We start from the raw sequence: 115,343 nt of genomic DNA on the forward strand, positions 1-115,343 counted from the left end.
TCGCCAAGCTCGGCCATATCGTTCCAAATCACCTGACCGGTATCGCGCCGGAGTCGGTTGTTTCCGCCGACGAAGTCGACCAGGTCGCCGGTCGCGCCGTTGTCGCACGCCGCTTGAAGCCGATTCTGATCGAAGCGGTGGTAAGGGGCTATCTGGCCGGTAGTGGCTGGAAGGAATACCAGGCCGACCAGTCGGTCTGCGGCGTCAAGCTGCCGGCCGGTCTGCGCAATGCGGAAAAACTGCCGCAGCCCATCTTCACGCCGGCTGCCAAGGCCGAGCTCGGTGAACACGACGAAAACATCACTTTCGATGATGCCGCAAAACGTGTGGGCGCCGGCATCGCGGAGCAGATCCGTGACATCTCCATCAAGCTGTACACGGAAGCGTCGGCATTCGCCGCCACACGCGGCATCATCATCGCCGACACCAAGTTCGAATTTGGTCTCGACGATGCCGGCAACATTGTCCTGATGGACGAAGTGCTGACCGCGGACTCCTCGCGTTTCTGGCCCGCTGATGAATATCAGGTGGGATCGAATCCGCCTTCCTTCGACAAGCAATTCGTCCGTGACTGGCTTGAAACGCAGCCGTGGGGCAAGACCGCGCCAGCGCCGGCGTTGCCGGCCGATGTGATCGCGAAGACATCGGAGAAGTACATCGAGGCGTTGACCCGTGTGACCGGCCAGCCGCTGCGCTGATCCTCGACGCCTGACTTTTACAGAGTGACTGCCGCAATGAGCGAACAAGAAACAGCCAAGCCGCCGGTAATCGGCGTCGTGATGGGTTCCAATTCCGATTGGGACGTGATGCGTCACGCGGTGGCGGTGTTGAAGGAATTCGGCATTGCCCACGAGGCGAAGGTCGTCTCCGCGCATCGGATGCCGGACGAGATGTTCGCCTACGCCGAGAGCGCCCGCGCCCGTGGTCTGCGCGCGATCATTGCCGGCGCCGGCGGTGCTGCCCATCTGCCGGGCATGCTGGCGGCAAAGACGACGGTGCCGGTGCTGGGCGTGCCGGTGGCGAGCAAATACCTGCGTGGCGTGGACTCGCTGCACTCGATCGTGCAGATGCCCAAGGGCGTGCCCGTGGCTACGTTTGCCATCGGCGAAGCCGGCGCCGCAAACGCCGCGCTGTTCGCGGTGGCGCTGCTGGCCGCGGGTGCGCCGGACGTGCAGGAACAACTGGAAGCGTTTCGCGTGAAGCAGCGCAAGGTGGCGGAGGCCATGACGCTGCCGCTGGACGAGGACGCGGCATCGTGAGCGCCGCCGGAATGCAGGACGGCACGCAAGATCGTAAGCCGTATCCCAAGGTACTCCCTGGCGCATGGCTCGGCGTGCTGGGCGGCGGCCAGTTAGGCCGCATGTTCTGCCACGCCGCGCAAGCGATGGGTTACAAGGTCGCCGTGCTTGAACCCGATGCGACCAGCCCCGCCGGCATGGTGGCGGATCGCCACATTCAAGCCGCTTATGACGATCCCACCGCGCTGGCCACGCTTGCGCAATTGTGCGAAGCGGTGACCACCGAATTCGAAAATGTCCCGGCCGCGGCGCTGGACAAACTCGCCGAGACGGTGCGTGTCAGCCCCCCCGGCCGTGCTGTCGCCATCGCGCAGGACCGTATCGCGGAAAAGCAGTTCCTGGCGCAATGCGTCGGTGTTGCTCCCCACTTGGTGATTGAGTCGCAGGCCGCGTTGGATGCGTTGGACGACGGCGCTTTCACCGGTGTACTGCCGGGTATCTTGAAAACCGCCCGCATGGGGTATGACGGCAAGGGGCAGGTCCGCGTGGAAAGCGTCCGCGAAGCGCGGGAGGCATTCGCCGGATTGGGTGGCACCGCCTGCATCCTGGAGAAACGCCTGTCTCTGGACTACGAAGTATCGGCACTGGTCGCGCGTGGCGCCGACGGCGAGACGGTGGTGTATCCCATCGCGCAAAACACGCACATCGACGGCATTCTTGCAGAGACCGTCGTGCCGGCGCCCAGTCTGGATTTGATGCATGGCCTGCATCAGGCCCGTTTGGCCGCGCAGGTCGCCGATCAAGCACGGACGATCGTCACGGCGCTCGGCTATGTCGGCGTGTTGTGCATCGAGTTTTTCGTCCTGACAGACGGCACGCTGGTGGCCAATGAAATGGCGCCACGTCCGCATAACTCCGGTCACTACACGATCGATGCCTGTGTGACGAGTCAATTCGAGCAGCAGGTCCGTGCAATGACGGGGTTGCCGCTGGGAGATACCCGCCAGCATTCCCCTGCCGTGATGCTGAATGTACTGGGTGACATCTGGTTTCAGGGGCGGATGCCGATGTGGCGCGTACGCCCCTTGGGACATGATCGTCGCGTTGCCGGAGGTACATATCCATCTCTACGGCAAGGAGCAGGCGCGCAAGGGCCGCAAGATGGGCCATGTCACAGTGACCGGGCCCGACGCCGCCACTGCGAAACAGCGTGCCCGTCAGGTCGCGCAAGACTTGGGGCTGCCGGCCATCTCCTGAATCGGCGGCGCGTGTGCCTTGCGCGCGCCGCACGTTTGAAACCGCGGCGCGGCTGCCAGTCAGCCCGGCAGGTTATACACCCAGTCCAGCAGCGCATCGTGCGCCGCGCCGCCCAGCGATGAGCGCGGGTCGTTGATGAAGCTGACGACCAGATAAGGATGCCCGTTTGCGGCAAACACGTAGCCCGCGATCGCACGGACATTCGACAGCGTCCCCGTCTTGATCTGCGCATGGCCGGCGATGGGGCTATGCACCAGGCGATGCCGCATCGTGCCATCCACGCCTACCGTCGGTAGCGAGTCGATCAGCGGTTGGGCGACCGGGCTATGGAACGCCGATTGCAGCATCTCGCCCATCGTTTCCGTACTGATCCGCGCATCGCGCGCGAGCCCCGACCCGTTATCGACAACGATGCCGTCGTCCCCGATCTTGCTGCGACGTAACCAGCGCTTGACGGCGATATCCGCGCCCTCCAACGTTGCCGGTGGCTTGTACGCCACGGCGCCGATGGTGAGATAGATATTGCGGGCCATCGTGTTGTTGCTGACCTTGTTCATGCTCTTGACGATGTCGGTCAGCGGCGGGCTTTGGTGGGCCGCAATGCGACGAGCCGCCACGGGAATCGTCGCTTCACGAATCGAACCGTTGAACGTGCCGCCCGCTTGTTGCCACAAGGCGAGGAAACCGCCCGAGAAGAAGCGCGTATGGTCCATCACCGCGATGTTGTTCTGCATCGGACCGCATCGCAAGGACAGCGGGCCTTCGAAGCTGACGTTCAACGTGCCATCGGGGCCATTGCTGATATGCGGCTGGGCGGCGGCGGTACTGCGGCACGGTCCGCGGAGAGGCCGGATATTATTGGTCACGCGCAATTGCGAGAGCGGTGGCGTGATCGTGACCTGAGCATGGCCATCGACATCTGGATCGACATTGATCGTCAGCGATTTGAACGCGTACAACAAGGCGTCCGGGCCAACGTTGTACGGCGCATCGGTCGAATCGTCGATGATGTCCGCGCTGGCCGTCGACGGATCGAAGTAGTTCTTATCCAGCACCAGATCGCCGTTGATGCGAGTGATCCCGGCGGCGCGGATCTGGTTGATCAGGTCCGTCAGCTGTTCGGGGACCAGAAACGGGTCGCCCGTGCCCTCGATATACAGATTGCCGTTCAGTACGCCGTTCTGGATCGGACCATCAACGAACGCCGATGTCGTCCAGCGGAAATTCGCACCCAGCATGGACAAGGCGGCATAGGTCGTCAGCGTTTTCATGGTCGATGCCGGGGCCATCGGACGCTGCGTGTTGTAGTCGAGCACCCGTTGGTCGGTGTCCAGCCTGATCACCAGGGCGCTGATCGACGACACCGGGAGGTGACCTAATGCCAGACCGCGCATGACAGTGGGCGGTAACGGGCCGGCCGGCACCTCGATGCGCTTGCCACGGGCGGACACACTGGTTGCGCGTGCATTCAGTCGCGCCGTGGATTCCGCCGCCGCGGCACGTGCCTTCGGCGACGGTTGATCCGCACGTCGGGCCCGGGCGCGTCCGGTGGTACGGCGCTTCTTGGCGGCGTCCTCATTCGTGGCCACGCGAACGATATGCGCGCCGTGGTCCGAATTCGCATGCGCGACAACGCGATGGATAGCCGCGTGCCGGGCAGCGCCGGGTATGGTACCGCCCGAGGAGGGCGTTTCGGCATGGGCGATGGGCACGGTCAGCGTGACGCAGGCCAGGGCAAGCGCCGTGAGCGCGGAGGCGGTGACAGTAAAAAAGTGGGAAGGCGACAAACCGGAAAAACGCAGCACGTAAGATCGACTCGATTGAAAGGACCGGCGGCATGCGGCGGTCGGAAACGGGAGCGGACATTGTAGACATAAGTTGCCGTCGCTTGCTTACATGTGGCTTGCTCGTAGTCCGCATTTCGCCTCCTTTCGTGACATTTCGTTATGGCTTTGCGCTTTGTCGCAGCGGTCACGCTACACTTCCCACTTCCCACTTCGTCCGCCAGTCCGACATCGCCATGACCGCCTCTTTGAAACTCTATCTGGCCGGGCCCGATGTTTTCTTTCGGGATCCGGTGGAACGGGGCCGACATCTGCGCGCGCGTTGCGCCGCGCATGGTTTCGATGGGCATTTCCCACTTGATGCGGACAACCCGAAACCATTGCCGCCCACGCCCGCCAGTGCCATGGCGATCTACCGCGCCAATATCGCCTTGCTTCGCACGTGCAACGCAGTGATGGCGAACCTGCAGGACTTTCGCGGTCACGAGCCGGATTCCGGTACGGTTTTCGAAGTAGGTTACGCGGTGGCGCTGGGGTTGCCTGTGTGGGGCTATGGCGCGCCGCGTACCCCGATTACCGGACAGGTGCCACACGATGCCGCGGGGCGCGACGCACGGGATTGGCAGGTGGAAGATTTCGCGTTGCCGCGCAACCTGATGTTGGCGAGCGCGATCCGCGTGATCGACGGGGATGTGGACGACTGCCTGATCGACATGCGTGCCGTGCTGATGGATTGCACCGTGCCTTTCACGCCTGGATGGATTCGCGCCCGCCACGATGCGACAGGAGGGGAATGATGCGGATCTTGCTGGTGGAAGACGATCGTATGATTGCGGATGGTGTTCGCAAGGCATTGCGTGCCGACGGTTGGGCAACCGATTGGGTTGCCGATGGTGCCGCGGCGTTGTCGGCACTGGGGCTTGAACAGTACGACCTCGTGCTGCTGGATCTGGGGCTGCCCAAGCGTGACGGCCTGGACGTGTTGCGCAGTCTGCGCGCGTCCGGGAACAAGGTCCCGGTGTTGATTTGCACGGCCCGCGACGCGGTTGCGGATCGCGTCAGCGGGCTGGACGCCGGTGCCGATGATTATCTCGTCAAGCCGTTCGATCTCGATGAGTTGGCCGCTCGCATGCGTGCGTTATTTCGGCGTCAGGCCGGGCGGGGTGATCCGGTCATGCGTTTTGGTGCGCTGACGATCGATCCGACCACCCGCGAAGTGGCGGTCGACGGTGTCACCGTGGCGCTTTCCGCGCGTGAATATGCGCTGCTCGAAGCCTTGGCGGCACGGCCTGGAGCCGTGTTGTCCAAGGCGCAGCTCGAGGAGAAGATCTATGGTTGGGGCGAGGAAATCGGCAGCAACGCGGTGGAGGTATATGTGCACGCCCTCCGCAAGAAACTGGGTGCTGATTTTATCCGAACCGTGCGCGGGCTGGGCTATCTGATCCCGCGCCAGGGTGCGGACGGTACCGGGGCAGGCCGTGTCGCCACCGCACCGGACGTGGGCAAGGGACCGCACCGCGACGGCGATACCACGCGCCACGATGGTGGGGAATAAGCATCCGATGCGATCGATCCGACGGATTCTGTTGTTCTGGTTGCTGGGCATCGTCATGCTCGGCATCGTGTTGGCTGGCGTCCTGATCTATCGGCAAGCGCAGGCCGAGGCCAACGCGCTGTTCGACTACCAGTTGCAGCAGACCGCGGCGGCGCTGCCATCGGAACCGTTTTCGTCGGTGCTTGGGAACAACGCGGTCAGCAGCGACGGCGTGGTGATCCAGATCTGGAGCCGCGATGGCGCGCAGCTTTATTACTCGCATCCGCGCTCGCCACTGGCGCCTCGCGCTGAGCTCGGGTTTTCCACCGAACACACCCCCAGCGGCGATTGGCGCGTCTATAGCGCCATCGTCGGCGACAACGTGGTGCAACTAGCGCAGCCCATGGCGGTACGCAGCCTCCTGGCCGCTGAAACGGCTTGGCGCACCGTCTGGCCCTTAGTCGTGCTGCTGCCCGTCATGGGCATTGCCGTCTGGCTGAGCGTGGGGCGCGGCTTACGGCCGTTGTCCCGTTTGGCGAAGGTGTTGGAAGCACGCAAGCCAGAGGCGGTCGATCCGTTGTCCGAGCGAAAATTGCCGCCGGAGATCCGTCCAGTGGTACAGGCATTGAACGGTTTGCTACAGCGGCTCAACGTGGCGTTCGACAACCAGAAAGCCTTCGTCGCCGATGCGGCGCATGAATTGCGGACCCCGCTGGCAGCGTTACGGATACAGACCCAACTGCTCGAACGCGCGGACGACGACGTGTCGCGGCGGGAAGCACTGGCTGACCTGAAACACGGAGTGGAAAGGGCGACGCGCCTGCTGGAGCAGTTGCTGTTGCTCGCGCGTTCGGACATGCCGACGCGGGGCATCGATGCCGCCGAGCAAAACGCGGCGGTGCTGCCCGATAGCGGCGCATTGCCTGCACTGGGCACCCCGTCGCATCCGGACCTACGTGTCCTGGCGGAATCGTGCGTTGGCCTGCTGGCGCCGCTCGCCATCGATAAGGGCGTGGATTTGGGGCTGGCGGAGGCGCAGAGCGTTCGAATCATCGGGGATGCCGATGACTGGCGCGTGCTGATTGGCAATCTGCTCGACAATGCGGTCAAGTACACGCCGAGCGGAGGCCGGGTCGATGTATCGCTCGGACCTGGGGACGAGGGCGCCTGGCTGGAAATCGTCGATACCGGCCCCGGCATCGCGGATGCGGAAAAAACACGCGTCTTCGATCGCTTCTATCGATCACCGGACGCCATGCAGGCGGATAATCCGATGAATCCCCAGGGTAGCGGACTGGGGCTCGCCATCGTCAAGCGCATTGCGGACCGCTATGGCGCGACGGTTACCCTCGCGGACCGCGCGCCCAATGGGCTGCGCGTCCGGCTGCACATACCAACATCGGCGTGAATCGTCTCAACTTCCCGGTCATTCACTGTTTCTCCTACCTTACTTAAGATCCATTTAAGCGCTTGCCCGTACGCTTCTAAACAAGCGAAGTACATGCTCAATGGAACGAGGGGAGTCGACGATGAAGGAACGGACATTCAAACGCACCGCACTGGCTAGCGTACTCACGTTGGCAGTGGCAGGCGGCTATCTTGCCGGCACGCATCACTACGAAACCGATTTTGTCGAGCCTGCGCATGCGGCGCCTAGCGCCCCTGTGACCTTACCGGCACCCGCGGCGCCGACGGCCCAGACGCCGAGCGAGCCGCCGCTGATGCCGGCGGAAGCGGCACGGCGCACCGGCGTGCCTGATTTTTCCGGATTGGCCGAGACCTACAGTCCGGCGGTCGTGAACATCAGCGCAAAGCATGAGGTACGGGCATCGTCGCGTCGCGGGCAGTCGCAGCAACAGTTGCCGATCAGCCCCGATGATCCGTTCTATCAGTTCTTTAAGCATTTTTACGGTGATCTGCCGAATCAGCAGCAGGACGAACCAAGCATGAGTTTGGGTTCCGGCTTCATCGTCAATTCGAACGGGTATATCCTCACCAATGCCCACGTGGTTGACGGTGCGAATGTCGTGACGGTGAAGTTGACAGACAAACGTGAGTTCCGCGCAAAGGTGGTCGGCGTGGACAAACCCACGGACGTCGCCGTGCTGAAGATCGACGCAACGAACTTGCCGATCGTGAAGATCGGGGACCCGAACAAGAGCAAGGTGGGCCAGTGGGTGGTCGCCATCGGCTCGCCGTACGGTTTCATCAACACGGTAACCTCGGGGATCATAAGCGCCAAGTCGCGCTCGCTGCCTGATGACACGTATGTGCCGTTCATTCAGACCGATGTGCCGGTGAATCCGGGTAATTCTGGCGGCCCGCTGTTCAACCTCGATGGTGAGGTCATTGGTATCAACTCGATGATCTATAGCCAGACCGGTGGTTTCCAGGGGCTGTCGTTCGCGATCCCGATCGACGTGGCGATGAAGGTCGAGGAAGCCCTGGTGAAGGACGGTCATGTCAGCCGTGGCCGGATCGGTGTGACGATTCAGGAAATGAACCAGACGCTCGCAAATTCGTTCGGTCTACCGAATTCGAACGGCGCGCTGGTGGCGTCGGTAGAGCCGGGTGGTCCCGCTGCAAAGGCAGGCATCAAGCCGGGCGATGTCATTCTGTCGGTCAACGGCCATGAGGTGGAGGATTCGACTGCCGTGCCGGGTGAAGTGGCGAACATCGCTCCTGGCGCGCATGCCACAATCGTCGTCTGGCGCGACAAGGCGCGCAAGACGATTGATGTGACCGTCGGCAAGTTGGGAGCCAAGGATGCCGAATCGAAGTCGACCGCTGGTACCGACCAGCCGCAAGGACGCCTGGGTGTGTCGGTCCGGCCGTTGACACCGCAGGAACGCGATCAGGCGCAGGTGAGCGGTGGCCTGCTGGTGCAGCAAGCGGTAGGTGCGGCGGAGAATGCCGGCATTCAACCGGGTGACGTGATCCTGTCCATCAATGGGTCTCCTGTGACCACGGTGGCACAGCTCCGTGAACGGATTGCCCGGGCGGGCAACAGCGTGGCGTTATTGATTCAACGGGACGATTCGCAGATCTTTGTCCCGGTTGACCTGGGCGCGGCAGGCAATAACTGATGTAGCGTCGTATGTCGTGGGCGTGTCCAAAGTGGATGCGCCCGCTTTCCTCGATATCGTCCTGGCATTGGTCTTGCATGGGGAAGCGGCTGTCCATCTGGCCGCGGCGGTTTGCCGGCATGCGGCCCACGCCACCAATAAAGGAGAATAAACACATGGCTGAACAGAGAAAAATGGCTGCCCCTGCCTGGATGAAGGGTGTGGGCGCATTGGCCATCTCGCTGGCCGCCACGCTGTCGGTATTGTCGCCGGTGGTCCATGCGCAATCGGCCGATCAAGGCAGCTTGCCGGCCGCCGCGCAGCAAGGCGACGTGACGTTCCTGTCCGGGGGCGTGGGGAAAGACGAATCCGATGCGATCAAGAAAGCATCGGCGCACTGGCCGCTGTCATTGACCTTTATCGGCGGAGACCGTAACTTTGTTGCCGACGTTGCAGTGAAAATTACCGATGCGAAGGGCGGGACCGTTCTCGAAACCTCCGCCAAGGGCCCTTATATGCTGGTACGCCTGCGCCCTGGTCATTACACGGTTCACGCGACGTATTCAGGCAAGGAGCAAACTCGCGCGGTCAATGTGACGGACAAGGGTCACGCGCGCGCCAGCTTTAGTTGGAAACACCAGTAAGTCATCTTGAGCCGGTTGAGTCAGTATCGTCCGGCCGCACCGAAGCGCACGCCGCACCGTTGATTTCGGGCTCGTCACAAGTTGCATATGGCACCTTTGCGCGGGCCCGAATCGCATGCGACTGCAGGACCGGAACGTTATGACGAAACGCCGTGACTTCGGCCAGGATCGAGACGGCAATTTCAGCCGGAGTCTGCGCGCCGAGATAGAGGCCAACCGGCGAGTGCAACGTCGCCAGCTGTGCCGATGTCACATCGAACAGCGCCAGGCGCGCGATCCGCTGGTCGCGGTGACGACGTGAACCGATCGCTCCGACGTAGAATGCCTCGGATTGCAGCGCGTCGATCAACGCCAGATCGTCGAGTTTCGGATCATGTGTCAAGGCGATGACCGCGGTACGCGCGTCCATGCCCATTCCCAGCACCACATCATCCGGCATCGCACGCGTTAGCATCACGCCCGGCACGTCCCATGAACCGGCATGGTGTTCTCGAGGCTCGCAGACGATGACGTTATAGCCAAGTGGGATGGCCATGCGAGCAAGATGCGCCGAGATCTCACCGGCGCCGATCAGCACCATGCGATAAGCGGCGCCATGCAAGGTTGTCAACGTTTCCCCATTAAAAGCGAAATCGCCTGTCTGGGCGTGTCGGGCGGCGTGCTTTTCGATGTCCGGTGCACTGTCTCGTAATGTCACCGCACCGGTGCGCATGTCCAGGTCGCGATATAGCACGGTGCGTCGAAACGATAGCGCCGCAGTGGCCGCCGAGGCTATTTCATCGATGGTGCGAGGTGGTGCGGACTGGCGTAATGCGTCGATCAGTGTCGCGAGCAGGCTGCGTTCCGTCACCGGCTCCAGCACCAATTCCAGCGTGCCCCCGCACGGCAATCCGAAGCGCCGTGCCTCTTCGGCATGGACGCCGTAGGTCACTATCGATGGCAGACCGTTCTCTGCGCACAACATGCCTTGCACGGCACGATCCGCGAGATCATCTTCGATGCAGCCACCAGAGACGGAGCCAGTGATCACCCCATCATCGCGGATGGCGACCATTGATCCCGGCGGCCGGGGTGCCGATCCCCACGTCCGCACAACCGTGCCCAAAACCACCCTACGGCCGTCGACACGCCATTGTTCCGCAGTCTCGATGACGCTCAGATCGACATTGTCCATTCGAAGACTCCGCATCTATCGTGAAGTGAGGGTTGCGGCCGACCGGTGGGCCGGTCCGGGGCGACCGGCCCAAGTATCGGCGTGAAGCCGTTGCCGTCCATGGCGAATACAAGCCGACATGCAGAGCAACTTTCGCGCCCGCCACTAGGCGGAACCATCCGCACGACCCGCTTCCGCCATCTTCGGACGTAGCAATGCCGGGGAGCAGCGCAACATATCCAGGAAGCTGTCAATGAGTCGCTGTGCGTCGTTGAGCAGGGTGCACGTGCTGTAGCCTGCGACATGATCGGTCAGTGCGCCAAGAATGAGCGAATGAAGAAAATTTGCGGCAAACGTGGTGTCCAATGTGTTCGGTAATTGACCTTTAGCGATCGCATTGGCTATCGCGCGCTGCAACACGTCTACCGTCCGCTTCACGTTGTCCCGCTTGCGGTCGATCACCGGTTGCATGTCGACCGTATGTTCCCACTTCAACAGCATGATTTCGATCACGGTGCACCGCCGCGGATTGTGGGCGATATCCAGCAGGCATTTAACGAGGATGGTGCGTAGCCGCCCGAGCGGGTCCGGCTCGCGGGCATCGATCGATTCCGCCATCAGTTCATCCATTGGCAGCAGTTCGCGATCCACCATCGCGACAAACAATTCGCACTTATTTTTGAAATGCCAGTAGATTGCTCCACGGGTCAGTTCGGCTGCGGTGGCGATGTCCGCCAGCGACGTATGCGCCACGCCACGCTCTGAAAACATGCGTTCCGCGGTATCGAGGATGAGGTTGCGGGTTTCCAGCGCTTCTTCTTTCGTTCTTCTGGCCATGTCGCGCCTGCGCGGGTCTTGAAAAAGGGGAGAGGATAGGAAATGGTCGAGGAGTCTTGCCCTTGCGCCGGCGATAGTCTCTACCACGCTTCCGAATGCACGTCCTGCGGCGTTTTGCCGCCAGGAATTAAATGCACTGTAATACCTACATTACTGAATGTATATATAATAGCATCCACTTCGCGACGAGACATCTGTTTTGAAAGCGTTTTTTAAAATTACGATGCCGCCGCGCCTGGCCTGGGTAAGTGAGGAATTGCTTACAAAGTCAGAATGGAGAGGATGAAAACCCTGATATTAATAGGGTCATGGGCGTAGTCATGCCGAGATCTGCGAAAGCCAGTAGGCTCTCACGCGATAGATCGGTAAGGCCGCTATGTTGGCGGCGACAGAAAAGCGGTTTTTAAGAACATTTTTTAGGCAGAGGTCGTTCCATGCGCGTTGATCGGGTCAAGTACCGTCTTATTTGCGCCGCTTCGGGGGCAATAATGCTCACGCTCGCTGCGTGCGGGAAGAAGGAGCAACCGCCCGGCGCCGGTGGGCAGCAACCGCCGACGCAAGTTGGTGTGATAACGGTTCAGCCGCAGGCCGTTGCGGTCAACACGGAATTGCCGGGTCGCGCGTCGTCGTACCTGGTGGCTGAGGTCCATGCGCGCGTGGACGGCATCGTGTTGAAGCGTTATTTCCAGCAAGGCGCGGAAGTGAAAGCCGGTCAGATCCTTTTCCAGATCGATCCCGCTCCATATCAGGCTTCGCTGATGAGCGCGAAGGCCACGTTGGCAAAGGCGGAAGCGACGTTGCGCTCGGCCCAGGCACAAGCCGATCGTTATAAGACACTTGTTGCTGCAAATGCGGTCAGCAAGCAGCAATACGACGATGCATTGGCGACTTTGGGCTCGGACAAGGCCGATGTCGAGTCCGGTCGCGCGTCCGTGCGTACCGCGGAAATCAACCTGGGTTATTGCACGGTCCGTGCGCCGATCAGTGGCCGCATTGGTTCGGCATTGGTGACCGAGGGTGCGTACGTGCAAGGCAGCGCCGCCACGAACATGGCGCTGGTGCAGCAAATCTCTCCGGTGTACATCGACCTGACGCAGTCGAGCGACCAATTACTGCGCCTGCGTCGCAGTATCGAAACCGGTGCGCTGAAGGAAGCCGGCGCAAATGCGGCGAAGGTCCAGGTCGTGCTGTCGGATGGCACTACGCTACCGGACGTCGGCAAGCTCGAATTCACCGACGTGTCGGTGGATCAAGGCACCGGTACGACCACGGTCCGCGCGGTATTTCCGAATGTGAAGCGCGATCTTTTGCCGGGCATGTTCGTCCGCGCACGTATCCAGCAGGCGATCAACGACAACGCCTTCGTCGTGCCGATGCAGGGCGTCACGCATGACCAGAAGGGCGCGCCGATCGCGATGGTCGTGGATGCGAACAACAAGGTGCAGATGCGTCCGTTGCAAACGTCGCAGGCATTGGGTTCATCGTGGGTGGTGACCGGTGGTTTGCAAGCGGGTGATCGCGTCATTGTGGAAGGTACGCAGAAGGTCCAGCCGGGCGCGACGGTGCAGCCGGTGGATGCGAAGCTGCCGCCGGCATCGAAGGATCTGGAAGACACGAGTGGTGCAATGGGTGGCAAGGACGGCGCCGCCGCCATGGCCGCTTCGAGCGTCATTGTCACGTCGCCGGCCTCGGGTGCATCGTCTGCCGCACCGGCATCCGCCGCGTCCGAAGTAAAGTAAAGACAGGGGCTGACCCAATATGGCAAAGTTTTTTATCGATCGCCCCATCTTTGCGTGGGTGATCGCAATCGTGTTGATGATCGCGGGGATCATCTCCATCATGCGGTTGCCAATCTCGCAATACCCGACCATCGCACCGCCCGCGGTGCAATTGTCGGTGACCTATCCGGGCGCGTCCGCGCAGACGGTCGAAGACACGGTGACCCAGGTCATCGAGCAGCAGATGAACGGTATCGACAATCTGCTGTACATGTCGTCGACGAGCGACAACTCCGGTAGCGCCACCATCACATTGACCTTTGCAGCCGGTACGAACCCGGACATCGCGCAGGTCCAGGTACAGAACAAGCTGTCGCTGGCTACGCCGCTGCTGCCTCAGGAAGTGCAGCAACAGGGTATCAAGGTCGTGAAGTCCAGCAGCAGCTTCCTAATGGTGATGGCCTTCGTATCCGAAGACGGGTCGATGAACAAGACCGACTTGGCGAACTACGTCGCGTCGAACATTCAGGACCCGGTCAGCCGTGTGAACGGGGTGGGCCAGGTGCAGTTGTTCGGCTCGCAGTATTCGATGCGGATCTGGCTGGACCCGAACAAGTTGAACAGTTTCGGGCTGACGCCGGTTGACGTGAAAACGGCGCTGACCAATCAGAACGTACAGATTGCCTCCGGCCAGCTCGGCGGTACGCCGTCGGTCCCCGGTCAGCAATTGACCGCGGCCATCACGGAAAGTGTCCGTCTGCAAACGCCGCAGCAATTCCGCGATATTATCCTGAAGACCTCGACTAATGGTGCGACGGTGCGTCTGGGCGACGTCGCGACGATTGGCCTCGGTTCGGAAAACTACAACTTCAACACGAAGTACAACGGTCAGCCGACCGCTGGCTTTGGTATTCAGCTGGCCACGGGTGCCAATGCCCTGGATACGGCGCAGGCCGTGCGTGACCGCGTGCAGGAGCTGTCGGCGTACTTCCCGCACGGGATGGTGGTGAAGTATCCCTACGACACCACGCCGTTCGTGAAGCTGTCGATCGAGGAAGTCGTCAAGACGCTGCTGGAAGGTATCGTCCTGGTGTTCCTGGTCATGTACCTGTTCCTACAGAACATCCGCGCCACGATCATTCCGACGATCGCGGTGCCGGTGGTGCTGTTGGGCACGTTCGCGATCATGCAGGCGGTGGGGTTCTCGATCAATACGCTCTCGATGTTCGGGATGGTGCTGGCCATTGGTCTGCTCGTCGATGATGCGATCGTGGTGGTGGAGAACGTCGAGCGGGTGATGGCCGAGGAAGGCCTGGGGCCGAAAGAGGCCACACGCAAGGCAATGGATCAGATCACCGGCGCGTTGGTGGGCGTGGCGCTGGTGTTGGCCGCGGTGTTCGTGCCGATGGCGTTCTCGTCCGGGTCCGTGGGTGCGATTTATCGCCAGTTCTCGCTGACGATTGTCTCCGCGATGGGCCTGTCCGTCCTGGTGGCATTGATCCTGACGCCGGCGCTGTGCGCCACGATTCTCAAGCCGGTGAAGAAGGACCATGAAAAGAAGACCGGGTTCTTCGGCTGGTTCAACCGCAACTTCAACCGTAGCCGTGACGGCACGATCGTCGGCGTCAAGCACATCATCCGCCGTTCTGGTTTCTATTTCGTCCTGTACGCGTTGATCTGCGCCGTGGTCGGCCTGTTGTTCTGGAAGTTGCCGACATCGTTCCTGCCGGAAGAAGACCAGGGCTCGATGTTCGTGATCATCCAGACGCCGCCGGGCTCCACGCAGGAGCGTACGGAAGGCGTATTGAAGCAAGTATCGGATTACTACCTGAAGAACGAGAAAGACACCGTCGAATCGGTGTTCACCGTCAACGGCTTCAGCTTCGCCGGTCGGGGCCAGAACTCGGGTCTCGCCTTCGTTCGCTTACGTGACTGGAGTGATCGCAAGACGGCAAATCAATCGATCCAGGCGTTGATCGGCCGCTCGTTCATGCACTTCTCGCAAGTGAAGGACGCGATGATCTTCCCGATCAACCCGCCGTCGATTCCGGAACTGGGTACCGGCGCGGGCTTCGACTTCGAACTCGTCGACCAGGCGGCGTTGGGGCACACGGCATTGATCGCCGCGCGTAATCAGTTGCTGGGCATGGCGAGCCAGAGTCCGATTCTGACGCGCGTTCGGCCAAACGGTCTCGACGATGCACCGGCCTACAAGGTGGACATCGACAAGGACAAGGCAAGCGCGTTGGGTCTGTCGCTGTCGGACATCGACCAGACGTTGTCGATCGCATGGGCGTCGTCGTACGTCAACGACTTTATCGATCGTGGTCGGGTGAAGAAGGTCTACCTGCAGGGCGCGGCGCCATTCCGGATGAATCCAGAGGATATCAATGCCTGGTATGTCCGCAACACCGCTGGGACGATGGTGCCGTTCTCGTCGTTTGCATCGGGGCACTGGATGTATGGTCCGCAGAAGCTTGAACGGTACAACGGGGTCTCGGCGGTCGAAATCCAGGGTGAAGCCGCGCCAGGCTACAGCTCGGGTCAGGCCATGGCGGAAATGGAAAAGCTCGCGGCGAAGTTGCCTACGGGAATCGGCTACCAGTGGACCGGTCTGTCGTTCCAGGAAAAAGCGTCCGGTTCGCAGGCACCGATGCTGTATGCACTGTCCGTGCTGATCGTGTTCCTCTGTCTGGCGGCACTGTATGAAAGCTGGTCGATTCCGTTCTCGGTGATCCTGGTGGTGCCGCTCGGTATCCTCGGGGCGCTGATTGCCACGACGCTGCGTGGCCTGGAAAGTGATGTGTACTTCCAGGTAGGGTTGTTGACCACCGTGGGTCTGGCGGCGAAGAACGCGATTCTAATCGTCGAGTTCGCGAAGGATCTGCATGAAGAGGGCATGAGCATTGTCGATGCAGCTATCGAAGCTGTGCGCCTGCGGGTCCGACCGATCGTGATGACGTCGATGGCCTTCATCCTGGGCGTGTTGCCGCTGGCTATCAGTAGCGGGGCCGGTTCCGGTAGCCAGCACTCGATCGGTACGGGCGTGATTGGCGGGATGTTGACGGCGATCTTCCTGGCCGTGCCGCTGGTGCCGATGTTCTACGTGGTGATCGCAGGGCGGTTCTCCGAGCATGAAAAGGTGCATCGCGCGGCGGGTACGAGCGGCGGCATGCACGATGTCGACAACCGCAAGGCCGAGCCGACCGACCGGAAGGATGAACACTGATATGAAGAAACAACAATCGTGGGCGGGGCAGTCGGCGGTGGATGCGCGCGCCGGACGCGCCTCGCGTGGCGCGCGGCGCTGGCCGGCGTCCGTCGTGTCGGTGCTGGCGGTGGCGGTACTCGCCGCCTGTAACCTGACGCCTAAGTATCATCGGCCTGCCGCACCCGTGCCGTCGGGCTATCCCACCGGTGAGACGTATGACACGCAGCCGACGTCACAGTCGGCGACGCAGGTTCCCGCCGCGGATCTCGGTTGGAACGAGTTCTTCACGGACCCGCAACTGAAGGTGTTGATCGGGATGGCGCTGAAGAACAACCGCGACTTGCGCGTGGCGGCGTTGAACGTGGCGGCGGCGCGTGAGCAATATCGCGTCGAGCGTGCCTCGCTGTTCCCGACGCTGAGCGCCACCGGGAGCGGTACGCGTACGCGTACGCCAGCCGATTTGACGTACGTCCGCCAGCCGACGGTGAGCAGCACGTATCAAGCGCTTGGCAGCGCGCAGTGGGAACTGGACTTCTTTGGCCGCATTCGCAGTCTGAGCAATGCGTCGCTGCAGACGTACTTCGCCACGGCGCAGGCGCGCAAGGCGACCGAGATTTCGCTGATCTCGCAAGTGGCCGTGCAATATCTGACGGTACGGGCGTATGACGCGCAGTTGGCGGTGACGCAGAACACGTTGAAGACGGCCGGGGAATCGTATCGGATCTCGAAGTTGCAATTCGACAATGGCGTGGGTAGTGCGCTGGACCTGAAGCAATCGGAAGGCGTCGTCGATCAAGCACAGGCCAATCTGCAGTCGCAGATGCGGTCGAAGGCGCAAGCGTTGAACCAACTGCAATTGCTGGTTGGCGCGCCGTTGCCGACGGACCTGCCGGACCCGTTGCCGCTCGATAAGCAGGGTATCATTGCCGATATCCCCGCCGGGTTGCCATCGGACCTGCTGACGCGTCGTCCGGATATTGTCGAAGCCGAGAACAAGCTGTTGTCGGAGAATGCCAATATCGGCGCGGCGCGTGCGGCGTTTTTCCCGCAAATCTCGCTGACCGGTTCGGCCGGCGCGGCGAGCGCCTCGCTTGGCCGTTTGCTGAAGCCAGGCCAGGCTTACTGGAGCTGGGGCCCGCAGATTTCATTGCCGATTTTTTCGGGTGGCGAGAATCGGGCGAACCTGCGTTACTCGGAGGCCGAGAAAAACATCGCGGTCGCCAATTACGAGAAAGCGATCCAGACGGCGTTCCAGGAAGTCTCGGACGGTTTGGCAGCGCGCGGCACGTATGACCAGCAGATCGACGCGTTGCAACGGTATGTCGCGTCGCAGCAGACCCGGCTGGACCTGTCGAATCTGCGCTACAAGAGCGGCACCGACAGCTATCTGGATGTGCTGACCGCGCAAACGGACCTGTACACGGCGCAGCAGACCTTGGTCAGCGCCCAGCAAGCCCGTGAAACCAATCTGGTGCAGCTGTATCAGTACCTGGGCGGCGGCTGGTTGGCGCATACGGGTGACACACCACGTGATGCCGATGTCGATCCGGATTGGGGCGTCGACAGGTACGGTAACCCGCTGAAGCAAGCGGATGCCAAGCAAGGTCAGCCCAACGCGAAGTAAGATAACACCAGCGCGATATCGGCGCGGTTTACGGCGCCTCGCTGGCGGCATCCCCGATGCCGATGTGCCTGGCACCTCCGATCCGCAATGGTTCTTCAGCCCGTGTCACGCAAGTGGGACGGGCTGTTTTGCTTTCTGGCGTGCAAGAAAACGAGGTCCCTGATGACGATGAAACTGCTTTCGCAACACCGCGCTTTTGGCGGCGTCCAGCGCTTCTACGAACACGACGCCGCCGCGATTGGTCTGCCGATGCGCTTCTCCGTCTTTTTGCCGCCTTCGGTGGCCGGGATCGATACCGACGGGGCGGTCCGCGGTGATAAGGTCCCGGCCTTGTTCTATCTCGCGGGGCTGACATGCACCGAGGAAACGTTCCCGACCAAGGCTGCCGCGCAACAATACGCGGCGCATCATGGGCTGGCGTTGATCGCACCGGATACGAGTCCTCGTGGCGCGAACCTGCCGGGGGAGAGTGATGCGTGGGACTTCGGTGTTGGAGCGGGTTTCTATCTGAATGCCACCGTGGCCCCGTGGGCATCGCACTACCAGATGTACCGGTATATCGTCGAGGAACTGACGGCGTTGGTGACTGCGGAACTCCCGGTGGATCCGGCGCGTTTCGGGATCATGGGACATTCGATGGGTGGTCACGGCGCCCTGGTGCTGGGTTTGCGGAACCCGGAACGATTTCGATCGATTTCGGCCTTTGCACCCATTGCGGCACCCAGTCATTGTGCATGGGGTGAAAAAGCCTTCAAGGGTTATCTCGGCGACGATCGCGCCGCCTGGGCCGCGTATGACGCCACCGCGCTGATCGAGCAGGGCAAGCGTAGCGCGAACGACGCACCAATCCTGATCGATCAGGGGCTATCGGACAAGTTTCTGATGGATGGACAGTTGTTACCGGAGCGCTTCGAGCGCGCCTGCAGTGTCGGAGGCCAGGCCTTGACGCTGCGTCGGCAGCCCGGATACGACCACGGCTATTACTTCATCGCGTCGTTCATCGGCGACCATGTCGCGCATCACGCCGCGCTACTGTAGCGGGCGACGGGCGAAGGAGTGGCGTCCGGGTATGGTGCACGAATCAATGCGTGTGATGGTGGGCATCCGCGCCTGGCACGTGCGCATGCGCCCCGCCTTCAGTCGCCGGACTAACGGCGGCGCGGGCGTCTCGCACTTTGGCGATCAACACGCTGCCCAGGTACATCATGCCGCTGAGCGTCGTGATCCAGAAGCTGGTCGGCCAGTCCGTGTAGTAGGCCAACGTGATCCCGGCCCAGGCGCTCGCGAGCGCCAGCACCGTCGCCAATGCAATGCCTCGGCCCAGGCGGGCCGTCAACAACTGTGCCGCCGCTGCGGGACTCACCATCAGCGTGAAGATCAGCAAAACGCCGACGATCTGCGTTGCCAGCGCGGTGGCCAGCGCGACGATGCCGAGAAACAGCATCGACATCCCCCGCAACGAGACGCCCTTGGCTTCCGCCAGTTCCGGTTGCAGCGTCGCGAAAACCAGTCGACGTGAGATCATGGCCAGTGCGGCCAAGGTCACTACGCCGAGCAAGGCGAGGGCCAGTAAGGTCCGGTCGTCGACGCCGAGCACATTGCCGAACAATAGTGCGGTGACCTGGCCAGCGTACGATGAGAAAAACCGCATGAACAGCATGCCGGTTCCAAGCGAGAGCGCCAGAATAGTACCGATGGCGACATCCCGTCCCGACAGCTTTTCGCCCAGCGCGCCCATTCCCACGCCAGCCAGCAGCGTAAAGCCAACGATGCCCGTGAGCGGTGACAGCCCGAGCAGGACGGCGCCGGTGGCACCTGTGAAGCCGACGTGCGCGAGCGCGTGCCCGGCGAAGGTCTGGCCCCGCAGTACGAGAAAGTAACCGACCACGCCCGCCACCACCGCGACGATTCCCGCTGCCGCGAAGGCATGGCGCATGAAATCAAACTCAAGCATGGTGATGCACGTCCTTTTCCATCAACTGACTGCCTGACATCACGAAAATGCGGCCATTGAGTCGCAGCACGTCGATGGGGGCGCCGTACAGGCGACTGAGGATAGGCGCCGTGATCACGTCCTCGACCGTGCCCAGCGCGGCCCCGCCGTTGCCGAGGTAGAGCACGCGATCGATGGCGCCGAGTAGCGGATTCAGTTCGTGCGCGGTGAATAGCGTCGTGATGCCCAGTGACCGGGTGACATCGGTGACGAGATCGACAACCGATTGCTGCCGATGCGGATCGAGGCTGATCAACGGTTCGTCCAGCAACAGGATGCGCGGCTTGCCGATCAGGCATTGCGCCAGCAGCAGGCGTTGCCGCTCGCCGCCCGACATATCGCCGATCGCACGGTCGGCCAATTGGCGCGCGCCGACGATGTCCAGCGCCTCGTCCACCGCTTGACGCTGCGCGTCGGCATGGCGTCCGCGCCCGAAAAGCGCGGCCGGGGAAGGCCAGCCCCACCGTTGGCCTTCGACGACACAGGCCACGAAGTCCCGCCCGGAGATGCGTTGGGCCGCCTGCATGGCCCGGACCTGCGGCATGTAACCAATGCTGGATAATCCTGCCGCCACCGGCTTTCCGAACAATGCGATGCTGCCCGACGTGGCGGGAACCAGGCCGAGCAGGGCACGCATCAACGTCGTCTTGCCGGCGCCGTTCGGGCCGAGCACGCCGATAAATTCTCCTGGTGCGATCGACAACGACACGTCGTCGAGGACGCGCCTGCCCGCCAGGGTGATGCTCAGATGATCGATGCCGATCGCCGGCACGCCGACGCTGTGTCCTTCTTCCATATCACGGCGCGTGTTTCAGCGCATTGTCCAACGCGTTTAATTGATTCAGCATCCACTGCACATAGCTGACGCCGGGCGGTTCGGTCTCCGTGACCGGCACCACCGGTACGCCGGCCTGCTTCGCCACCTGCAACAGGCGACGGCTCATCTGGTCGGACGTCTGCGCATTGTAGAGCAACACCTTGGTCTGCTTCGATTTCAACCCTTGTTCGAAACGCGCCACATCGCTGGCGGCCGGCTCTGTTTCGTTCATCACCGCAAGTTGGAAATGCTGATCCTGCATGTCGAGACCCACGGCTTGCGCCATATAGCCGAAGACCGGCTCGGTCGCGCTGACCTTGATGCCTGCGTACTTGGCCCGCATTGCCGCAACCTTCGTGGCGATGGCTTGCTGGGCATCGAGCGTCTGTTGCAGGCGTTGCGCGTACTCCGCCGCATGCGTGGCGTCATGCGCTTGCAGGTAGGCGGTGATTGCCTTCGCGACGGCGGGCATCGTGGCGGGGTCGTACCAAAGGTGTGGATTATCGCCTGCTTGCTTGCCCAGCAGATCGGCCGCGACGATCGACTGGCGCGCGGCGCGCGGTGACGCTGACAGGAGCTTCTGCATCCATGGATCGTAGTCGATGCCGTTGTAGACGACGAGATCGGCCGACGACAAGGCGCGGGCCACCGCCGGGCTGGCCTCGAAGCTGTGCGGGTCCTGATTCGGATTCGACAGAATACTATCCACCCGAACATGGGTGCCGCCGAGCGACCGTACCAGGTTGCCGTAAAAGTTCTCCGCCGCCACGACTCGCAGCGGCGCGGCCGGCGTGTGGGTGCCGGCGTCCGTCGACGCCGTAAGCGGCGCGGCCGGTGCGGCAACGGCACTGCGCGACGGCAGTGCGGCGCATACGGTCATGCCCAACAAGGTGCAAAGGATGGCGGAACGCTGCGCGCGCGTTTTGGCACGCGAACAGACGGAAGAAGTGGAGTTCGGCAACGTCATGGTTGTGGAGCGGAGGCGGGGTCGACGGGCATCGCGTCAGGGCGACGGGGATAGTAAGTGTAATAATATATCATAACTGCCTTGCGGTCTTATCCGTGCTTCGCCCTGTCTGAGAGTTCGGCGCAAAATGGGCGCCGCGCGGCGTTGTTGCGTAGACTTTGCCTGTGCGATATGCCACCGATCGGTGCGATCCAACGATAAGGCGAGGGGGAGCGGTGCGAAAGACGATGTCGGCGGGCGTATTGTTGCTCAACGAGCGCTCTGAAATCCTGTTATGTCACGCGACCGAAACCAACCATTGGGACATTCCGAAGGGGATGGCCGATCCGGGGGAAACGCCTCAGGAGGGCGCCTTGCGCGAGCTGCGCGAGGAGACGGGAATTGTATTGGATGGGGGCAGACTGACCGATCTCGGCGTGTTCGCCTATCGCAGCGATAAATCGCTTCATCTCTTTGCGCAACGCGTCGACACCCGCCTTATCGACGTCGCCGCGTGCGTGTGCACTTCGTTGTTTCCCAGTCGGCGGAACGGCGCGATGATTCCCGAAATGGACGCGTTCGCGTGGATCGCCTTGGAGGACGTGCCCCGCTATACGGGGCGCAATATGTCCCGGGTGCTACGCGAGGACGTGCAGTTGACCGCACTTTATGCGCGGTTGGCGCCACGCTGATGGTCGCTCAGGTGCGCCGACGGACCACGCCATAGATGACCAGCAACACGATGGCGCCAACGACGGAGGCAATCCATCCCGCACCCTGTCCCGGTGCGTACCAATGCAAGGCGCGGCCGACATATCCCGCCAGCAGCGACCCGGCGACGCCGAGAATGATCGTCCAGAAAATGCCCATCTTGTCGTCACCTGGCTTTAATGCACGGGCGAGCAGACCGACAACCAGGCCGATGATCACGGTACCAATGAATGAAAACATGACGTCGCGGCTCCTTCTTATTTAGGGTTCTCTCTATCTTGCCATAAGCGTTGGCGCCCGGCGTGGTGTCTTCGCGCCAAGATGCTATTGCATCGCATCGTGCAAGCATGCCGGTCCCCATCCACCGGGTGCGAGTAGTAGGGCAAAATCCCATACGACTTACGAACTTTCGTACTCATCCTGCGTCGTTGATCTGCCTACAATAGGAGGATGTCAAGTTGATAAGGATAACGAATGAGTAAGGCCTTGCGGATGATTGTTCAAGGGTCCGCCGCGCCGTTTGACGGAATCAGGAAAAACCGCTTGCCCATTCGTCATCTGCTCGCCTGATCGACTGGTGCATGTCATGTGTGCACCACCCCGCGCGTTCGCGCGTGTATCACCTGTATCGAGGAGGCGAACCACATGCCGACGGTAACGATTTTATTTGGCGGCCGTTCCGTGGAATGGCGAGCATCGTGCCAGGGATACGACCATCTTCGAGAGGCCCTGCGTTGTGCCGCGCCGACCGATATCGTCGTGAACACCGTCATCCTGATAGCGCCCGATGGCACGATCAGGATGGAAAACCCCACCTCGCATGACACGCTGCCTGTCGCCGCGCACTTGCTGAGGATGGGCCGCACTGTCAGCGCTTTGGAGTGCATGAGCATGTTGATCGATGGCGGCAGCATCGTGTTTTCGTTGTTGCAGGCACAGGACGGCGAAGACGGCACCTTTCAAGGATTGGCGCGGTTTTTCGATTTCCCCGACAACCGGAGTTCCACGCTGACAGCGGCCCTGGCGTTCGATCTCTACGCGCAGGCGGCGGTCGTGCAGCAGGTGGCGGGCGACTTGCTGATGACCGTGCCAACGGTGCTCGCCAATATCGGGGAGCCTGATGCCGCCTATCAAGCGGCACGGGAACGGTTCGGCGCGACACCGGTGCTGCTGCGTCCGAACGCGGCCGGCGCGGGTTTCCAGGTTCGGGGGCTGCCATTCGTGACCGCGGACGAGACCGCCCGTTTTGCGGCGGAGATCTCGCCCTATGACGATCACTTTCTGGTGCAGCAATGTGTCGGTGGCATACCGCTTTCTGTGGGCATCGTGTTTCGTGATGGCAGATGGACCATGCTGCCGATCTGTGCCGGTGCCGACGTCAGGCACAACGATGGCGTGCGGCTGGCCGCCGACGGCGCGCATGGTGCCATGGCCCGGCGCGTGTTGAGGGGGCCGCGGCAGGGTGGCGTGTCGGAGGACGTGTCCGGCAATGCTGGTGCCAAGGACAGTCGAGGGGCGCCGGCATCGGTTCATGGCCGGGAGCCCATTGTCTTGCGGCAGGAGTACGTGACTGAGCCTCGGGATAGCGGGGCCGTTGCCCCCGCCGCCACCGCCGTCCCGTTGTCGGCGGCGGTCATGCAACGGGTGGATGCCGCGGCGCGCCGGCTGGCGAGGACGTTTCGTGACGAGAGCTATTATCAGATCGACATGATTGCCACGGGGTGGGACGAAGTCTATTTCTCGGCGATCGCGACGCGCCCTTCTTTGCGCCGTGATGGCCCGTTCGCCTGGATGTTATCGGCAGCGGGGTTGACGCCCGTTGACCTGATCCGCATTGAACATGCGAACTATGCCGCGTCGCGCGCGTTTCGGCACAAACGTTTTGCGCGGATCGCGGAGTGGGTCGCGGTGCATGGGTGACGCTATCACATCATCCGTCGCGCGACGGCGTCAACCTCGATGCCAGGCTTAACAGCGCCGCGGACACGAGAATCGATACCAGTCCCATGGCCATGCCGTCACCGATCGATCCTTGTTCGAACTGTCGCCATACAAAGATCGATACGGTCTGCAGTCCGCTGGGCGCCAGCAGCAACGACGTCACCAGCTCACGCGACGCGATGGCGAAGACGATCATCGATGCCGCCGCCAAGGACGGCGCGACCAACGGCAGCGTGATGCGCCACGCGGCGTGTGCGGCCGTCGCCCCATGCACGCGTGCGGCGGCTTCCAGCGATGCTCCTGATTGCCGGAGTGCCGTTCCCGCGTACCGTACCGGATAGGGCAGCATCAGGCAGCTATAAGACAGCAGCAGGATGAACCAGGTGCCGTACGGGGTGGCCGGCCAGAACCGTTGATTCCACGCCAGGATCAATCCGACCGCCACTACCACGCCGGGTAATGCATGCGGCAACAAGCTCAAGGCATCCAGTGTCGCGCGACCGCGCAATGTCGAACGTACGGCATACCAAGCGCAGGCCAGTCCCAATACCGCGGTCACCACCGAGGTTGCGGCAGCGAGGCCGGCGCTGGTGAGGATCGCCGATAAGCCGTCTTCCCCTTGTGAAAACAGGATGGCAAAATGGGCCAGCGTCAGATTGGACAACTGCAACCCACCGGACAGCGTACGCGATACCGCGGTGGCCAGGATCGCGCCGAGCGGCGCCGCGGTGGCGCATGCCGCGCATGATGCGAAGAGGATCGTCACCGGCCAACGCCATGCCCCGAGCGTGCGCACGGCAACGCTCACGGGCTTGCCGTTCTCGACGGAAACGTCTCGCCCGGACAGCGTTCGTTGCTGAAGCGTGAATGCGCCGATGGCCAATCCCGCCAACAGCAGCGACAGCACCGAGGCACCGGGTAGATCGATCGGCCAGTCGGAAAAGCGCGATTCGATCGCCGTCACCAACACACCGACACCGGCACGTGCTCCCAGGGCCGCGGGTGCGCCGAACTCTTCCACGGACATCGTGAAGGCCAGTAGTGCGCTGGCGGCGATTGCCGGCAGCGCCAACGGCAGCGTGACATGCCGGAATGCCCGCGAAGGCGATGCGCCGTGGACCCGCGCGACATCGGCGAGACGACCGCCGATCTGCGCGAAGGCACGCGAAACGGCGAAATAGACAACCGGGAAGGTGGTCATCGTCATCACGAATACCATGCCGGTGAACGAAAACAGGGCGTCACCCGGATGCAGCCCGGTCAGTTGCTGCAGATAGCCCGCTGGCTGCAGCAACAGCATCCAACTGAGCGCGGCAAGATAGGGTGGTATCAGAAATGGCACCAGGAACAGCACGTCCCAGACACGTGCGAATGGCAATGCGAAAAGACCGCGGACGGCGCCCAATACCGTACCGAGCACCGTGGCGGCAACGGCGACTGTGACGCCAAGGCGTATCGTCGTGCCGAGCAGGACCCAGGTTTGCAGCGCGCCGAGAGTGGACGGCAACGCGCCGAACGGATGCGTGAGCCGACCGTCGGCGAGCGACGGAAAGATCGCCTGTAGCACGATGAACGCCATCGGCAACGCCACAATGACCAGCAAGACCAGCCATAACAATGCAGGTGCGGCGCCTACCATTCTCGCGGCGATACGTTGCCATGCACGGGGGGTACCGCGCGCTGCATCATGGATATCATTTTCGTCGCCGGCGCTGCCACGCGCCTGCGTATGCTCGATGCGGCTCACGGCTGGCCGAACAAGGTCTTGAAGCGTGCGAGCACATCGATGCGGTTGTCATGGCCCGCGTCGCCGTCTTGCGGTAGCAGACGCAGGTCGTTGAACGATGCGCGCTTCAGCAGGATGTCGGTACGGGCCGGGATCAGCCAGGCATCGCCTACCGCCTGCTGACCTTCTTTCGATAACACGTAGTCGATAAAGGCGCGTGCTTCGGACTGATGCGTGGACGATTTCAGGACCATCATCGGACGGGGCGCGATCACGGTGCCACTGGATGGGAAGATCACCTTGACCGATTCTCCCTGTGCCGTGGCCGCGTAAGCGACGTAGTCGACCGCACCGAACACGGCTGCCTTTGCGCCTTGCAACACGGGGTTCAGCGCCTGCGCATTCGGTCCGGATACCTGCATGCCATTCTGTTTCAGCGCCGTGAACAATTGCCAGGCGTTGTCGCCAAGGCGGCGTTGCAAGCCGAGCAGCAAATCAGCCGATGCGCCCGATAGGGCCGGGTCCGGCATGGTGACCTTGTCATGGAAGGCAGGTTGCGTCAGGTCACGCCAGTCCTTGGGTTCCGGTGTCCCGCTCCGGCTGTTCCAGACGATGCCGAGCGCGGAGATGCCTTGCGCAACGTACGTTGCGGTCTTGAACGGCGCCGGGACCGCGTCGGCTTCATGGCTGCCTGGCGTTTGCCACGGGGCGAGCCAACCACGGGCGTCGAGATCATGGGCGGCGTCCCACGACGCGGAAATCAGCACATCAGCGCGCGGATTGGCCTGCTCGGCTTCCAGCCGTGCCATGACCTTGCCGGTGGTGGCCTGGAACAGATCCACCTTGATCCCAGTCTTCTTTTCAAAGCCGACGGCCAGCTTGCGGCTTAATGTGCCGGGGCCGGCGGTGTAGACCGTAATGGCATGTGTATCGGCATGTGCCGGCGCGGCGGAGGAAGCAAGCAGCATTGTCACAATAGGAAAGAGTGCGTGGCTGGTGAACAGTGTAACCAGCGCGGAACGGATCGTCATGATGGCAAGCTTAAAGGGGGGGCGTGTTCGACGTCACCCGGTGTTTCCACGGGAGAATCGGGACGCACCATATTGATGGAGTCGATACGGCCATGTGCGAGGGCGGCAATACGATCAGCCAGCGCATGCGCTTCTTGCGGATCGTGGGTAACGTAGACCGCCGTGGTGCCAAGTTGCCGCAACATCGTGCCGATGTCTTCGCACAGGCGGGCGCGCAGATCGCGATCGAGATTCGATAGCGGTTCGTCGAACAGCAGCACGTCCGGTGCGGCGACGATCGCGCGGGCCAGGGCGACGCGTTGTTGTTGACCGCCAGACAGCGCCTGCGGGCGACGATCGGCAAGGTGCGCGAGGCCGACCATCGCCAATGCTTCATTGACCCGTTCCCGGCGCGCGGCACGAGCGATGCCACGCATCTCCAATGGAAAAGATACATTGCCTGCCACGGTCATATGTGGCCACAGCGCATAATCCTGGAACACCATGCCAAGGGAACGGTCCTCGGGGGCCATCCATGCGTCGCGTGGAACATCGCGCCGTGCCACGGGGGCATCTCCGGCGCGCGTGATAACCATGCCGCCACCGACACGCGTTGCGCCTGTCGCGACGAGACGATCGCCAAAACGGATCGCCCCGCAGGTCGGCCGCAACAGTCCGGCCAACAGTTTGAGCAATGTGCTCTTGCCGCAGCCGGATGGACCCAGCAGCGCCATCGTCGTGCCGGCGGGAACACATAACGTCAGGTCGTCCAGTACCCACGCGCTATCGCTTTCGCGGGTGGATGCCGGTATGAACGCATGACTGAGCTGGTCGATGTGAATCGCCACACTGGCGCCGCGAGGACGTGCGGTGGAGACGGACGGTGAATCGCCGGCCGCCATGTCAGAAGCGATGCCGGATGCCGACCATCGTCCCGAACTGGTTGCTGCCCGCGACGACATCGGTCCCGAAGCCGTTCAGGCCGAGATTCGAGCCGTGCCGGTTCAGCACATAGCCGACGTTGATATAGACGTCGGTCCGCTTCGAGAAGAAGTAGTCGCTGCTGACCTGGAACGACCACGGATCGCGATTCGTATCCTTGAAATCCTGATACATCGCGGTCGCTGCCAGTTCCAAGGCCGGGTTCAGCCTGTAGGTGGCACCTAGCCAGTAGAAATTCGAGATTTCCGACTGGGTGGTGGTCAGCGTTGTGAGGTGCGTTGCTCGGCCATCGCGGTAACGCCAGCCGCCTGACACTTCAACGGAAGCGAACGTGTATTTGGCGGCCAAGGCGACCGCGCGATTCAGGTTGCCCTCGTAGCCACCGACCTTCGCCGTGGTGGCGGCGTTGAGCGCGGTCGATCCGCCGTTCTTCTGGTCATAGGCCAGCACCGCGTTGAAAGGGCCGCCGCGGTATTCGATACCCGCTTCGAGCACCTGCGCCCGGCGATTGTCGCCCGGCGTGGCGCTGCCGAAGCTTACGTCGTCATACCCTTTCGAATACTGCGCCAACACATGGAATGCGCCAAATGCGTTCTCATAGCGCACGGTGTTGTCGAGGCGGTCCGAGAAGATTGGGTCCTGCATCTTGACCGCATAGACGGCGTTGCCGAGCGGGTTGTACTTGCTGACCCAGTCCAGGAAAATGCCGCCCTGGCGACCCAATGTGAAGCGGCCGTAGGTCTTGTTCGACAGGCCCACGTAAGCGAGGCGACCGAATTCACGGCTGCCTTGCAGCGTCTTGCCGCTGGTGGCATCGAAGCCGTTTTCGAGCAGGAACAGCGCCTGGGTACCGCCGCCCAGGTCTTCGGTGCCTTTAAAGCCCCAGCGGGAGCCGGACATATTGCCGGACGTGGCGCGGACGACGTTTTGCTTACTACCGCTGGTGGTGCTTGCCGCCGACGTCAGGAACTCGGCACCCGAGTCGATGATGCCGTACAGCGTCACATTGGATGCGGCATGGGCTTGAGTGACGGCAAGACCCGCTAGGGAAGCGATGGCGGCGAGCGTCGTGCGCATGGCACGGGTGGAAGCCGTGGAGATGAGGCAGGTGGCGACGGGTGCGTCGCAAACAGCGAGGGTTGCTGCGTCGGGCGTGCAGATGCCCTCCGCGTGCGTGCGGATCGTTTTCATTTCAGCTCAGGTCCTCTATGGGATTCGATTGAGCTTGCAATGTAATAAATCGAGATGACTGGCGCGTGACAGAGCGGGAAACGCATGCCAGTGGGCCCCGACTACGGTGTTAAGGCCTGCCCGGCCCTGCCATTCGGTCAGGTTTTCCCGGAAATTGCATCTGCTGCCTTGAAATTGCCATAGCTCGCCCCTATACTTAGCACTCGTTGGCGGAGAGTGCTAACAGCTCTCTTGGCATTCGCCGGGAAGGGCCTGAAAAGGCCGTCCGGCGGGGTTGGGGTTGTTGTCGCCTTGACGGGTTGCGTGAAACGCAGCGTCTGTTCCGCCACGGCTGCCTGTTTCAGGTGGCGCGGAGTCAACCGGGTGACGACGCGGATGCGTCGCACCACGCGCGATTTACCTCGTGGTCATGTCCTGTTTTGAATTGAAAGGAGTGTGTATGAACCTGCGTCCCTTGCACGATCGCGTCATCGTCAAGCGTCTCGACCAAGAAACCAAGACGGCTTCGGGTATCGTTTTGCCGGATTCGGCTGCGGAAAAGCCGGACCAAGGCGAAATCCTGGCTGTCGGCCCGGGCAAACGTGATGATAAGGGCGTACAGAATGCGCTCGACGTCAAGGTTGGTGATCGCGTGCTGTTCGGTAAGTACGCTGGCCAGACCGTCAAGGTCGATGGTCAAGAGCTGCTGGTGATGCGTGAAGAAGACATCATGGCAGTCGTGAACAAGTAAAGGCGCGTTCCGCGCCGTTCTTCACGTCCGGTCCGCCTTCGAGCGGCGATGGACGTGGGCGGTGCGACGCACCGGCATGGTTGCGCGAGAGGCGTCCGACGCCTCGAAAAGGGGTGATGAGCCCGCGCCGCGTCGTGCTGGCATCCTGTTGTTCGACAAATGCACAAAGTATTCTAGGAGTTTCAGAACATGGCAGCTAAAGAAGTCGCTTTTGGTGATTCGCCGCGCGCGAAGATGGTCGAAGGGATCAACATCCTGGCCAATGCAGTAAAGGTCACGCTGGGCCCGAAGGGCCGTTTCGTGGTGCTGGAGCGTAGCTTCGGCGGCCCGACGGTTACCAAGGACGGTGTTTCGGTCGCAAAGGAAATCGAGCTGAAGGATCGCTTCCAGAACCTGGGCGCGCAAATGGTCAAGGAAGTGGCTTCCAAGACCAGCGACAACGCAGGTGACGGTACGACGACGGCAACGGTGCTGGCACAAGCCATCGTGCGCGAAGGCCAGAAGGCTGTGGTCGCTGGCTTGAACCCGATGGACCTGAAGCGCGGTATCGACCTGGCCGTCGTGGCGGCCGTCGCCGAGCTGAAGAAGCTGAGCAAGCCGTGCACGACCAGCAAGGAAATCGAGCAAGTGGGTTCGATCTCGGCCAACAGTGATGAATCGGTTGGCAAGAAGATCGCCGCGGCGATGGACAAGGTTGGCAAGGAAGGCGTGATCACCGTCGAAGACGGCAAGTCGCTGGAAGATGAACTCGAAGTCGTCGAAGGGATGCAGTTCGACCGCGGCTACCTGTCGCCGTACTTCGTGACGAACCCGGAAAAGCAAGTTGCCGTTCTGGAAAATCCGTACGTGCTGCTGTTCGACAAGAAGATCTCGAACATCCGTGACCTGCTGCCCGTGCTGGAGCAAGTGGCGAAGTCGAGCCGTCCGCTGCTGATCATCGCGGAAGACGTCGAAGGCGAAGCCCTGGCAACGCTGGTGGTCAACAGCATCCGCGGCATCCTGAAGACCGTGGCCGTCAAGGCGCCGGGCTTTGGCGATCGCCGCAAGGCCATGCTGGAAGACATCGCGATCCTGACCGGTGGTCAAGTGATCGCGGAAGAAACCGGCCTGACGCTGGAAAAGACCACGCTGGAACACCTCGGCCATGCCGTACGTGTCGAAATCGGCAAGGAAAACACGACGATCATCGACGGCGCAGGCCAATCGGTGAACATCGAAGCACGCGTCAAGCAAATCCGCGCGCAGATCGAGGAAGCCACGTCGGATTACGACCGTGAAAAGCTGCAAGAACGCGTTGCCAAGCTGGCAGGCGGTGTTGCGCTTATCCGTGTTGGCGCGGCGACCGAAGTCGAAATGAAGGAAAAGAAGGCCCGCGTGGAAGATGCACTGCACGCAACGCGCGCTGCCGTTGAAGAAGGCATCGTGCCTGGCGGCGGTACCGCACTGATTCGCGCACTGGTGGCAGTGTCGGCAGTGAAGGGTGCAAATGCCGACCAGGACGCAGGCATCAAGATCGTGCTGCGCGCGATGGAAGAGCCGCTGCGTCAGATCGTCTCGAACGGTGGCGAGGAAGCCAGCGTGGTTGTGGCTGCGGTGAAGGCGGAAAGCGGTAACGTTGGCTACAACGCGGCAACCAGCAAGTACGAAGACTTGGTCGAGGCAGGTGTCGTGGACCCGACGAAGGTGACCCGTAGCGCGTTGCAAAACGCGGCGTCGGTGGCTGGCCTGGTGCTGATGACGGATTGCGCTGTCGTTGACCTGCCGAAGGATGACGCGCCGGCGGCTGGCGGTATGCCTGGCGGCATGGGTGGCATGGGTGGCATGGGCATGGACATGTAAGTCCTGCTCGCGGGAAGGGTTGATGCAGCGGCGTGGTGGTATGATCCGGCCGCGCGGTCTGCATCAGGGGCGAGCGTCCCGCCTTTGAGGCACCGTCCCGCTGCAATGCAGTGCGGTCCATGGCGGCAACGCCATGAAAAACGCGAATGACTTCTTGGAGTCATTCGCGTTTTTGCTTTCTGGTTGGCCAGACATGTGCATGCACATGCATGGCGCTTGGCTATCACGCCATCAATGCCGTGAACCCTGCATCGACCATGCGTCGATTGGCGCGACACGGCGTTCGGAGATGATGATCTCGCCGCTGCCCGCATGCGCTCGCGCATCAGCGTCGGTCGTTGTGTCGTCAGTGCCGTCACCGTCGCCTTGTACCACGGCGGCGGCGAGGTCGGCATTACCTCCAGCCTCGTCGCTTTCCCCTGGACGCGCGCGCAGTCCCGGTGCGCCGGCACCCAGACTCCAAAAATACCGATGAGGCATCCATGCCCCCATGCCAGGGCGGAAGCCGTGACGCATGGCCTGAGCAAGGTAGCGTTGCGCCTCCGCAATCGCATCCTGCGCCGTGTAGCCGCTCGCCAGCAGCGCGGCGATCGCGGCGGCCAGCGTATCGCTGAATCCAACGCCGCTGCCGGGATGCGGCGGAGAGAACGCATCCCGGCCTTCACGCGTCGTCTTACTCTGCCATGGACCCGCGACGGGGCCGGCGCCGGCAAAGCGACGATAGCCGATGCGGCCGCGTTCGCTGAAGATCGTGTGTGCGTATTCGCTACCCTGCGCCGCGGAGAGCACCAGGAATTCCGCGCCGGCGTCGATGATTCGGCCAATCGCCTGCGCGGTGGCGGCATCGTCACCGGTCGGGTCATCGAGGCCGGCGCCCGCCGGGGTCGGCAGGATGGACGGCCATTCGCTGGCTAACTGGCCGAAACCGCGCGCCCGTTGCACGATGGCTTGTTCGCCGAGATGCATTTCCACCCCTGACGGTGCCGCATCGTCCTCGCCGTATGGGTCGCTGTCATCCAGATAGATCACGCTTTCACCCAAGCCTTCATAGCTGGCCAGTTGGCGCGCGAGCGCCGCATCGGCGACCACGATCGACGATTGTGGCACCAGTAACTCACCGATTGCCGCGCAAAGGTGGTCATCCGCCAGTATATGGCCGTTTTCGTCGCGGCCCAGGTCTGGGTGCAGGATCAGTGGCAGGGTATCGTAATCGGCCACCACTTCGGCGATCGCGCTGGCGATCTCGGCACTGACGGTCGCCCCGATCTTGAACGCGGCAACCGGCATGTCTTCGAGCAACATCCGGGCTTGCGAGACGACATGTTCGGGATCGACGGCGGTGACGCCCAGGCAATCGCGGGAATCACGGACTGCGTAACCAGTCAGGACACTGACGCCGTGGCAGCCCATGCTGGCGAAGGTCGCGAGGTCGGCATGCACGCCGGTGGCACCGGTGGGATCGGCAATGCCGAAGGTTAAAACAATAGGAGGGGGGGAACTTATCATGCGTCAAATTGTTGCGCAGGCACGTAGTTGCGTGAAAGAGAAACGCCTGTCGGGCTTTCCGTCAATGCGGCAAAACGTTACCATCATGCTTTGCATTGTAGCGGATCGTCGTACGACGCATCGAAAGAATGGAATATCAAAGTTGGATGTGCCTGATTTGTGGTTGGATTTACGACGAGGAAGCGGGTTTGCCGGAAGAGGGCATTGCCCCTGGCACAAAGTGGGACGACGTACCAATCAACTGGACCTGCCCCGAGTGCGGTGCCCGTAAGGAAGATTTCGAGATGGTTCAGATCTGATTTGCACCGCGCGCCCCGTCGGGGTGCGTGCGGTCCTGTGGCCGGACCCGGTCAGCGCGACGCGGTCCGGCTTTTTGCGTGGCGCGCCGGCGAGCGGTTGTTGATCCGGCATCGATGCCTTATACCACCGTCGGGTCGCGCGTCGCGCTCGGGGCATGACTGGTGTGGTGGCAGACCCTCACGTCTCGTGCGTGCCGGGTTGCTTTACCACGCCATAGCGTTCCAGCGTGCGCTGCCGCGCTTCGGCATGGTCGACGAGCGGGTGCGGATATTCCTTGCCGAGCGTGATGCCTGCGCGCGCCAGGATCTCCGGCTTGGCGAGCCATGGGGCATGGATCGATTTGTCGTCGAGCGCCGCCAGCTCGGGGACCCATTCTCGTATAAAGGCGCCGTTGGCGTCGAATTTCTCCGATTGCGTCATCGGATTGAAAATGCGGAAGTAGGGCTGCGCATCGCATCCGCTGGATGACGCCCATTGCCAGTTGCCGTTGTTCGCGGACAGGTCGAAGTCGTTGAGCAGTCGCTCGAAGTAGGCCTCGCCACGCCGCCAATCGATGCCCAGGTCCTTTATCAGGAACGTCGCCGCGACCATCCGCAGCCGGTTATGCATGAAGCCGGTCTGGTTGATCTGGCGCATGGCGGCATCCACTAGCGGGTAGCCGGTACGGGCCTCGCACCAGGCCGCGAAATGGGCGTCGGCTTGCTTGCCAGACTCCCAGGCAATCAGGTCATAGTCCGGTTTAAAGGCATGGCGTGCCGGTTTGGGTATCCGGAGCGGGGTCGTGTGCGTCTTTTTTGCCGAGTCTTCATCCAATTCATCGTCCGTATCGTCGATGACGAGTCGCGGGTGGTGATACAGGATCTGGAAGAAAAAGTCGCGCCAGACGAGCTCTGACAGCCAGGTCTCGGCGCCCTCGCGGTCGCGCGCCGCGTGGCTGGCGGCATAAGCCGTACGCGCCAGCGCACGCGCCGAGATGGTACCGTGCCGCAGATGCGTCGACAGCAAGCTGGTGGAGGCCAAGGCCGGGAAGTCGCGTGTGCGATGGTAGTCGCCCACGCGGCTTTCGAATTGCTCCAGCAAGGTCAGCGCGGCGTCCTCACCGGCCGGCAACGGGCTTTGCGCAGCGCCGAAACCGAGCGCTTTCAGCGATGGCAACTGACGCGGGTGCAGCGTGCCTTTCACGTCAGGCAAGCTCGGTGAACGCGCCGGTGGGGCCGCGAGTCGGTCGAGATGCCGTTCCGACGGGCGTGCGGCGAAGGCGCAGTCACCTTGCGCCGCCTGCAGCCAGGCGCGCTTGTAGGGCGTATAGACGCTATACGGCTTGCCGGCGCCTGTGACGATCTCGTTCTTCTCGAAAATGGCCTGATCCTTGAAAGTCCGCAGCACGATATCATCGTCATTCAGGCGGTTGGCTACTTGGGCGTCGCGGGCGCGGGCGGCAGGTTCGTAGTCGTGATTGAGAAATACCGCGTCCACGCGCAGATGACGCGCCAGCGCGGGTACCAGGGACACGGGATCACCGTCGCCAATCCAGAGACCGCCGCCGTGACGTTGAAGGCTGGCTTGCAATTCCGCCAGGCTGTCGTGGATAAAAGCGACACGGGCATCGTGGGGCGGTAAGCCGTCCAGGATCGTCCGGTCGAATACGAACACACAGTGGACCTGCTGCGCAGCTTCCAGTGCATGGTAGAGTGCTGTCTGGTCGCGAGTACGCAGGTCGCGCCGGAACCATACCAGGGCGTTACTGAATTCGGGCATACCGTTACCGTGTCATTGCTAAAATTTGCATCATGTCCAAGTCCTCTGACGATCGCATCAACCTGACAAACCAATTCCTGATTGCCATGCCGGGCATGGTGGACTCGAATTTTTCGGGTACTGTCATTTATTGCTGTGAACACAGCGAAAAGGGCGCGCTCGGTCTCGTGATCAATCGACCCACCGACATCGACTTGAAGTCGCTGTTCGACCGGATCGATCTGAAACTCGACAGCGCGACTCTCTCCTCCCTCCCAGTGTACTTCGGCGGCCCGGTTCAGACAGAGCGTGGCTTCGTGCTGCATGAGCCCGGTGGCGAGTACACGTCGTCGATGTCGGTACCGGGTGGGCTCGAAATGACCACGTCGAAGGATGTGCTCGAGGCGGTTGCGAGCGGCCAGGGACCGAAAAAGTTCCTGTTGACGCTCGGTCACGCTGGGTGGGGCGCTGGACAGCTCGAAAACGAGATTGCGCAGAACGGCTGGCTTACCGTGGCCGCTGATCCGTCGATCGTGTTCGACGTACCCGCCGAGCAGCGGCAGGAAGCGGCGCTCGGCTTGCTCGGCGTCTCGTTGTCGATGCTGTCAGGCGAGGCAGGGCACGCCTGAATGGTGGGGTCATCTTCACCGTTCGCATCCGATGCCGCGGTGGGCACTGCGGCTGCTGGTTCAGGGGCGGGCGGGTCCGGCGAAGCACCGCAAGTGCCTGCCGCTGTTCCGACCAACGCGCCGACCTTCGTGCCGGATGCCGCCGTGGTGCTCGGTTTCGACTACGGTGAAAAACGCATTGGCCTGGCTGTCGGCAATACGCTGACTAGAAGTGCGAGACCGCTCACGATCATCGAGAATCGGTCGCGCGATTACCGTTTTGCTGAAATCGGCAAGGTGATTGCGGAGTGGCGTCCAGCGTGCCTCGTGGTGGGGCTGCCGCTGCATCCCGATGGCGCGCCGCATGAAATGACGCAACTGGCGCGGCGATTCGGCAACCAACTCCATGGTCGTTTTAATGTGCCGGTAGTCTGGGTGGATGAGCGCTATACGTCCGTGGAGGCCCGCCAGATGGCGCGGGAAACCGGGCAAGGTGGCGGTGGTCGTGGGGGGCGAAATAGCGCGGGGGCAGGTAGCCACCGCGGTGGCCGTGGCCCACGCATCGATGATGCCGCGGCCAGCCTGATTCTGCAGCAATACCTGAACGAGGGCGTCGCGGATCATGCCGCGCCCCGCGCGGGTGCCTGATGGCTTGGACGTCGCATCCGCAGGCACGGCGTGATGGCGCGTTGCAGCACCTGCTGACGTTGGACGGGTTGCCTCGCAAGCATCTGGAGCACTTGTTGCGATGGGCTGCGCGGTATCTCGATCAATTAATCGCGGGAGATGTTACCTCCGCGCCGGATCGTTGTGCAGGCCAGCCACTGCTTGCCAACGCACGCGTAGCGCCGATGTTTTTCGACGCTCAGGAACGGCTGCTGCCATTTCATGTGGCTGCACTGTCCCCGGACGTCGACCAACTTACATCGCCCGGCAATACGGCGTTTCGCATGGCGTCCGAGGATTACGTCGCGTGCGTCAGGGCTGCCGCCGCCCTCGGTGCGAGCTACAGGACGTGCGCGGAGTCGGGGTTGACGCCGAAAGTGGCCCCGACGTCGTCGTCCGGGACTTGTGCATCCGCAAACTTGGCTAATCTGGATGCCCTGCCAGACCGTACACATGGAGAACCCCTGGCGGGACGTGCCCAACGCCCGCTGATCGATTGGTTGCCGGAACTTGTCGATGCGCGCTATTTGATATTCCACCATCCGCAGAATGGTGCGCCTTTCCTAGTTGCCGCGCATTGCATGCCGCACCAGCACGTCATCAATGCCGGCGACGGCAGCTATGCGCACCCCGTTCGTGCGCTGTGCAACGTACTTGATATCCTGCGCCACACCCCGGCGTTGACCGAACTGCGCGTGGCAATCGTTGGCGATATCGCCGAGTCCGGTATCGCCCGCTCGACCTTGCACGCGTTGACGACGCTGGGGACTCCGGAGATTCGGGTAGTAGGCCCGACGACGCTGACCGTTGAAGCCATTGCCCACCTTGGCGCGACCTGGTATGAGGATGGCGCGGTTGGTTTGGCCGATGTCGATGTGGTGATCGTGATGTCGTCACCGGATGGGGGCTTGACTGATTCCACCGCACCTGTCGTTCGATTCAACGGCATGCCGCCTACAGGAGATGGCCGGGCGGAGGGCGTCGCGCCCGACATTCTTCGTCAAGCGGTATGGATGGCGGTGTTGGCAGTATTGGCCGGGCAGTCTGATGGCGATGCCAGCCGTGTTACCGGCGTCTATCGAGGAGATGGCGCTGTCGCACAGGATGAATGGACACCACCTCGGATCTACCACCAGGGTAGGCAATAACGATGCTCGCCACCCCGACCACCCAGGCGATGCCGACGTTGATCGAAGGTGCGACGGTGTTGCTGCCGTCGGCATCGGGTTGCGGCTTGCGCTCAGTGCGCGCCGACGTTTACCTCGACTCGGGTGTTATCGCGGGTATCGACACAGTCCCGGTGGGTTTTGATGTGTCGGCTGCCAAGCGCATTGATGCGCATGGCCTGATGCTTTTACCTGGCATGGTGGATCTTTGCGCGCGTTTTGGCACCACGGCTTCGGCTTGGCATGAAGCGGTGGCGGGTGGCATCACGGCGTTCTTCAGTCCCGGGAAAGGCGTGATCGATCGGTATGTGGTCTCGGCGTCGATGCCGCAGCGGGCCGTTCTGGGCCGGGAGGATATTAGCAGTGCCGATTCAGATGCAGGTGCCTATGCAGCCGATGAAATGGTCGGGCGTGTGGCAGGGGCCGTTGCGTCCGGGATGGCATCGCTTCCGCGTGCAGGGCTCGTTGAGATCGACGAAAGCGATGTTGATGCACCGCAACTGCGCAATGCGATGCTGCGAGCACGTGCGGCAGGCGCTTCACTATGGTTTCGGCCGCAGGACCGTGCGTTGGCGGGTCATGGCGTAATGGCAAGCGGCACCTTCGCTGTCCGATTGGGGTTGGCAGGCGTGCCGGCAGAAGCGGAAACGGCGCCGATCAGCCGTATTGTTGCATTGATGCGTGACACGGGTGCCTCAGTGCATTTGTCACGGCTGTCATCGGCAGGTGCGGTGGCGTTGGTCCGTGATGCAAAGGCCGAGGGGCTTGCGCTCACATGCGACGTCTCGGCACATCATCTTCATCTGATCGATGTGGATATCGGCTGGTTTGACAGTCGTTTCCGCCTTGATCCCCCTTTACGTGCGGCGATCGATCGTGATGCGCTACGTCGCGGTCTGGCCGATGGCACGATCGATGCAATCTGCTCCGATCACACGCCGCATTCGGTGCGCGCAAAAGCGGTTCCTTTTGCCCAAGCGCCTGCCGGCGCACCCGGGTTTGCGTACTTGCTTGCGTTGACGATCAAATGGGCTACCGAAGACCGGATCCCCATGGCCGATGCCATCACGCGGGTCACGTCGGTACCCGCCGCAATCGTCGGGCATCAAGCCTGGGGAATCGTTATCGGCAGGTCCGCGGATATGCTTCTGATCGATCCCGATGATTATTGGGATGTTCCCGATATCCGGCGAGCGGGGGGCGAGGCAAGAGAAACTCGCGCGCTGTCGCCCTTTTCCGGCTTCGAACTCCCCGCGCCAATACGGGAAGTCTGGGTTGCAGGTTGTCCGCAGTCGGAATTTTGGGACAAGACATGCCATGCGGATACCTTACAAGATCTGTAATATGCGGTTCACGGGGATGCGGAATGATTCGGCGCTTTGTCGGCGACGCGCATTGTCTGCTTATTTTCTGCCTTTCGCCTACTGTCCTTCATGCAACGTCCAATGAATTCCGCGCCTGAGACGGTCATTGTCGATTCACATCATGCTGCGTCCGGTCACGGCCCCACCGATCAGGAGCTCATCGTGGCCCGGCCCGCGCCGACCATGGCGAAATGGCGATTGATCGCACACATCGCAAGGGGTGTCTGGCAAATCCCGACGCGATACAGACGGGCCGATGTTATCGAGAAGCAGCGCCTGATTCGGGTCTGGTCGGAGCAACTGCTGGCTTTATGTGGTGTGACGTTGAAAGTGCACTTGCCGGACGGTGTGCGGGTGCTGGAGCAAGGGACGATGCTGGTGTCGAACCATGTATCCTGGCTCGATATCTATGTCATCAACGCCTGGCGGCCCACGCCATTCGTGGCGAAAGCCGAAATCGCACGCTGGCCGGTGATTGGCTTTCTGGCGACCGCGATCGGCACCGTGTTTATCCAGCGTGAACGCCGGGGCGATGCGAAGCGGATCGTCGATCAGTTGTCGCGCGTATTGAAGGAGGGGGGCCTCGTATGCCTCTTTCCAGAAGGGACGACTAGCGATGGGCGTACGGTCCTGCCGTTCCACGCGAATATTTTTCAGGCGGCGGTGGCCGCGGGGGCGCCGGTCCAGCCAGTGACCTTGCTATACGAACGACCGCATGCCGGTCAACGCGGCGAGCAGTCTCTCGCGCCGGCTTATATCGGTGATATGTCGCTTGGCGATACGTTGAAAGCGGTGCTGAGGACAGGGCCAATCATTGCGCATCTTTACGTTGGCCAGCCATTGATGGATCTTGCCGATCGACGCAGTGCCGCACAAGCCGCCTATACGGCGATCGACGAGATGCTGAAGACCATGCAGGCGCCGCTGAACGTGCCGTGATCGTGTAGTCAGTTGCCTTCGTACGGGGGCGCCTCTGAATCGTCTGTCCCTAAAGCATGGCAAGGGACTTGGAACAAGGTGCGCTTGGCGGGATCGCTGGAAAGGCGGCGTCCGCTGAGGCTATTGCCCCACACACAGCCACTATCCAGGCCAAGCAGTCGATCCTTTGTCACCAGGCCCAATGCGGCCCAGTGGCCGAAGATGACGGTGACGTCCGCGGTACGGCGACCTGGGACGTCGAACCAGGGCATGTAGCCGGGAAGCGCGGAATCCAATCCGCCGTTTGCCTTGAATTCCATCTCGCCCGCCGCGTTGCAAAAACGCATCCGGGTCAAGGCATTGGCGATCACACGCAGCCGGTCGTCGCCTTCGAGATCATTGCGCCATACATGACCGTTGCCGGCGTAGATGCGGGCGATGAAGGTACGCCAGTCGTTGCTGCGCAGGCCCGTTTCCAGTTCTGCGGCAAGGGACAGGGTCGTCGCGGCGTCCCATTGCGGGGGCACGCCAGCGTGTACCAAAAGCATGCCGTCCGTGAAATGTGCCAGCGGACGATGTCGGACCCAGTCTATCAAGGCCGAGGCGTCGGGGGCGTCGAGAATGTCCGAGATGGTGTCGCCGCGCTTCATCGTGCGCACGCCTGCGGCCACGGCTAATAGGTGCAGGTCGTGATTGCCCAGGATCGCGGTTGCGCGGTTACCTAAGGCGATAAGACGACGTAGGGTGCCGAGGGAGTCGTGGCCACGGTTAACGAGGTCGCCGCAGAACCATAGTGGTGAGCGGCTCAGGGCCTGGCTGCTGGCGATGCGGCGCTCGTCATCAGCGTCGATTTGATCAAGCAAACGATCGAGTGCGTCGCGACAGCCTTGTAGATCGCCGATGGCGATGGGCGTATTGCGAGCAAATGAAACGTCAGAGAACGAGCCTGCGCTGGTGTACGGGAATGCAGTGACAGATGCGGACATATTATAAAACTGAAGGCTGTAAGTCGTCGATCACGCAACCTACCGATTGGCTCGCGACAGGCTGTCACGCGTAGCTACAACGCAACGTCGTGTTACCGGGCTGTTAGTTCGCTATTGTGCCGGAAAAGTGCAAAACGCATGGAAATCGCTCCGCCGTTCTTCGCGCGGCATAGTGACTATTCCGAAAATTTATGGGGCGTCGACATAGGCGCTTACCGCAACTGCCTGCTTGATTCGACATCGGACGGAGGCGTTGCAGCGCCGTGGTAGAATTCCGGTGCGAAACCGTAACAGATGGATTGGCTAGCTGTTTTTTGCGCTCGGTTTTCGATAAAGCAACCAGCGGACTGGGTGGCGAGAAAAATCGAGATGGTTGACGCTTACAAAGCGGAATGATGTAAAGCTATAAGCAAGCACGCGCTAAGCGATAGCCAACAAACAGTGCCCTCATGCAATTGAATAACAACTCGAGCATCGACATCATTGATCTGGCTGATCATGATGGATCGAACGATATTTCGACGGCCTTGAAATCGGTCCGAATCTGGGCGACGCTTGGCTGGCATGACATCAAGCAGCGATATCGACGCTCCATCATCGGTCCGTTTTGGTTTACGTTGAGCACACTGATCATGGTGGTGGTGCTCGGCGCGTTATATTCAACGCTCTTGCGGCAAAACATCCGGGACTATTTGCCTTATCTTGCTGTCGGATTGGTGGTTTGGCAGTACATCGGGACAATGGCAAATGAGGGATGCATGGCCTTTATTGGTTCTGCATCTTTGATTAAACAAATTAGAATCCCGCTAACCATTCACGTTTGCCGCATTGCGTGGCGTAACTTTGCAATTTTATTGCACAGTTTGCCCGTTGTGGTGGTTCTCATGATGGTATTTGGCAACTGGCCGCGGCCTGAGTTTCTGCTCGTACCCGTGGCGCTAGCGCTTCTTTTTCTGCATGGTGTGTGGATAGGCGTCACCCTTGGCATCTTGTGCGCGCGGTTTCGGGATGTGCCTCCTATCGTGACCAATCTGATTCAGGTGGTGTTTTTCTTCACGCCGGTCATGTGGTCGCCCGAAATTTTGAAAAATCGTGCCTGGATTGCTGAATACAACCCCTTGTACCACTTAATCGAAACCGTCCGCGCGCCGCTGACAGGGCGGCCGATTTCATGGGAGTCCTGGGCGTGGTCAATTGGGTTGCTGATCGTTGGATTTGGCGTCGCGCAGTATTTGATGCGTCGCAGTCGAAATCGTGTTCCTTATTGGTTGTAGAACGTGAGTGCTTCTATCGTAGCGAAGGACGTTTTCGTCGAATTTCCCATTTACGAAAACTCACATAGGTCATTAAAGAAAGCGGTTTTAAACGTCACGACGGGTGGCCGGTTGGGACAAGATGCCGGGAAAAAAACGATCGTTACGGCGCTTGCCGATCTTAATTTCACTTTCGGCCATGGAGAACGGGTTGGGCTTGTCGGGCATAACGGATCTGGCAAGACGACCTTGTTGCGGACGCTTTCCGGAATCTACGCACCGGTTCGTGGCACCCTTGTGACGCAGGGCAGGATAGCGTCGCTGCTGGATGTTTCCCTCGGGCTTGATCCAGATGCCAGTGGATTCGAAAACATTTATCTGCGAGGTATTCTTGATGGACTGAGTCCGGCCCGAATTCGGAGCAAGGTCGACGATATTGCTGATTTTACGGATTTAGGTAATTACCTCACGCTGCCGGTGCGGACGTATTCCAGCGGGATGATGTTGCGACTTGCCTTTGCCATCTCGACGTCGATCGAAGCCGATATCTTGATCATGGACGAATGGCTGAGCGTCGGCGATGCGAACTTCCAGGAAAAAGCAGGCGCTCGTCTCACGGAGTTGGTTGGCAAAGCCTCAATTGTTGTCCTTGCCACGCATGATCCGGGGCTGATCGACCGCGTCTGTACGCGGCGCATCGTCATGGAGCACGGACGTATGGTATCCGACGAGAGCGTGTCCATGGGACAGTCTGTAGACCAGCCTTAGTCCATTTGTGGCGCTTCCATGCAGATTCCTGGTGAATGATGATTGGCGTACTTTATCCGCAGCGTTGCAATAGTGAGAGCGACAGCCAGATCGTTGGCGAGTCGGCCGGCCCGTTAGTCCTTGCGGCTGTTCGTCGATCCGTAAGCCAACCACAGGCGCAGCCACTAAGCTTAGCCGGGTTGAATCAGACGCGTATGCTGGTGGCGGTGGATATACCCGACTGTTGGGGCGACATTCTCGGCGACTGGTTGGCGTCCAATAAGACGCGCAAACTCGTCGTGCTGGGGCGGATGCCCGCATCGCTGTATAGACGTTTTGGATGGGGTGGCCGCGCGTTGCCGGATTTGTCTGAGGTGGGGTCCAGCGTACCCGCGCCTGCAAAGGCGACGGCGCGGAGTCGCGCCGAAATCGTCTACGGTGAACGTGCCGAACGTTTGGGGGCGTCTGGCTGGCGGCGGCCGTTCGAACGTTTTGATTTTGCGGACGAATGGAACAACCTAGGCTTCGGCGCGGTGCGCTGCGTTGGAGACAAATGGAGCATCGCGCACGGTCTTGAAACATACGATGACGAAGTGGCCGCGATTCATATCGATGGTCTGCCTACGGGCAGTTTTGTCGCATTGCATGATGCGCCGGGCTATAGCGTCCTTTGGATTAATCGACCTGTCGGTTTTATCGATTCCTACGAATGGCGGATGCTCGAGCATTTCTGGGCGTCTTATCGCGCGGCGACCTTGCCTTGTCAGCCGGTTATTCGTGAAATTCCGTTTGGTTACGACGCTTGCATTACGTCGAGACTCGATTGTGACGAAGATGTCGAATCTGCTCGACCCTTGTGGGAAGCGTATAAATCGCTAAATGTGCCATTTTCATTAGCCGTTCATACGACGAACTTGCGCGATTCGGCACATCATCCAATATTGCGAGAGCTTGTCGCGTGCGATGAAGCGTTGCTTTCGCACACGGCCACGCACGCCCCGAATTGGGGTGGAACGTACGAACGCGCTTTCGAAGAAGGGCGACGTTCGATGGAGGACATTTTTGCGGTGACCGGGCAACGGGTTCGCTATGCAGTCTCCCCCTTCCACCAGAGTCCGGATTACGCTTTGGATGCCTTGTCGGACGTCGGCTACGAGGGGTGCATTGGGGGCCTGATTCGTAATGATCCTGCTTTCCTCATTGCGCGCGGCGGCCCGTTGAATAATTTGCCACATTCTTTCATCGGCCATTCCCAGCAGTGCATGATGCATGGCGATTGCTTGCTAGAAGAGGGCGACGCGCTTGCGACGTTCAAGTGCGCTTTTGATCAGGCTTATCAAACGGCCACCTTGTTCGGATATCTGGATCATCCATTTTCTCCTCGTTATTCCTACGGGTGGTCTACCGAGCACGCGCGTATCGATGCGCACACCGAACTTATCGCGTACATTCGCCAGGTAGCTGCCAAGCCGCTTTTTCTGAATGAAAATCAGGCAATGGATTTCTTGCGGCTGAAGTCGTCCCTCTCTATTTTTCAAATCGACAACTGCGGCGACGCTGGCGCTGAAATGCGCTTTACCGCGCTAGAAGGAGGGATGTTGCCCGCGGTCACCTTGCGGGACGGTATCGCGTTGGGTATCGCCGTCGAGTTTTGTGGTCGCGTATTTGCCGCAGCGTCGCTTGCGGAGCAACGCCAATGAAGATTATGGTCGTTCTCGGGACGAGGCCGGAAGCGATCAAACTTGCGCCGGTCGTTGCCATGCTGCGTTCTGCGTATGCGAATTCGATTCAGACCACCGTTGTCAGCACCGGGCAGCATAAGGAAATGTTGGCGCAAGCGCTTTCGTTCTTTCACCTGGTGCCTGACATCGAGGTCGGTGTGATGACGCATGCCCAGACGTTAAATACACTGGCGAGTCGTGTGCTACAGGCAATGGATGCTGTGCTTGAAGCCCAAGCCCCAGATTGGATAATCGTACAAGGCGATACGACCACCGCGTTTTGTGCTGGTCTCGCGGCGTTTCAGAGGGGTATTAAAGTTGCTCACGTGGAAGCAGGGTTGCGGACGGGAAATCTGTCGAGTCCGTTTCCCGAGGAAGCCAATAGGTCAATGCTCGCGCGCATCGCATCGCGTCATTTTGCGCCTACGCTGAAAGCGGCCGCTAATTTGATGGCGGAAGGTATTGCGCGTGACGGGATTGTCGTGACCGGAAACACGGTCGTTGATGCGATCGATATGGTGGTCCCGCCGTCTCGACGTGATCAATTCCACGTTGCCAGGCAGGGTGCAACACGGCCACAAGTTCTTGTGACGTGCCATCGCAGGGAAAATTTCGGTTCGATCATGGCGGATATTTGCGCGATGTTAAGCCGACTTTGTGCCCGCTATGCTGAACACAATTGGGTGTTTCCGGTACATCTGAATCCCGCAGTTAGGGAGCCGGTGATGCGGGTATTGTCGGGTATTCCGAATTTGCGTTTGATTGACCCAGTCAGTTACCCGGAAAGTCTCGCATTGATTGCCGGCAGCCAACTGGTACTGACCGATTCCGGCGGTATTCAAGAAGAAGCGCCAAGCTTCAGCGTGCCCGTCGTTGTAATGCGCGAGCATACCGAACGATCGGAGGGCGTGGATGCCGGATTCGCGTCCCTAGCCGGGCAAAACCCCTCGCGGATCGAGGCTGAAGTCGCGTTATGGCTCGATGCGTCAGAAAAGCGCAACGCACTGCTTAGCAAGGCGAATCCGTACGGTGATGGTTTTGCTGCAAAGCGGATTGTCGACAGCCTGCTTGGCCATGCGGTGGAAGCGTTTCATGGTTGATCCGGCCGTTGGATTCTCTGGGAGCGGACTAGATTCAACTCATTGTTGCATCCTATTCTCGACAGCGGACTGGGACGAGCCGTATTGGACGAATAAGCAGCACACCGCGCGTGAACTGGCAGCGCGTGGTTGGCGTGTTTTATACATCGAGAGTGTTGGCTTTCGATCCCCGCGCGTGGCGAGCCAACGTGATTGGAAACGGCTGCGTCGGCGCCTTGTTCGGGGTGTCGCCGCCCTCCTGTTAGGACCACGTCAACGCAGCGAAAACGTGTGGGTGCTTCCACCTCTTACATTTCCAGCTAAAAACCACTGGCCATTTGTCAAATGGCTCAACCGACTCTTGCTAAGTGGGACGATTCGCCGCTTTATCGCGCGTTATGAATTCAGTACTCCCTTAATCTGGACCTACCATCCTTACCTCCGAGGTGCAGTCGATGGGCTTGATCGCCGCGGTTTGGTGTATCACTGCGTCGACGATATCTCCGCGGTGCCCGGTGTTGATGTCAATTTGTTTTTAGAGTGCGAACGTGCCTTGCTCGGCGATTGCGACGTTGTATTCGTTACCGCAAAAGCCTTGCAGGAGCGTTGTGAAGCGGTAAATCCGCACACGTACTTTTATGGCAACGTCGTGGACGACGCCCATTTCGGCAATGCACGCGCCGAGCGTGCATTGCCTGAGGATATCCGATCGATCCCGGAGCCACGTCTGGTCTATCACGGCGTGTTATCTGATTTCAAGCTCGATTTTGGATTGATTCTTATCGCAGTGAGAGCCCGGCCACAGTGGCAGTGGGTCTTTATTGGGGAAGAACGGGAAGGTCAGCGGAACGAGGCTATCCAATCGCTCAAGCGCTTACCGAACGTGCATTTTTTGGGGTATCGCTCGTATCAGGTGTTGCCCGACTACCTCCGCGGCATGGCGGTCGGGTTATTACCAACCTTGTTGAACGATTACACCCGTTCGATGTTTCCCATGAAATATTTTGAATACCTGGCCGCCGGACTTCCTGTTGTCTCTACACCACTCGCTTTCACCGAGCATGAGACACAAGGGTTGGCCGTCGGTGCGGACGCGGCCGGGTTTGTCGATGCGATAGAGATACAACTGGCCCGAGGGCGGCTGTCAGACAGCGAGGTCCGCACGTTTGTGGGCGATAACACCTGGCGTGGACGTACCCAAAAGATGCTGGATATAGTCGACCGCGAACTCGGTGCGCAACACGGTCGCGAGTGAACATTACCCGCACGATCTTTCCGCCTCCAACGCATGCCGTGTTGTTGTTCTTGGATTCTTCCAATAATAGCGAGCGCTTGGGGCGCGTTTGTGTATCATTGTGGCGATTATTTTCGCGTAAGATGCCAACGCTATTATTGCTCGGGTCACGGTCGAACGACTGCGCGTCCGATGGCTAGGACGGAACAGCGTATTGCCAGGAATTACAATTCGTGATCGGACGTGCATGGTGCGTTCGCCATATTCGTCCCGCGACGTATTTACGGTTTTGCGGCAGCCTTAAACGAAGTTTCTGCCAGTACAAGCGTGGTCAACATGAATTTGCGTGAAAACGTTAGTGTAATTTACAACATTCATCCCTATGCAATGCATCTTCCGGGAGGGGGAGAGGTGCAATTGTTAAAGTACAAAGAATATTTGTCTGGGCATGGATGCGACGTGGTGCTGCATGATATTTGGCAACCCAAGCTGCAGAATGCTGCGTTGTTTCATCATTTTCATCTTGTATCTGGCGGCATTCCGTTCATCGACTACGTGCGTCGTCAAGGCATCAAGACGGTTTTAAGTCCCAATCTGTGGATCAATGAAACGAACCGCGCGCACATCGACATGCATGAAGTACAGACGTATTACGCGCTTGCGGATCGAATCATCTGCAACTCTCACGCTGAGATCGACAACCTTGAAAGGTATTCAGGACTTCCGCGTGATAAAGCCAGAGTCGTACACAACGGCGTGGATGCGTGGTTCAGTGTTCCTGTCGATCCCGGGGTATTTCGTGCGTGGTCTGGCGTTCAGGGTCCATTTTTGCTGAATGTGGCGAATATCGAGCCACGTAAAAATCAAGTATCGGCGATTCATGCGGCTGCGGCCGTCGGCTTGCCGTTGATAAACATCGGTCGGATTCGCGATCAAGGCTATTACGCGCAATGCGTGGCTGCCGGACAGGGCGGGTATTTCCATCACCTGGGGCCGTTGACCCAAGCAGACGATCGCCTGCGAGGTGCCTATCAGGCATGCGAGGCGTTTTTGCTACCCAGTACGTTGGAAACGCCTGGTATCGCGGCCTTGGAAGCCGCAACGGCAGGAGCACGTGTGGTGGTGACGTCGGAAGGATGTACGCGTGAGTACTTCGGCGATCATGCTTTTTACGTTTTGCCGGACGATCAGGAAGGCATAAACGATGCAACGCGCCGCGCGTTGGCGAGCGTGCCGAATAGCGACCTCCAACAGCACCTATTGCGTAACTTTTCCTGGCCCCAGGTTACGTCGAATTTAATGGATTGCTATGCGGAACTGCGAGCGATCAGCAATGCATCAAATGGATGAAGGAAAGATGAAGCGGATTTTCGTCTATGCTGAGCACACTGCTCAATCACCCGCTAATTCCGGGGTACAACGAGTCGTTCGCGGTTTGAGTCGTGGCTTGCAGTATCTGGTGGATGAGGTCGTGTTTGTCAGGTGGTGCCCCGAGTCGTTGTCTCTGGTACGGTTAAGTGCCGATCAATTAACGCATCTCGCGCAGTGGTCAGGTCCCGTCGCGGACGTTTCCGCGGCGGGTGCCGGGGAATCGCTTCATCTGGACGGTCGTGATAAGGCGACATTGGACGGTTCATGGCTCGTCATACCGGAGGTCACGCATCTGACGTTCCAGCCGTCGCCGCCGACGGAAGAGATTCTGATGTACGCGCGCCGTTTCAAGATGAAAACGGCTGCTATCGCGTATGACCTGATCCCGCTAAAACGAGAGGAATATGTATCGGTGCGTGATACGCATTCGGTGTATATGCAGCGGCTTGCTCTTGCAGATCTGATCGTGCCGATCAGCGAAACCGCTGCAGCGGATATCCGTCATTTTTTCAAGCACACCGCAAAAGCGGCCGAGTTCGTTTTGCCTGTTGTACAGAGCCTCTTGCTTCCGCATGAACTACCCGATATCGCGCGAGCGCAATTCCCTGCGCCGACGTCGGATGTCATCCGGATTGTCAGTGTTGGTACGATCGAGCCGCGCAAAAACCAGTTGAGGTTGATCGAGACATTCAAGCGCTTCCGTATTAGCCACCCCGATATTGCATGCGAATTAAAGATCGTCGGCAATGTCCATCCGCTGGAGCAGGCGCGGCTGGCCGAACTGATGCTTGACGAACCGGCTATCGAGGTCCTGAACTACGTGCCGGACGAACAAGTCGTTGCGCTATATCGGACATCGGCGTTTTCGGCATTTCCCTCGGTTGAAGAAGGGTATGGCTTGCCTATTGCAGAAAGCCTGTGGCTCGGAGTGCCCTGTCTTTGCGCGAATTTCGGTTCCATGGCTGAGATCGCGGTGGGAGGTGGCGCGTTATGCGTCGACACACGAGATCCAGACGCCCTCTACGAGGGGCTCGAGCGTCTGATGCTTGATGGTGCCTTGCGTGAAAGGCTTAGAGCCGAAGCAGCAAACCGGGATTTGTCCACGTGGCGCGATTACGCCACGTCCTTTCTGCGATTGCTGGAACGCACGCCGGGGGTATCTCGCGCGCTGATCTGGGTGAATTCGACCGTTGCCTATCATGGCAATAGTGGCGTGCAGCGCGTAGTGAGACAGTTGTCGGCGTCGCTTGAGAAGCTCGGCGTTGCATTGTCTTATGTTGCCTGGGATGCAGAGCGGGGCAATTTCCGTACGATAAGTAGCGAGGAAGCGCAGCATCTGTCGCTTTGGCACGGTCCGACCACGAACCATCCTTTGTCGTTGTCACAGGACTTATCCGATGCTTGGTTGATCATCCCGGAGTTGGTGCTGCCAAATCCGAACGCAGAGCAGGTTATCACTGCGGCAAAGGGCCGTGGCTTGCACGTTGCAACAATTTTTTACGATCTGATTCCGGTGACACTCACCGATATGTATCCGATCGAAGCCCAGGCCGGCTATCACTTGTTTTTCAAGATGATCGCATTATCGGATTTGTTGATTCCGATTTCGCGGACCATGGGTGAGGATCTCTGGCGATATTACTGTCATCAGTTGGATCGGTTGACGACTATCAAATCACGCATTCATGCGCTGCCGTTGCCGGGTGAAATGCGCACTTTCCCTCGGAATGTCGAGGTGAAGCGCTCGGACCGTGGTGCGGAGGAAGTCAAGATTCTGATGGTGGGTACGATGGAGCCGCGTAAAAACCATCTCACAGCGATACACGGCTTCCGTCTTGCGCGTACGTTATTGCGCGATCGTGGCAATCCGGTGCAGTTAAAGCTCACCTTTGCAGGCTCGACCAAAGACCATTCACGTTATGCGGAAGACATTCTGGCTGAAATTGCCGGGGATGCGGATGTCGCGGTGGTCGAACTCCCCACCGACGAGCAATTGGCGACGCTGTATCGCGAATGCGACTTCACCTTGTTTCCGTCGCTGCTCGAAGGGTTTGGGCTTCCCGTTCTGGAAAGTTTGTGGCACGGCAGACCCTGTATTTGCAGTGATGCGGGCGCCGTAGCGGAAGTTGCCGAAGGTGGTGGTTGCGTGACGTTTGACGCCCATGATGGCGACGCGTTGGGTGAGCAAATCGCGCGGTTGGCGTCGGATCCGGCGGAACGTCACGCGTTGTCCGAACAAGCGGTCACGCGCCGGATATCTTCTTGGGACGAGTACGCTCGTGATCTCTCCTGGTTGATGCGACGTGAGCAACCGACCTTCCCGGCGACAATCGAGCGGTATTTCCCAGCTTGGCGCAATGCCCCGCCGAAACGGCGTGGCGGCCCGTTGCTGTCTGTTTGTGTGTCCACCTACAACCGTGCGGAGTGGCTGCGCCATTCGCTGCGAGGACTCATCGATAGTGTGGCACTGCGACCGGATGGGGTCGAGATCCTCGTTGTTGACAATGCTTCGACCGATCACACGCCGGAAGTCATGGAGGCATTTTTATCGGTGCCGAACTTGCGTTATCACCGCAACGAGGTGAATGTCGGAATGCTTGGGAACCTCGCGGTTACGAGCAAGCTTGCCGAAGGCGATTATGTGTGGATTTGCGGCGATGATGATCTAGTGCGAGAGGGCGTCGTGCCAAGGATCATGGACATCATTCGAGATCATCCGCGGTCAGAAATTATTTATCTAAATTACGCCTACACGCACTTCGACCAGCCTGAAGAGCTCGATAACATCGACGATATCGTGGACAAGTCGATCCCGATAGCACAACCGTCGCGAAGTCATTTCTGCGAAGAAGTACGTCATTTCGCCGGGTATAACGAGAATTTGTTCACCGCAATCTATGCGTGTGTCTTCCGTCGTGATCACGCGATCGGTGCCTATACGCAAGATACATCGGGTGTTCCATTTTCCAGCCTATTGACGTGTATACCGACTTCCGCCTACGTTCTGCAGCATCTGATCAATCGACCGGGGTATTGGTTGGGCGATCCGTATGTCATCGTGAATATGAACGTGTCCTGGCGTAAATGGGCATTGATTTGGCATCTCGAGCGGATGCCGGATTTATTCGACTTGGCAGAAAAGCAAGGAATCGATAAGGGTTTGCTGGCACCATACCGTCGCAACCACTGCGCGGATGCCGCGAATTGGGCGCGGACTGTCTATTTTGGCGACGATGATTTGCTGGCGAGCATGTTCTCGATGGAGCGCTTACTTGAACGATGCAAGCATATTCCTGAGTTCCAGGCACAGCTCGGCGCGTTGCGACACGTCTATGAATTGGCGTTTATTCAGCATCGCGTCGTTGCGGATCAGACACCGCCATGGCGTCTTTTCCAGGGCTTCAACTTGCTTAGCTTGGATGATTGAGTCGTCGACATGTTAATACCGCAATTACGTTCCCGATTTCTGTTCCCGCTTGCGGAAAAAATGTCCGGCCGGAATGTCAACTCGCGTCTGGCATGGTTACACGAGACGTTCAATGAGCATTGGGCGCAACGAAAGCATGCAAATACCGTGCGATTGGTTGAGGTGCTGCAAAATGCCAAGTACGAGATTCCGTTCTATCGGGACATGTTCCAGAAAGTTCGTTTCGACCCACTACGTGTTTTGAAAGATGTTCGCTATTTCGAGAAGCTGCCGGTGCTGACGAAAGAGGATATTCGCGAAGCAGGAGAGCGTTTGCTCCATCCTTCGTGTCGTAAATATCTTTCGGTGCACGTGAGCAAGACGAATGGCTCAACTGGCAGCGCATTGCCAATCTACTACACCCCAGCGGCGAAGGACTACTCCGCGGCGGTGACGCGACTGAGTCAGGAATGGGTGGGGTTTGGTGCCGACAAGTTGCAATTGCATATCTCATCGGCATTTCCCGGCGAAACGCCTAAGGTCGCGAAGAGGCAAGAGTGGTGGCGTCAGCAGGCTACCAACCGAATCGGCGTTGAATGTTCGGATTGGAGCCCGGAAAGTCTGACGGCCCTATGGAACCAGATCCGTGATGCGCGTGCCTATCTTGTGCAGGGGCATCCATCCACGATGTATGCACTGGCACGCCATGTGACGGACAGTGTTGGCAAGCAGCCAGGTGCATTTGCCGTATTTGTTTCAACTGGTGAAACCTTGACGCTGCAACAGCGGGAGACTATTGAATCTGCCTTTGCTTGCCGTGTGGCCAATCGGTACGGCAACGCCGAATTTGGCATCGTCGCGCATGAACGGTTTGTGTCACACGACACGGGCGGCATCGCGACGGATGAGGTGCTCACCGCTGCTTCTGCTGCGGAGTCGCGCTTTATGCAGGTGATGGATCCCTACGTCTGGGTTGAGTCACTGAGTGGGGGGGCGGATAGCGGTGGTTCGCTGGTTGTCACCGATCTGACGAATTTTTCGTCGCCACTGATTCGATATGCGACCGGCGATGAAGGCACGTTGCGTGCTGGACGTGATGGCCTCTACCTGGAAACGGTCTCGGGGCGCGTTCACGATCAGATAGTCGTGTCGCAACGCGCCTACCCGACACATTGGTTTCAAGATTTTTTTACCCGGCTTGGTATTGTCGACGACTTTCAGTTTGTACGTGCGGAAGGCGCGCTGTTGGAATTGCGAATTTGCCTTTTGAAAGGGGCGTCTGAAGCCGCGGTGAGGTCGACCTTGGCAGAAAGCTTTCCTGACGAACCGTTCAACACGACATTTGTTGAACGTGGAGAGTTTGTACGCGTCGGGCAGCAGCAGAAGTTCCGCTACCTTGTGGACTTGAAGGCGCCGCCCGGCGTCGCGGCTGCATCACCGCAATCGGCTCCGCCGTTGTTTTCCGGCAAAAACGATGCCCGTACCTTTTTGTATCGGAACGGTTGGAATGATGAAGAGGTCTACCCATCGGGAAGCTTTCGGTGGATGGGGCGCCGTGGCGAAATCGTGCTCAATCCGCACAAGCCTTTGAAACGTTTGACGCTGGCATTTGATTATCCCTCCGATGCAAAGAAGTTTCCAACCTTGTCCGTACGTGAAAACGGCAAAGTGCTCGAGACCTTTTTCGTTACCGGTGGCCCTCAATCGATCAGTGTCGCATTACCGGAGTCAACGCAGACCGGCCCTCGGATCGTGGTGCTCGACGTGAATGCGCTGTATCCAGTGCCTGGAGACCATCGAGAACTAGGGCTGAAGGTTCACGGTATCGATTTTCAATAGGAAATCGCGCGTTTTGATACCGTGATGTATGGTCTTGCGCCGTTGTGATTTGGTGTCACGGCGCGTTCTCAGATAGAAATAAGATGGACTTCAAATGGAAGTCCATGCGGAAAACGAATGATTCATATAATTGCTGACGGTTATACGGACTGCTCGCGCGCAATCAATCGCGCAATCGAACTACTTCCTCCGCATGGTGGGGAGATCGTATTGCCTGCCGGTGATATTTTGTTGCGTCAGCCCATTCGGATCGAAAACGGGCGTGTCAGTATTCGCGGCGCAGGACGAGAGGTCTCCCGCCTTATCATCGATTCACCCGAAGGAACCGGCATCCATATCGAAAGTCCAACTGGGCAGGTTTCGCGGGTCAAGATAGCCGACCTTTCAATCAACACTGTACGTACGCTGACGACGGGTGCCGGCATTCAAATAGTCCGTGGCTATGACGTTCGCGTCACAAATTGCCTGTTGGCGAATCTATATTGCGGTATTGATTCGCTTGATTCGAGTTTCGTCTATTTCACGGACTGCGAGGTTATCGACCCGTTGGCTGAAACAGGTGTTGGTTTGCTTGTGCATGGTAGCGGCGTGCACAACGACCAGTATTTGCAGCGTGTCTTCGTTCAGACACGCCAGCAGGTCACGCCGTGCGAGGCAGGCATCCGCATCGCGAATTCACAAGGGTTCTGGGTTGATCAGTGTGGCGTCTTTCATTGCAAAACAGGGTTGCACTTGCTCGCGATGGCAGGGATGACGCTCGAACATGGCTTTTTGTCGAATAACGCCATCGACACGTGCGAAGGCCCGGGCATCCTGATCGAGTCGGGTGAGGGCGCCGTTGTGCGCCGCATACAGTCGACGAGTGATTGGTCGTGCAGCAATGCAGGGCACGGTGTGATTCTGAATGCGAACGATGGCAATATTGACGACGTGAAGCTCATGGGTTCCCGCGTGTACGGTAACGGCGGTGACGGGATCTTCGTCGGCAATGTCGGTACCTTGCAGGTTGATAATTGCAACGTGGCGGGAAATGGCCGAAATGGTGTGTCATCCGGTCTGTCTGTCAATGGACGTTGCAGCAGTTTGGCCGTACGGAACTGCACGATTGGCGCCTTCTCGGGCTATCCGAACACGCAAGCATATGCCCTTGCCGGTCTGGATGGGGCCGAGCGAGCGATCGTCACCGGCAATGTTTTTGAGCCCAATCGGTTGGGCGTGTACGCTTCACATCCGGCACGCGCGCTGATTGCCAACAACCTGGAATGATTTATGAAAAGTGCCACGTTGCTGACCACTGCTGGCTTGTCTGTTCGTTTTCCACAATCTGGTGGATCGTTTTGGGCATGGGCGGCCGGCAAGCTGAAAAACTTGGGCAACCGCGATGGCTTTGTTTCAAAAGGCGGTGGCGTGTTGTGTGAGTACCGCGGCTTTCAACTTCGCGAGGGGGAGTGCTATGCCTTATGCGGCCGGGAGGGTTTCGTATCGGCCGCGTTGTTTGACCTCGTCGAGGGAAAATACCGGAAACACGCGGGCACGATTTCCATGTCGGGCGGCTTCATTTCGTCGCGTCAGCAATTCGACCAACTGCGGTCAAATACGACGCTTCAAGCGCTTTTTCGTTCGCGCGCGGATTTGGAGAAACTCCTTTCTTTCGCGGATCTCTTCGCGCAGGCCAGTCTGCGGTTGGAGGATCTGGCCTGGAGCGAAAAAGTCCGCTTTTCCGTCGCGCTGGCGCTGCTTTCATCCGAGCGTTTGGTTGTGATTGACGAAAGACTATTCGCGTGCGATACCACCTTCATTGCAAAGGTGCTGGAGCAAATCCGTTTCGCGAAGGCGCAAGGGCGTGCGTTTCTCCTGGCGGCCCCTCACTGGGATGCTGTGAAACCGGTTGCTGATAAAGCAATTGGGTTTAAGATTAGTTGAAAGATAGATAATTTTGGAGTGTGCGATGAGTTCCTACAAAAGAATTTCACGTTGCCGGGTTGGGCAGAGTGAAAATTTGGTTTCCGTGCTGAACCTGGGCCATCAGGCCCTTACAGGCGTGTTTCCGCGTTCGACCGATGAAGCCGTGACCGTGGGTCCTTTAGAGCTTGTCTGGTCGCCGGACAGTGGTTTACTGCAGTTGGCACATTCCTATGAGCCGTCCGAAATGTACGGCGATAACTATGGCTATCGATCGGGTCTGAATCAGTCCATGGTCAGCCATCTTACGGATAAGATCGCCTATTTGGAGCGTCTCAATCCATTGCGTAGCGGCGATGTCGTTCTGGATATCGGCAGTAACGATTGCACGACCCTCAAGGCGTATCAAACCGGAGGTGTGCGTCGAATCGGGATTGACCCGACTGGCAAAAAGTTTATCGAGTATTACCCATCCGACGTGACGTTGGTGCCGGACTTCTTTTCGGCCGATGCGTATCGGTCCGTCGAGAAAAAGCAAGCCAAGATCGTGACGTCAATCGCGATGTTCTATGATTTGGAAGCACCGATCGAGTTCGCCAAGCAAATCGAGTCGATTCTCGCCGATGACGGGATATGGCATTTCGAGCAAAGCTACATGCCTTCGATGCTCCGCTTGAATTCATACGACACAATCTGCCATGAGCATCTGGAGTATTACTCGCTCCACGTGGTCAAGACGATTCTTGAAAAGGCTGGCTTGCGTCTGGTCGATGTGGTGATGAACGCCGTGAATGGCGGGAGCTTTGCGGTTACGGCGGCAAAAGCGGGCAACAAGTCCGTGAAGTCGAACCAGCCGGTTATCGACTGGATGCTCGAGCAAGAAGACCGTATGGGGTTGAACACCCCACGGCCTTATCGCGAATTCGAGGAACGCGTGTTCCGCCATCGTGATGATCTGACCCGCTTGATTCGAAGCCTTACGGCGGATGGCAAGAAAGTGTTGGGTTATGGCGCATCGACGAAGGGCAATGTCGTCCTGCAGTTCTGCGGATTGACGGCTAACGATATTCCGGCAGTCGCCGAAATCAATTCCGAAAAATTCGGACGTTTCACGCCTGGTAGTCATATTCCGATTGTCTCCGAAGCCGAGGCGCGGGCGATGAATCCAGACTATTTCCTGGTTCTTCCTTGGCATTTCAAGGACGGCATTTTGCGTCGAGAAAAAGAGTATTTGGCGAGCGGTGGGCGTTTTATTTTCCCATTCCCCGAAATCGAGATCGTTTAATTGAGCAACGGGAAGAGAGTCGTTATGGGAAAGACAGCACTCGTTACGGGTATAACCGGCCAGGATGGCGCCTATCTTGCGCAACTCCTGCTGGACAAGGGCTATAAGGTCGCTGGAACGTTCCGGCGCACTGCCTCAAGCAACTTCTGGCGGATTGCAGAACTCGGTATTCAAAATCACCCAGATCTGCAACTCGTTGAATACGATCTCGCGGATCTAGGTTCCACGCTGCGCTTGCTGGAAAAAGTGCAGCCGGATGAAGTCTACAACCTCGCCGCACAGAGTTTTGTCGCCGTCTCCTTCGATCAGCCAGCGTTGACGTCGCAGATCACGGGTCTCGGCGTGGTGAATATGCTCGAAGCCATTCGCATGGTGAACCCGAAGATCAAGTTCTATCAGGCGAGCACGTCGGAGATGTTTGGCAAAGTTCAGGCTATTCCGCAAATTGAAACAACGCCGTTTTATCCGCGCAGCCCTTATGGTGTTGCTAAGCTCTTCGCGCATTGGATGACCATCAACTACCGCGAAAGCTACGATATTTTTGGGACAAGCGGCATCTTGTTCAATCACGAGTCACCGTTGCGTGGCCTCGAATTTGTTACCCGCAAAATCACGGACGGCGTGGCGCGTATCAAGCTCGGAAAGCTGGAATACCTGGAACTCGGCAATCTTGATGCGAAACGCGACTGGGGCTTCGCGAAGGATTATGTAGAAGGCATGTGGAAGATGCTGCAGATCGACGAGCCAGATGTATTCGTCCTGTCCACAGGCCGGACGGAAACCGTTCGCGACTTCGTTACAATGGCCTTCAAGGCGGCAGGCATCGATGTTGTATTCAAGGGTCAAGGCATACATGAAGTCGGGGTCGACGTCGAAAGCGGCAACACAGTCGTCTACGTTAATCCCAAGTTTCATCGCCCATCTGAAGTCGATTTGCTCGTGGGGAATTCTGATAAAGCGCGTGCAAAACTGGATTGGGAGCCGAAGACGACACTTGAGCAGCTTTGCGCCATGATGGTGGAAGCGGATCTCGGTCGTGTCGCATCCGGGTATTCGTTCTGATATGAATGGCCAACGTCGTGCGTTGATCACCGGTGTCGAAGGTTTTACGGGTCGATACCTGCGTCGCGAAATGGCCTCGTCAGGCTGGGATGTATTCGGTATCGGAACGCATGCGAAAGACGATGATCCGACTTATCGAAAGGTAGATCTGTTAGATAAGGCTGCCCTGTCTGACTGGATCAACGTCGTTGCGCCAGACGTCGTGCTGCATTTGGCCGGAATCGCGTTTGTCGGACATGGTGACTCCGACGCCATCTACAATATCAATCTGATGGGGAGTCGCAACCTTCTCGCGGCGCTTGCCGCCAGTGCAAAGCGCCCCGAGGCCGTGTTGCTGGCAAGCAGTTCCAATGTATATGGAAACGCAGCCGGTGGCGTCTTGGACGAAAATTCGATTCCCCATCCAGTCAATGACTACGCCGTGAGCAAGCTTGCCATGGAGCATATGGCGCGGCTGTGGCTCGATCGACTTCCTATTATCATTGCTCGCCCTTTCAATTACACGGGTGTCGGTCAGAGTGAATCTTTCTTGCTGCCCAAGATTGTTTCGCATTTCAGGCAACGCGCCGACATGATCGAATTAGGTAATCTGGATGTATGTCGCGATTTTTCGGACGTGCGCTCCGTGGTGCAGGCGTATCGCAAATTGATCGAAGTGAAGCCTACTGGTGAGACGGTGAATATTTGTTCCGGTCGTACCAATTCGCTGCGAGATGTATTGCGGATGGTTGAGGCACTAAGCGGGCATAAGATGGCAGTCCGAGTGAATCCTAATTTTGTTCGGAGTAACGAGGTCCGTTCACTGTCTGGTAATCCCGCAAAGCTGCATCGCTTGATAGGGGACTGGAATACGCCTCCCCTCGAAGACACCCTGCGTTGGATGTTGGGCGATGGTGCCATCGCGCCGGTTTAAGGCGTTGTGTCTTAAGCCGGCCAGGTTTGTGGGGACACATTCATGGCTGAAGTCGGCACGTCCGCCTGATATCAGGACCGAACGCAAAGCGACCGATATAATTCGACATAACCGCTTACCATTTGTTCGGCTGTAAAGTGGTCGCGATAGCGGCGCTCCGCAGCTTGGCCCATTTGTGCTGCGGCGGTGCGATGAAGCCACAGCCAGTCGATAGCTTGTCGCAAAGCTTGCGGGTTGTTCGGAGGTATCACACGGCCGGTTTCATTTGCCAGATTCACCCAACTCGTCCCCGTCCCGATCTCACACGACACCATCGGTTTGCCGTACATGGCTGCCTCAAGCAGTGAAATGCCGAACGCTTCCGATCGCAAATGCGATGGAAACAAAAGTGCTTCACATTGCATCAACAATGCGACCTTGTCGATTTCATCGATAGAGCCAATAAAATGTACGTGAACGAGACCGAGACGCGTAGCTTGCGCTTTCAGCGCTGCTTCTTCACGTCCGTTGCCAACGATGACGACGGGATAACTGCTGCCAATCAGCGCATCCAAAAGCACATGCAAGCCTTTGTAGTAGCGCAGGTTGCCCACGAATAGAAAGAAGCGGGGACCAAAACGGGCCCGCCACGCTGCCAGCCGCTGGGTATCCGGCACCGGGTAGGCCTCGCGGTCAATGCCGATTGGAATCACATCCACCTTCTCCTGAAAACGCTGAAGCACAGGGCTGGTGGCAACGTAATTCGGCGAGGTCGCCACGATCCGATCGACGCTCCCCAGAAAGCGCATCATCAGAGGTCGGTACAGCCTTAGCAGATTCTTCTGTTTGACGATGTCGGAGTGATAGGTAAGCACTGTCGGCTTACGCACACGCGTAAGGAAGTGAACCATATCGGCAAACGGATAGGGGAAGTGATAATGAATCACGTCCGCTTTTGCCGCGTGCGATTTGAACGCACTAAACGCTGTAGCGGAGAAGTTCGCTGACGCCAGAGAAATGTGTTCGCGAACACGATAATGCTTATGGTCGCCAAGGTCAGAGGTGCCAGTGTGCTTGCTCACCGTCATGACATCGGCTTGAATTCCCCGTTGCGCGGCGCCGGTGCACAACTGCCAAATTAATTGTTCGGCACCGCCATGCGAATCGGGTTTGTAGGTTTTATAGAAATGGAGAACGCGCATTAGGGCAAGACTTGATAAGCACCAATCAAATGGTAGGCGGTCGTCGAAGGCATTTCCGCACGAATGACCTGATCGTCATCGCTGAGCATTTCGTGCCAGCCAGCGTCATGCAGGAAACGGCCGGCAAAGCGCGCAATTTGTTCGGGCAATTGCGCGCGTTGAGCGGGGTCGGGATGACATGCCATTGCGCGCAAGTACTCGGTCTGCGCCCAGATGCGCTGGTTGGCGTCGCGTACGGCCCCTGTTCGATCCAAGGCAGCGACTACGCCCCCGCTTTGCGGTACCACACCATGCTGTTGCGCGAACGCGTAGGCCTGATCCAGATGGATGCCGAGACCACTGCTTGTGAACCCCGGATGCCTGCTCGAATCGCGCAAAAAGCACCACTCGAATTGATGACCCGGTTCTATCCAGTTATCGGTATCAGTGAGCGGTAACTCCAGCACGCAATCCGTCTTCCGATCAAGGAAGGTCTCCACAAATTGGCACAGCAGCAGATCAAGCGCTGAATCAAAGCGTGCGTCTTTGGTGGATGCCATCGCTTCGAGATACGCCTCGGTCAGATGCATCAGCGGGTTCTGTCGAGCGAGTTCGAGGATCGACTCGAAGTTGCGGCTACATTTCGAGACGGGCAGGCCATTTGCCGGGTCGGTTGGAAAGCGGGTGTTCACCACGTCGAAAGTGCGACCGATTACTGCCAAAGCACGGTTATCGCCCATCAAACGATAGTACGCCGCGCAGGCGAAGATCACGAAGGCATGAGTGTAAAGGTCTTTTTCGGTTTCAAGAGGCGTTGCATCAGGGCCGACGCTATAGTGGAAACCACTATTTTCCCGATCTGCAAATCGATTCACCAGCGCGTCGAACAGGCCTCTCGCGTGAGCTGCATCCGCGGCCACCGAGAAAACATATAATTGTCGCGCACAGGCCATCGCACGAAATCGTGTGATCGCAAGGGGCGGTTTCAGCGGATCGGGCAGGATAGCTTCCAGCGGCAGGCCGATGGGCGCGTAGTATCCGCGTCCGCGCCACATTGGCACGATAACTTGCGCGTAATGATCGCGCAGGCCCGCCCCATCGAGAATGACGGCGCGTGTCCGGGGAGCGGAAGAGTATTGCATAATCTGATGTTCATACGGTAAAAGCGGCTCGACCGTGAGCTTCGCATAGCTGCCCGGGGCATGTCCACGCTTTTGTCGTTGATTTTTATGGGCATTCGGACGTTCGTGCCCAGGCGCGCGGCGCGGCGTCCAGAATGGCCAGGACCCAAGGAATATGAGAATTTTGATTACGGGTGCCAGCGGCTTTGTCGGTCGGTCGTTATGCCGGGCGTTGTTGAAATCCGGCAAAGCGGTCTATGCATTAACCGGGCAAGCGCACTACCGCGAGTCAGGCGTTGTCGTCTGGCGTACCTTGCGGGAAAACTTCGTTGATGTCGAACACGTCTGGCCCGCCGGGGCAGGAATCGACTGCGTCGTGCATCTTGCAGCCCGGGTTCATCAGCATCACGAGTCAGGACTGGCGCAGGCATCCTTGCTGGATGTCTACCGCGAAACCAATGTTGCAGGTACTTTGAGAATAGCGCGCGCAGCGTTGGCCGCTGGTGCCAAGCGTTTTATTTTGTCAGCAGCATCAAAGCGATGGGTGAAGCGGAGCCGGGTACCCCGCAGCGCCCGTGGACTGAAGCGGACACGCCAATGCCGGTTGACGCGTACGGCATTTCCAAGCTGGAGGCGGAAGCGGCATTGCGCGCTTATGGCGCCGAGGCCGGGCTAGAAGTGGTCATCGTTCGGCCGCCATTGGTTTATGGTCCAGGGGTAAAAGCGAACTTTCGACAATTGATTCGCCTCTCGGCACTTGGCTTGCCATTGCCGCTTGGATGCATCGACGCGCCGCGTAGCATGGTGTTCGTTGGCAATCTGGTGGATGCCATCAACGTTTGTTGCACACATCCCGCAGCTGCAAATCAGATTTTCAATGTTGCCGATGAGGAAGATCTAACCGTGCGCGATCTGGTGCGGCGTCTGGCCGACAACCTCGGGATTCGTAGTGTCTTGCTCCCTATCTCGCCAACGTTGTTACGTCTCGCCGGAAGATTGACGGGCCGGTCCGATCAAATCCAGCGCCTAATCACACCCTTGCGCCTGGATTCTCGGCATATTCGGAAGACGCTACATTGGAATCCGCCGTTTTCGGTTGCACGCGGGCTTATGGACACCATTGCCGACTATAAATTGCAGCGTGAGGCTAATCGATGAGTGTTTGGGTGCAGGGCGGGGCGGTCTTATCGACCGCCGCCGGCATGCTTGGCTGGGAACACATGCTCATCACTGCCGGTGCGGCAGCCGCGTTGTGCTGGTGCATCCTGGCGGTACTTTTGAAGACGGGATACGCATGGGATCTCGCTACCGATGTGCCGAACCACCGATCGTTGCATACCAGACCGACGCCACGGGTCGGCGGACTCGGCTTGATGCCGGCTTGCTTGTGCATTGGTGCCCTGGTGGCCCCTACATTCCGAATCGCAGCGCTTATTGCGTTGGGTCTGGTGTTGATTTCTCAGATTGACGACCGCCGCGGCCTGCCAGCCCGGGTGCGCTTTGCTGTCCATCTTGCTTGCGCTGTCGTTTTTGTCATCACGGGATGGTGGTTTGGGTCGGTTCGTGAGGCGATTACGGGGGGGGCTGATGCGTTGGGGGTGCAAAACGGTCTGTTTTTCGTCATCATCGTTATGGCATTCGCGATTATTGCTTTTGTTTGGACCATGAATCTGTATAACTTCATGGACGGCATGGATGGCCTGGCGGGCGGTATGGCGTGTTTTGGCTTCTCGGCTTATGCCATTGCGGCTTTTTTTTGCGATGCACAATTCCGAGAATGCTCTTTCGGTAGAGACTGTCGTGAAGGTGGCGGAGGCTGGACGTGACCTCGCCATGCTGCGGGATATAACGCTTGCAAGTTGTGCTACGGCTGGTGCGGCGCTAGGTTTCTTGTTCTGGAATGCGCCGCCCGCCAAGTTATTTTTAGGAGACGCCGGATCGGTGCCACTTGGTTTTCTGGCTGCAGCACTTGGGTGGCTTGGATGGTCGCACGGTGCCTGGCCTGCCGCATTTCCATTTCTCGTATTTTCGCCGTTTGCTGCGGACGCGACGGTCACCTTGCTGCGTCGTTTGCTTCGTGGCGAGCGGTTTTGGGAGGCCCATCGGGAGCATTACTATCAACGAATGGTGCGAATGGGATGGCCACGCGGTCGCGTGCTACTGATTGCTTATGGTGCAATGGCCGGTGCCGCGGCGTTCGCGTTGCTGTATGTAAGATTTGATATATACGATATATCACACGTTACTGGCGGCATCGATGCGCGGCGTCTGCAGAGGTTGATGGCAGTGCTGTGTTTTTTAGGTTTAGCAGGGATTGGTGTCTTCGTCGATCGTCGATGGGCACGCTTTATATGTGCCGCTACGAGGAACTGACAGGAAGGTGGATCGTTCAACAAGCATGATAGACCCCAAAAACGTAATAACACTACGTGGCGTACTCTTGCCGCGTTTGCCTTCGATGTCATTGCCGTCGCGGCTGTCTGGCTTATTTCCTACCTGCTCCGCTTCAATGGTGTGCTGCCTCACGCCTATGTTCACCCGGTCTGGATGCAACTGATTTGGGTCATTCCCATTTATGCCGTATTGTTCCAAGCATTTGGGTTATATCGCGGTATGTGGCTTTTCGCCAGCCTATTGGATCTGATCCGTATCGCAAAAGCCGTTGTCACGGGTGCGCTGGTGACAATGATCGGTAGCGTTTTGGTGCAACCTACGCCCCTGGTGCCGCGATCGGTATTGATCGTGTCACCGATTCTGCTGGTGCTGATGATGGGAGGCGCGCGAGCCTTCTACCGGGCCGCCAAGGAGTTCTACATGGATAGGGGCGCACGCGGAGGGCACAGCGTGCGGCGTGGCAAGCCCGTTCTCATTCTTGGCGCCGGGCGGGCAGGGGCGGCACTCGCCAGGGAACTGTCGTACTCGCCCGAGTGGCGTCTGTTGGGACTCCTCGACGATGACAGCACAAAAGTAGGACGGGAAATTTACGGCTACCGCGTACTGGGATCGATCGATGCCATCGACCAACTGACTAGCAGCACTGGCATTGGTCGGACCGCTACGCACGTGATCATCGCCATGCCGGGTGCCACGGCTGAGCAGAAGCGCCGGGTTGCGGCGCTCTGCATGCGATCGCCAGCGCGGGTCATGACGCTTCCGCAACTGACCGAGACCGCGCCGGAAGGCAATTTCCTTTCCCGAGTCCGCAATATTGACCTCGAAGACTTGCTCGGCCGTGATGCGGTGTCGATCGATGCTGAACACGTTGGTGAAATGCTGCACGAACGTGTCGTCATGGTGACCGGTGCAGGTGGTTCGATCGGCTCGGAGCTGTGTCGCCAGATCGCGCAATTCACGCCGGCCCAATTGATCGCTTTCGATCAATCCGAATTCTCGATTTACCGCCTCGGTGAAGAGTTTCGTGAACGGCATCCCGAATTTCCATTGGTCGAGGTCATTGGCGACGTCAAAGATGGGTTACTGCTCGAAAAAGTGATGATGCGTTACCGCCCGTCCGTCGTGTTTCATGCCGCCGCGTATAAGCATGTTCCATTGATGGAGGACGTCAATGCCTGGCAGTCGGTCCGTAACAACGTCTATGGCACCTACCAGACGGCCATGGCCGCCACGCGAGCGGGCGTTGGCCGCTTTGTCCTTATTTCCACCGACAAGGCGGTGAATCCAACAAATGTGATGGGTGCAAGCAAGCGGCTGGCGGAGATGGTTTGTCAGGCTTTGCAGCAACGCGCAACACCAATGATGACCGAGCACGCGTCAGGGAATCTGATGCAAAACGATGCGCGGCCTGCCCCGGAAAAATTCGACGGCGTTGGCGCGGGACAATCCAATGTCGACTGGGGCAGGACTGATATCTGCACCGTGGAAAAAGTGCAATCGAGCTCGCATCGTCAAGACGCACTCCAATTCGAAATCGTACGTTTCGGGAATGTTCTTGGCAGTGCTGGTAGCGTTATTCCTAAATTCCAGGAGCAAATCGCAAAAGGTGGGCCGGTGACGGTGACGCATCCGGACATCACGCGCTTTTTCATGACGATCCCGGAGGCCTCGCAACTGGTACTGCAGGCATCGAGTATGGGACGTGGCGGGGAGATTTTCGTACTGGATATGGGGCGGCCGATGCGGATCGTCGATCTGGCGCGCGACCTGATCCGTTTGTATGGCTTCACCGAGGAACAGATCGGCATCTCGTACACCGGTTTGCGCCCGGGTGAGAAACTGTTTGAGGAGTTACTGGCTGATGCGGAAACCACGCGTCCGACGCATCATGCGAAGCTGCTTATTGCCCGGACGCGCGCCGTTCCTGATGACTTCCTGCCATCGCTTCTTGAATGGCTGACCGCCGCCCATGTGCCTGATGACGATGATGTACGCGTCCAACTTGGGAAATGGCTCGAGGAATATGTGCCATCGACCCATGCCGTTTTGTCACCTCCCGCGGTGCCGCAAGCCTACTGAGGTGGGGATAAAGATTCCGTTAAACTGTGTTTAGGAAAGGTTACGCCTGCTGGATGCCACCGCGTGCACGTTGATGCGCGCGGTGGCAGTACAGATGGACTGCAGCATGCTACGTTTTTTGAACCAATAATGGGGTCCTGCATGACAGAAAAGCGCATTTTACTTACTGGCGTTACTGGCCAGGTCGGCTTCGAACTGGCTCGCAGTCTTCAAGGATTAGGCGAGGTTATCGGTTTGGATCGTTCCGGCCTTGATTTATCAAACCCTGACAAGATGCGTGAGGTTATTCGAAGCCTCTCACCGTCGCTGATCGTCAATCCGGCCGCTTACACAGCGGTAGACAAAGCGGAAACCGAGCGCGATGCCGCGCAGGCAATCAACGCGACCGCACCGGCAATCCTCGCGGAAGAAGCCAAGCGCGCCGGTATCCCGCTAATCCACTACTCGACCGACTACGTGTACGACGGCGAAAAAGATGGCATCTATACGGAAGACGACGCGACAAATCCGCAAAACGTCTACGGGGCGACCAAGCTTGCCGGGGAGGACGCAATCCGTTCGAGTGGCTGTCATCACGTGATTTTCCGTACCAGTTGGGTGTACGGCGTCCACGGCGGCAATTTCGTTAAAACAATGCTGCGACTTGGCGCGGAGCGGGAATTGCTGCGGGTGGTTGGCGATCAATTTGGCGCGCCGACATCGGCGCGAACGATCGCCGACATCACCGCTCATATTGTCGCTCAATCACAAGTGATAGCGGATAACGCCGCGTGGTGGCAAGCGAAGTCAGGCACCTACCATCTTAGCGGCGGTGGTGAAACCAACTGGGCAGAGTACGCACGAGAGATTTTCACGATCAAGGAGTTGAACTGCCGCGTAGATGCGATCCCGGCATCGGAGTACCCCACTCCGGCGAAACGACCCGTCAACTCGCGGATCTCAAACGATAAGTTGGCGCGGACGTTTGGCTTGCGTACGCCGCCGTGGCAGACATCGCTGCGCCAATGTCTTGAAAGCATATGAGACGTGCTTAACCAAAACCTGGCGCCGCCAAATTCAGCTACTAACGTCGAGGTGCATTTCCATTGTAGTAGCTGAGATCGTCGCTCGTGAGCAAGCGGGTCATATGTGGGCCGTGGTTGGGAAGGGCTGCCTCGGCCAAGCCTTCTTTTTTGCCAATGATGGGCTCGCTCGTTGTAAATGCGCCTGTCGGGGCGTCCGCGGCACTCGGCCAATGGTGGCTTATCAGGCTCAACCTAGCGCATGCGTTACGAAAGTGTGGATGTACTGGCTCCCTTTCAGACATGCCCATGATGGCACGCTTCCCAAATCGTGCGGTTACCTCCTTATACAGCATCCGTTCGAGCCGATCATGGTCGTCTGCGCGAAGCGACAAAAACATCGCTCGCATCTCCGGTGTGCATTTCGTAATAAAGAACTGCGTCGCCAGTGATTTCGTCTCACGAATACCGTATTGGATTCCAATTCGTCTTAGCAAACGCGCCAACGTTGCGCGCGCGCGCCGGCTTGCCTTGGTAGAAATTTGCCATTTTGGCAGGCGATCAGAACTCCAGGATGACGCCGCGATCATTGCATAAGGATCACTCGACAATCGGGTGAGATAGTGGTGGATGATGTGCGGGTCAAAAATCCACGTATCGGCTTCTAAATGAATGATGTAATCGGCGGTATAGCGCGACACCGCCGCCTCTATTGACGCCTTCAACAAGTCCAACGCGCCCCGGGTCAGCGGCTTGGGATCGCGATAAATGACGAGGTCTTCGAGCGACTTTACATAGCTGCTGGCTGCTGTGGCATGTACGATCGGCCAAGAGGTGTTCCAGTTGAGTTTGACGATTTCCGTCAGAATGCGCGCGCAATCAATGCGATTATAGGAAGTGATGCATACAACGACATGCATGGATTTTGTTTGGCAATACTAATATCGCCTTATCTAGATAACGTAAAGTGAAGTTTTACTATAATGCTTGCATAAAAAATTTAAATAAGTACGGATCTGAAAATATAAGTTCGCACAGAAATGTCTGACGTCTTTCTTGGTGGGTACGACATCTAATAACAAATTTATTGCAAACACAATTATTGTGTCGCATACTATTTGAAAGATGTTGATCGCGGGGGCTCCCTTGGATTTAGTTCTTAAGAACAGGCTACTGGTGCGTCCGAGAACAGTACAGTTGTTATCTCGTCAAACGAGTAAAATTCTACGATATGACATCGCAAGACCGTAGCGTTGCCCCCAAGCTGATTGTGGACGCTACTGTCATCTTGTCAACTCGCCCAAGCGGAATTGGTCATTACGCCCTGGGCATCGTCAAGGCGTTTGATGCATTGGCATCCCGCGGGTTATTGTCCTACTCCCTGCTTGCAGCAAAGTCGGCACTCCCTTATGCCGACGCGTTGGGATTGCACAATCGGGATAGGTGCATCGCGTTGCACCCGCTAAAAAAGAACCTCTCGCGTCAAATTCTCAAACGTGCGTTGCCGGTTGCGATGGATCGCATCATGCCTGCAGGAGCTTATTATTTCCCTGCTTTCAATATGCTCCCTCTGCGTCAGAGGCCGTCGGCAGTCGTGATTCATGACATGGCGCATGTCGATACCCAAAGTTGCGTGGCGCAAGGTAATGTGGCGCAGCTTGCTTATACCTTGCCATTCGCTATTACGCATGCGCATTCCATCGTTACCGTATCCACGTTTAGCAAAAATCGAATAGCGCAGTATTTCGGCATTGATCCCGCTCGGATTGTCATAGCGCCACCTGCGGTCGACAGGCAGTGCTATAGACCGATGTCACTTGAAGACAGCCGCCGCATTCGCGAGTCGTGCGGGGTGCACACCGATGATTTCGTGCTATCGGTTGGGAATCTGGAGCCGCGCAAAAACCATGCGAACGTTATCCGCGCCTTTGCGGCCTTGCCGGTGGAAGTAACGCGGAAGCTTTCTCTCGTCATCATCGGCGCGGATGGTTGGCAAAGCGATGACATCCAGGTCGCCATTGCACGTGCCACGGCCAAAGGCGTCCGCATTCTGCGGCCCACGCGTTTCGTCGCGGACAACGAAATGGCGGCATTCTACAGCGCGGCTCGCTTCCTGGCGTTCTTGCCGTTATATGAAGGTTTTGGCATGCCACCTCTCGAGGCTTATGCCTGCGGGACCCCGGTTCTGGCTAGCCGAGTTGCATCGGTACCTGAAGCGGCGGGAGAGTGCGCAGTCTACGTCGACGATCCGCTCTGTCAATCCGAGATTCGCGAGCGAATGCTCGACATGCTGACATTGGGTCAATCTCGTTCTCCCGCGTTGGCGCATCAGATGACGCGTCATCTGTCACGCTTCTGCTGGCAGCGGAGCGCGGCAGTGACTATAAATGCATTGACCGGCACAATGATCGAAGCGTGATGCCGGAGGGTGTATAGGGATGCGCGCGTCAGACGTTCCCCGACGCCTTCCGTTTCCTGAAAATCAGCCATTTTGGCGATTTAAACCGCACGATACTGACGTACAGCCAGACGTAGACCAGCGCGAACACCACGACGAACGCGAACAGGACGCTGGTGCCGCGCCAGAATAGCGTGGCGGGAATCACTGCCAACAGGCATAGCATCCAGAGGTAGGGCGACGTCAGCGAATTGCGTTGCGTAAGCTCGCGCGCGGTCTGTGCCCCGACGACCCAGCGCATCAATCGCTTGTAGACCAGCATATGCAGATGTACGCCGTCGGGAATACCGGGTGAGATCCCGCGCACGAAACGTTTGCGATAGATCGAGAAGCAGACCTCGAAGATGGGATACATCGCCAGCAGCACGGGATACCACGGTGAGACGGCGGGATTGCGCATCACCAGCAAAACCGCCAATTCGCCCAGGATGAAACCAAGGAAATACGCACCGCCGTCCCCCAGGAAGATCAGGCCCGCCGGATAATTCCACAGGAAGAACCCCAGGATCGCGCCCATCATGATGAGCGAGCCGGAGAGCACAACCGGGTCACCCACCTGGAACGCCACATAGGCGAGGGAGACGAACATCATAAACGCGACCATCGAGGCCAGACCGTTGAAGCCATCGATGATATTGATCGCGTTTGCAAGACCGGCGACGGCAATCACCGTCAGCGGCACGCCGATCAGCGCGATGCCGAACCAAGGATCGAGCCAACTGACATCCACGTGCGTGATCCGCACGCCCATCAGCCACCAACATAGCAACGCCGAGAGCATTGTCGCGGTCAACCGGATCATTGGCGTGACCCGCTTGGTCAGGTCTTCCATCAACCCCGACGCAAACGCCGGCAGCCCGCATGCCGCCATCATGAGCAAACTGTCGGCAACGCCTGGAAACCGGGTGAAATAAAGTTGCAAGGCGGCCAGGACCAGGCCGAGAAAAATGCCCACGCCGCCGATACGCGGAACCGGTTGCGCATGAAATTTCTGTACACCGTTCAAGTCACGATCCGCCGAAAGCTCGGCGTGAAGATGGGCGTAACGGACGATCAACAACGTGATCAACAGCGAAATAAAAAGCCTAGAGCAAGACTGATCATGACACAGAGGGTGAGGGAAGCGGTGCCGGCGCCCGTGACGGCACCGGCACGAGCAGGGCGTCAGGCTTGGGCGTCCGCGTATCCGTGGGGATTCTGCGATTGCCATCGCCATTGGTCCACGCACATACGGGCGAGATCGTATTGTGCCCGCCAGCCTATCAGTTCGGCGGCTTTTGTGGGATCGGCGTAACAGGCGGCAATATCTCCCGGACGGCGCGCGACGATTTCATAGGGCACCGCCCGACCCGACGCGGTCTCGAACGCCCGTATTGCATCCAGCACGCTATAGCCCTTGCCGGTCCCCAGATTGACGGTGAAGCTCTCGTCCAGCTTGACCAAAGCATCCAGGGCCGCCAGGTGACCACGCGCCAGATCGACCACATGAATATAGTCACGCACGCCGGTGCCGTCATGGGTGTCATAGTCGCCGCCGAAAACGCGCAGTTTGGCGAGACGGCCAACCGCCACCTGAGCGATGTAGGGCATCAGGTTATTAGGAATGCCCGCCGGATCTTCGCCAATCAGGCCTGTGTGATGTGCTCCCACGGGATTGAAATAGCGCAGCGTGGCAATACGCCACGTGTTATCCGAGACCAGCAGGTCGCGCAACACCTGTTCGGCGATCAGTTTCGACTGACCATACGGGTTCGTGGCTGACAACGGGAAGCTTTCGTCGATGGGTACCGACGCCGGGTCGCCGTAGACGGTGGCGGACGAACTGAAAACGAAGTGCTTGACCTTGTGTCGTTCCATTACTTCCAGAACGACGAGCAGGCCTTCCAGGTTGTTCCGATAGTAAGCCAGTGGCTTCTGGACTGATTCGCCCACGGCTTTCAGCGCCGCGAAATGGATAACGCCGGTGATCGGCGTACGCGTGAAGATGTCGTCGAGCAGCGCGGCATCGCGCGCATCGCCTTCAACGAACGACACCGGCCGGCCTGTGATCTGTTCGATGCGTCTGACGGCCTCGCGTTTGCTATTGACGAGGTTGTCGACGATGACGACATCATAGCCGGCACCCATCAACTCGACGCACGTATGCGCGCCGATATAGCCCGCACCGCCTGTGACGAGGATGCGGCCTTTCGATGCGGCGCCTTGTGCCGAACCGCTGTCAGGTGCGCCGCGATCCGATGCTGTCTGCGCAAGGATGTTCATGTGTCGCTCTCCAACGAAAAAGTACGTCCCGTGATGTCCGATAGCGTGCGTTGGTATTGCCGTAGGACCACACGCTCGTCGAATTCCCGTTCGGCCTTGTCCCGTGCGGCACGCTCGACCTCGCGCCGACGCTCCGGGGACCATGTCAATACCATCCGCATCGCATTCGCCAGCGCATCGGCATTACGGACCTCACACAGTATGCCATTGACTTGATCCTCGACCACCTCGACGCATCCCGGCACCCGAGTGGCGATCGCGATGCGGCCCATCGCGGCGGCCTCCATCAGCGTGCGCGGAACGCCCTCCCGATACGACGGCAAGACGATACAGTCGGCCTGGGCGATGGCCGGTCGAACGTCATGCGCCTCGCCCAGGTAGGTCACCACGCCTTCATCGACCCACGCACGCACATCACTAGGTGAGATGGCAGAAGGGTTCTCGACGCCCACCGGTCCCAGCAATTGCCACTCGACCGACGGAAATTCGTGACGCAGTCGTCTGGCCGCCTCGACAAATTCGCCCACGCCTTTGTCCCACAACAAACGACCGATGAACAGGAAACGGAAGGGTGCGCGCCCGGCGGCGTCCGAGGGGGCCGCCGAGTCGGTGGCGTTGGATGCTGGCGGCGTCAGGGAAAAATGGTTGAGGTTAACGCCTTCCCCTCGAAGCAGACGTGCTCGTTCCGGGTGCGCGAGCAACTTGCCATCGAGGAACGCGCCGCGGTCGTCGGGGTTTAAAAACCAGACTTCTTTTGGGAAGCGGAAAGCGATTCGATACAGGGCGCGGGCCACGCGGGCAGCCGGGGTGTCATGCAGAAATACATAGCCCAGACCGGTGGTCACGGCAACGGAGGGTACCCGCGCGATAGCGGCGGCCAGCGTGCCGTAGATATTGGGCTTGATCGTGTAGTGAAAGACGACGTCCGGTCGTAGGTGCCGATAGTGTTCCAGCAATTGCAGCAGGGTTGCCCCGTCCTGGCGTGGTTTGGTCCCTTTCGACGCCATGCGCAGATGCAGGCACTCGCAACCCATGGATTGCAGCATTGCGAATGTGCGATCCTCCGGCGCGATGATCGTGACGCGCGCCCCTTGGTTGCATAGCGTTTGCAGGAGTCCGTGCCGATAATTGTAGATCGACCAGGCGGTATTCGAGACTAGGCAAACATGCAGTTGCCCGGTGTTTTTGGCCGGCGCGCCGTTGTCGGCGAGGCGCCGCGCGTCAGTTGCCGGGGCATGGCGGCGGTTCAATACCCTGCGCTTGATCCGTTGCAGCACGGGATAGGGGATGACGCGATGCGCCAGGTGCTTGACGACCCCGAGCCAGAAATAGGGATTGCGGCCTTGCGCGGGAGTGAATTCGCGCCGGAACAGTCGCAGGGTCGAGTCGATCTGGCGTTGGCGGCGCGTCGCGCTGATCCCACGCTCGTTGATCTCGTAACGCAAGCCGACATCGGGCAGGTTTGCGCAATCATGATGGCGAAGGATACGCAGGAACAAATCGAGATCTTCGGCGGCTGGATATGCCGTGTCATATCCGCCGGCTTCGGCCAGCGCGCTGGCGCGAAGGGTCATTGCCGGATGAATGAAGCAGTTTCGCGCGAAGCATTGACGCCGTATTGCCGCGGGGTCCAGCGGTGGCCTTAGCGTGTAAAGCAATACGCCCTCGCGATTGACGACGTCTACGGCCATGCCGATGGCACCGACGTTTGGATGGGCAAGGAGGTGGTCCAATTGTTTTGTGCGCGCGCCAGGCAGCGGTATGTCGCCGGCGTCGATGCGCGCGATGAAGCGTTGCGTCAGATCGGGCATCCGATTGGATGCCGCGTAGTCCTCATGCGTGACATCCGCGCCCCGGTTTGCCCTGTCGGCCTGGTCGGGGAGTTCGTCCGAAGGAGCAGGGTTGCCAAGCCCGACCGTATCAGACAATAGTGCGCGCGTCCCCGCGGCCAAAGCGCGTTCGATACCGCCGTTGGGCGAGAGACGCAGAATCTCCACGCGGACGTTTGTCGCCAGTTGCGCGGATGGTGGCGCTTCGAACGGTGGGGTACTGCCGTCGTCGACGACCAGCACCCGGATAGACGCGAGCGCTGGCTCGTCGAGCGCCGCCAGTGTTCGCCAGGCATCGTCTTGCGCGTTGAAAACCGGCATCAGCACATCGAGCTGAGGGGGGCGAGGCAAGTCGGTCATCGTGTATCCGTTGTATGGCCGTCGTCGGTGGGACGGCCAGCGTGCAGTGGCGGGTGCGGGGCTCCCTTGTCCGCATGGTCGCCGTGATCCGTGCCATGCCGCCGCTCGGCGTGCCGTATCGTTCGGATCATGTACCCGGCAAACAGCAGGTCAGCGATCAGTGCGGCAAGATAGCCCACCGCCAGGCCGGCGAGCGCGCCATAGCCGCCGTAGCTTGGCACCAGCGCAAGATCAACGGCGAAGCCCAGCGCCACGGCAACCAGCCATTTGCCCAGCACCAGCCTGCGTGCCTGGAACTTCAGCGCCACTAGATTGGCGATGGCTTCCAGGCCGGCCAGCACGCCGATCCAGCTTGCCCACGTCAGATAGCTGGCCGCCGCGTCGAAGCCGGGGCCGAAGACGATCCGCACGATCCAGGGCGCGGCGGCGGACAGCAGCAAGGCGCCGGCGCTCATGGCCAGCAGCGTCAATCCCAACAAGCGCCAAAGGTTGCGCTGCAGCGCGGCTGCGGTATCGACGCGGTAGATAAACGCCGGCCCGACCGTCTGCGCCAGCATCAAGGCGACGGTGACCCAGTTTTCGGTTAACTGCTGCGAGGCGGCGTAGCGCCCAAGGGTGGCGTAATCGGCATAGTGCTGCAGCACCAGCCGATCGAGTTTCATGAACAGATACATGCAGACAAGGCCGACCCAGAACACCGCGCCGCTGCGCAGATAGACACGCACCAGCCCCCGATCGACATGCCATCGTGCGGCGGCATGGCTGTATGCACGCTGCTGCGCATCTGGTGCGGATGCACCGCCTCCAGATGCCTCCCGACGCCAGAACACGCGGTAGTAGCAGACGAGCCCGGCGGCGATAAGCGCCGATTCCGCCGCCCAAAGCCAACCCAGTGCGCCGGCGGGGATCGCCATTCTGATCAATAGCACCAGCACCCCGGCTTTTCCGACAGCCGCGCCGAGACTGAGCACCAACGCGGGTTTCGAATAGGTGCGCGCTTGCAGCCAGGTGGAGATCACGCCGAAGGGCTCGCGGAACAACATCGTCGCGGCCAGCCCTGCAAGCATCGCCGCGACGTGCGGATCAACGGCGATGGAGGCAACCGGGGGCGCGAGGACGCACCAGGCCAATACGATCCAGACCAGCAGCAAGGCCGCCGCCGAGACACTGAACCGCAACGCGAACGCGCTGCCGAGAATGGCGCCGAGTGAACGGGCCGCGGTATCGTCCACGGCGTGGCGCCATGCCGTGCCGCCTTCCGACTGTGGCCCACCTGTCGCTTTTGTCGACGCGGCAGGATGCAAGGCCGACACGATGGCGGGAACAAGGATTTCCGCGCCACATATCCAGGTGATCGGCGCCAGTACCGTCAGCAGTGTGTTCGCGTACTGCCATTTACCAAACAGGTCCGCTCCCAGATAGCGCGCCAGCATCCCCGAAACGATGATCGCGACGCCCAACTGGGTGGCGCGCTCCGCGGCCAGCCAGAACAGATTGCGGGCGGCCGCGCGCACGTGGCTCGGACGCGGGCGCTCGCCGTCGTTGTCCGGCATCGGGCCCGTTGCTTGGTGAGGCAGCTTCAATGGCATCCTTCGTTGCCGCCGTTCCTGGCATGGCGTGGGGCGGAATGGGCGATTTTGCCTGACTGTGACGGGCCCGTCAGGCTTCGCATAGAATAAGAAACGCCCGGTCGCCTCACGCGGCGGCAAGCTGTAACAAATCAATACAGGTCACGGACGTTCCACGATCCGCGATTATATTGAAAGAGTAAGGTGAAAGTGCAGCCGCAGGCTGCGCGTGGTGTCGCGCTACCGATGACATTTCAAATAAAGGTGAAAGCAAGCAATGATCTCCCAGACGATTTTCAAGGCATATGACATTCGCGGTGTAATCGGCAAAACGCTGGACGCGGACGTTGCCCGTAAGATCGGCAAGGCTTTCGGCAGCGACGTGCGCGCCCAGGGTGGCAGCGCGGTCGTGATCGGTCGGGATGGCCGTCTGTCGGGCCCCGAACTGTCGGCGGCGTTGGCGGAAGGTCTGCAATCCGCGGGCGTCGACGTCGTTGACATCGGGATGGTGCCCACACCGGTCGGCTATTTCGCCACCAATGTGCCGTTGAAGTTGAAAGGCGGTCCGCGTAATGTCGATTCGTGCATTGTCGTGACCGGCAGCCATAATCCTCCTGACTACAATGGTTTCAAGATGGTGCTGCGCGGCCAGGCGATCTATGGCGATGCGATCCAGGGACTCTATCAGCGCATCGTGGACGAGCGCTTCGAAAGCGGCGCTGGCACGTTGGAAAGCTATGACATCACCGACGAATACATCGAGCGCATTGTCAGCGACATCAAGCCGGCGCGCGGGATGAAGCTGGTGCTCGACGCGGGTAACGGCGTGGCGGGAGCGATCGCACCGAAGCTGTTCAAGGCGTTGGGCGCGGAGATCAAGCCGTTGTTCTGCGATGTCGACGGCACGTTTCCGAACCATCACCCAGACCCTGCCCATCCGGAAAACCTGCAAGACGTGATTGCCGCGCTGGAAACCACGGACATGGAAATCGGCTTTGCCTTCGACGGTGACGGCGATCGGCTGGGCGTGGTGACCAAGGATGGCCAGATTATCTATCCGGATCGTCAGATGATGCTGTTTGCCGAGGAGATCCTGTCGCGCGTGCCGGGTGGCCAGATCATTTATGACGTCAAGTGCACGCGCAACCTGGCGAAGTGGGTACGCAAGAATGGCGGGGACCCGCTGATGTGGAAGACGGGCCATTCGCTGGTCAAGGCGAAGCTGAAGGAAACCGGTGCGCCGTTGGCAGGCGAAATGAGTGGTCACGTGTTCTTCAAGGACCGGTGGTATGGCTTCGACGATGGCCTTTACACCGGCGCGCGCATGCTGGAAATCCTGTCTCGCGTCAGTGATCCGAGCAAGCTGCTGAACGATTTGCCGAATTCGTTGAGCACACCGGAACTTCAGATCAAGCTGGAAGAAGGCGAGAATGTGGCGCTCATCGACAAGCTGCGGCAGAACGCCAAGTTCACCGGTGCGGACGACGTCATCACGATCGATGGCCTGCGTGTGGAATATCCCGACGGTTTTGGCTTGGCCCGGTCCTCGAACACGACGCCGGTCGTCGTGCTGCGTTTCGAAGCGGACAGCGAAGAAGCGCTGAAGCGGATTCAGGAGGATTTCCGCCGGGTGATCACGGCCGAACGCGCCGACATCAATCTGCCGTTCTGATGCCGCCGCGCCTGCGGTGCCGCGTCATCGGCGGGCTGCACGAAAAAATCCCGCTCCGGCGATGCCGCAGGCAGTAGAATCTACGTTTTCTCGGAAGTCCGCGCGCGTCTCGTAAAAACGAGGCGCTGCCTGGCTTCCCGCCGTCTTTTTTGTGTGTTCCGCTCGCATGACCAATCCGCATCGCCCTCGACCGAAGATTGCCATCGTCAGGGTGTCATCCCTGGGTGATGTCGTGCATAACATGCCGGTCGTCGCTGATATCCTGCGTTATCGTCCCGATGCCGACATCGATTGGATCGTCGAAGAATCGTTCACTGATCTGGTCCAGCTCGTTACCGGCGTGCGGCGCGTGATTCCCGTGGCCTTGCGCCGTTGGCGGCATGCACCGCTATCTTCCGTGACGCGACAGCAATACGGGATGTTCAAACGCGCCTTCCGCGAAGAACGTTACGACGTCATCATCGATTGCCAAGGTCTGATAAAGACCGCGTGGATCGCATCGCGCGGCAGAGGGCCGGTCGTGGGGTTAGGCAATCGGACGGATGGCGCCGGCTATGAATGGCCGGCGCGCTACTTCTACAAGCGATCGATAGCGATCGAACGTCGCACGCATGTGGTCGAGCGCTCGCGCCAGTTGGTGGCCGCGGCGCTGGACATGCCCGCCCCGACGGATGATGCCTCGGACGTCGATTTCGGCCTGGACCAGCACAAGGGTGCCTTGGCGCTGGCGCGGCTCGGATTGAATCTGCCCGTGCCCTATGTCGTTTTTGTTCATGCGAGCTCACGCAAAGACAAGCAGTGGCCGGAAACCGAATGGATCGCGCTGGGTGAAGCATTGGCCCGTCGAGGCGCGTCGCTGGTACTCCCGTGGGGCAACGAAGAAGAAAAGGCCTGCAGCGAGCGGATCGCCAGTCACTTCGGCGATGCCGCACTGGTACCCCCGAAACTGGCGCTGGACGCCGTGGTGGGCTTGCTCGACGGAGCGGCGGCGGTCGTCGGCGTGGACACTGGGCTTATTCATATCGCCGCGGCACTGCGTCGACCGACCGTTGAACTGTATAACTTCTCTACTGCCTGGCGCACGGGAGGGTATTGGTCGACCAACGTGGTCGAAATCGGTGCCGCCAATCGTCCGCCGCATCTCAGCGATGTGAAGCAGGCGCTCAGCCGATTTGGATTGCTGTAAGCACTCCCTCGGCTCCAGCGCGGGTAGGGCGAGTTCGTGGCCCGCGTTATCGTATTCCGCATCCGGGACAGTCATAAAATCTGGCACGAAGCCGGTGCATTGGTCGAGCGGTGCGTAATCGGCTATCCTGCTGCCTGATATCGGTACGGTTTATTCGACATTCCAGGCAGCAGCATGAGCGTTTCACAAATCATCACCCTTGAAGGCGATTGGCACGCCAACGGTCTCTCCGCACCACGCGCCGATGTGGTGGCCGCGTTGGAACGGGGGCGTGTCTTGTATTTTCCGCATTTGGCATTTGACCTGGATGCGGAAGAGCGGCGCTTGCTTGATCCGACGATTGCCGATCCCAAACGCAAAAATATCAGTCTGTCGCCCGATGGCGGGAAACTGGCGGGTGTCCTCGGTGACGAAGAGAGGCAGGCGCGGGTACGGGGGATGATCGCCCGGTATCAGCAATTGGCGCGTGGCTTGATCAGCGGTTTGTTGCCTGAATATGATGGCCAGCTGCGCGCGGCGCCGACGAGCTTGCGGCTGCATCGTGTCGAGACGCGGCAGACGTCATGGCGTGCCGATGACAGCCGCCTGCATGTGGATGCGTTTCCATCGCGGCCGAATCATGGCGAGCGCATCCTGCGCGTATTTGCCAATATCAACCCTGCTGGCGAGCCGCGCGTCTGGCGCGTGGGGGAGTCCTTCGACGATGTGGCGAAGGCCTTTGTCCCGCGTATTCCACGTCAAACGCCGGGGAGTGCCTGGCTTTTGCAGACGTTGGGTATTACGAAATCCCGTCGTACGCCGTACGATCATCTGATGCTCGGTTTGCATGACGCGATGAAGGCGGATCAGCAATATCAGCAGCATTGTCCGCAGGAAGAAATGCGTTTCCCGCCGGGCTGTATCTGGATTTGTTTTTCCGATCAAACGTCCCACGCGGTGATGTCGGGACAGTTCATGATGGAACAAACGTTTTTCTTGCCGGCCGCCTCGATGGTCGAACCGGCATGTGCCCCGCTGGGCGTGCTTGAACGTTTGACCGGCAAGGTCCTCGTATGACGGTTGACGCATCCGCGCAACCGTCCCGATCCATCCGCCTTCCGTCGAGGAGAAATGCCTGATGCCAACACCATCTGTTCGTTTGCTGAGAGAAATGTACCGCCTGCTTTGGTGGATCGCGGCGCCGGTTGCCGTTTGCCGCTTGGTGTGGCGTTCCCGGCGCGAGCCCGGATACATCCGGCATATCGGTGAGCGATTCGGGTTTGTGCCTCGACGGCAAAGCGCGGCACCGTTGATCTGGGTGCATGCGGTCTCGGTAGGTGAAACGCGTGCGAGTCAGCCCCTGGTCGACGCATTGCGTCAGGCACATCCGGATGCGGAATTGCTGGTGACGTGCATGACGCCCGCCGGTCGCGCGACCAGCGTGACGGTGTTTGGCGATCGTGTGGCGCGATGCTACCTGCCATACGACATGCGTGGCGCGGTGCGGCGTTTTCTGGCGCGTCAACGTCCGGCCTTGGGCGTCGTGATGGAGACCGAGGTGTGGCCGACGTTGATCGACGAGTGCGCGCACGCCGGTGTGCCGTTGGTAATGGTCAATGGCCGAATGTCGGAGAAGTCGTTCCGGCGCGCGCAGCGTTTTGGCGCGGCGGCGCGCAGCGTGTTCGCCGGCTTGAGTGCCGTGCTCGCGCAGACCGAAGCGGATGCGCATCGACTCGAGGAACTGGGCGCGCGGCGTACCGCGGTGTTAGGCAATCTCAAATTCGACGTACCATGCGATACCGCATTGATCGATGCGGGGGCGCGCTGGCGCCTTGCGATTGGCGACCGGCCGGTGTGGGTGGCCGCGAGCACGCGCGAAGGCGAGGAGGCCCTTGTGCTCGATGCCTTCGCGCGCCAGCGTGAAGCGGCGCGGGCGTGGCGCGAGGCGAGTGGCGTCGTGGGGGAGGCTTCCGCGCAATCGCAATCGGTACGAAGGGGGTCGCCGAAACAGTCGGTGCAGGCGGCCCGCCTTGCCACGCCCCCCCAAACGGCGCGTGTGGAGGACGTGATCGAGGCGGGTGTCGAACCGGTTGGTGTCACGTCGGCGGCGCCGGTAGCGGTGGCGCAGGCGGCCGTATTGGAAGGCGGGAATGCACAGGCCAGCGAGGAGGACATTCCCGCGGTGACCGCGAAGCCGTTCAAGGCTGTCGATGCGGGAGCGTTCGATGAGCGGACCGATGCGGAGCGAGCATTATTGATTCTGGTGCCGCGCCATCCGCAGCGCTTCAACGAGGTGTCTGCGCTCGTGGCCAGCCGCTATAAGACGGTGCGCCGCTCCGAGTGGGCCGAGGCGGCACCCTCGCGGGCGCCGCGCGACGTCTTGCCGGAGGATGTCGACGTGCTGATTGGCGACTCGATGGGAGAACTGCCAGCGTATTACGGGGCGTCGGATCTGGCGTTCATTGGCGGTAGTCTGGTGCCAACGGGTGGTCAGAACCTGATCGAGGCGGCGGCGGCTGGCACGCCTGTGCTGCTCGGGCCGCATACGTATAACTTTACGCAAGCCAGCGCGAATGCGATTGGCGTGGGTGCGGCCATGCGCGTGGCAACGCCCGATGCGCTTGGAGACGCCGTGGCATCATTGCTGCGCGATCACAGCCGTCGCCAGGCGATGGGACTTGCCGCAAGACAGTTCGCTGAAAAAGATCGCGGCGCGACGGCGCGAACGGTGGCGTTCCTGGCCGAATTCTTACGACCGGCTTAGGAGCCGGGCGCTTCAGCGCCATAAGCAAAGGCCCGGAAGGCGCTAGACAGAATAGGTACTGTCTAGCGCCTTCCGGGCCTTTTTCTTCATCTGGAGCGGGCGATGGGAATCGAACCCACGGCTCTAGCTTGGGAAGCTAGGGTATTACCATTATACGACGCCCGCGAAGCCTGACATCATAAACGCGACTGGCCGCGTAGGCAAGTCACAAAACCGTGCCCGTCTGTAGTCGCTGATGACGCGGCGTCCGGCGGCACACCACCCGCCAAGGGGACAGGGCCTCGCACTCCCATCACGCGGGAGAAACCTTATCCCTTTGACGGCTTCGACAGATAAAACCGTACCGTCGGCGCGCCTGCCAGTAGTGGCGGCGAGGCTTCGGCAAACACCTTGTAATGCGGCTGGGTTTTGTGTGTCTCAAACGCCGCGCGGTCGCGATACACCTCATGGAACGTCACGCGGTTTTCGCCGTCCTCGGATACAAGAACATCGAAAGCGAAACAGCCTTCCTCATTCGACACCGAACCTTCCGCGTCGCCGGCGCCAACTTTCAGAAATGCCTCGCGCGCACCCGGCTTGACCGTGAATTCGGCAATCACGACGAATACCGATGCGGCGTCGGCGGAGGAGGGATGGGACGGGGATGCAGTCATGCAGGCTCCTGATTAGGTGGGGCGCGCTGTTGCCGCGTGAGACAACCACATTGCCGTGGCGCACGTCTGATATCGTCAGCAACGCAACGATACGGTCAGTCTAGCGCTTTTAGCCTACGCGAGCGGCCTTCGCTGCCTTCAGCACCGTCCATTCGACCAGCACCGATGTATCGCTATCCATGCTGCTGACCCACAACTGGTCGTCCTGACGGTTCAACGCCAGGCGCATGCCGCGTGCGGCAAGGCCCGCCAATGCTGCCGGGACGTCATCGTGCAGTTTCCAGACTTCAAGCTTGTCCAATCGGGAGACCTTGTTTTCATTCTGCTGCCACCATACATCCGCTGCCCGCCCACCATGCGCGACCACCAGCGCCAAGTCCGCCCGTGCCGCGGCACGGCTCATCCGCCGCTCGTCCGGTTGACCGATATCCACCCATTTCTCGATATGTCCGGTCAAGTCCTTTTGCCACAGATCTGGTTCATCTGCATCGCTTAATCCTTTCGTGAAGCTCAACGATTCAGACGCCAGCAGGCCGAAGACGATCAATCGCACCATCATGCGTTCGTCATTCTCGGAAGGGTGTTTTGCAATCGTCAGCGCATGGTCGCCATAGTACGGGCGGTCCATGTCGGCGATCACCAGTTCCGCTTTATGGATGGTGGCTTTCAATGCCATGGCGGGAAGGACCGGGTGGGCCGCAAAAAGTCGTGGAGGCCGCATCATAGCGCACTAAGCGCCACGGCCCGATGGAACCCATGCCCGAAAGCGAACCAAGCACGCTTGCATCGCGCTTCCGGCGGAAATCAGGGCTTACCGATCGACGATCGGGAGATACACCGGGTTCAGTACGTCGGCAGGCTCGGATCGACGGTCCGGGCATACGCGTCCATGCCGCCTTGGAGGTTGTGCAAGCGTGTGAAACCGCGTGAGCCGAGGAACATGGCAACTTGCGCGCTCCGGCCCCCGTGGTGACAGATACAGACGATCTCCGCTTCCGGATCAAGTTCATCGATCCGTACCGGAATCTGGTTCATGGGTATGGCGACGATGTTCGGTAGCGCCACCGTCTGGATTTCCCACGGTTCGCGCACGTCGAGCAGAACCGGCGCGGGACGGGATGCGTCGGCCAGACGTTCGGCCAGGGCGGCCGGGGCGAGTTGTTCCATCGATTTTATCCGTATGGGCCAGCATGTATGCCAGCCGCGTGCATTCCAATGTGCTGCCGTCGAAAAAAGCATGCTATTTGAGCGCGAACGGCAGCAGGCGAGTCAGGCAAGGTCAGAACTTGAAGCGCGGCGGTTGCTGCGCGTTTTCCAACGGTGCGACGTAGGTCTCGAAGAGTTCGACGATGCGGAACTCGGTTTCACTGAGTCGCGTCACGATCTGTGCCTTCATCACCGGCGCTTCGCCGACAAAAGCCGACAAGCGACCGCCTACCTTCACCTGTTCGAGCAAACCTTGCGGCAAAATCGGCAAGCCGCCGGAGACCACAATCACGTCGTACGGTGCGGCGGCCGGCCAGCCGCGCGCCGCGTCGCCCACCACCACTTCGACATTCGACACGGCATTTGACACGAGATTCTGCTGCGCGAACGCCGCAATGTCCTCGTATAGCTCGACGGTAATGACCCGCTGCGCCCGCGCCGCCAACAATGCGGCCATGTAACCGGAACCGGCACCAATTTCAAGGACCTGCTCGTGCTTTCGCACCGCCAGTTCCTGCAGGATACGCGCTTCGATCTTGGGTGACAGCATATGCTGGCCGTGCGGCAGCGGCACTTCCAGATCGGCGAACGCCTGATTGCGATACATTTCAGGTACGAAATTCTCGCGTTTGATCACGGAAAGCAGGTCGAGTACGTCCAGATTCAGCACCTCCCACGGCCGGATCTGCTGCTCGATCATGTTGAAACGCGCTTTTTCGAAGTTCATCTCGTCGCCCACCCAAGTTGCCTACCATCTGGTGCCCCGATTGTAGCAAACCATGCATGTTGCGACGCAACGTCGCGGGTCCAAGTGATGGATAATGCGAATACTGACGAAATCCTTACGGTCATGGCCCGCGCACCTGACGCCAGCGGTGTGTCGGGCATCTGTTTTTTTAGGGGGAGAAACTGTGGATGTGATTTTGGTGTTGAAGGCGATCGTGATGGGCGTGGTGGAAGGCTTGACCGAATTCCTGCCGATTTCCAGCACCGGCCACCTGATCCTGGTCGGCAACCTGCTGAACTTCGACGATGCGCGCGCGAAATTATTCGATGTCGTGATTCAGTTCGGTGCGATTCTGGCCGTGTGCTGGGAGTTCCGGAAAAAGATCGGCACGACTGTCGGCGGCCTGACGCGTCGCGACGATGTCCATTCCCGTCGTTTTGCCTGGAATGTCGTGATCGCCTGTTTGCCGGCGGTCGTTCTCGGCCTGTTGTTTGGCGGGCTGATCAAGGAATACCTGTTTTCACCGGTGCCGGTGGCGCTGGCGGCGGTCATCGGTGGGTTTGTGATTTTGTGGGTCGAGCGACGTGCGCGCCGCAACGGCCCCCTGGCGATGACCGCGGAGAACGGCATCCGAGTTGACCACATCGTGGCCACGCCCGGTGGATCGGCGCATGAAGCGGCGCATCATGGCAGCGCCCGGGTGCATTCCCTGGAAGCGCTGCGGTGGACCGATGCGCTGAAAGTCGGTTTCGCGCAATGCCTCGCGTTGATTCCCGGTACGTCCCGTTCCGGTGCGACCATCATCGGCGGCATGCTATTCGGCCTCGAACGAAAAGTCGCGACCGAATTCTCGTTTTTCCTCGCGATTCCGATCATCTTCGGCGCGTCAGCGCATGATCTATACAAGGCGCGCCACTCGTTGCAAGCCGATGACCTTGGGTTGCTGTTGATTGGTCTGATTGCTGCGTTGGTATCGGCGCTGGTTTGCGTGCGCTGGCTATTGCGCTTTATCTCGAACCACGATTTCACGGTCTTCGCTTACTACCGGATCGTCTTCGGTCTCGTGATCCTTGTCGCCGCCTATGGCTTCGGCGAATGGCAAATCGCGTAACGGCGCGCGGTTACTTGCGCAGGAAAACAAGATCCCAGACGCCGTGGCCGAGATTCAGGCCGCGTTGCTCGAACTTGGTTGTCGGCCGATAGTCCGGGCGCGGCGCGTAGTCCGCGACGGTATTGCGAAGGTCGGCGTTGCCACGCAGCACATCGAGCATCTGCTCCGCGTACGGTGCCCAGTCGGTGGCCAGATGCAGATAACCGCCGGAACGGAGCTTACGTGCCAGCAATGCGACGAAGGGCGGTTGCACCAGGCGCCGCTTGTTATGACGGGCTTTATGCCAGGGATCGGGGAAGTAGATATGTACGCCGTCGAGCGTGCCGTCATCGATCTGCTGTTCGAGGACTTCCACGGCGTCATGCTGAATGATCCGCACGTTCGGTAAGGCACGTTCCTCAATCAGCTTCAGCAAGGCGCCGACACCGGGCTCATGCACTTCCACGCCGATGAAGTCGTCGCCTGGACGGCGTGCGGCAATCTCCGCGGTGGTTGCGCCCATGCCGAAACCGATCTCGAATATGCGGGGTGCGGTGCGACCGAAAACGGCCGGCCAGTCGATGAGACGTGCGTCGTGCGGTAAGACGAAGCGGGCACCTAATTCGTCGATGGCGCGTCGCTGGCCGGTGGAGAGCCGTCCGGCGCGTGTGACGAAGCTACGAATGCGCCGGCGATGAGGCGCGCCATCAACCGTGTCGGGGGCGAGGTCTTCGGAAGCGTCGGCGGGCTGAGTGCCGTCGGCGTTCTGGTCGGCGTCGAGAGGGGAGTGCGGGGTGGCGGTCATGCTGTCGTTCTGGCGCGCTTACCGTGCCGCCAATGCGCGGCGATGAGGGTAAGCCATCGAAAACCCAAGACTTTACCCGGTATCGGGGACGACGGGAAGCGTGCCGACGTCGACCGCTCGCGGTAAGATCGCGCGATGAGCCGTTCCGCGTCCGGGGCGGTAACGTACCGTTCGCAGGTAGGGGTCATATCGGATCGCGTGGACCCGCGGCGGTGCAGCAAGGGAGACATGCAGCGTGAGACTTTCGAATCGAGGTGAGTGGGAAATGACCGAGTCCAGCGCGCTGGACATCGTTGCTGAAAACGGCCAGGCGGAAGCAGTGCAACGATCAAGTGCCTGTTCGGACAGGGGGCGTGCCCGACGGCGCATGCTGCAGATCGGCGTGTTCGGTGCGTTATCAAGTGTGCTGCCGTTGGGAGCGTGCGCGACGTTCCCGTTCATCCCATCGCATTACACCTTTACACTGGCGCAGATTCAGCAAGCCGTGGCCCGGCGCTTTCCGATTCGGCGGCAAGTTTCAGGTTTGCTCGACCTCCTGGTGGACCAGCCGCTCGTGGGTACGCGCCCTGATCAGAACCGGATGGCGGTTGCCGCCCATGCGCACATCCAAAGCCCGTTGCTCCAGGCGCCCGCCGACGGCCGTTTCTCGGTGACCGCCGCCATTGCGTACGATGCGCAACGCATGGCGGTCGTGCTGCGTCAGCCGTCGATCGAGAGTCTCGATTTTCCGGATCTGAATCCGGGCTATCGTGGGGAGGTTCGGGCGGCCTTGGACCTTGCCGTCGCGCAGTTGCTGGAAGGCTATCCCATCCACACGTTCAAGCCGGAAGAGCTGTCGTTTGCCGGCGTCCGCTACGCGCCTGCGGATATTACCGTCGAACCCCTGGGCGTGCGCGTGAAGATCGCCGAACAGACCTGACGTCGCGGGCGCATGGCGTGCGCGAATCGGCGTCCCAAGGCCTGACCTGAGCGCTCAAAGACAGTCACAAAGGCAACGGCGCGGGTGTGATGGGCGCCTAGCGCTGCGGCGTGGCCCGCTCCAGCGCATCGGGGAGCGTGCGTTCCATGGTGAACTGGAAGCGCTCGAAGATCGTGGCAACCGTTGTGAAATTGCTGGCGCCAACGGCAAGCGACACCGCCTGGCTGACGTGCGTTCGCACTGCTTGCGTAACAGGGTCGACCAGGCGCGACGGCGACAGGGTGGCCGGCAACGAAGCGACGGCACTGACGGTGCGTGCAAGCCACACGGGTGGCCTGGAAATAGCCGCCTTGCGCAGCGATGATACGGTGGCGGCGATCGGTGTGGCCGACGCGGCATCTGGCTTCGCTGCCGGGACCGCGCGCGGGAAACCGACCAATTGCGCCAGCGTCCCGGCGAGCAATAACGTCGTCGTGTCGTCCGAAACGGTCTCGACGACAACCATGTCCTCATTGCCCATCGCCGCGGCGCGTGTCGTCTGGTCTTGCCAGGCATGAAAGCCGATGACGGCCCCGATGGCGGCAATCGCCAGCGCACCGACGGTCAAGCGCAGCCCTCGGCGCATCATGCTGTGGGCACCGCGCAGGCCGTGATCGACGATCGATTCGCTACGCGTGTACATCGCCTTGTCGTAGGCGGAGTCGATTTCGGGATCAGTCGAGCGTCGGGCTTCCGTGACGATGTGAAAGTGCGGCCGCCGGTTGGGCGCGGCGTTAAACGCTTGCTCGCTCTGACGGAGTGTGCTGCCGCAAGGCGGGGGCGAAAGTTGACGCGTCATTCGTGAACGATTCAGCATGGCACGCGGGTGTCGACAGGACGCATCGATACTACGAGCCGGTCAGGTAACAAGGTCATGCCGGATGTCCTGGAACATGAAGCATCAAGGACATGATGGCGGACTGCCTATCGGTCGCGAGCGCATGCTCGACGCACCGTCTTTCGCGATGTCCTTCTTCGCGGTACCCGGCGAGCCGCCGGATGACGCAACTTTGAGCAGTCATGCAATGGTCTGCCGGTATCGCCTGCCAAGTGTAGCGGCCTGTTAGATAAATCTGAAGAAATTTGTGATAAAACAGCAACTTGCCGTGGCAGTGCGACGCAAAAATGCAACGCCTCGACGTTGTCATCGCCTTGTCGTACCGGCGGTATCACCTGTGCTCCCTGGCTGCCGGGACCGCATTTTCCTGGGTCTTTCCCGCCGCGGTATCAATGTCCATCGCCGGCCATGTCTGGCGTGACGTTTTCACTGGCGTCGGGGTCCGGCGTCGTAACGGGGCGGGCATCATCGGCACCGTCGGAGGTCGATGCCGGCGTGTGATCACGCCTCTGGATATCGTCCTGTGCGGCCAAGGGCAATGGCCCGAGCCCTTGCGCATGAAAGCCCAGGCGGAAGATCTTGCCGCCAGCCTGGCCTTGCAGGGCCGGGTCCTCGGGGAAGGACGACAGTAACGGCATGATCGCCGATTGACCGACGATCGCGCGGCGACTTCGGTCCGCAGGCGCGAGCCCCCACATATCCTCGTACACCAGCGCGACCTGTTTGCCATCGACGATGCCGTTACCCAAATAAAGCATCACATGGCCCGTAATATGGATGATCGTGAAGAACGGCCTGCCGTGCTTCATCAGGAAGCGTAGCCGGGCATCCTCGGAGCGATTCGACAGGTCCACCATTCCCGGTCCTTCCACTTGAAACGAAGAGTGCCGGGGTAGTAACAGCCCGAACGGCATCATCATGTCGAGCAGTTCGAGCGAGCAATCGTTATAGAACCCGCTTCCGCCCCAACCATAGGGGCGTCCCTGCAGTGCCTTCATCAGCCTCGCCATGTTTTGCGGCGTTGGAGACAGGGGCATCGGCTGCCATTGCAGCTCCGGTGCGCGGGCCGTGACGATGACCGCGTGCCGATTGATATCCACGGCCGGTGCGAGTACGGTCCCCGGCGTTGGCCCTGCCGGTAGCACGGTGCCCACCGGGGCGTGGAAGCGGAAGACGCCATTGCCATCACGCAGCGTCACATCGCGTGCGGTAACGGCGAGAAGCCGTGCGTAAGCGGCTTGACGCCAACGGCTTACAAAACGATCGTCGACCATGCCGATGGCCGTGGTGTGGACCCACCCGCCGAGACCGGGCGACATGACATAGGCCCAGGCGCGGTCGCGCGTGAGCGCAACGACGTATAACGGTGTGCCGGGCGCGATCGCCGAGTCCTGCAGGTTGTCGAATGGATAGCCTTCACCGGGCAGGCGCGGGTCATAGAAGTACGGATCATCGGTGGGCAGCAAGCGTATCGCGGCCTGGACGACGGAGATCGCACGGCGAGCGGGGCGGTAGCCGCCGCTGGCGCGATCATCGCTGTCCGACGCGATACGGTCACCAGGGCGCTCGTCGCGATGCGCCTGACCGTTCCGTATCGTGATGCCGTCACCATCGGATGCTGCCGTCGCGTCGCCGTCCTTTCCGAGCAAAATCGACGGCAGGTCGATATTCGCGCGTATGGCACCGATCCAGCTAGCGGGATGCGGTCGCAGATTCGCGCCAAAGCCTTCGCGTGGGCCATCCGGTGAGAACGTCCGCAACCTTGCCTCGATCCGGGCGGCCAGTGCTATCCGACCCAGTGGGTTCACGGTATCAGCAACGAAGGCGGCGTCCCATGGCGATCGGGTCGATGTGGTAGCGCGCGCGTCTCCGGACGTTGAAACGGGACCATCCTGTGCCCCGAAATAGGTTGCAAGCAACGATTGCATGGCACGCTGCTGCTGATCAGCAGGTAGCAGCGCAACACGATAATCCGCCCGGGAGGGGCGATCCAGCGATCGACATCCTGATCGTAACGGTCCATCGGGAAGACGGATGCTGTGGCGCTCAGTACCGTTTCCCGTGGCACCGTGCCGTCGATTGCCGCAGGCGGCGGAACGTAAGCAGATGACGGTGCGGAGACCGTCGCCTCGTCCGCGCGGGATGCCTTGCCCGGCTGCGATGTCGGACTGGCGCAGGCGGCCAGTAGCGCCATACCGAGCATGCAGCAGGTACGGCGTATGGTAAATGTGACAGTCCATTCTGGCTTGGCGCCGCGTGGAAGCGCTTCTGGCGATGCAGCAAATGTGCGCAAGAGGGGCGGAAGTCCCGCAGGCGCGGAAGCCGGTGAGGGCGAAGACGATATCGACTGGTCACGGTCTTTCCTTGCTCGTGTCACCCTTTTTTCAATTTGCAACATTTCCTTGCGCATCCTTTCTCGGCTTTTCGATACAGTAGCCCTGTGTTCAGTGCGTGCCGCGTTCCGAAGAGTAGGGAAGCTCGGGCGTGATCGGGCGGCTGGACATCGGGAGATATATCGTGATCAAGCGTTCCATCGTATCAGCCGCTGCCGTGTTGCTCGGCAGTGCGGCACTTTTTGCAGCAGCGCCGGCGCAGGCGCACGTTTCGGTCGGCATTGGCATTGGTTTGCCGGGTTACTATGCACCGCCGCCGGTGTATTACGCGCCACCACCGCCGGTCTACTATGCGCCACCGCCGCCGGTGTATTACGGTCCGCCGCCCCCGCCGGTCTATTATGGCGGGCCATACTGGCATCATCGGCCCGACTGGCGCCGTGGTCCGCCGCCGCCGGGCTGGTACCGCTGATAACGAGGAAAAACCACTGGCGGGGCAATCGATGCCCGCCAGTACAATGGATTTAAAAGCCCAGATTCTTACAGAGACTGTCCACACGCGCCTTCACCGTCTCGTCCATCACGATCGGCAATCCCCATTCGCGCTCTGTCTCACCAGGCCATTTATTGGTCGCGTCGATCCCCATCTTCGAGCCCAGGCCGGCGACCGGCGAGGCAAAGTCCAGATAGTCGATTGGCGTGTTGTCAACGAGCAGCGTGTCCCGTGACGGATCGACGCGGGTCGTAATGGCCCAGATGACTTCCTTCCAGTCCCGGATTTTCACGTCCTCGTCCACGACGATAATGAACTTCGTGTACATGAACTGCCTGAGAAAGCTCCATACACCGAACATGACCCGCTTTGCATGGCCGGGATAGCTCTTCTTCATCTGCACGACGGCCATCCGATAGCTGCATCCTTCCGGCGGCAGGTAGAAGTCCGTGATTTCCGGAAATTGCTTTTGCAGTAGCGGCACGAAAATCTCGTTGAACGCTACCCCCAGGACTGCCGGCTCGTCGGGTGGTTTTCCCGTGTGCGTCGAGTGATAGATCGGATCGCGTCGGGTTGTCATGCGTTCGACGGTGAACACGGGGAACCACTCCTGTTCGTTGTAGTACCCGGTATGGTCGCCGAATGGTCCTTCCAATGCATGTTCGTAGGCAGCGGTGGGTCCCTGTGACGGCCGCGGCGGTGCGCCGGGTGCGTCCGGCGTCGTCGCGGCGGTGCGCGCATCGTGCGCTTGAGGATAAATGAAGCCTTCCAGAATGATTTCGGCGCGTGCGGGCACCTGCAGCCCTTCGAGGCCGGGCGTCAGGCAACGCGCCAGCTCGGTGCGTGCCCCGCGCAGGAGGCCAGCGAACTGGTACTCGGACAACGTGTCGGGAACCGGGGTCACCGCACCGAGGATGGTGGCCGGATCAGCCCCCAACGCGACTGCAACGGGGTAGGGCTTGCCAGGGTTCGCCGCGGCAAATTCACGGAAGTCCAGGGCGCCGCCCCGGTGCGCGAGCCAACGCATGATCAACTTGTTGCGACCGATCTTCTGCTGCCGATAGATGCCCAAATTCTGCCGTGGCTTGTTCGGACCGCGTGTGATCGTCAAGCCCCAGCTCAACAGCGGCGCCACATCGCCGGGCCAGCAGTGTTGGATCGGCAGCGCGTCCAGGTCGACATCGGCACCTTCCATCACGACTTCCTGGCATGGCGGGCCCTTGACGATCTTCGGCGCCATGTCCCACACGGCCTTGGCCAATCCCGCAAGGCGTCCGATGTCTTTCAACGCCCGTGGCGGTTCCGGCTCCTTCAGCGCAGACAGCAAGCGACCAACGTCGCGTAGTGCTTCGAGCGTTGCCGTATCGCTGCCGATATTGACGCCTGCCGACAGCGCGCCCACGCCACCATGGGTCGCGTCCTGGCGCACGGGCGCATCGATTCCCATCCCCAGGGCGACCCGGCGCGTGGTGCCGAAAAGATTGCCGAGTACCGGCATTGTCGACTTGCCCGTGCTGGTGCTCGTCCCGACACTACTCGCGCCATGTACCTGTTCGAATAACAGCGCCGGGCCGCCGGCTTGCAATGCCCGTTCACACACCTGCGTGATTTCCAAGTGCGTCGACACGCCTGCTCGCACGCGTCGCAATTCGCCAAGGCGCTCGAGCTGCCCCGCGAAATCCCGCAGATCCTGGTATTTCATATCGCTCCGCAGACGTCCCCCCGAAGTTCCGGGGCAAAAGACCCTCATTTTACCTGTGTAACGAACAATGACACTGTCGTCGCGGGCAAGTCCGCGTTGCCACCGACGGATGCCCGGACGGCAAGGCGATTCCGGGGTTTTTCCGGATTTTGGGTTTGGTAGAAGTGTAACCTTTATTACTAAAAGTCATCAAAATGACACTTGTTAGTGTTGACCGTGCGGGATCGCCTGTTAGAATCCGCTGTCGACTACACGGGCGTTATCCACGCCAAGGTTATTCCCGGGGTTCCCGCGCCGCACTGAGTCAACGTGCACGTGGGCCAGGAATGCGGTCTTTCGCCCCCCGCCACCCCAATGCTGTGCGGGCGAACACACCGGCGCCAGACGAAAATTCCGCAACTGTTTTAAAGTGGTATGCGGTCTTATCGTTCTACAAAGGCGCCGGATTCCGATCCGCGGCTTTCTTCGATGTGCCATATGGCACGCGTGGCCCGGGCATGCAATGCCCGGTTACGGAAGAAAGCGGCAGGCAGCCGCACCGTCCTTGGACGTTGCTGCCTGATCTGGAGGGTTGTCCGGCGGTGCCAACTGGGTTTGTATCGGCGCGGATCTCGTATCCGCACCGCGCACCCCGGACATCTTCCAAGCCGTGATTCGGCATGCGTGACAGGTCTTTCCACCTGGAGAGACGGGGCTTTTGTTGCCTGATTGTCGGCGTGTCCGGGTCCCGGCGCCTTGAGAGGGAGACTCGATATATGGACATAGCAGTTTCTGGCCAGCCGGCCAGGCGTGTCCCCGATGCCGTGCGTGCGCTCGTGCGTCGGGGAACGCGGGTAGGACACCAGTGCGCCAGCGTCATCGGCCTGGTGGCGATCGTCAGTGCCATGGCATTGTGGATGCAACCGGCTTGGCGCACGGCGCTGGCCGCGAAGTTCCTGCATTCGGCCAATGCTGCTTCGCGTGACGATGCAAGCAATATCGCTGCTTTAAGTTTCTTGTCGGCGGCCAATGCCAGCGCCCGCCCGTCCGCCGATGCCGCTGCGTTGCATGCGGCGGCTTTACTTCCCACGGGCTCGAATGCGGCCGATGCCACGCAGACACCGTCGCTTGGTGTGTTTGGCGCGCCGCTCGATCCGAGCAATCTGCCGTCGGTAGTGCGATCGACGCGGACGATGCAAGTGGTTGCCGATGCGCGATATGACCGTTTCGGGGCAACATCGGGTCGTGATCAACAGCGCATCGCCGTGGCCATCGCCCAGCGATATCATGTCGCCCAGGAGCCGATCAATGTGCTGGTGCACGCCGCGTTCCAGACGGGGCGTGACGTCGGTCTCGATCCGCTGCTGTTGCTGGCGGTGATGGCGGTGGAATCCGGCTTCAATCCCTACGCCGAAAGCGGTGTGGGCGCGCGCGGCCTGATGCAGGTGATGCCGGTCGTGCATGCGGACAAGTTCGACTATTACGGCGGCCCGCAGGCGGCGCTCGAGCCGGTACCGAATCTCCGCGTCGGTGCATTGATCCTGAAGGATTACATAATCCAGACGGGTACGATCGCCGGTGGCTTGCGTCGTTATGTCGGTTCGACCGCCACGGGTGATAACGGCTATGGCACGCGCGTATTATCGGAGCGTGACAAGTTGCGCGACATCTTGCGCAGTGGTGGAACGGTGACAGTGAAGCGTGCCGCGCCGATACTGACCGCCTCCGCAAAACCGAAAGCCGCGCCGATGACCAATTCGCCGCATGACGGAACAGCGGCGAATGTGACCGGTGCCTTGCATGGCAACGATGCGATCAAGCCGGTGGCTGACAAACAGACACTAGCCGCGCCGGTGGCTTCCAGTAATACCTGAGCCCGCACCCTTGCTCGGCCGTTCGCGCCACCACAGGTCCCGACGCGCATGCTATTCGGATTGCCTGAATAGCGCGCCCATCCGGGCAATCGCTTCCTCGATGCGTGGGAGCGCCGTTGCATAGGAAAAGCGCAGGTAGCGGCGGGGTGCATCGGCGCCGAAATCCAATCCGGGCACGGCAGCCACGCCGGCTGCCTCGAGCAACGCGTGTGACAGCGCATCGGCATCATGGGCGTCGGGGTGACGCACCTTGCTGCAATCCGCGTAAACGTAGAACGCACCGTCGGGCACGACCGGCACGTCAAAACCGATTCCCTGTAACGCCGGCACCAGATAGTCCCGGCGCGCTTTCAAGGCGAGGCGCCGCGTTTCACAGATTTGCCGCGCCGCGGGCGTAAAGCAGGCCAGCGCGGCGTGCTGTGCCACGGTGGACGCGCAGATGAACAAATTCTGCGCGAGCTTTTCGAACGCCGGTACCCAGGCGGTAGGCGCGACGATCCAGCCGAGCCGCCATCCCGTCATCGCGAAATACTTCGAAAAACTGTTCACGGTAATGATGTCCTCGCCCAGTGCGAGTGCCGTCCGTGCCGGACCATCGTACGTCAATCCCTGATAAATCTCGTCGATGATGGTGACGCCTCGGTGCGCGCGCACGATGTCGACGATGCGGGCGAGCTCCGTGGCCTCGATTGTCGTGCCGGTAGGGTTTGACGGCGATGCCAGAAGGACGCCCCGCGTCCGTGCGCCCCATCGATCAGCTAGGTCGCCCGCGGACAGTTGGAAGCGCTGTGCCGGCCCGCTTGGCACCATCGTGGGTACGCCACCAAATGCCGCGACAAAATGCCGGTTGCACGGATAACAAGGGTCGGGCATCAGGATTTCATCGCCTGCGTCGACCAGCGCCGCGCAGGCGAGCAATAGCGCGCCCGATGCGCCTGCCGTGACAATGATCCGCTCGCTCGCCACGTGAACGCCGAACGCATCGAGGTAATACGATGCGATTGCCTCCCGTAGTGCCGGCAGACCTAGCGCGGGGGTGTATTGCGTAACGCCACGACGCAGTGCATCCGAGGCCGCCACGATGACGGGTTCCGGCGCCGTGAAATCCGGTTCGCCAATACTCATGTGGATGATGTCACGCCCGGCCTGCTCCAGCGCGGTAGCGCGCTTGACCAGTTCCATGACGTGGAACGGGGCGATCTCGTCGACCCGTCCGGCCAGGTGCGCCAGCGTGGCGGCGGATGATCCGACGCGGGCGTCGGACGGCAATGCAAAATCGGTCAACACGGCGCTCCAGGCACGCTACGAGGGTAAAACGGGATTCTCGCGATTTAGCCGCGGCGATTCGCCTGCGTTTCGTCCGGGCGTAATTGCGCCGCGACCTTGTCAAGTACGCCATTGACGTACTTATAGCCGTCGGTGCCGCCGAATGTCTTGGCCAGCTCCACGCCCTCGTTGATCACTACGCGATACGGGATGTCGATATGATGGCGCAACTCGTAAGCACCGACCAGCAGCACGGCGCGCTCGACTGGCGACAACTCTGATACCGGGCGGTCGAGGCAGGGTGTGATGGTCGCTTCCAGTTGGGCCTGTTCTTTCGCCACGCCGTAGAGCAGTGCGTCGAAATGTTCGCGGTCAGCCTTATCGAAGCTCTGCATGCCGCGGATATGCGCATCGATGTCCGAGACGGGGCTGCCCGCCACGAGCCATTGATACAGCGCTTGCGTCGCGAGTTCGCGCGCGCGGCGTCGGGCGTTCCTCATGCATTCGCTCCGCTTTCGTCGCCTTCGTCACCATATTCGGACAAGCCGGATAGGGCGTTCACCAGATTGGCCATTTCAACCGCGCAGCGAGCGGCATCACGACCTTTCTCATCGGCGCGGGCTTCGGCTTGCGCGTCGGTCTCGGTCGTCAGTACGGCATGGCAATCGGCAGGTCGAAATCTAGGCCGATGCGTGTGATGCCTGCGCCAGATTCGTTCGACACCAGTTCGAAGTGGTAGGTTTCGCCGCGGATGACCGCGCCCAGGGCGATAAGGGCGTCGAATTGGTTGCTCTGCGCGAGCTTCGACAGCGCCAGCGGGATCTCCAGCGCGCCGGGTACGGTGACCAGCAATACATCCTCGCCTGCCACGCCGAGCTTTTCCAGTTCGTCGATGCAGGCGTCGCGCAATGCGTTGACAACCGGCTCGTTGAAGCGCGATTGCACGAGGCCGATCCGCAGACCGGTGCCGTCGATGTTCAGTTCGTATTTACCGGTTTCCATGAGGGTATCCGTATGCAAGAGGGGAGATAAGCGCGGTATGGTGCGTCTCCTGGCACATGCGACCGCCTTGTAGGCGGCCGCGGCCGGGTGATGGTTCCGCGCAGGCAAAAAAAGCGTTGGCGAGCATGCGATGCGGCACGTGCCGCCGGCCCGCAAGACCGACGATGTCTGCGGGATGCACCTCGCCGAATTACGCGTAGCGGCCGTCGGTCGCGCCCGGGGCCGCATTATCCAACGCGCAGGCCTGCTCGGGCAGCGTCAATGCCGCACCGGGCTTCGCGATGAAACCGGTCACTTCCAGGTGAAAGCCGGACATGCTGCCGAGCTTGCGCGGCTTCGACAGTACCTGCATCCGACCGATGCCAAGGTCACGCAAAATCTGCGCACCCACGCCATAGGTCTTGAAATCCATCGGGCGTCGGGCACGACGCGCGGCGGCTTCGGTGTCCTCCAAAGCGGTGAACGCTTCGAAGAAGCGCTCGCGTGTCCCATCGCAGTTCAGCATGACCACGGTGCCAGCACCACCGGTGGCTTCATGATGCCGTGCGATTTCGCGTAATGCCGCCTCGATCGTCCACGAATGCACCGACGCCTGTGTCTCAAGCAGATCCAGCGCCGATAACGGTTCATGCACGCGCACCAGCGTTTCCGTATCCGTGCTCGGTGTCCCGCGGGTCAGCGCGAGATGCGGCGCGCCGGTGGGCGTGTCACGGTACAGCGTCGCGTCGAAGGTGCCGTATGGCGTATGCATCTCGCGATGGGAGACGCGTTCAATGACGGACTCGTGCCGCAACCGGTGCTGGATCAGGTCGGCGATCGTGCCGATCTTCAGACCGTGGGTTTCGGCGAACAGCATCAGGTCGGGCAGCCGCGCCATCGTGCCATCTTCCTTGATGATCTCGCAGATGACGGAGGCGGGCGTGAGGCCTGCCATCGCGGTGAGATCGCATCCTGCTTCCGTATGACCCGCGCGAACGAGCACGCCGCCGTCCTGCGCCATTACCGGAAAAACGTGGCCGGGCTGCACGATGTCGCTCGCCCGTGCATGCGGGGCGACCGCGGCGCGGATCGTGCGGGCACGGTCCGGCGCCGAGATGCCCGTGGTAACCCCTTCCGCGGCCTCGATGCTCATCGTGAATGCCGTGCCGTACTGGGTGCCGTTCCGGGCGGTCATCAACGGCAATTCCAACTGGCGGCAACGGTGCGCGGTCAATGTCAGGCAGATCAGGCCGCGCGCATGCGTGGCCATGAAATTGATGGCCTCCGGCGTGACGAAGTCGGCGGCGAGGACGATGTCGCCCTCGTTTTCACGGTCTTCCTCGTCCACGAGGATGACCATGCGGCCGGCCGACAATTCGGCAACGATCTCGGAGGTGGTCGCAAGCTTCATGGCAAGGGGGCGGGGCGCGCGGGACGGCCGTCTGGAAAAACAGGTATTTTACGCGAACATCGCGCGGCCGCGGCCGATAATGCGCGTAGGGCGGAATTACTGTTGCGCCGGGGGCGCCGACATCATGCGCTCGACGTAGCGGGCGATCAGGTCGATCTCCAGATTGACCCGCGAACCGGGGCGCAACGCGTTCAACGTCGTGACCTCGATCGTATGCGGGATGAGATTGATGGCGAACAGGCAGGCCTGCCCGTTGCGAACCGTATCGTCCACGCGATTCACCGTCAAGCTGACGCCATTCACGGTAACCGAGCCCTTGTAAGCGAGATACCGCCCGATATCACGCGACGCTATGATTTCCAAAAGGTGCGATTCGCCTACGGGTTCGAAGCGGTGTACTTCGCCGAGCCCGTCGACATGGCCGCTTACCAGGTGACCGCCCAGCCGATCGTTCGCCCGCAAAGCCTTCTCCAGGTTCACCGGGCCTGGGCGATCCAGGCCGGCGGTCAGGCGCAGACTTTCGTGCGAGACATCCACATCGAACCAGTTCTCCAACGTGTCGATGGCGACGGCGGTCATGCAGGCACCCTGAATCGCGATGCTGTCACCCAGCAACACGTCGTCCAATGGCAGGCTACCGGCATCCACGCGTAGCCGTACACCCGCTTCGCCAACATCACCGGACTTGGCAAGGGGGGTGACCTTCCGGATGCTGCCGACTGCCGCGACTATCCCTGTAAACATCGTGTTATCCGTCCTTTTCTGGTGCCGGCGTGCCGGCCTTGATCATGTTGCGTCGCGTGTCTCGGCGTTCGTCTCGTTGCCACCGACGGCCCGCGCCAGGATGCGGATGTCATCGCCAATCCGCTCCACGCTATCGAAGACGAGTTGCCGCCGATCGATCAGACGCCCCGCCGCAGGCATATCGAACAGTCCGAAGCCGCGGCCGAGCAAGCTGGGGGCAAGGTAGATCAGCCATTCGTCGACGCAGCCCTCGCGGATCAGCGAACCGCTCAGCTTGGTGCCCGCCTCGACGTGCAGTTCATTGATGCCGCGATCGCCGAGCAGACGCATCAGCCCCGGCAGATCGACTTTTCCCGCTTCGTTCGGCAAGGCAACCAGCTCCGCGCCGCGCGCCTGCAATGCTTCCGCGCGGGCAAGGAACGCGTCCCGCGACGGGTCGATGGTTGCAAGGTGATGCGGATGCGGGTCGTGCACGTCACCGCTCTGCCGGTTGTCCATCAAGACGGCTTTTGCCGCCGCCAGCGCCACTTCGGCCGGGTCGTCCGGGTTTGCCGCGGCGGGAGGCCCCGCATGAACGATCAGCGGCGGGGCACCATCGAGCAAACGCGCCGTGGGCGGCACGGTCAGGCGGCTGTCCACCAATACACGCAACGGTTGACGCGGCGTTTCCACGCCGCGCACGGTCAACTGCGGATCGTCCTGGCGCGCGGTACCGGCACCGGTGAGGATCGCGCACGCGCGGGCGCGCCAGCGATGCCCATCCTGACGGGCCGCTTCGCCGGTGATCCATTGGCTTTCGCCCGAAGGCAAGGCCGTGAAACCGTCCAGCGATGCCGCCGCTTTCAGCCGCACCCAGGGACGGCGCCGCGTCATCCGCGAGATGAAACCGATGTTCATTTCCGCTGCTGCCTTTTCCAGCAGTCCGCAGCGCACGTCGATGCCTGCTTGACGCAGAATGGCCAGCCCCCGTCCCGAGACCGCCGGGTTCGGATCCTCCATCGCCGCGATGACCCGCGCGACGCCGGCCTCTACCAAGGTGCGCGCGCACGGCGGGGTACGGCCGAAATGGCTGCATGGTTCCAGCGTGACATAAGCCGTCGCGCCCTCCGGCGAGATGCCACGGCTGCGCGCATCCTTCAGTGCCTGCACTTCCGCGTGATCCTGTCCCGCAGGCTGGGTGAATCCCTCGCCGATGATGTTGCCGTCCTTGATCAGCACACAACCCACGCGCGGATTCGGCGTGGTCGTGTACATGCCGCGCTCCGCCAGGGCCAGCGCACGCTGCATATAGGCGAAATCGGCATTCGAGAACATCAGGCACCCAGGTCGAGTTGTGCAACATGCGCAAAGGCGTCGCGCGCGGCAACGACGGTGGCGTCCAGCACCGCATCGTCGTGCGTGCTGGATACGAATCCGGCCTCGAACGCCGAAGGCGCAAAGTAGACCCCGGCGTCGAGCATCTTGTGGAAGAACGCATTAAAGCGAGGAATGCTGCCACGCTGCACATCACTGAAGCGCTCGGGGGCCTTGTCGGCAAAGTACAGGCCGAACATGCCACCCACCGTCGCCGCGCTGAAGGTCACGCCGGCCGCCGTCGCCGCCTGCGTCAGGCCTTGTGCCAGGCGTGCCGTTCGCGCGCCCAGTGCATCAAAAAAGCCTGGAGCGGAGATCAGCTTCAGCGTTGCCAGGCCGGCGGCCACCGCCACGGGGTTGCCGGAAAGCGTGCCTGCTTGATAGACCGGGCCGAGCGGCGAGATCTTGGCCATGATGTCCCGGCGACCGCCGAATGCCGCTGCCGGCATGCCGCCGCCGATGACCTTGCCGAGACAGGTCAGGTCCGGCGTGATGCCATACAACGCCTGTGCACCGCCCAACGCCACGCGGAATCCCGACATCACTTCATCGAAAATCAGGACGCTGCCGTGCCGCGTGCACAGTGTCCGAAGCGCATTCAGGAAGGCGGCGCTGCCAGGCACCAGGTTCATGTTGCCCGCCACCGGTTCGACGATGACCGCGGCGATGTCGTCGCCGAACGCGCGGAAGGCTTCCTCGATCTGCTCGACATTGTTGTATTCGAGAACCATCGTATGTCGGGCGGTGTCGGCGGGCACGCCGGCCGACGTCGGATTACCGAACGTCAGCAGGCCCGAGCCGGCCTTGACCAGCAGACTATCGGCGTGGCCGTGATAGCAGCCCTCGAACTTGACAATCCGTTCCCGCCCGGTGAAACCACGGGCGAGGCGCAGCGCGCTCATGGTTGCCTCGGTGCCGGAGGACACCATCCGAACCTGTTCGATCGACGGCACCAACGCCCGGATCATCTCCGCGATGTCGATCTCGGCCTCGGTCGGCGCGCCGAAGCTGAACCCATCCCCCAGCACGCGCTGAACCGCGGCGAGTACGTCCGGATGCGTATGCCCGACGATCATCGGCCCCCATGAACCGATGTAATCGATATAACGCTTGTCGTCGGCATCCCAGATATAGGGGCCTTGCGCGCGCTTGACGAAGCGCGGTGTGCCGCCGACGGAGCCGAACGCGCGAACCGGTGAATTGACGCCGCCCGGAATGCTGTCGAGGGCGCGATTGAAGAGAACCTGGTTCTGGGACATGGTGAACGCGAAAAGAAAAGCGGAGGAGCAATGCCGTACGCACAAGGCGGACGGGGCTGCCGACCTAGTTCGTCGGCCCTGGGGGCCGGCGCGTAGGGTATGCCAGTGTATCCGCGGAATTGTACCGCACGCCCCGCGCCGCCGCCGCTTGCCCCTGCGCCTTTCGCGGTCCGCCATCAAAGGACGGCGCGGTGCGGCAATCCGTAGCGCGACGTGGTGTCACAGTTGCGCGCGTGCCATGACGTTTCCGGGCACACCGGCTTATATCGCCGGAAGGGCTGCTTTATAATCAGACGCTTCGCGCCTCATGCTGGCGCTGCGTGTCCATCCGCATCGATTCCACGTTGCCTTGTACTGGTTCCGTCTGCCGGCGTCGTGAGTCGACGGCGGCAGCGTACCTTGCCTGCACGCTGGCGCCGCCGAGCGATTTGACCGGCAGCACCGCGGCCAGACTCCTTCCCGACACCATGTCCACGTTTGTTTCCCCGGCGGCACGCAGTGCGCGCCGCTTGCTTTTACTGCTAGGCGCGCTTGCCGCCGTTGGCCCGCTCGGGGTGGACATGTATCTGCCCGGCCTGCCTGACATGGCCCGCAGTTTCGATGTCGCGCCCGCCTATGTGCAATTGACGCTGACAACCTTTCTTGCCGGTTTCTCGGTCGGCATGCTGCTGTACGGCCCGCTGTCCGACGCTTATGGTCGACGTCCAATTCTGATGATCGGCATCTTGCTGTATACGGTTGCCACACTGGCCTGCCTGCTCGCGCCCACGGTGACGTCCCTCGCGACGTTCCGATTCTTCGAGGCGCTGGGTGCCGGTGCGGCGGCGGTGCTCGCGCGCGCGATCACGCGTGATTCCCACGCTCCTTCGGAAGCGGCGAAAGTGTTGTCGTTCCTGCAGATTGTCACCTCCGTCGGCCCATTGACGGCCCCGTTGGTCGGTGGGCAATTACTGCACGCGGGTGGCTGGCGGGCGGTGTTCGCGGCGCTGCTTCTCTACGGGATTATCTGCAGCGTTCTGGTCTGGACCCGCGTGCCGGAGACCTGGCCTGCGGAAAAGCGTGCGAAGTCGGCATTACGGCAGTCGTTTCGCGCCTATGGCCATTTGTTGACCGACAAGACCGCGCTGGCGCATCTGTTGTGTGGCGGCATGTCATACGCGGCGATGTTCTGCTATATCGCGGGCACCCCTTTTGTCTACATCTCGTATTACCACGTCGCCCCGGAGCATTATGGATTTTTCTTCGCCGCGAACATCGTGGGCCTGGTAGGCGGCAATGTCCTGAACGCCAAACTTGTATCGAAATTGGGCACGATGCGGATGATATCGTGGGCTTCGGGCGTATCGATCGCGGCGGCGCTCATCACCGGCTTTGTTTGTGTGACAGGTATCGGTGGCTTGCCGCTGCTGGCTGCGGCGTTGTTTTTCGTTGTATCCACCACCGGCGTGCTGGGCGCCAACTGCGTGACGGATTTGATGCAGCGCTACCCGAACAATGCCGGTGCCGCCGCCGCATTGTTCGGTGCGGTCCAATTCGGCTTGGGTGCCGGCGCGGGCGGATTGCTTGGTGTGCTGTCCACCGGTACGCCGCTCGCCCTGGGCGTCTTGATTGTCGTGTGCGGCGTCTGCGCGTTCATCGGCCGTACCGTGTTGTTGCGATTGCACCGCGCGTCCGTGCGGCGAGCCGTGACGCAGGCGCCAGCCTCGGTCGTATTGCATGATCAGGCGTCACGTCCGTCGCGCGTACTGGACTGAGCCACTCGCCGCCGGGCAGGGTAGTCAGCCAATATCGCCTTTTATGGGTAAACTGCTGTCAGAGCGATCCGACGCATCATCCCAACCGAGAAGGGCGACGTAGTTATGCAGAGCGACACGACGACAGAACGCAAGACATTTGGCGCGCATGCCTCGGCAACGCCCAATGCACAGGCTGCGGCAAGTGACGAGAACGGGTTTACGTTCGTCCTGTTTGGCGGCACCGGCGACTTGGCGCACCGAAAGATCCTGCCGGCGCTGTATCAAGCGCATCGCGACAAATTGGTCGATCCCGCCGGCAAGATCGTCGCCGTGGCACGCAAGTCCCCGGATCGTGACGGTTATCTAAAGTGGGTCGAGGAAAATGTCAAACCGCGTCTCGTCAAGAGTAAGGAATACGACGACGCGGTATGGAAGGGTTTTCTCGAGCGCATCGAATACGTCAAGCTGGACGCGGCAAAGGATGATTTTGCCAAGCTCACCGAGGCACTATCCGGTTTTGGTGGCACTCGTGTCTTTTACCTCGCGACGGTGCCGTCGCTATTCGTGCCGATCTGCCAGGCGCTGGCGGGGCAGCAATTGAATGAAGGCGCGCGCATCGTGCTGGAAAAGCCACTTGGCTATGACCTCGAGTCGTCCAAAGCGATCAACGATGCGGTGGGCGAAATATTCCAGGAAGAACAGATTTATCGAATCGACCATTACCTCGGCAAGGAGCCAGTGCAGAACCTGTTGGCGCTGCGCTTCGGCAATATTCTGTTCGAGCCGCTGTGGCGTCGTGAGTTCATCCAAAGTATCCAGATCACCATCGCTGAGGAATTAGGCGTTGAAACCCGCGGCGACTTCTACGATGGCGTGGGCGCGTTGCGCGACATGGTGCAGAACCACTTGCTGCAATTGCTCGCCATCGTGGCGATGGAACCGCCGCATGCGTTGGATACCGACAGCGTGCGCGACGAGAAATTGCGTGTCCTGCGCGCGTTGAAGCAGTTGTCGCCCACCGACGTGTCCAAGGTGGCCGTGCGGGGTCAGTACCTGAAGGGCGTTACCCGCGGCGAGAGCGTTCCCGGTTATCTGGAAGAAGAGGGTGTCAACGAAGAGAGCCTGACCGAGACCTTTGTTGCACTGAAGGTCGAAATCGAGAACTGGCGCTGGGCCGGTGTACCCTTCTATCTGCGGACCGGCAAGCGGCTTGCCGATCGAACGGCCGAGATCGTTGTCAACTTCCGGCAGGTGCCCCATTCGGCGCTGCCGGGTTCGAGCGTATCGAATGCGCCGCCGAATCGTCTGGTGATCCGCCTGCAACCGCACGAGACGATCCGTCTCTACTGCCAATCGAAGCAGCCGGGCGATGGTATGCAGTTACAGAGTGTCTACATGGACCTGGACTTCAATGATTTCTTCCGGGGCCAGCAAATGGAGGCATATGAACGCCTGCTGCTCGACGTGATTCACGGACGTCTTGCGCTGTTCGTCCGTCGTGACGAGCAGGAGGCCGCATGGAAGTACGTGATGCCGATCCTCGATGAATGGTCGAAGCCGGGCCGCAAACCGAAGGGCTATGCCGCTGGCTCGTGGGGTCCGCCGGCCGCCAGTGCGATGCTCGCCCACGACGGTACCTATTGGCTTGAAGAAGAAAATTGAGCGTCCGACGACGTATGTAAAGACGGCATTGAAAAGGAGATTACGTCGATGCTCTATTTGAATACCTTTGCCGACGGCGATGCCCAGGCCGAGGCGCTATCGGCCGCTGTGGCCGAGGCATTGCGTCATGTCCTGGCGCAGCGCGGGGCCAAGGGCCGCGCGACGCTGGCGGTGTCTGGCGGCAAAAGCCCTGCGCGATTTTTTGCGCATCTCGCAAAGACGCCGCTGGCATGGGCGCAAATCGATATCACGCTGGTGGACGATCGTTGGGTGCCCCCGCATGACGAGGCCAGCAATGCCGGACTGTTGCGTGACACGCTGTTGCGCGATGCGGCTGCGGCGGCACGGTTCTGGCCGATCGTCGACACGGCGCGGACGCCCCAGGCGGTGCTTGAATTACTGAACGGGCCGGGTGGTGTCGCCGGGCCGGATGTCGTGATTCTCGGAATGGGCGAGGATGGTCATACCGCATCGCTGTTTGCCGACGCGCCGCAATGGGCTTATGCGACGACCACGCTCGATCGCTACGTCTACACTGAGCCGGCGACCGCGCCACATGCCCGTATCGGCTTGTCGCTGAATGCGCTGCGCCGCGCGCCGGTAACGTTTCTACAGATAAGTGGTGAAAAAAAGCGCGCGGTGCTGGAAGCCGCCGCCGCAATGCCGCAACGCACCGCGATTTCGCGGCTCGCCAACGATGGGGGAGTGAAGCTCGATGCCTATTGGTACGCCTGAAAACAAACAGGCCAGTGCGCCCACCGCTCAAGCAGGCGCTGTAATCGATATCACATCCGGTGCTTTGCACGCGGATGGTCTTCGTCTGCTCGCCGATATCGGCGGCACGAATGCACGTTTTGCGCTCGAGTGCGGACCGGGCCGGATCGGCAAGATCCACACTTACCCGTGTGCGAACTATCCGGGTATCGCCGACGCGGTCAACGCTTTTTTTGATGATGCGGCGGATGATCTGAAGCAATACGGACCGGCGCGTCACGCCGCCATCGCGATCGCCAATCCGATCGATGGTGACGAAGTGACCATGACGAATCACGACTGGCGGTTTTCGATCGAGGCCACACGCAAGGTCCTGGGCCTGGAAACATTGAAGGTCGTCAATGATTTCGCCGCGCTGGCGCAAGCGGTTCCGGCGCTACGCAAGGATCAGGTGCGCCAGGTCGGCACCGGCACCGTGCACCCGACGTCGGTCGGCGCGGTGGGAGAAGTGCGTGGCGTACTGGGCGCCGGCACCGGCCTGGGGGTCGCGGGGTTGGTCTATGTGGATGGCCGCTGGACGCCGATCGCCAGCGAAGGGGGACACGCGAGTTTCGCGCCGCTCGATGCGCGCGAGGACCATATTCTCGCGTTTGCGCGGGAGAAGTGGGGACACGTGTCGTTCGAACGGGTGGCGTCGGGACCGGGTATCGAATTGATTTATAGCGCGCTGGCAGCGAGGGCCGGCCAGACTGTCGACGCCGTGGACAGCGCCACGATCGTCGAACGGGCGAAGCAGGGAGATCCGTTGGCGAATGAAACGGTCGATGTATTCTGTGGCGTGCTAGGCAGTTTCGCGGGTAATGTCGCCATTACATTTGGTGCGCAGGGGGGGATCTACCTCGGCGGTGGCGTGGTGCCGAAGCTGGGCGAGCGATTCTACACGTCACCGTTTCGGGAACGCTTTGAGCAGAAGGGGCGATTTGTACGATACCTCTCGATTATTCCGACGTATGTGATCACCGCCGAGAATCCGGCTTTTATCGGCGCATCGGAAATCTTGACGGCGACCCTTGCGCAGTAAGCGATACGCGTCATAAGACTTATTGAGAATCGGGTATTGAACCAGATCTCGGCATTCGGGCACATATCCGAATGTCGAGGCTTTTCCCATGCTTGGTCGTCTTCCGGCGCTTGCCGGCAGCTTATTTTGCGTTGCCTGACAGGAATTGCTTGAGTCGCTCACTGCGGGGCTGTGTGAAGACTTCGTGGGGTACGCCTGCTTCCTCGATTTTTCCCTGGTGCAGGAATACGACCTGATTCGCGACATTCCGGGCGAAGCTCATCTCGTGGGTCACGACGATCATGGTCCGGCCTTCCTCGGCCAGCGTCTGCATGACCTTCAACACTTCGCCCACCAACTCCGGGTCCAGCGCCGACGTGGGTTCGTCGAACAGCATGATTTCCGGGTCCATGGCCAGCGCGCGGGCGATAGCCACCCGTTGCTGTTGACCGCCGGACATATGCGCCGGGTATTTCTTTTCCACCTGCGGTCCCAGGCCAACTTTTTCCAGATAGGTGCGCGCCCGTTCGACGGCGTCTTTTTTTGACATCCCGAGTACGTGCATCGGCGCTTCAATGATGTTTTCGAGCACGGTCATATGGGACCACAGATTGAAGTGCTGGAACACCATGGCGAGCCGGCTGCGGACGCGTTGCAACTGGCGCGGATCGACCACGCGCAATGCGCCGTCTCTCGCCGGCGCCGTCCGCACTTCCTCGCCGTCGAGCAGGATGCGGCCACTGCTTGGTCGCTCGAGAAAGTTGATGCAGCGCAGGAAGGTGCTTTTGCCTGAGCCACTCGATCCGATGATGCTGGTGACGTCGCCGGCACGCAGGCGCAGGGATACGCCCTTGAGCACTTCGTGTTCGCCATAGCTTTTATGGATATCGTCAGCAATCAGTTTGAACATGGCGGCGGGTTCGGATGCGGCGGTAAGAGTCACGATTGAGGCAGGTCAGTGGGACGGCGTGGCGAGGTAAGCAAGCCAGCGGCGTTCCGCGCGGCGGAACAGATAAACGAGTGCGAAAGAAATCGCCATGTAAAGCAGTGCGGCGATCGTGAACGATTGCAGTGTCAGGTAAGTAGCGGCGTTGGCATCTCGCGCGACTTTCAAGATATCTGGAACAGTCGCGGTGAAGGCCACGGTGGTCGCGTGCAGCATCAGGATCACTTCGTTGCTGTAGTAAGGCAACGCACGTCGTAATGCCGATGGCAGGATCACGCGGCGGTACAGCGTGAACGAAGACATGCCATATGCACGCGCGGCCTCGATTTCACCATACGGAGTGGCCTTGATCGCACCGGCGAAGATTTCGGTCGTGTAGGCGCATGTGTTCAACGTAAATGCCAGTAACGTGCAGTGCATGCCGTTACGGAAAAACGCGTTCAACATTTCATGGTCACGCACGACCTGGAGTCCGTACAAGCCCGTGTAGATGATCAGGAGTTGCACATACAATGGCGTGCCGCGAAATACATAGGTGTAGCACCAGACCGGCAGGCGCAGCCACCATCGCGGCGACACACGCGCGATGGCCAATGGCAGCGACAGACAGAAGCCCACGGCAATCGAAAATACCAGAAGCCAAAGCGTGATCACCAGCCCGCTGTAGTGGTAGCCGTCGGTGAACAGAAACTGCCGCCAGTAGTCGTGAATCAGATCGATCATAGCTCCGCCTTCCGCACGCCGACGTTGTAGCGGCGTTCCAGCGCGTGCAGGACCACATTCGATGCCGTGGTGATGAGCAGGTAGAGTATCGCCGCCACGATCGTGAACAGGAAATAGCGCATGCTGCCTTTGCCGGCGTCCTGCGTGGCCTTGACGATATCGGACAAACCGATGATCGACACCAGCGCGGTCGCCTTGACGACCACTTGCCAGTTGTTGCCGATGCCAGGCAACGCATGCCGCATCATCTGCGGGAACAATATTCGGCGGAATGCCTGGAACGGTCGCATGCCGTAGGCCGATGCCGCTTCGAGTTGTCCGTGCGGGACGGCCAGAAAGGCGCCGCGAAACGTCTCGGTGAAATAGGCACCGTAGATGAAGCCGATGGTCAGCACGCCAGCGACGAATGGATCGATGTCGACCTGATTGAGGTCGAGTGCATCGGTCAGCATGTTCATCCAGATCTGGATGCCATAGAAGATCAACAGCATCAGTACCAGATCTGGCACGCTGCGGATCAAGGTCGTATAAACGGTCGCGCACCAGCGCGGTACCGGGTGCCGGGCGAGCTTGCACCATGCGCCGATGAGGCCGATCAGCACCGAAACGACGACCGATAACACCGCGAGCTGCACTGTTTGCCAGGCGCCCTCGAGAATTACCGGCCCATAGCCGTAGAGAAACATAAAGTGGGGGTCCATCGGTCGATCACCCTGTCCCGGATGACCGACACCGCCCTCCCGCGACGAATCGCAAGGCGGCCGTGTGTCTGTATGACGCGGGTCGATTGCGCGGGCCGACAGAGACGGACCCGGTTGTCCGCGCCGATTGGCCGGTTGACTGTCGTCTCGGACGACAGGGCACCGGCTTGGGTTTTATTTCTTATAGATCGAGAAGTCGAAGTACTTCTTTTGCAGCGTATCGAATTCACCGTCCTTGTGGATCGCGGCAATCGCCGTATTGAACTTGGCGATCAGGTCCTTGTCTTCCTTGCGCAGGCCCACGCCGGTACCGGCACCGATCGTTTCCGCGTCCTCCACTTCCGGACCCGCGAAGGCGAAGCCCTGACCGTTCGGCGTCTTCAGGAATCCAACATCCGCCTGCACTTCATCCTGCAACGCGGCGTCCAGGCGGCCCGACTTCAAATCGGCATAGACCTGATCCTGGTTCTGATATGACGTCACCGTCACGCCCTTCGGTTGCCAGAACTTCTTGGCATAGGCTTCCTGCGTCGTGCCTTGCTCCACGCCCACGGTCTTGCCTTTCAGCGATTCGGGCGTCGGTTTCAGCGACGAACCAGCCTTGGCCACCATGCGCGCTGGCGCATCGAACAGTTTTGCCGAGAAAGCGATGGCTTTCTCGCGCTCCGCGGTGATCGACAGTGATGAAATGATCGCATCGATCTTGCGTGCGCGCAGTGCCGGGATCAGGCCGTCAAAGTCCGTCGGAACCCATTCGCATTTGGTTTGCATCTTTGCGCAAAGCGCATTGCCCAGATCCACATCGAAACCGACGATCTTGCCGTCCGGGGCCTTTGACTCAAAAGGCGCGTAGGTCGGGTCAACCCCGATACGCACCGTCTTCCATTCCTTCGCGCTTGCGCCGGTGGCAATCAATGCCAGTGCAAAACACAATGCCAATTTCTTCATGAAATTCCTCAAAAACGTATGACGTGTCGCCTTGCAGGCCAAGCGTATTTTAGGCAAACAAAAATGACCTGCGCGTTTGAACCGCGATAGCGGGCGCATTTTACCGCGAGTCGTCGTCGTGCTATCGAAGTGATTGCTGGTTTTTAGGCAAACACTTAGACCTCGTCCTCTAATTAACGGCATATCCAATTAAGCATTCAGCGTGCTTTATTGCAATATCAAGGGGAAACGGGTAATGGAAATGACGAAATGGGGAAAAACGATTCATCGTCAGAGGGACATGGTGGAAGGTAAGTGAAGAACGCTGACCCTGTGCACCATGAAAAACACCCCAACGCTGGACAGACGTCCAACGTTGGGGTGCGATTTTGAAAAAGATATCAGTTTTCCGATAGGCCAAGCGCCCCACCGGCCGCCTGGCGCGCAGGCTTGATGTCTTACCCGCGCATGGCGCGGAGCCTGCGCTGCGCGGAGACGGTTATCAGCTGGCCGGTGCTTCTGTGGTGTGCGCATCCGGCGGTGCGTCACGTGGCGGCGGCGCATCGCCCTTCCGATCGCCCATGGGCGGTGGACGGCGCCCGTGCTCCATCATGCGTTTCCATGATTGCTTGATGCTGTCGCTGACGAGCTTTTTCTGTTGATCGTCCAACGTGTTATAGAAATCGACAAACGCCTTCTCCGTGCCATTGCGCAGCTCGAGGTCGTTTGATTCCAATTGCTGTCGCTGTGCCTGCAGCGCGCCGAGGTCGAGGATTGGTTGCTGCGACGCCTCGCGCAACTGTTTCTGCACGATTTCATGCTGCGTGCGGACCGCGTCGAAGTTCTGGCGGCTCGTGGTCTGCGCATTTTGCCACGCGGCTTCCTGCGTCGCATTCAGGTGCAGACTGGCGTGCAGCCGGTCCATCATATGTGCGAAAGCGGGGCCCCCGGGACCACCAGGACCACCAGGACCACCAGGACCACCAGGACCACCAGGACCTCGGGGCGGCCCGTGACGGTCGCCGCGTGGGCCGTGCGGGCCGTTATGCATGCCTGGTGGGTTCGAGGCAGGCGCGCCTGCGGCCGGCGTGGTGGCCGTCGGGGCGGAGTCCGCATCCTGGGCATGTGCCGCTTGCACGCCCACGCCGAGTGTCAGCATGGCGGCGGCCACGGTGAAAGCCGTCCGGGTCTTCTTCAACATAGTCATTCTCCCTGTGTCTGCGGTGTGCCGTGGGGGCAATTCAAGGCGTTGGCGCCCCTCGTACTGGCAACAACCTGATGAAAGCGTAAGCGAAACGCCGCACCGAAGGTGTTACCGGGCTCCGAACAATTGGTGCAGAACGTTACTTCCGATTACGCGTCCGGGAGCTGCGTAATATGATGTAACCCATTTGTTGGTGCAGCAGTCCTGAATGAGTCGCCCTTGTGTGAAAGCCCCGATAAAATTCTGCCATGACTACGCAAATCCTGATCGTCGACGACGACCCCGAACTTCGCGACTTGCTGCGCGATTATCTCCAACGCCAGGGCATCGAGGTATCGGTGCTACACGATGGCGGTGGCCTTGAACGTCGGCTCGAACGCGAGCGGCCCGATTTGATCGTTCTCGATCTGATGATGCCGGGCGTGGACGGCTTGGCCGCGTTGCGGCAATTGAGAGGGTCGGGCGACGACATTCCCGTCATCATGCTGACAGCGCGAGCCGACGATGTCGATCGCATCGTGGGCCTCGAACTGGGCGCCGATGATTACATCGGGAAGCCCTTCAACCCGCGCGAGCTGCTCGCCCGCATCCAGGCAGTGCTCCGCCGCCGGCGCAACGTCCCCAGCGCCGCGCCAGAGCAACGCGCGCCCTATAATTTCGGTCGTTTCACGCTGGACTTCCAGGCGCGGACCTTGAGCCGCGACGGTCAGGTATTGCCATTGTCCGGTGGCGAATTTGCATTGCTCAAGGTGTTTGTCTCGCAACCGATGCGAACGCTCGCACGTGAACGCCTGCTTGAATTGCTGCATGGCCCCGAGTACGATGGCACCGATCGCGGGATCGATGTACAAGTCTGGCGTCTGCGGCGTATCCTGGAGCAAGATCCGTCTTTGCCGCGCTTTATCCAGACCGTGCGCGGCCGGGGCTACGTGTTCGTACCCGAAGGGGACCCGGATTCCGCGTCGCTTGCCCCGGAAGCCGCGCGTTGATGACAGATCGAGGCTAATCCGCTGTCATGAACAGCTCGTCTGATGGTTCCACATGCCGGGTGGCCCCCGCCGAAGGGAAAGGTCGGTCGTTTTTGCGCTTGAGGCGCCAGCCGCGAAGCCGCGCTACGGAGGAGGACGATCCTATCGCCACCGGCGCTACCGCTACGTCGGGAGCGCCTCTGGTGCGCCGGCGGGGTTCGAGACGAGCGCGCATGCGCCGAACTTTCGATTCCTTGTTCGTACGGCTGGCGGTGCTGGTGATCCTTGCCTTATTGTGCCCGCACCTGGCCTGGTATGCAGTGACGCGCGCCGAGCGAAGCGCATTACGTAGCAGTTATGCCGTGGAGGAAGCACGGTTTCTGATCGAGGCGGTCGAGCAGCACGAAGCACGCGGTTCGACTGAACCGCTGCCGTGGCGCTTACGCACGATACCGTTGAATTCGCCGCTGGTACCGCCAGAGGGGGACGACGATGACAATACACCCGTAGACCATTTTCGAGACCAGTTGCTGGCGCGCTTGCCGTCCGGCACGCAGGTACGCATCAGCGCCCCGACACTTGGAAAGGACGCGAAGCTATGGGTGTTATCGCCGGGGCAGCCGAGTTGGGTCGTCATGTCCGTGCGGCCGCCTCCGCCGCCACGCCCGAACGGTGACCGCCTTTTCATCTGGCTGGCGTCGAGCTTTTCCGCGGCCGTCCTGCTGGCGTTGTTTGCCGCATGGCGCCTGCAGGACCCCATTCGCAAGCTTGCCATCGCGGCGTCGCGTTTCGGTCAAGGTCGTGATGTTGCACCATTGAAGGAAGAGGGTCCCGCCGAGTTTCGCGTGCTGACGCGGCGCTTCAACCGCATGATCGCCGATATATCGCAGAACGAAACCGATCGCGGGATCATGCTGGCCGGTGTAGCGCATGATTTGAAAGCGCCGCTTGCACGCTTGCGGCTACGCGCCGAGATGGTCGACAACGATAAGCAGCGTGACGGGTTTGTGCGCGATGTCGATTCGCTCGCGCATATCGTCGACCAGTTTCTGGTGTTTGCCCATGACGGTGCTGACCAAAGTGCGCAACATCAAGTCGACGAATATTGCGAGCGCTTTGCCCGCAACTACCAATCCGCCTGGCCGCAACGCCCACCGCTCAAGCTGGTGCTGCAGGCCGGTGAAGGCTTTCAACTGAGTGTCGCCACGCTCGATCGTTTGCTGACCAATCTCGTTGATAATGCGTACAACTACGGCAAGCCGCCGGTGTGTATTACTACCGGCCGTTGCGGTACGGTGCCGACGCATCGATATGGTGATGCGGAACGTGACACGCAATGGTTTATTCGCGTGTGCGACGAAGGTGAGGGCATTCCCGATGCAGCGCTTGGTACCGCAAGTAGGCCGTTCGTGCGTCTCGATCCGGCGCGTGGCGGTACTGCCCATTGCGGGTTGGGGCTGGCGATTGTCGAGCGGCTTGCCAGCCGGGCGGGGGGGATCTGCCTGCTGTCGAATGGATTAGGCGCGACAGATGGCAATGCAGCGGACCCAGCCGGTACGGACACCAACGGCGGTGACGACGGCAAGGGGCTGCACGTCGAGCTGCGCTTCCCGATGCAACCGAATACGGACGTTCCTCGCAGCGCTGCCTAAACCGCACGCCATGCAAGCGACGGTGCTATTCAACCAATCAGGCGTCGTTCAGTGTGGAAACTGGGCACGTAGCGCGGTGCCAGCATCGCTGTCCACCGTATTGTAGGCGACGCCGGATGTCTCGAACACGTAGACAGTGGCCTGCTTACCCAGGCGAGCGAGGATCGACTCGCGTAATTCCTCGGCATCGTCGATGGAATCCAGCATCCAGGTTGTGGAAGACAGTCGCGTTTGGTATGTGCCGTATTCGGCCATGATTGGATCGCACGCTTCCGCATTTTCATCGCGAAACACCACCACGTAGTTGCCTTTCATCTCAGATCTCCAGCTTGGACGAGTGACGATGATACATTGAGAACCTGCGTGGCCATCTCGTTCCCCCCTCTGCCGAACGGATATACCGGTTGGACGGATTGGTATTGCTCCGATCAGTTGCGGTGTTTGTTCGCTCTAGTGAGCGTGACGCCGGTAGACGTGGAGCAAAAACGGGTGAGTACGGATAGGACAAGTGCGCCGGGCCATCGCGGGCAACCTGTCGCTACAGCATCGCATCGATTTGCGTTAATCGCAATGATTTTCCATGGGGTAAGCCGTATCGGACAGGGAGAACCTTTTGGTCAGGGGTATCTCGTCCGCGTCAAGCGCGACCCCGCGCAGGCGGCTCGGCAATCTTTGTGGACCCGGGGTAAAACGTGACCCTCAGTTTTTATCAATCGCCGCGTCCCATGCCGGGCGATTCGGCCAACGTCTACGTGACCTTCCATTCACGCCATGGCAATAATTCGATGAAAGCGACGTGTCGCTCGCAATGCCGGAGCGGTCATAAAAAAGTAGGGCCGAGCGGTCGATGTATCGTCGCCGTCAAAGGCGCCACCGTAGGCGATCACACGTTCGCATGGCCTGCCGTCAAGCCATGCGTGGCTGAGCGTGCGTATTTACGAAGCCGGTTCGTCATTGTCAAGACCATCAGCCGTTTCTTCGTAGGTACCAAGGCGGTTGTACAGCGTCTTGAGGCTGACGCCAAGCGCCTTTGCCGCCTTGCGTTTGTCCCCGCCGCAGTGCCGCAGCGTCGCTAGGATAATCTGCCGTTGTGCGTCGGCCAGCGGTGTCCCTACCCAGATACTCATGCTGTCGCCCTGCGTAACGGCCTTGCGGTTACGGGTGTTCAGGTGAGGATGCGGCAGCTCGACAGTATTCTCCGCCAGGATGTACGCCCGGTAGATCGCATTCTTCAGTTCACGTACATTCCCGGGCCAGGAATAGCCACGCAGCGTTTCCAGTGCGGTTTTCGACAGCACCTTCTCAGTGCCATGCTGCGCGTTCAATTGCGCAAGAAAATGTTCGGCCAGCAACTCTCGGTCGCTGTCGCGCTCCCGCAATGGTGGCGCACGCAGTGGAAATACGGCCAGGCGATACATCAAGTCCTCGCGCAGTCCATTCTCCTTTACCGCCGTAGCAGGGTCGCGATTGGTCGCGGCGAGAATTCGGACATCGCTCGATACTTCCTCGCTGCCGCCCACGCGGAAGAATGTCCCGGTCTCTAATGCACGCAACAGTTTTACCTGCCGTACCGGCGCCATCTCGGTGACTTCATCAAGGAAAATAGTGCCCCCGCGGGCATGCTCGAAATAGCCGACCCGCGCCTGTGCCGCCCCGGTGAAACTGCCGCGCTCATGCCCGAACAGTTCCGCTTCGATCAGGTTATCCGGGATCGCACCGCAGTTGACCGCAATAAAGGGTGCATCGCGTCGAGCGCTAAAGTCGTGAATCGTCCGCGCGATCAATTCCTTGCCCGTACCGCTCTCACCGATGATCAACGCGGTGGCATCGGTCGCCGCGACACGGTCGATCTGTTCATACAACGACCGCATGGCGTCCGAGCCGCCGAACAAAGATCCGTATGACTTGATCGTCTGCTTGGTGCTGGTTCGCTTGCGAGCTGTTTCCGATTTGCGCGGCAGCGCCCCTGCGCCCTCCGCAGTTGCTGCAGAGGAGGCGATTGGGTTGGAAGCGGCGGCTTGCGCCGAATCTGATGACGCCATAAATGTCGATTTCCGTCAGCGATACAAAAACAGGCAAGGATCCGCACGTCGGGCGTTGCCATGCAACATTGCTGCGGCCGCGCGCAGTGGCGACCTATCTCGCGATCCTACCCGGCTTTCGCGCTTCATGCCGGATAGACAATGGCGCGGCGCTGCTGCCCATGCATCGGAGAGGCTGCCGCGGCGCGATGTTGATGGACCTCATCTTTCTTAAAGAGCGTATAAACGATTCTCACACCGTTACATTCCGCCGGTAAATATTACGATTTCTTGGTGTGCGTGATCGGTGCTGACGCAGGCCGCTATCGGTCTGCGAAATGTGCGTACTTGACATCGTAAGGTACGATGTAAACAACGAATGTTGATCATGGCGGTAAGACAGGCGCGTGCAGTCGGCGCCATGCGTCCGCATGTTTCGCCGCCGTGATGGACGTTGATTTCAGCATACCGGTAAGTGTACTGCTTTTTTACAAGAATAACCTGCGTGGCATGAAAAATGCTTTTTGTCTTTCCCATGTCCTCTCACGTC

At 60.1% G+C, this 115,343-nt stretch carries 94 protein-coding genes, 1 tRNA gene and 9 pseudogenes (1 of these 104 only partly in view); 56 read left to right on the forward strand and 48 right to left on the reverse strand.

The window, feature by feature from the left end:
* The 3 genes and pseudogenes from WM40_RS08960 to WM40_RS08970 form a co-directional block, all read left to right on the forward strand.
* On the forward strand, nt 1–698 hold the 3' portion of the coding sequence (locus WM40_RS08960; protein ID WP_024902785.1) for a phosphoribosylaminoimidazolesuccinocarboxamide synthase. It extends 196 nt beyond the left edge of the window; only the last 698 of its 894 coding nucleotides appear in the window; its start codon lies off the left edge, out of view; it ends in the stop codon at nt 696–698.
* A 36-nt stretch (nt 699–734) separates the two neighbouring features.
* A complete protein-coding gene (purE, locus tag WM40_RS08965; protein ID WP_024902786.1) occupies nt 735–1,259 on the forward strand; it encodes a 5-(carboxyamino)imidazole ribonucleotide mutase in 525 nt (174 codons plus the stop codon).
* Nucleotides 1,260–1,270: 11 nt separating this feature from the next.
* Nucleotides 1,271–2,495: pseudogene (locus tag WM40_RS08970) on the forward strand (5-(carboxyamino)imidazole ribonucleotide synthase).
* A gap of 59 nt (nt 2,496–2,554) precedes the next feature.
* On the opposite strand, the gene dacB reads toward WM40_RS08970, so the two are convergent.
* A complete protein-coding gene (dacB, locus tag WM40_RS08975; protein ID WP_096349165.1) occupies nt 2,555–4,300 on the reverse strand; it encodes a D-alanyl-D-alanine carboxypeptidase/D-alanyl-D-alanine endopeptidase in 1,746 nt (581 codons plus the stop codon).
* Nucleotides 4,301–4,515: 215 nt separating this feature from the next.
* Between dacB and WM40_RS08980 the strand changes: the two genes are divergently transcribed.
* From WM40_RS08980 to WM40_RS09000, 6 genes are all read left to right on the forward strand, one after another.
* Nucleotides 4,516–5,076 (forward strand): nucleoside 2-deoxyribosyltransferase, encoded by a 561-nt coding sequence (locus tag WM40_RS08980; protein WP_081764848.1) that lies wholly within the window; start codon nt 4,516–4,518, stop codon nt 5,074–5,076.
* Nucleotides 5,076–5,834, forward strand: a complete 759-nt coding sequence (locus WM40_RS08985; protein ID WP_082102551.1) for a response regulator — start codon at nt 5,076–5,078, stop codon at nt 5,832–5,834. The genes WM40_RS08980 and WM40_RS08985 overlap by 1 nt, the downstream gene beginning before the upstream one ends.
* Before the next feature lie 7 nt (nt 5,835–5,841).
* Nucleotides 5,842–7,221 carry an ATP-binding protein gene (locus WM40_RS08990; protein ID WP_046152754.1) on the forward strand — a complete coding sequence of 460 codons (1,380 nt, stop codon included), beginning with the start codon at nt 5,842–5,844 and terminating at the stop codon, nt 7,219–7,221.
* A gap of 121 nt (nt 7,222–7,342) precedes the next feature.
* Nucleotides 7,343–8,899, forward strand: a complete 1,557-nt coding sequence (locus WM40_RS08995) for a DegQ family serine endoprotease (RefSeq protein WP_024902791.1) — start codon at nt 7,343–7,345, stop codon at nt 8,897–8,899.
* Nucleotides 8,900–8,915: 16 nt separating this feature from the next.
* Nucleotides 8,916–9,050, forward strand: coding sequence for a hypothetical protein (locus tag WM40_RS32060; protein WP_260843803.1), 135 nt, complete (start codon nt 8,916–8,918; stop codon nt 9,048–9,050).
* A 4-nt stretch (nt 9,051–9,054) separates the two neighbouring features.
* Nucleotides 9,055–9,522: a carboxypeptidase-like regulatory domain-containing protein gene (locus WM40_RS09000; RefSeq protein ID WP_024902792.1), complete on the forward strand. Its 468-nt coding sequence runs from the start codon at nt 9,055–9,057 to the stop codon at nt 9,520–9,522.
* A 1-nt stretch (nt 9,523) separates the two neighbouring features.
* Here the strand turns inward: WM40_RS09000 and WM40_RS09005 are convergent, their stop codons facing one another.
* Complete coding sequence (locus WM40_RS09005; RefSeq protein WP_046152708.1) at nt 9,524–10,696, reverse strand: XdhC family protein; 1,173 nt, start codon at nt 10,694–10,696, stop codon at nt 9,524–9,526.
* A gap of 144 nt (nt 10,697–10,840) precedes the next feature.
* Nucleotides 10,841–11,512 (reverse strand): TetR family transcriptional regulator, encoded by a 672-nt coding sequence (locus tag WM40_RS09010; protein ID WP_046152709.1) that lies wholly within the window; start codon nt 11,510–11,512, stop codon nt 10,841–10,843.
* Nucleotides 11,513–11,946: 434 nt separating this feature from the next.
* On the opposite strand from WM40_RS09010, the gene WM40_RS09015 reads away from it, so the two are divergent.
* From WM40_RS09015 to fghA, 4 genes are all read left to right on the forward strand, one after another.
* On the forward strand, nt 11,947–13,251 hold the full coding sequence (locus WM40_RS09015) for an efflux RND transporter periplasmic adaptor subunit (protein WP_046152710.1): 1,305 nt from the start codon (nt 11,947–11,949) through the stop codon (nt 13,249–13,251).
* A 19-nt stretch (nt 13,252–13,270) separates the two neighbouring features.
* A complete protein-coding gene (locus WM40_RS09020) occupies nt 13,271–16,459 on the forward strand; it encodes an efflux RND transporter permease subunit (RefSeq protein WP_046152711.1) in 3,189 nt (1,062 codons plus the stop codon).
* Nucleotide 16,460: 1 nt separating this feature from the next.
* Nucleotides 16,461–18,065, forward strand: a complete 1,605-nt coding sequence (locus WM40_RS09025) for an efflux transporter outer membrane subunit (protein ID WP_096349166.1) — start codon at nt 16,461–16,463, stop codon at nt 18,063–18,065.
* A gap of 168 nt (nt 18,066–18,233) precedes the next feature.
* A complete protein-coding gene (gene fghA / locus WM40_RS09030) occupies nt 18,234–19,103 on the forward strand; it encodes an S-formylglutathione hydrolase (protein WP_024902798.1) in 870 nt (289 codons plus the stop codon).
* 43 nt (nt 19,104–19,146) lie between these two features.
* Here the strand turns inward: fghA and WM40_RS09035 are convergent, their stop codons facing one another.
* From WM40_RS09035 to WM40_RS09045, 3 genes and pseudogenes are all read right to left on the reverse strand, one after another.
* The gene (locus WM40_RS09035; RefSeq protein WP_024902799.1) at nt 19,147–20,019 is read right to left on the reverse strand and encodes a metal ABC transporter permease; all 873 of its coding nucleotides are present in this window, start codon (nt 20,017–20,019) and stop codon (nt 19,147–19,149) included.
* Nucleotides 20,018–20,830, reverse strand: a pseudogene (locus WM40_RS09040) (metal ABC transporter ATP-binding protein); the annotation flags it as partial. The pseudogene WM40_RS09040 and the gene WM40_RS09035, both read right to left, overlap by 2 nt.
* 25 nt (nt 20,831–20,855) lie before the next feature.
* A complete protein-coding gene (locus tag WM40_RS09045) occupies nt 20,856–21,755 on the reverse strand; it encodes a metal ABC transporter solute-binding protein, Zn/Mn family (RefSeq protein WP_390173996.1) in 900 nt (299 codons plus the stop codon).
* Nucleotides 21,756–22,069: 314 nt separating this feature from the next.
* Between WM40_RS09045 and WM40_RS09050 the strand changes: the two genes are divergently transcribed.
* Entirely contained in the window at nt 22,070–22,513 is a 444-nt protein-coding gene (locus WM40_RS09050; protein WP_046152712.1) for an NUDIX hydrolase, read from the forward strand.
* Between the two features lie 7 nt (nt 22,514–22,520).
* Here WM40_RS09050 and WM40_RS09055 read toward each other — a convergent pair whose 3' ends face one another.
* Entirely contained in the window at nt 22,521–22,772 is a 252-nt protein-coding gene (locus tag WM40_RS09055; protein ID WP_046152713.1) for a GlsB/YeaQ/YmgE family stress response membrane protein, read from the reverse strand.
* 405 nt (nt 22,773–23,177) lie between these two features.
* On the opposite strand from WM40_RS09055, the gene WM40_RS09060 reads away from it, so the two are divergent.
* Entirely contained in the window at nt 23,178–24,452 is a 1,275-nt protein-coding gene (locus tag WM40_RS09060) for a hypothetical protein (protein WP_046152714.1), read from the forward strand.
* 10 nt (nt 24,453–24,462) lie between these two features.
* Here WM40_RS09060 and WM40_RS09065 read toward each other — a convergent pair whose 3' ends face one another.
* From WM40_RS09065 to WM40_RS09080, 4 genes are read right to left on the reverse strand one after another with little or no spacing between them, the layout of a single operon-like run.
* On the reverse strand, nt 24,463–26,220 hold the full coding sequence (locus tag WM40_RS09065; protein ID WP_236693444.1) for an ABC transporter permease: 1,758 nt from the start codon (nt 26,218–26,220) through the stop codon (nt 24,463–24,465).
* On the reverse strand, nt 26,217–27,230 hold the full coding sequence (locus tag WM40_RS09070) for an ABC transporter substrate-binding protein (RefSeq protein WP_413783802.1): 1,014 nt from the start codon (nt 27,228–27,230) through the stop codon (nt 26,217–26,219). Before WM40_RS09070 ends, WM40_RS09065 begins: the two co-directional genes overlap by 4 nt.
* Nucleotides 27,227–28,171, reverse strand: coding sequence for an ABC transporter ATP-binding protein (locus tag WM40_RS09075; protein ID WP_236693445.1), 945 nt, complete (start codon nt 28,169–28,171; stop codon nt 27,227–27,229). Before WM40_RS09075 ends, WM40_RS09070 begins: the two co-directional genes overlap by 4 nt.
* Complete coding sequence (locus tag WM40_RS09080; RefSeq protein WP_082102533.1) at nt 28,113–29,342, reverse strand: porin; 1,230 nt, start codon at nt 29,340–29,342, stop codon at nt 28,113–28,115. The genes WM40_RS09075 and WM40_RS09080 overlap by 59 nt, the downstream gene beginning before the upstream one ends.
* 439 nt (nt 29,343–29,781) lie before the next feature.
* Here WM40_RS09080 and groES point away from each other — a divergent pair, with 439 nt between their 5' ends.
* Complete coding sequence (gene groES, locus WM40_RS09085; protein ID WP_024902809.1) at nt 29,782–30,072, forward strand: co-chaperone GroES; 291 nt, start codon at nt 29,782–29,784, stop codon at nt 30,070–30,072.
* 189 nt (nt 30,073–30,261) lie between these two features.
* Nucleotides 30,262–31,911 carry a chaperonin GroEL gene (gene groL / locus WM40_RS09090; RefSeq protein ID WP_024902810.1) on the forward strand — a complete coding sequence of 550 codons (1,650 nt, stop codon included), beginning with the start codon at nt 30,262–30,264 and terminating at the stop codon, nt 31,909–31,911.
* Nucleotides 31,912–32,142: 231 nt separating this feature from the next.
* Here groL and WM40_RS29535 read toward each other — a convergent pair whose 3' ends face one another.
* Together WM40_RS29535 and WM40_RS29540 are read right to left on the reverse strand one after the other, a co-directional pair.
* Entirely contained in the window at nt 32,143–32,877 is a 735-nt protein-coding gene (locus WM40_RS29535) for a bifunctional hydroxymethylpyrimidine kinase/phosphomethylpyrimidine kinase (protein WP_096349167.1), read from the reverse strand.
* Between the two features lie 63 nt (nt 32,878–32,940).
* Nucleotides 32,941–33,417 (reverse strand): annotated as a pseudogene (locus tag WM40_RS29540) (bifunctional hydroxymethylpyrimidine kinase/phosphomethylpyrimidine kinase); the annotation flags it as partial.
* A 128-nt stretch (nt 33,418–33,545) separates the two neighbouring features.
* Between WM40_RS29540 and WM40_RS09100 the strand changes: the two are divergent.
* Complete coding sequence (locus tag WM40_RS09100) at nt 33,546–33,716, forward strand: rubredoxin (protein WP_024902812.1); 171 nt, start codon at nt 33,546–33,548, stop codon at nt 33,714–33,716.
* Between the two features lie 178 nt (nt 33,717–33,894).
* On the opposite strand, the gene WM40_RS09105 is transcribed toward WM40_RS09100, so the two are convergent.
* Nucleotides 33,895–35,475, reverse strand: coding sequence for a cryptochrome/photolyase family protein (locus WM40_RS09105; protein ID WP_046152716.1), 1,581 nt, complete (start codon nt 35,473–35,475; stop codon nt 33,895–33,897).
* 32 nt (nt 35,476–35,507) lie between these two features.
* On the opposite strand from WM40_RS09105, the gene WM40_RS09110 reads away from it, so the two are divergent.
* From WM40_RS09110 to WM40_RS09130, 5 genes are all read left to right on the forward strand, one after another.
* The gene (locus WM40_RS09110; RefSeq protein ID WP_024902814.1) at nt 35,508–36,083 is read left to right on the forward strand and encodes a YqgE/AlgH family protein; all 576 of its coding nucleotides are present in this window, start codon (nt 35,508–35,510) and stop codon (nt 36,081–36,083) included.
* A gap of 129 nt (nt 36,084–36,212) precedes the next feature.
* Entirely contained in the window at nt 36,213–36,710 is a 498-nt protein-coding gene (ruvX, locus tag WM40_RS09115; protein WP_046152760.1) for a Holliday junction resolvase RuvX, read from the forward strand.
* Nucleotides 36,710–37,876: an aspartate carbamoyltransferase gene (locus WM40_RS09120; RefSeq protein ID WP_024902816.1), complete on the forward strand. Its 1,167-nt coding sequence runs from the start codon at nt 36,710–36,712 to the stop codon at nt 37,874–37,876. Before ruvX ends, WM40_RS09120 begins: the two co-directional genes overlap by 1 nt.
* A gap of 2 nt (nt 37,877–37,878) precedes the next feature.
* On the forward strand, nt 37,879–39,237 hold the full coding sequence (locus WM40_RS09125; RefSeq protein WP_052738248.1) for an amidohydrolase family protein: 1,359 nt from the start codon (nt 37,879–37,881) through the stop codon (nt 39,235–39,237).
* A gap of 102 nt (nt 39,238–39,339) precedes the next feature.
* Nucleotides 39,340–40,197, forward strand: coding sequence for a lysophospholipid acyltransferase family protein (locus WM40_RS09130; RefSeq protein ID WP_051504328.1), 858 nt, complete (start codon nt 39,340–39,342; stop codon nt 40,195–40,197).
* Between the two features lie 8 nt (nt 40,198–40,205).
* Here the strand turns inward: WM40_RS09130 and WM40_RS09135 are convergent, their stop codons facing one another.
* Entirely contained in the window at nt 40,206–41,162 is a 957-nt protein-coding gene (locus WM40_RS09135) for a symmetrical bis(5'-nucleosyl)-tetraphosphatase (RefSeq protein ID WP_082102537.1), read from the reverse strand.
* 449 nt (nt 41,163–41,611) lie between these two features.
* Between WM40_RS09135 and WM40_RS09140 the strand changes: the two genes are divergently transcribed.
* The 13 genes from WM40_RS09140 to WM40_RS09200 all read left to right on the forward strand — a co-directional run bounded on the left by WM40_RS09140 (nt 41,612) and on the right by WM40_RS09200 (nt 58,974).
* Nucleotides 41,612–42,436 (forward strand): ABC transporter permease, encoded by an 825-nt coding sequence (locus WM40_RS09140; RefSeq protein WP_176025935.1) that lies wholly within the window; start codon nt 41,612–41,614, stop codon nt 42,434–42,436.
* A gap of 3 nt (nt 42,437–42,439) precedes the next feature.
* A complete protein-coding gene (locus WM40_RS09145) occupies nt 42,440–43,183 on the forward strand; it encodes an ABC transporter ATP-binding protein (RefSeq protein WP_024902820.1) in 744 nt (247 codons plus the stop codon).
* A 179-nt stretch (nt 43,184–43,362) separates the two neighbouring features.
* Nucleotides 43,363–44,862, forward strand: coding sequence for a polysaccharide deacetylase family protein (locus WM40_RS09150; RefSeq protein ID WP_201779129.1), 1,500 nt, complete (start codon nt 43,363–43,365; stop codon nt 44,860–44,862).
* Entirely contained in the window at nt 44,859–45,983 is a 1,125-nt protein-coding gene (gene wecB / locus WM40_RS09155) for a non-hydrolyzing UDP-N-acetylglucosamine 2-epimerase (RefSeq protein WP_024902822.1), read from the forward strand. Before WM40_RS09150 ends, wecB begins: the two co-directional genes overlap by 4 nt.
* Nucleotides 45,976–47,217, forward strand: coding sequence for a glycosyltransferase (locus WM40_RS09160; protein WP_024902823.1), 1,242 nt, complete (start codon nt 45,976–45,978; stop codon nt 47,215–47,217). The genes wecB and WM40_RS09160 overlap by 8 nt, the downstream gene beginning before the upstream one ends.
* Nucleotides 47,218–47,607: 390 nt before the next feature.
* Nucleotides 47,608–48,546, forward strand: a complete 939-nt coding sequence (locus WM40_RS09165) for a glycosyltransferase (RefSeq protein ID WP_236693446.1) — start codon at nt 47,608–47,610, stop codon at nt 48,544–48,546.
* A gap of 7 nt (nt 48,547–48,553) precedes the next feature.
* Nucleotides 48,554–51,994, forward strand: coding sequence for a glycosyltransferase (locus WM40_RS09170; protein ID WP_162199056.1), 3,441 nt, complete (start codon nt 48,554–48,556; stop codon nt 51,992–51,994).
* Nucleotides 51,995–52,054: 60 nt separating this feature from the next.
* Nucleotides 52,055–53,812 carry a phenylacetate--CoA ligase family protein gene (locus WM40_RS09175; protein WP_046152718.1) on the forward strand — a complete coding sequence of 586 codons (1,758 nt, stop codon included), beginning with the start codon at nt 52,055–52,057 and terminating at the stop codon, nt 53,810–53,812.
* A gap of 117 nt (nt 53,813–53,929) precedes the next feature.
* Entirely contained in the window at nt 53,930–55,078 is a 1,149-nt protein-coding gene (locus WM40_RS09180; protein ID WP_024902827.1) for a right-handed parallel beta-helix repeat-containing protein, read from the forward strand.
* A gap of 3 nt (nt 55,079–55,081) precedes the next feature.
* A complete protein-coding gene (locus tag WM40_RS09185) occupies nt 55,082–55,735 on the forward strand; it encodes an ATP-binding cassette domain-containing protein (RefSeq protein ID WP_024902828.1) in 654 nt (217 codons plus the stop codon).
* Between the two features lie 25 nt (nt 55,736–55,760).
* Complete coding sequence (locus tag WM40_RS09190) at nt 55,761–56,999, forward strand: class I SAM-dependent methyltransferase (protein WP_024902829.1); 1,239 nt, start codon at nt 55,761–55,763, stop codon at nt 56,997–56,999.
* Between the two features lie 24 nt (nt 57,000–57,023).
* Complete coding sequence (gene gmd, locus WM40_RS09195; protein WP_046152719.1) at nt 57,024–58,061, forward strand: GDP-mannose 4,6-dehydratase; 1,038 nt, start codon at nt 57,024–57,026, stop codon at nt 58,059–58,061.
* 1 nt (nt 58,062) lies between these two features.
* A complete protein-coding gene (locus WM40_RS09200; RefSeq protein WP_046152720.1) occupies nt 58,063–58,974 on the forward strand; it encodes a GDP-mannose 4,6-dehydratase in 912 nt (303 codons plus the stop codon).
* A 71-nt stretch (nt 58,975–59,045) separates the two neighbouring features.
* On the opposite strand, the gene WM40_RS09205 is transcribed toward WM40_RS09200, so the two are convergent.
* Nucleotides 59,046–60,155, reverse strand: coding sequence for a glycosyltransferase family 4 protein (locus WM40_RS09205; protein ID WP_046152721.1), 1,110 nt, complete (start codon nt 60,153–60,155; stop codon nt 59,046–59,048).
* Nucleotides 60,155–61,276, reverse strand: a complete 1,122-nt coding sequence (locus tag WM40_RS09210) for an AGE family epimerase/isomerase (protein WP_046152722.1) — start codon at nt 61,274–61,276, stop codon at nt 60,155–60,157. Before WM40_RS09210 ends, WM40_RS09205 begins: the two co-directional genes overlap by 1 nt.
* Before the next feature lie 154 nt (nt 61,277–61,430).
* On the opposite strand from WM40_RS09210, the pseudogene WM40_RS09215 reads away from it, so the two are divergent.
* From WM40_RS09215 to rfbD, 4 genes and pseudogenes are all read left to right on the forward strand, one after another.
* Nucleotides 61,431–62,413, forward strand: a pseudogene (locus tag WM40_RS09215) (NAD-dependent epimerase/dehydratase family protein).
* A gap of 44 nt (nt 62,414–62,457) precedes the next feature.
* Nucleotides 62,458–63,628 (forward strand): annotated as a pseudogene (locus WM40_RS32460) (MraY family glycosyltransferase).
* 90 nt (nt 63,629–63,718) lie between these two features.
* Entirely contained in the window at nt 63,719–65,728 is a 2,010-nt protein-coding gene (locus WM40_RS32465) for a polysaccharide biosynthesis protein (protein ID WP_046152723.1), read from the forward strand.
* Nucleotides 65,729–65,857: 129 nt separating this feature from the next.
* Nucleotides 65,858–66,751, forward strand: coding sequence for a dTDP-4-dehydrorhamnose reductase (gene rfbD / locus WM40_RS09230; RefSeq protein ID WP_046152724.1), 894 nt, complete (start codon nt 65,858–65,860; stop codon nt 66,749–66,751).
* A 40-nt stretch (nt 66,752–66,791) separates the two neighbouring features.
* Here rfbD and WM40_RS09235 read toward each other — a convergent pair whose 3' ends face one another.
* Nucleotides 66,792–67,463: a hypothetical protein gene (locus tag WM40_RS09235; RefSeq protein WP_236693448.1), complete on the reverse strand. Its 672-nt coding sequence runs from the start codon at nt 67,461–67,463 to the stop codon at nt 66,792–66,794.
* A gap of 497 nt (nt 67,464–67,960) precedes the next feature.
* On the opposite strand from WM40_RS09235, the gene WM40_RS09240 reads away from it, so the two are divergent.
* Nucleotides 67,961–69,148, forward strand: coding sequence for a glycosyltransferase family 4 protein (locus WM40_RS09240; RefSeq protein WP_046152726.1), 1,188 nt, complete (start codon nt 67,961–67,963; stop codon nt 69,146–69,148).
* 28 nt (nt 69,149–69,176) lie between these two features.
* Here WM40_RS09240 and WM40_RS09245 read toward each other — a convergent pair.
* From WM40_RS09245 to WM40_RS09265, 5 genes and pseudogenes are all read right to left on the reverse strand, one after another.
* Nucleotides 69,177–70,291, reverse strand: a pseudogene (locus WM40_RS09245) (MraY family glycosyltransferase).
* 60 nt (nt 70,292–70,351) lie between these two features.
* Nucleotides 70,352–71,449: a UDP-glucose 4-epimerase GalE gene (gene galE / locus WM40_RS09250; protein ID WP_082102539.1), complete on the reverse strand. Its 1,098-nt coding sequence runs from the start codon at nt 71,447–71,449 to the stop codon at nt 70,352–70,354.
* Entirely contained in the window at nt 71,446–72,621 is a 1,176-nt protein-coding gene (locus WM40_RS28710; RefSeq protein ID WP_046152767.1) for a glycosyltransferase family 4 protein, read from the reverse strand. The genes galE and WM40_RS28710 overlap by 4 nt, the downstream gene beginning before the upstream one ends.
* Nucleotides 72,622–73,374: 753 nt before the next feature.
* Nucleotides 73,375–73,638, reverse strand: a pseudogene (locus WM40_RS30825) (glycosyltransferase); the annotation flags it as partial.
* Complete coding sequence (locus WM40_RS09265; protein WP_024902026.1) at nt 73,635–75,191, reverse strand: lipopolysaccharide biosynthesis protein; 1,557 nt, start codon at nt 75,189–75,191, stop codon at nt 73,635–73,637. The gene WM40_RS09265 and the pseudogene WM40_RS30825, both read right to left, overlap by 4 nt.
* A 292-nt stretch (nt 75,192–75,483) precedes the next feature.
* Here WM40_RS09265 and WM40_RS09270 point away from each other — a divergent pair, with 292 nt between their 5' ends.
* The 4 genes from WM40_RS09270 (at nt 75,484) to WM40_RS09285 (ending at nt 80,807) form a co-directional block, all read left to right on the forward strand.
* Nucleotides 75,484–76,878 (forward strand): phosphomannomutase/phosphoglucomutase, encoded by a 1,395-nt coding sequence (locus tag WM40_RS09270; protein ID WP_024902027.1) that lies wholly within the window; start codon nt 75,484–75,486, stop codon nt 76,876–76,878.
* Between the two features lie 166 nt (nt 76,879–77,044).
* The gene (gene waaC / locus WM40_RS09275) at nt 77,045–78,064 is read left to right on the forward strand and encodes a lipopolysaccharide heptosyltransferase I (RefSeq protein ID WP_024902028.1); all 1,020 of its coding nucleotides are present in this window, start codon (nt 77,045–77,047) and stop codon (nt 78,062–78,064) included.
* Between the two features lie 174 nt (nt 78,065–78,238).
* The gene (locus WM40_RS09280; protein ID WP_024902029.1) at nt 78,239–79,120 is read left to right on the forward strand and encodes a Kdo hydroxylase family protein; all 882 of its coding nucleotides are present in this window, start codon (nt 78,239–78,241) and stop codon (nt 79,118–79,120) included.
* An 82-nt stretch (nt 79,121–79,202) separates the two neighbouring features.
* A complete protein-coding gene (locus tag WM40_RS09285) occupies nt 79,203–80,807 on the forward strand; it encodes a 3-deoxy-D-manno-octulosonic acid transferase (protein ID WP_046152768.1) in 1,605 nt (534 codons plus the stop codon).
* Between the two features lie 91 nt (nt 80,808–80,898).
* Here WM40_RS09285 and WM40_RS09290 read toward each other — a convergent pair.
* The 5 genes from WM40_RS09290 to WM40_RS09310 all read right to left on the reverse strand — a co-directional run bounded on the left by WM40_RS09290 (nt 80,899) and on the right by WM40_RS09310 (nt 83,393).
* Nucleotides 80,899–80,972: transfer RNA gene (locus tag WM40_RS09290), tRNA-Gly, on the reverse strand.
* 143 nt (nt 80,973–81,115) lie between these two features.
* On the reverse strand, nt 81,116–81,460 hold the full coding sequence (locus WM40_RS09295) for a putative quinol monooxygenase (RefSeq protein WP_046152727.1): 345 nt from the start codon (nt 81,458–81,460) through the stop codon (nt 81,116–81,118).
* A gap of 109 nt (nt 81,461–81,569) precedes the next feature.
* A complete protein-coding gene (locus WM40_RS09300; protein WP_024902031.1) occupies nt 81,570–82,136 on the reverse strand; it encodes a YaeQ family protein in 567 nt (188 codons plus the stop codon).
* A gap of 167 nt (nt 82,137–82,303) precedes the next feature.
* Complete coding sequence (locus WM40_RS09305) at nt 82,304–82,627, reverse strand: rhodanese-like domain-containing protein (protein ID WP_024902032.1); 324 nt, start codon at nt 82,625–82,627, stop codon at nt 82,304–82,306.
* A gap of 112 nt (nt 82,628–82,739) precedes the next feature.
* Nucleotides 82,740–83,393 (reverse strand): protein-L-isoaspartate O-methyltransferase family protein, encoded by a 654-nt coding sequence (locus WM40_RS09310; RefSeq protein WP_024902033.1) that lies wholly within the window; start codon nt 83,391–83,393, stop codon nt 82,740–82,742.
* A gap of 184 nt (nt 83,394–83,577) precedes the next feature.
* Between WM40_RS09310 and WM40_RS09315 the strand changes: the two genes are divergently transcribed.
* Nucleotides 83,578–84,504, forward strand: coding sequence for an undecaprenyl-diphosphate phosphatase (locus WM40_RS09315; RefSeq protein ID WP_024902034.1), 927 nt, complete (start codon nt 83,578–83,580; stop codon nt 84,502–84,504).
* Nucleotides 84,505–84,514: 10 nt separating this feature from the next.
* On the opposite strand, the gene trmB is transcribed toward WM40_RS09315, so the two are convergent.
* Nucleotides 84,515–85,288 carry a tRNA (guanosine(46)-N7)-methyltransferase TrmB gene (gene trmB, locus WM40_RS09320; RefSeq protein ID WP_024902035.1) on the reverse strand — a complete coding sequence of 258 codons (774 nt, stop codon included), beginning with the start codon at nt 85,286–85,288 and terminating at the stop codon, nt 84,515–84,517.
* Between the two features lie 265 nt (nt 85,289–85,553).
* Between trmB and WM40_RS09325 the strand changes: the two genes are divergently transcribed.
* On the forward strand, nt 85,554–86,207 hold the full coding sequence (locus tag WM40_RS09325; RefSeq protein WP_051504194.1) for a DUF1439 domain-containing protein: 654 nt from the start codon (nt 85,554–85,556) through the stop codon (nt 86,205–86,207).
* A gap of 97 nt (nt 86,208–86,304) precedes the next feature.
* On the opposite strand, the gene WM40_RS09330 is transcribed toward WM40_RS09325, so the two are convergent.
* From WM40_RS09330 to WM40_RS31300, 3 genes are all read right to left on the reverse strand, one after another.
* A complete protein-coding gene (locus WM40_RS09330; RefSeq protein WP_046152728.1) occupies nt 86,305–87,045 on the reverse strand; it encodes a hypothetical protein in 741 nt (246 codons plus the stop codon).
* Nucleotides 87,046–87,473: 428 nt separating this feature from the next.
* Nucleotides 87,474–88,892 (reverse strand): SH3 domain-containing protein, encoded by a 1,419-nt coding sequence (locus WM40_RS09340; protein ID WP_052738253.1) that lies wholly within the window; start codon nt 88,890–88,892, stop codon nt 87,474–87,476.
* Complete coding sequence (locus WM40_RS31300; RefSeq protein WP_236693449.1) at nt 88,889–89,377, reverse strand: hypothetical protein; 489 nt, start codon at nt 89,375–89,377, stop codon at nt 88,889–88,891. Before WM40_RS31300 ends, WM40_RS09340 begins: the two co-directional genes overlap by 4 nt.
* 227 nt (nt 89,378–89,604) lie before the next feature.
* Here WM40_RS31300 and WM40_RS09345 point away from each other — a divergent pair, with 227 nt between their 5' ends.
* Complete coding sequence (locus WM40_RS09345) at nt 89,605–89,889, forward strand: hypothetical protein (RefSeq protein ID WP_046152769.1); 285 nt, start codon at nt 89,605–89,607, stop codon at nt 89,887–89,889.
* Between the two features lie 52 nt (nt 89,890–89,941).
* Here WM40_RS09345 and WM40_RS09350 read toward each other — a convergent pair whose 3' ends face one another.
* A complete protein-coding gene (locus WM40_RS09350) occupies nt 89,942–91,612 on the reverse strand; it encodes a UbiD family decarboxylase (protein WP_046152730.1) in 1,671 nt (556 codons plus the stop codon).
* Between the two features lie 755 nt (nt 91,613–92,367).
* Between WM40_RS09350 and WM40_RS32065 the strand changes: the two genes are divergently transcribed.
* Nucleotides 92,368–93,465 (forward strand): transglycosylase SLT domain-containing protein, encoded by a 1,098-nt coding sequence (locus tag WM40_RS32065; RefSeq protein WP_046152731.1) that lies wholly within the window; start codon nt 92,368–92,370, stop codon nt 93,463–93,465.
* A 51-nt stretch (nt 93,466–93,516) separates the two neighbouring features.
* On the opposite strand, the gene WM40_RS09360 is transcribed toward WM40_RS32065, so the two are convergent.
* The 8 genes and pseudogenes from WM40_RS09360 to WM40_RS31310 all read right to left on the reverse strand — a co-directional run bounded on the left by WM40_RS09360 (nt 93,517) and on the right by WM40_RS31310 (nt 100,948).
* Entirely contained in the window at nt 93,517–94,749 is a 1,233-nt protein-coding gene (locus WM40_RS09360) for a pyridoxal phosphate-dependent aminotransferase (RefSeq protein ID WP_413783803.1), read from the reverse strand.
* 47 nt (nt 94,750–94,796) lie between these two features.
* Nucleotides 94,797–95,231: a transcription antitermination factor NusB gene (nusB, locus tag WM40_RS09365; RefSeq protein WP_046152732.1), complete on the reverse strand. Its 435-nt coding sequence runs from the start codon at nt 95,229–95,231 to the stop codon at nt 94,797–94,799.
* Nucleotides 95,228–95,733 (reverse strand): annotated as a pseudogene (gene ribH, locus WM40_RS09370) (6,7-dimethyl-8-ribityllumazine synthase). Before ribH ends, nusB begins: the two are co-directional and overlap by 4 nt.
* Nucleotides 95,734–95,923: 190 nt before the next feature.
* Nucleotides 95,924–97,123 carry a bifunctional 3,4-dihydroxy-2-butanone-4-phosphate synthase/GTP cyclohydrolase II gene (gene ribBA / locus WM40_RS09375; RefSeq protein ID WP_046152733.1) on the reverse strand — a complete coding sequence of 400 codons (1,200 nt, stop codon included), beginning with the start codon at nt 97,121–97,123 and terminating at the stop codon, nt 95,924–95,926.
* 96 nt (nt 97,124–97,219) lie between these two features.
* On the reverse strand, nt 97,220–97,867 hold the full coding sequence (locus WM40_RS09380) for a riboflavin synthase (RefSeq protein ID WP_024902047.1): 648 nt from the start codon (nt 97,865–97,867) through the stop codon (nt 97,220–97,222).
* 42 nt (nt 97,868–97,909) lie between these two features.
* The gene (gene ribD / locus WM40_RS09385) at nt 97,910–99,181 is read right to left on the reverse strand and encodes a bifunctional diaminohydroxyphosphoribosylaminopyrimidine deaminase/5-amino-6-(5-phosphoribosylamino)uracil reductase RibD (RefSeq protein ID WP_024902048.1); all 1,272 of its coding nucleotides are present in this window, start codon (nt 99,179–99,181) and stop codon (nt 97,910–97,912) included.
* Nucleotides 99,181–100,479: a glutamate-1-semialdehyde 2,1-aminomutase gene (gene hemL, locus WM40_RS09390; protein ID WP_024902049.1), complete on the reverse strand. Its 1,299-nt coding sequence runs from the start codon at nt 100,477–100,479 to the stop codon at nt 99,181–99,183. Before hemL ends, ribD begins: the two co-directional genes overlap by 1 nt.
* A gap of 289 nt (nt 100,480–100,768) precedes the next feature.
* A complete protein-coding gene (locus tag WM40_RS31310) occupies nt 100,769–100,948 on the reverse strand; it encodes a hypothetical protein (RefSeq protein WP_036007642.1) in 180 nt (59 codons plus the stop codon).
* Here WM40_RS31310 and WM40_RS09395 point away from each other — a divergent pair.
* From WM40_RS09395 to glk, 4 genes and pseudogenes are all read left to right on the forward strand, one after another.
* The gene (locus tag WM40_RS09395; protein WP_046152771.1) at nt 100,947–102,233 is read left to right on the forward strand and encodes a Bcr/CflA family multidrug efflux MFS transporter; all 1,287 of its coding nucleotides are present in this window, start codon (nt 100,947–100,949) and stop codon (nt 102,231–102,233) included. The genes WM40_RS31310 and WM40_RS09395 overlap by 2 nt on opposite strands.
* A gap of 105 nt (nt 102,234–102,338) precedes the next feature.
* A complete protein-coding gene (zwf, locus tag WM40_RS09400) occupies nt 102,339–103,877 on the forward strand; it encodes a glucose-6-phosphate dehydrogenase (RefSeq protein ID WP_082102543.1) in 1,539 nt (512 codons plus the stop codon).
* Nucleotides 103,878–103,925: 48 nt separating this feature from the next.
* Entirely contained in the window at nt 103,926–104,612 is a 687-nt protein-coding gene (pgl, locus tag WM40_RS09405) for a 6-phosphogluconolactonase (protein WP_024902052.1), read from the forward strand.
* A pseudogene (gene glk, locus WM40_RS09410) lies at nt 104,593–105,666 on the forward strand (glucokinase); the annotation flags it as partial. The gene pgl and the pseudogene glk, both read left to right, overlap by 20 nt.
* Nucleotides 105,667–105,793: 127 nt before the next feature.
* On the opposite strand, the gene WM40_RS09415 reads toward glk, so the two are convergent.
* The 5 genes from WM40_RS09415 to WM40_RS27810 all read right to left on the reverse strand — a co-directional run bounded on the left by WM40_RS09415 (nt 105,794) and on the right by WM40_RS27810 (nt 110,149).
* On the reverse strand, nt 105,794–106,561 hold the full coding sequence (locus tag WM40_RS09415; RefSeq protein ID WP_024902054.1) for an ABC transporter ATP-binding protein: 768 nt from the start codon (nt 106,559–106,561) through the stop codon (nt 105,794–105,796).
* 45 nt (nt 106,562–106,606) lie between these two features.
* On the reverse strand, nt 106,607–107,320 hold the full coding sequence (locus WM40_RS09420) for an ABC transporter permease (RefSeq protein WP_024902055.1): 714 nt from the start codon (nt 107,318–107,320) through the stop codon (nt 106,607–106,609).
* A complete protein-coding gene (locus WM40_RS09425; RefSeq protein ID WP_024902056.1) occupies nt 107,317–108,006 on the reverse strand; it encodes an ABC transporter permease in 690 nt (229 codons plus the stop codon). The genes WM40_RS09420 and WM40_RS09425 overlap by 4 nt, the downstream gene beginning before the upstream one ends.
* A 189-nt stretch (nt 108,007–108,195) precedes the next feature.
* Nucleotides 108,196–108,969, reverse strand: a complete 774-nt coding sequence (locus WM40_RS09430) for an ABC transporter substrate-binding protein (RefSeq protein ID WP_024902057.1) — start codon at nt 108,967–108,969, stop codon at nt 108,196–108,198.
* A gap of 481 nt (nt 108,970–109,450) precedes the next feature.
* Nucleotides 109,451–110,149, reverse strand: a complete 699-nt coding sequence (locus WM40_RS27810; RefSeq protein ID WP_157685758.1) for a periplasmic heavy metal sensor — start codon at nt 110,147–110,149, stop codon at nt 109,451–109,453.
* A 251-nt stretch (nt 110,150–110,400) separates the two neighbouring features.
* Here WM40_RS27810 and WM40_RS09440 point away from each other — a divergent pair, with 251 nt between their 5' ends.
* Together WM40_RS09440 and WM40_RS09445 are read left to right on the forward strand one after the other, a co-directional pair.
* Nucleotides 110,401–111,141, forward strand: a complete 741-nt coding sequence (locus WM40_RS09440) for a response regulator (RefSeq protein ID WP_024902059.1) — start codon at nt 110,401–110,403, stop codon at nt 111,139–111,141.
* Between the two features lie 212 nt (nt 111,142–111,353).
* The gene (locus WM40_RS09445; RefSeq protein WP_024902060.1) at nt 111,354–112,772 is read left to right on the forward strand and encodes an ATP-binding protein; all 1,419 of its coding nucleotides are present in this window, start codon (nt 111,354–111,356) and stop codon (nt 112,770–112,772) included.
* Nucleotides 112,773–112,820: 48 nt separating this feature from the next.
* Here the strand turns inward: WM40_RS09445 and WM40_RS09450 are convergent, their stop codons facing one another.
* Together WM40_RS09450 and WM40_RS09455 are read right to left on the reverse strand one after the other, a co-directional pair.
* Entirely contained in the window at nt 112,821–113,087 is a 267-nt protein-coding gene (locus tag WM40_RS09450) for a hypothetical protein (protein ID WP_046152734.1), read from the reverse strand.
* Between the two features lie 620 nt (nt 113,088–113,707).
* Nucleotides 113,708–114,814, reverse strand: a complete 1,107-nt coding sequence (locus WM40_RS09455; protein ID WP_051504205.1) for a sigma-54 interaction domain-containing protein — start codon at nt 114,812–114,814, stop codon at nt 113,708–113,710.
* A 2-nt stretch (nt 114,815–114,816) separates the two neighbouring features.
* On the opposite strand from WM40_RS09455, the gene WM40_RS09460 reads away from it, so the two are divergent.
* Nucleotides 114,817–115,071, forward strand: a complete 255-nt coding sequence (locus tag WM40_RS09460; RefSeq protein ID WP_046152735.1) for a hypothetical protein — start codon at nt 114,817–114,819, stop codon at nt 115,069–115,071.
* Nucleotides 115,072–115,343: the final 272 nt, after the last annotated feature.

Origin of the sequence: Robbsia andropogonis (assembly GCF_000970345.1) — a bacterium.
Lineage (GTDB): Bacteria > Pseudomonadota > Gammaproteobacteria > Burkholderiales > Burkholderiaceae > Robbsia > Robbsia andropogonis.

Excerpts from the sequence above, each read along its gene's own strand:
- purE (WP_024902786.1), top strand. The coding sequence starts at position 735 with ATGAGCGAACAAGAAACAGCCAAGCCGCCGGTAATCGGCGTCGTGATG.
- WM40_RS08980 (WP_081764848.1), top strand. The coding sequence starts at position 4,516 with ATGACCGCCTCTTTGAAACTCTATCTGGCCGGGCCCGATGTTTTCTTT.
- WM40_RS08985 (WP_082102551.1), top strand. The coding sequence starts at position 5,076 with ATGCGGATCTTGCTGGTGGAAGACGATCGTATGATTGCGGATGGTGTT.
- WM40_RS08990 (WP_046152754.1), top strand. The coding sequence starts at position 5,842 with ATGCGATCGATCCGACGGATTCTGTTGTTCTGGTTGCTGGGCATCGTC.
- WM40_RS08995 (WP_024902791.1), top strand. The coding sequence starts at position 7,343 with ATGAAGGAACGGACATTCAAACGCACCGCACTGGCTAGCGTACTCACG.
- WM40_RS09000 (WP_024902792.1), top strand. The coding sequence starts at position 9,055 with ATGGCTGAACAGAGAAAAATGGCTGCCCCTGCCTGGATGAAGGGTGTG.
- WM40_RS09005 (WP_046152708.1), bottom strand. The coding sequence starts at position 10,696 with ATGGACAATGTCGATCTGAGCGTCATCGAGACTGCGGAACAATGGCGT.
- WM40_RS09010 (WP_046152709.1), bottom strand. The coding sequence starts at position 11,512 with ATGGCCAGAAGAACGAAAGAAGAAGCGCTGGAAACCCGCAACCTCATC.
- WM40_RS09015 (WP_046152710.1), top strand. The coding sequence starts at position 11,947 with ATGCGCGTTGATCGGGTCAAGTACCGTCTTATTTGCGCCGCTTCGGGG.
- WM40_RS09020 (WP_046152711.1), top strand. The coding sequence starts at position 13,271 with ATGGCAAAGTTTTTTATCGATCGCCCCATCTTTGCGTGGGTGATCGCA.
- WM40_RS09025 (WP_096349166.1), top strand. The coding sequence starts at position 16,461 with ATGAAGAAACAACAATCGTGGGCGGGGCAGTCGGCGGTGGATGCGCGC.
- fghA (WP_024902798.1), top strand. The coding sequence starts at position 18,234 with ATGAAACTGCTTTCGCAACACCGCGCTTTTGGCGGCGTCCAGCGCTTC.
- WM40_RS09035 (WP_024902799.1), bottom strand. The coding sequence starts at position 20,019 with ATGCTTGAGTTTGATTTCATGCGCCATGCCTTCGCGGCAGCGGGAATC.
- WM40_RS09045 (WP_390173996.1), bottom strand. The coding sequence starts at position 21,755 with ATGACCGTATGCGCCGCACTGCCGTCGCGCAGTGCCGTTGCCGCACCG.
- WM40_RS09050 (WP_046152712.1), top strand. The coding sequence starts at position 22,070 with ATGTCGGCGGGCGTATTGTTGCTCAACGAGCGCTCTGAAATCCTGTTA.
- WM40_RS09055 (WP_046152713.1), bottom strand. The coding sequence starts at position 22,772 with ATGTTTTCATTCATTGGTACCGTGATCATCGGCCTGGTTGTCGGTCTG.
- WM40_RS09060 (WP_046152714.1), top strand. The coding sequence starts at position 23,178 with ATGCCGACGGTAACGATTTTATTTGGCGGCCGTTCCGTGGAATGGCGA.
- WM40_RS09070 (WP_413783802.1), bottom strand. The coding sequence starts at position 27,230 with ATGACGATCCGTTCCGCGCTGGTTACACTGTTCACCAGCCACGCACTC.
- WM40_RS09075 (WP_236693445.1), bottom strand. The coding sequence starts at position 28,171 with ATGTCGTCGCGGGCAGCAACCAGTTCGGGACGATGGTCGGCATCCGGC.
- WM40_RS09080 (WP_082102533.1), bottom strand. The coding sequence starts at position 29,342 with ATGAAAACGATCCGCACGCACGCGGAGGGCATCTGCACGCCCGACGCA.
- groES (WP_024902809.1), top strand. The coding sequence starts at position 29,782 with ATGAACCTGCGTCCCTTGCACGATCGCGTCATCGTCAAGCGTCTCGAC.
- groL (WP_024902810.1), top strand. The coding sequence starts at position 30,262 with ATGGCAGCTAAAGAAGTCGCTTTTGGTGATTCGCCGCGCGCGAAGATG.
- WM40_RS29535 (WP_096349167.1), bottom strand. The coding sequence starts at position 32,877 with ATGCATCTCGGCGAACAAGCCATCGTGCAACGGGCGCGCGGTTTCGGC.
- WM40_RS09100 (WP_024902812.1), top strand. The coding sequence starts at position 33,546 with ATGGAATATCAAAGTTGGATGTGCCTGATTTGTGGTTGGATTTACGAC.
- WM40_RS09105 (WP_046152716.1), bottom strand. The coding sequence starts at position 35,475 with ATGCCCGAATTCAGTAACGCCCTGGTATGGTTCCGGCGCGACCTGCGT.
- WM40_RS09110 (WP_024902814.1), top strand. The coding sequence starts at position 35,508 with ATGTCCAAGTCCTCTGACGATCGCATCAACCTGACAAACCAATTCCTG.
- WM40_RS09120 (WP_024902816.1), top strand. The coding sequence starts at position 36,710 with ATGGCTTGGACGTCGCATCCGCAGGCACGGCGTGATGGCGCGTTGCAG.
- WM40_RS09125 (WP_052738248.1), top strand. The coding sequence starts at position 37,879 with ATGCTCGCCACCCCGACCACCCAGGCGATGCCGACGTTGATCGAAGGT.
- WM40_RS09130 (WP_051504328.1), top strand. The coding sequence starts at position 39,340 with ATGAATTCCGCGCCTGAGACGGTCATTGTCGATTCACATCATGCTGCG.
- WM40_RS09135 (WP_082102537.1), bottom strand. The coding sequence starts at position 41,162 with ATGTCCGCATCTGTCACTGCATTCCCGTACACCAGCGCAGGCTCGTTC.
- WM40_RS09140 (WP_176025935.1), top strand. The coding sequence starts at position 41,612 with ATGCAATTGAATAACAACTCGAGCATCGACATCATTGATCTGGCTGAT.
- wecB (WP_024902822.1), top strand. The coding sequence starts at position 44,859 with ATGAAGATTATGGTCGTTCTCGGGACGAGGCCGGAAGCGATCAAACTT.
- WM40_RS09160 (WP_024902823.1), top strand. The coding sequence starts at position 45,976 with ATGGTTGATCCGGCCGTTGGATTCTCTGGGAGCGGACTAGATTCAACT.
- WM40_RS09170 (WP_162199056.1), top strand. The coding sequence starts at position 48,554 with ATGAAGCGGATTTTCGTCTATGCTGAGCACACTGCTCAATCACCCGCT.
- WM40_RS09175 (WP_046152718.1), top strand. The coding sequence starts at position 52,055 with ATGTCCGGCCGGAATGTCAACTCGCGTCTGGCATGGTTACACGAGACG.
- WM40_RS09180 (WP_024902827.1), top strand. The coding sequence starts at position 53,930 with ATGATTCATATAATTGCTGACGGTTATACGGACTGCTCGCGCGCAATC.
- WM40_RS09185 (WP_024902828.1), top strand. The coding sequence starts at position 55,082 with ATGAAAAGTGCCACGTTGCTGACCACTGCTGGCTTGTCTGTTCGTTTT.
- WM40_RS09190 (WP_024902829.1), top strand. The coding sequence starts at position 55,761 with ATGAGTTCCTACAAAAGAATTTCACGTTGCCGGGTTGGGCAGAGTGAA.
- gmd (WP_046152719.1), top strand. The coding sequence starts at position 57,024 with ATGGGAAAGACAGCACTCGTTACGGGTATAACCGGCCAGGATGGCGCC.
- WM40_RS09200 (WP_046152720.1), top strand. The coding sequence starts at position 58,063 with ATGAATGGCCAACGTCGTGCGTTGATCACCGGTGTCGAAGGTTTTACG.
- WM40_RS09205 (WP_046152721.1), bottom strand. The coding sequence starts at position 60,155 with ATGCGCGTTCTCCATTTCTATAAAACCTACAAACCCGATTCGCATGGC.
- WM40_RS09210 (WP_046152722.1), bottom strand. The coding sequence starts at position 61,276 with ATGCAATACTCTTCCGCTCCCCGGACACGCGCCGTCATTCTCGATGGG.
- rfbD (WP_046152724.1), top strand. The coding sequence starts at position 65,858 with ATGGGGTCCTGCATGACAGAAAAGCGCATTTTACTTACTGGCGTTACT.
- WM40_RS09240 (WP_046152726.1), top strand. The coding sequence starts at position 67,961 with ATGACATCGCAAGACCGTAGCGTTGCCCCCAAGCTGATTGTGGACGCT.
- galE (WP_082102539.1), bottom strand. The coding sequence starts at position 71,449 with ATGAACATCCTTGCGCAGACAGCATCGGATCGCGGCGCACCTGACAGC.
- WM40_RS09265 (WP_024902026.1), bottom strand. The coding sequence starts at position 75,191 with ATGCCGGACAACGACGGCGAGCGCCCGCGTCCGAGCCACGTGCGCGCG.
- WM40_RS09270 (WP_024902027.1), top strand. The coding sequence starts at position 75,484 with ATGATCTCCCAGACGATTTTCAAGGCATATGACATTCGCGGTGTAATC.
- waaC (WP_024902028.1), top strand. The coding sequence starts at position 77,045 with ATGACCAATCCGCATCGCCCTCGACCGAAGATTGCCATCGTCAGGGTG.
- WM40_RS09280 (WP_024902029.1), top strand. The coding sequence starts at position 78,239 with ATGAGCGTTTCACAAATCATCACCCTTGAAGGCGATTGGCACGCCAAC.
- WM40_RS09295 (WP_046152727.1), bottom strand. The coding sequence starts at position 81,460 with ATGACTGCATCCCCGTCCCATCCCTCCTCCGCCGACGCCGCATCGGTA.
- WM40_RS09300 (WP_024902031.1), bottom strand. The coding sequence starts at position 82,136 with ATGGCATTGAAAGCCACCATCCATAAAGCGGAACTGGTGATCGCCGAC.
- WM40_RS09305 (WP_024902032.1), bottom strand. The coding sequence starts at position 82,627 with ATGGAACAACTCGCCCCGGCCGCCCTGGCCGAACGTCTGGCCGACGCA.
- WM40_RS09310 (WP_024902033.1), bottom strand. The coding sequence starts at position 83,393 with ATGAACTTCGAAAAAGCGCGTTTCAACATGATCGAGCAGCAGATCCGG.
- trmB (WP_024902035.1), bottom strand. The coding sequence starts at position 85,288 with ATGACCGCCACCCCGCACTCCCCTCTCGACGCCGACCAGAACGCCGAC.
- WM40_RS09325 (WP_051504194.1), top strand. The coding sequence starts at position 85,554 with ATGACCGAGTCCAGCGCGCTGGACATCGTTGCTGAAAACGGCCAGGCG.
- WM40_RS09330 (WP_046152728.1), bottom strand. The coding sequence starts at position 87,045 with ATGACGCGTCAACTTTCGCCCCCGCCTTGCGGCAGCACACTCCGTCAG.
- WM40_RS09350 (WP_046152730.1), bottom strand. The coding sequence starts at position 91,612 with ATGAAATACCAGGATCTGCGGGATTTCGCGGGGCAGCTCGAGCGCCTT.
- WM40_RS32065 (WP_046152731.1), top strand. The coding sequence starts at position 92,368 with ATGGACATAGCAGTTTCTGGCCAGCCGGCCAGGCGTGTCCCCGATGCC.
- nusB (WP_046152732.1), bottom strand. The coding sequence starts at position 95,231 with ATGAGGAACGCCCGACGCCGCGCGCGCGAACTCGCGACGCAAGCGCTG.
- ribBA (WP_046152733.1), bottom strand. The coding sequence starts at position 97,123 with ATGAAGCTTGCGACCACCTCCGAGATCGTTGCCGAATTGTCGGCCGGC.
- WM40_RS09380 (WP_024902047.1), bottom strand. The coding sequence starts at position 97,867 with ATGTTTACAGGGATAGTCGCGGCAGTCGGCAGCATCCGGAAGGTCACC.
- ribD (WP_024902048.1), bottom strand. The coding sequence starts at position 99,181 with ATGTTCTCGAATGCCGATTTCGCCTATATGCAGCGTGCGCTGGCCCTG.
- hemL (WP_024902049.1), bottom strand. The coding sequence starts at position 100,479 with ATGTCCCAGAACCAGGTTCTCTTCAATCGCGCCCTCGACAGCATTCCG.
- WM40_RS09395 (WP_046152771.1), top strand. The coding sequence starts at position 100,947 with ATGTCCACGTTTGTTTCCCCGGCGGCACGCAGTGCGCGCCGCTTGCTT.
- WM40_RS31310 (WP_036007642.1), bottom strand. The coding sequence starts at position 100,948 with ATGGTGTCGGGAAGGAGTCTGGCCGCGGTGCTGCCGGTCAAATCGCTC.
- zwf (WP_082102543.1), top strand. The coding sequence starts at position 102,339 with ATGCAGAGCGACACGACGACAGAACGCAAGACATTTGGCGCGCATGCC.
- pgl (WP_024902052.1), top strand. The coding sequence starts at position 103,926 with ATGCTCTATTTGAATACCTTTGCCGACGGCGATGCCCAGGCCGAGGCG.
- WM40_RS09415 (WP_024902054.1), bottom strand. The coding sequence starts at position 106,561 with ATGTTCAAACTGATTGCTGACGATATCCATAAAAGCTATGGCGAACAC.
- WM40_RS09420 (WP_024902055.1), bottom strand. The coding sequence starts at position 107,320 with ATGATCGATCTGATTCACGACTACTGGCGGCAGTTTCTGTTCACCGAC.
- WM40_RS09425 (WP_024902056.1), bottom strand. The coding sequence starts at position 108,006 with ATGTTTCTCTACGGCTATGGGCCGGTAATTCTCGAGGGCGCCTGGCAA.
- WM40_RS09430 (WP_024902057.1), bottom strand. The coding sequence starts at position 108,969 with ATGAAGAAATTGGCATTGTGTTTTGCACTGGCATTGATTGCCACCGGC.
- WM40_RS27810 (WP_157685758.1), bottom strand. The coding sequence starts at position 110,149 with ATGTTGAAGAAGACCCGGACGGCTTTCACCGTGGCCGCCGCCATGCTG.
- WM40_RS09440 (WP_024902059.1), top strand. The coding sequence starts at position 110,401 with ATGACTACGCAAATCCTGATCGTCGACGACGACCCCGAACTTCGCGAC.
- WM40_RS09445 (WP_024902060.1), top strand. The coding sequence starts at position 111,354 with ATGCGCCGAACTTTCGATTCCTTGTTCGTACGGCTGGCGGTGCTGGTG.
- WM40_RS09450 (WP_046152734.1), bottom strand. The coding sequence starts at position 113,087 with ATGAAAGGCAACTACGTGGTGGTGTTTCGCGATGAAAATGCGGAAGCG.
- WM40_RS09455 (WP_051504205.1), bottom strand. The coding sequence starts at position 114,814 with ATGGCGTCATCAGATTCGGCGCAAGCCGCCGCTTCCAACCCAATCGCC.
- WM40_RS09460 (WP_046152735.1), top strand. The coding sequence starts at position 114,817 with ATGTCGATTTCCGTCAGCGATACAAAAACAGGCAAGGATCCGCACGTC.